The 115,343-nt window shown below is 40.9% G+C and carries 105 protein-coding genes (2 of these 105 running past the window's edge); 22 read left to right on the forward strand and 83 right to left on the reverse strand.

All coding sequences use genetic code 11. From position 1 onward, the window contains the following. The 3 genes from FXZ76_RS04735 to FXZ76_RS04745 all read left to right on the forward strand — a co-directional run. Positions 1-518, forward strand: partial view of a glutamine synthetase family protein gene (locus tag FXZ76_RS04735; protein ID WP_079536114.1) — the 3' portion only. Its footprint begins 805 nt before the window's first position; only the last 518 of its 1,323 coding nucleotides appear in the window; its start codon lies off the left edge, out of view; the stop codon is at positions 516-518. After that, a complete protein-coding gene (locus tag FXZ76_RS04740; RefSeq protein WP_079536116.1) occupies positions 519-1,190 on the forward strand; it encodes a winged helix-turn-helix domain-containing protein in 672 nt (223 codons plus the stop codon). Positions 1,191-1,381: 191 nt separating this feature from the next. Next, positions 1,382-2,566 (forward strand): glycosyltransferase family 4 protein, encoded by a 1,185-nt coding sequence (locus FXZ76_RS04745; protein ID WP_079536119.1) that lies wholly within the window; start codon positions 1,382-1,384, stop codon positions 2,564-2,566. 292 nt (positions 2,567-2,858) lie between these two features. On the opposite strand, the gene FXZ76_RS04750 is transcribed toward FXZ76_RS04745, so the two are convergent. The 29 genes from FXZ76_RS04750 to FXZ76_RS04885 all read right to left on the reverse strand — a co-directional run bounded on the left by FXZ76_RS04750 (position 2,859) and on the right by FXZ76_RS04885 (position 37,907). Beyond that, the gene (locus FXZ76_RS04750) at positions 2,859-3,242 is read right to left on the reverse strand and encodes a hypothetical protein (protein ID WP_079536121.1); all 384 of its coding nucleotides are present in this window, start codon (positions 3,240-3,242) and stop codon (positions 2,859-2,861) included. Between the two features lie 12 nt (positions 3,243-3,254). Then, entirely contained in the window at positions 3,255-3,716 is a 462-nt protein-coding gene (locus FXZ76_RS04755; RefSeq protein WP_079536124.1) for an FHA domain-containing protein, read from the reverse strand. A gap of 38 nt (positions 3,717-3,754) precedes the next feature. Beyond that, positions 3,755-5,107: a D-alanyl-D-alanine carboxypeptidase family protein gene (locus FXZ76_RS04760; protein ID WP_079536127.1), complete on the reverse strand. Its 1,353-nt coding sequence runs from the start codon at positions 5,105-5,107 to the stop codon at positions 3,755-3,757. 2 nt (positions 5,108-5,109) lie between these two features. Next, positions 5,110-7,368: a VanW family protein gene (locus tag FXZ76_RS04765; protein ID WP_079536130.1), complete on the reverse strand. Its 2,259-nt coding sequence runs from the start codon at positions 7,366-7,368 to the stop codon at positions 5,110-5,112. A 5-nt stretch (positions 7,369-7,373) separates the two neighbouring features. Beyond that, positions 7,374-7,934 (reverse strand): CDP-alcohol phosphatidyltransferase family protein, encoded by a 561-nt coding sequence (locus FXZ76_RS04770; RefSeq protein ID WP_231961756.1) that lies wholly within the window; start codon positions 7,932-7,934, stop codon positions 7,374-7,376. 8 nt (positions 7,935-7,942) lie between these two features. Continuing rightward, positions 7,943-8,329, reverse strand: a complete 387-nt coding sequence (locus FXZ76_RS04775; RefSeq protein WP_079536133.1) for a 4Fe-4S dicluster domain-containing protein — start codon at positions 8,327-8,329, stop codon at positions 7,943-7,945. Between the two features lie 10 nt (positions 8,330-8,339). Next, positions 8,340-9,428 (reverse strand): hydrogenase large subunit, encoded by a 1,089-nt coding sequence (locus tag FXZ76_RS04780; RefSeq protein ID WP_079536137.1) that lies wholly within the window; start codon positions 9,426-9,428, stop codon positions 8,340-8,342. After that, a complete protein-coding gene (locus FXZ76_RS04785) occupies positions 9,428-9,907 on the reverse strand; it encodes an NADH-quinone oxidoreductase subunit C (protein WP_079536140.1) in 480 nt (159 codons plus the stop codon). Before FXZ76_RS04785 ends, FXZ76_RS04780 begins: the two co-directional genes overlap by 1 nt. A gap of 16 nt (positions 9,908-9,923) precedes the next feature. Then, the gene (locus FXZ76_RS04790; RefSeq protein WP_079536143.1) at positions 9,924-10,511 is read right to left on the reverse strand and encodes an NADH-quinone oxidoreductase subunit B family protein; all 588 of its coding nucleotides are present in this window, start codon (positions 10,509-10,511) and stop codon (positions 9,924-9,926) included. A gap of 15 nt (positions 10,512-10,526) precedes the next feature. Then, positions 10,527-11,438 carry an NADH-quinone oxidoreductase subunit H gene (locus tag FXZ76_RS06450; protein ID WP_231961757.1) on the reverse strand — a complete coding sequence of 304 codons (912 nt, stop codon included), beginning with the start codon at positions 11,436-11,438 and terminating at the stop codon, positions 10,527-10,529. A 3-nt stretch (positions 11,439-11,441) separates the two neighbouring features. Then, a complete protein-coding gene (locus tag FXZ76_RS04795) occupies positions 11,442-13,382 on the reverse strand; it encodes an NADH-quinone oxidoreductase subunit 5 family protein (protein WP_231961758.1) in 1,941 nt (646 codons plus the stop codon). Between the two features lie 187 nt (positions 13,383-13,569). Further along, complete coding sequence (recO, locus tag FXZ76_RS04800) at positions 13,570-14,334, reverse strand: DNA repair protein RecO (RefSeq protein WP_157887300.1); 765 nt, start codon at positions 14,332-14,334, stop codon at positions 13,570-13,572. Between the two features lie 25 nt (positions 14,335-14,359). Continuing rightward, complete coding sequence (locus FXZ76_RS04805) at positions 14,360-15,979, reverse strand: PASTA domain-containing protein (protein WP_079536148.1); 1,620 nt, start codon at positions 15,977-15,979, stop codon at positions 14,360-14,362. 148 nt (positions 15,980-16,127) lie between these two features. Beyond that, entirely contained in the window at positions 16,128-17,081 is a 954-nt protein-coding gene (gene era / locus FXZ76_RS04810) for a GTPase Era (RefSeq protein ID WP_231961759.1), read from the reverse strand. 20 nt (positions 17,082-17,101) lie between these two features. Then, positions 17,102-17,992, reverse strand: a complete 891-nt coding sequence (ybeY, locus tag FXZ76_RS06390; protein WP_197682108.1) for an rRNA maturation RNase YbeY — start codon at positions 17,990-17,992, stop codon at positions 17,102-17,104. Positions 17,993-18,011: 19 nt separating this feature from the next. Next, positions 18,012-19,178 (reverse strand): MiaB/RimO family radical SAM methylthiotransferase, encoded by a 1,167-nt coding sequence (locus FXZ76_RS04820; RefSeq protein ID WP_079536150.1) that lies wholly within the window; start codon positions 19,176-19,178, stop codon positions 18,012-18,014. Then, on the reverse strand, positions 19,179-19,949 hold the full coding sequence (locus FXZ76_RS04825) for an RsmE family RNA methyltransferase (RefSeq protein ID WP_079536152.1): 771 nt from the start codon (positions 19,947-19,949) through the stop codon (positions 19,179-19,181). 26 nt (positions 19,950-19,975) lie between these two features. Next, complete coding sequence (gene dnaJ / locus FXZ76_RS04830) at positions 19,976-21,124, reverse strand: molecular chaperone DnaJ (RefSeq protein ID WP_079536154.1); 1,149 nt, start codon at positions 21,122-21,124, stop codon at positions 19,976-19,978. Positions 21,125-21,141: 17 nt separating this feature from the next. Next, positions 21,142-21,969 carry an HrcA family transcriptional regulator gene (locus FXZ76_RS04835; protein WP_079536156.1) on the reverse strand — a complete coding sequence of 276 codons (828 nt, stop codon included), beginning with the start codon at positions 21,967-21,969 and terminating at the stop codon, positions 21,142-21,144. A 66-nt stretch (positions 21,970-22,035) separates the two neighbouring features. After that, entirely contained in the window at positions 22,036-23,145 is a 1,110-nt protein-coding gene (gene hemW / locus FXZ76_RS04840; protein ID WP_079536159.1) for a radical SAM family heme chaperone HemW, read from the reverse strand. A gap of 12 nt (positions 23,146-23,157) precedes the next feature. Beyond that, the gene (gene dusB / locus FXZ76_RS04845; RefSeq protein ID WP_231961760.1) at positions 23,158-24,120 is read right to left on the reverse strand and encodes a tRNA dihydrouridine synthase DusB; all 963 of its coding nucleotides are present in this window, start codon (positions 24,118-24,120) and stop codon (positions 23,158-23,160) included. Further along, entirely contained in the window at positions 24,121-25,296 is a 1,176-nt protein-coding gene (locus FXZ76_RS04850) for a phosphoglycerate kinase (RefSeq protein WP_079536161.1), read from the reverse strand. It lies immediately after the preceding gene. 27 nt (positions 25,297-25,323) lie between these two features. Continuing rightward, complete coding sequence (gap, locus tag FXZ76_RS04855; protein ID WP_079536165.1) at positions 25,324-26,325, reverse strand: type I glyceraldehyde-3-phosphate dehydrogenase; 1,002 nt, start codon at positions 26,323-26,325, stop codon at positions 25,324-25,326. Positions 26,326-26,446: 121 nt separating this feature from the next. Then, positions 26,447-27,382, reverse strand: coding sequence for a DNA-binding protein WhiA (whiA, locus tag FXZ76_RS04860; RefSeq protein ID WP_079536169.1), 936 nt, complete (start codon positions 27,380-27,382; stop codon positions 26,447-26,449). Beyond that, positions 27,383-28,516, reverse strand: coding sequence for a gluconeogenesis factor YvcK family protein (locus tag FXZ76_RS04865; protein ID WP_079536171.1), 1,134 nt, complete (start codon positions 28,514-28,516; stop codon positions 27,383-27,385). A gap of 21 nt (positions 28,517-28,537) precedes the next feature. Continuing rightward, entirely contained in the window at positions 28,538-29,449 is a 912-nt protein-coding gene (rapZ, locus tag FXZ76_RS04870) for an RNase adapter RapZ (protein ID WP_079536173.1), read from the reverse strand. A 9-nt stretch (positions 29,450-29,458) separates the two neighbouring features. After that, positions 29,459-31,411 carry an excinuclease ABC subunit UvrC gene (gene uvrC / locus FXZ76_RS04875; RefSeq protein WP_079536176.1) on the reverse strand — a complete coding sequence of 651 codons (1,953 nt, stop codon included), beginning with the start codon at positions 31,409-31,411 and terminating at the stop codon, positions 29,459-29,461. Between the two features lie 3 nt (positions 31,412-31,414). Beyond that, on the reverse strand, positions 31,415-35,152 hold the full coding sequence (locus tag FXZ76_RS04880; protein WP_079536178.1) for a UvrD-helicase domain-containing protein: 3,738 nt from the start codon (positions 35,150-35,152) through the stop codon (positions 31,415-31,417). A gap of 1 nt (position 35,153) precedes the next feature. Continuing rightward, entirely contained in the window at positions 35,154-37,907 is a 2,754-nt protein-coding gene (locus FXZ76_RS04885; protein ID WP_079536181.1) for a PD-(D/E)XK nuclease family protein, read from the reverse strand. A gap of 56 nt (positions 37,908-37,963) precedes the next feature. Here FXZ76_RS04885 and FXZ76_RS04890 point away from each other — a divergent pair, with 56 nt between their 5' ends. Then, positions 37,964-38,506, forward strand: a complete 543-nt coding sequence (locus tag FXZ76_RS04890; RefSeq protein ID WP_079536184.1) for a biotin transporter BioY — start codon at positions 37,964-37,966, stop codon at positions 38,504-38,506. A gap of 191 nt (positions 38,507-38,697) precedes the next feature. Here the strand turns inward: FXZ76_RS04890 and FXZ76_RS04895 are convergent, their stop codons facing one another. The 14 genes from FXZ76_RS04895 to purE all read right to left on the reverse strand — a co-directional run bounded on the left by FXZ76_RS04895 (position 38,698) and on the right by purE (position 55,250). Further along, on the reverse strand, positions 38,698-39,624 hold the full coding sequence (locus FXZ76_RS04895; RefSeq protein WP_079536186.1) for an SEL1-like repeat protein: 927 nt from the start codon (positions 39,622-39,624) through the stop codon (positions 38,698-38,700). Continuing rightward, positions 39,617-40,030 carry an HIRAN domain-containing protein gene (locus FXZ76_RS04900; protein WP_079536189.1) on the reverse strand — a complete coding sequence of 138 codons (414 nt, stop codon included), beginning with the start codon at positions 40,028-40,030 and terminating at the stop codon, positions 39,617-39,619. The genes FXZ76_RS04895 and FXZ76_RS04900 overlap by 8 nt, the downstream gene beginning before the upstream one ends. Positions 40,031-40,043: 13 nt before the next feature. Beyond that, the gene (locus FXZ76_RS04905) at positions 40,044-40,859 is read right to left on the reverse strand and encodes a J domain-containing protein (protein ID WP_079536191.1); all 816 of its coding nucleotides are present in this window, start codon (positions 40,857-40,859) and stop codon (positions 40,044-40,046) included. 89 nt (positions 40,860-40,948) lie between these two features. Next, positions 40,949-42,343 (reverse strand): magnesium transporter, encoded by a 1,395-nt coding sequence (mgtE, locus tag FXZ76_RS04910; RefSeq protein ID WP_079536194.1) that lies wholly within the window; start codon positions 42,341-42,343, stop codon positions 40,949-40,951. Positions 42,344-42,364: 21 nt separating this feature from the next. Next, entirely contained in the window at positions 42,365-43,804 is a 1,440-nt protein-coding gene (purB, locus tag FXZ76_RS04915; RefSeq protein ID WP_079536197.1) for an adenylosuccinate lyase, read from the reverse strand. A gap of 47 nt (positions 43,805-43,851) precedes the next feature. Further along, positions 43,852-47,580, reverse strand: a complete 3,729-nt coding sequence (locus FXZ76_RS04920) for a phosphoribosylformylglycinamidine synthase (RefSeq protein ID WP_079536200.1) — start codon at positions 47,578-47,580, stop codon at positions 43,852-43,854. Positions 47,581-47,597: 17 nt separating this feature from the next. Next, complete coding sequence (gene purD / locus FXZ76_RS04925; protein ID WP_079536203.1) at positions 47,598-48,893, reverse strand: phosphoribosylamine--glycine ligase; 1,296 nt, start codon at positions 48,891-48,893, stop codon at positions 47,598-47,600. Between the two features lie 21 nt (positions 48,894-48,914). After that, complete coding sequence (locus FXZ76_RS04930; RefSeq protein ID WP_079536205.1) at positions 48,915-50,096, reverse strand: phosphoribosylaminoimidazolecarboxamide formyltransferase; 1,182 nt, start codon at positions 50,094-50,096, stop codon at positions 48,915-48,917. Position 50,097: 1 nt separating this feature from the next. Beyond that, entirely contained in the window at positions 50,098-50,847 is a 750-nt protein-coding gene (locus tag FXZ76_RS04935; protein ID WP_079536208.1) for an IMP cyclohydrolase, read from the reverse strand. Positions 50,848-50,861: 14 nt separating this feature from the next. Further along, positions 50,862-51,458 carry a phosphoribosylglycinamide formyltransferase gene (purN, locus tag FXZ76_RS04940; protein WP_079536210.1) on the reverse strand — a complete coding sequence of 199 codons (597 nt, stop codon included), beginning with the start codon at positions 51,456-51,458 and terminating at the stop codon, positions 50,862-50,864. Beyond that, positions 51,455-52,486: a phosphoribosylformylglycinamidine cyclo-ligase gene (gene purM, locus FXZ76_RS04945; protein ID WP_079536213.1), complete on the reverse strand. Its 1,032-nt coding sequence runs from the start codon at positions 52,484-52,486 to the stop codon at positions 51,455-51,457. Before purM ends, purN begins: the two co-directional genes overlap by 4 nt. A gap of 19 nt (positions 52,487-52,505) precedes the next feature. Beyond that, positions 52,506-53,981, reverse strand: a complete 1,476-nt coding sequence (gene purF / locus FXZ76_RS04950; protein ID WP_079536215.1) for an amidophosphoribosyltransferase — start codon at positions 53,979-53,981, stop codon at positions 52,506-52,508. A gap of 28 nt (positions 53,982-54,009) precedes the next feature. Beyond that, positions 54,010-54,723, reverse strand: a complete 714-nt coding sequence (gene purC, locus FXZ76_RS04955; protein ID WP_231961761.1) for a phosphoribosylaminoimidazolesuccinocarboxamide synthase — start codon at positions 54,721-54,723, stop codon at positions 54,010-54,012. Between the two features lie 29 nt (positions 54,724-54,752). Next, complete coding sequence (gene purE / locus FXZ76_RS04960; RefSeq protein ID WP_231961762.1) at positions 54,753-55,250, reverse strand: 5-(carboxyamino)imidazole ribonucleotide mutase; 498 nt, start codon at positions 55,248-55,250, stop codon at positions 54,753-54,755. A gap of 186 nt (positions 55,251-55,436) precedes the next feature. On the opposite strand from purE, the gene gdhA reads away from it, so the two are divergent. Then, positions 55,437-56,768 carry an NADP-specific glutamate dehydrogenase gene (gene gdhA, locus FXZ76_RS04965; protein WP_079536220.1) on the forward strand — a complete coding sequence of 444 codons (1,332 nt, stop codon included), beginning with the start codon at positions 55,437-55,439 and terminating at the stop codon, positions 56,766-56,768. Here the strand turns inward: gdhA and FXZ76_RS04970 are convergent. The 9 genes from FXZ76_RS04970 to rplS all read right to left on the reverse strand — a co-directional run bounded on the left by FXZ76_RS04970 (position 56,765) and on the right by rplS (position 67,282). Beyond that, positions 56,765-57,673, reverse strand: coding sequence for a hypothetical protein (locus tag FXZ76_RS04970; protein WP_079536222.1), 909 nt, complete (start codon positions 57,671-57,673; stop codon positions 56,765-56,767). The genes gdhA and FXZ76_RS04970 overlap by 4 nt on opposite strands. 12 nt (positions 57,674-57,685) lie before the next feature. After that, positions 57,686-60,565 (reverse strand): excinuclease ABC subunit UvrA, encoded by a 2,880-nt coding sequence (gene uvrA / locus FXZ76_RS04975; protein WP_079536955.1) that lies wholly within the window; start codon positions 60,563-60,565, stop codon positions 57,686-57,688. A gap of 278 nt (positions 60,566-60,843) precedes the next feature. Beyond that, a complete protein-coding gene (locus FXZ76_RS04980) occupies positions 60,844-61,776 on the reverse strand; it encodes a tyrosine recombinase XerC (RefSeq protein ID WP_079536224.1) in 933 nt (310 codons plus the stop codon). Further along, on the reverse strand, positions 61,777-63,147 hold the full coding sequence (trmFO, locus tag FXZ76_RS04985) for a methylenetetrahydrofolate--tRNA-(uracil(54)-C(5))-methyltransferase (FADH(2)-oxidizing) TrmFO (RefSeq protein ID WP_079536226.1): 1,371 nt from the start codon (positions 63,145-63,147) through the stop codon (positions 61,777-61,779). It lies immediately after the preceding gene. 80 nt (positions 63,148-63,227) lie between these two features. Beyond that, positions 63,228-64,139, reverse strand: a complete 912-nt coding sequence (locus FXZ76_RS04990) for a DNA-processing protein DprA (protein WP_231961763.1) — start codon at positions 64,137-64,139, stop codon at positions 63,228-63,230. Between the two features lie 3 nt (positions 64,140-64,142). Further along, the gene (locus FXZ76_RS04995) at positions 64,143-65,690 is read right to left on the reverse strand and encodes a YifB family Mg chelatase-like AAA ATPase (RefSeq protein WP_079536959.1); all 1,548 of its coding nucleotides are present in this window, start codon (positions 65,688-65,690) and stop codon (positions 64,143-64,145) included. Between the two features lie 5 nt (positions 65,691-65,695). Next, entirely contained in the window at positions 65,696-66,097 is a 402-nt protein-coding gene (locus FXZ76_RS05000) for a YraN family protein (RefSeq protein ID WP_079536228.1), read from the reverse strand. A gap of 113 nt (positions 66,098-66,210) precedes the next feature. Beyond that, entirely contained in the window at positions 66,211-66,864 is a 654-nt protein-coding gene (locus FXZ76_RS05005; RefSeq protein ID WP_079536231.1) for a ribonuclease HII, read from the reverse strand. 70 nt (positions 66,865-66,934) lie between these two features. Continuing rightward, positions 66,935-67,282, reverse strand: a complete 348-nt coding sequence (rplS, locus tag FXZ76_RS05010) for a 50S ribosomal protein L19 (protein ID WP_079536233.1) — start codon at positions 67,280-67,282, stop codon at positions 66,935-66,937. Between the two features lie 302 nt (positions 67,283-67,584). On the opposite strand from rplS, the gene ilvA reads away from it, so the two are divergent. The 11 genes from ilvA to FXZ76_RS05065 all read left to right on the forward strand — a co-directional run bounded on the left by ilvA (position 67,585) and on the right by FXZ76_RS05065 (position 79,897). Further along, positions 67,585-68,775 (forward strand): threonine ammonia-lyase, encoded by a 1,191-nt coding sequence (ilvA, locus tag FXZ76_RS05015; RefSeq protein WP_079536236.1) that lies wholly within the window; start codon positions 67,585-67,587, stop codon positions 68,773-68,775. 33 nt (positions 68,776-68,808) lie between these two features. After that, positions 68,809-69,183 (forward strand): RidA family protein, encoded by a 375-nt coding sequence (locus FXZ76_RS05020; protein WP_079536238.1) that lies wholly within the window; start codon positions 68,809-68,811, stop codon positions 69,181-69,183. Between the two features lie 29 nt (positions 69,184-69,212). After that, the gene (locus FXZ76_RS05025) at positions 69,213-70,886 is read left to right on the forward strand and encodes a 2-isopropylmalate synthase (protein ID WP_079536241.1); all 1,674 of its coding nucleotides are present in this window, start codon (positions 69,213-69,215) and stop codon (positions 70,884-70,886) included. Beyond that, complete coding sequence (gene leuC, locus FXZ76_RS05030; RefSeq protein WP_079536243.1) at positions 70,886-72,142, forward strand: 3-isopropylmalate dehydratase large subunit; 1,257 nt, start codon at positions 70,886-70,888, stop codon at positions 72,140-72,142. Before FXZ76_RS05025 ends, leuC begins: the two co-directional genes overlap by 1 nt. A gap of 2 nt (positions 72,143-72,144) precedes the next feature. Then, positions 72,145-72,633 (forward strand): 3-isopropylmalate dehydratase small subunit, encoded by a 489-nt coding sequence (gene leuD, locus FXZ76_RS05035; RefSeq protein ID WP_079536246.1) that lies wholly within the window; start codon positions 72,145-72,147, stop codon positions 72,631-72,633. Between the two features lie 2 nt (positions 72,634-72,635). Then, positions 72,636-73,706, forward strand: a complete 1,071-nt coding sequence (leuB, locus tag FXZ76_RS05040; protein ID WP_079536249.1) for a 3-isopropylmalate dehydrogenase — start codon at positions 72,636-72,638, stop codon at positions 73,704-73,706. An 18-nt stretch (positions 73,707-73,724) separates the two neighbouring features. Continuing rightward, positions 73,725-75,392, forward strand: coding sequence for a biosynthetic-type acetolactate synthase large subunit (gene ilvB / locus FXZ76_RS05045; RefSeq protein ID WP_079536961.1), 1,668 nt, complete (start codon positions 73,725-73,727; stop codon positions 75,390-75,392). Between the two features lies 1 nt (position 75,393). Continuing rightward, entirely contained in the window at positions 75,394-75,900 is a 507-nt protein-coding gene (gene ilvN / locus FXZ76_RS05050; protein ID WP_079536253.1) for an acetolactate synthase small subunit, read from the forward strand. A 38-nt stretch (positions 75,901-75,938) separates the two neighbouring features. Then, positions 75,939-76,955, forward strand: a complete 1,017-nt coding sequence (gene ilvC, locus FXZ76_RS05055; RefSeq protein ID WP_079536255.1) for a ketol-acid reductoisomerase — start codon at positions 75,939-75,941, stop codon at positions 76,953-76,955. Positions 76,956-77,066: 111 nt separating this feature from the next. After that, positions 77,067-78,725 (forward strand): dihydroxy-acid dehydratase, encoded by a 1,659-nt coding sequence (gene ilvD / locus FXZ76_RS05060; protein ID WP_079536258.1) that lies wholly within the window; start codon positions 77,067-77,069, stop codon positions 78,723-78,725. Between the two features lie 2 nt (positions 78,726-78,727). Next, positions 78,728-79,897, forward strand: coding sequence for an ATP-binding protein (locus tag FXZ76_RS05065; RefSeq protein ID WP_079536261.1), 1,170 nt, complete (start codon positions 78,728-78,730; stop codon positions 79,895-79,897). Positions 79,898-79,904: 7 nt separating this feature from the next. Here the strand turns inward: FXZ76_RS05065 and FXZ76_RS05070 are convergent, their stop codons facing one another. Next, on the reverse strand, positions 79,905-80,873 hold the full coding sequence (locus FXZ76_RS05070) for a hypothetical protein (protein WP_079536263.1): 969 nt from the start codon (positions 80,871-80,873) through the stop codon (positions 79,905-79,907). A gap of 200 nt (positions 80,874-81,073) precedes the next feature. Here FXZ76_RS05070 and FXZ76_RS05075 point away from each other — a divergent pair, with 200 nt between their 5' ends. Next, complete coding sequence (locus tag FXZ76_RS05075) at positions 81,074-82,312, forward strand: MFS transporter (RefSeq protein WP_079536266.1); 1,239 nt, start codon at positions 81,074-81,076, stop codon at positions 82,310-82,312. Between the two features lie 25 nt (positions 82,313-82,337). Here FXZ76_RS05075 and FXZ76_RS05080 read toward each other — a convergent pair whose 3' ends face one another. The 12 genes from FXZ76_RS05080 to FXZ76_RS05135 all read right to left on the reverse strand — a co-directional run bounded on the left by FXZ76_RS05080 (position 82,338) and on the right by FXZ76_RS05135 (position 93,686). After that, positions 82,338-82,961 carry a flavodoxin family protein gene (locus FXZ76_RS05080; protein ID WP_079536268.1) on the reverse strand — a complete coding sequence of 208 codons (624 nt, stop codon included), beginning with the start codon at positions 82,959-82,961 and terminating at the stop codon, positions 82,338-82,340. Positions 82,962-83,235: 274 nt separating this feature from the next. Continuing rightward, positions 83,236-85,260 carry a class I tRNA ligase family protein gene (locus FXZ76_RS05085; RefSeq protein ID WP_079536270.1) on the reverse strand — a complete coding sequence of 675 codons (2,025 nt, stop codon included), beginning with the start codon at positions 85,258-85,260 and terminating at the stop codon, positions 83,236-83,238. A 2-nt stretch (positions 85,261-85,262) separates the two neighbouring features. After that, positions 85,263-87,116, reverse strand: a complete 1,854-nt coding sequence (gene rho, locus FXZ76_RS05090; RefSeq protein ID WP_079536273.1) for a transcription termination factor Rho — start codon at positions 87,114-87,116, stop codon at positions 85,263-85,265. Beyond that, the gene (gene fsa / locus FXZ76_RS05095; protein ID WP_079536276.1) at positions 87,116-87,796 is read right to left on the reverse strand and encodes a fructose-6-phosphate aldolase; all 681 of its coding nucleotides are present in this window, start codon (positions 87,794-87,796) and stop codon (positions 87,116-87,118) included. The genes rho and fsa overlap by 1 nt, the downstream gene beginning before the upstream one ends. A gap of 110 nt (positions 87,797-87,906) precedes the next feature. Beyond that, positions 87,907-88,191: a hypothetical protein gene (locus tag FXZ76_RS05100; protein WP_079536279.1), complete on the reverse strand. Its 285-nt coding sequence runs from the start codon at positions 88,189-88,191 to the stop codon at positions 87,907-87,909. Positions 88,192-88,215: 24 nt separating this feature from the next. Next, on the reverse strand, positions 88,216-88,677 hold the full coding sequence (locus FXZ76_RS05105; protein ID WP_079536284.1) for a deoxycytidylate deaminase: 462 nt from the start codon (positions 88,675-88,677) through the stop codon (positions 88,216-88,218). A 2-nt stretch (positions 88,678-88,679) separates the two neighbouring features. Further along, positions 88,680-89,117, reverse strand: a complete 438-nt coding sequence (gene rpiB / locus FXZ76_RS05110) for a ribose 5-phosphate isomerase B (RefSeq protein ID WP_079536288.1) — start codon at positions 89,115-89,117, stop codon at positions 88,680-88,682. 23 nt (positions 89,118-89,140) lie between these two features. Beyond that, complete coding sequence (locus tag FXZ76_RS05115; protein ID WP_079536291.1) at positions 89,141-89,704, reverse strand: L-threonylcarbamoyladenylate synthase; 564 nt, start codon at positions 89,702-89,704, stop codon at positions 89,141-89,143. A gap of 127 nt (positions 89,705-89,831) precedes the next feature. Next, positions 89,832-91,019 (reverse strand): NAD(P)/FAD-dependent oxidoreductase, encoded by a 1,188-nt coding sequence (locus FXZ76_RS05120; RefSeq protein ID WP_079536294.1) that lies wholly within the window; start codon positions 91,017-91,019, stop codon positions 89,832-89,834. A gap of 5 nt (positions 91,020-91,024) precedes the next feature. Continuing rightward, positions 91,025-91,261, reverse strand: a complete 237-nt coding sequence (locus FXZ76_RS05125; RefSeq protein WP_079536296.1) for a glutathione S-transferase N-terminal domain-containing protein — start codon at positions 91,259-91,261, stop codon at positions 91,025-91,027. 10 nt (positions 91,262-91,271) lie between these two features. Beyond that, a complete protein-coding gene (locus FXZ76_RS05130) occupies positions 91,272-92,687 on the reverse strand; it encodes an alanine/glycine:cation symporter family protein (protein ID WP_079536299.1) in 1,416 nt (471 codons plus the stop codon). A gap of 69 nt (positions 92,688-92,756) precedes the next feature. Continuing rightward, on the reverse strand, positions 92,757-93,686 hold the full coding sequence (locus FXZ76_RS05135; protein WP_079536301.1) for a diacylglycerol/lipid kinase family protein: 930 nt from the start codon (positions 93,684-93,686) through the stop codon (positions 92,757-92,759). A 90-nt stretch (positions 93,687-93,776) separates the two neighbouring features. Between FXZ76_RS05135 and FXZ76_RS05140 the strand changes: the two genes are divergently transcribed. The 4 genes from FXZ76_RS05140 (at position 93,777) to FXZ76_RS05155 (ending at position 97,132) form a co-directional block, all read left to right on the forward strand. Next, positions 93,777-94,418, forward strand: a complete 642-nt coding sequence (locus FXZ76_RS05140) for an energy-coupling factor ABC transporter ATP-binding protein (protein ID WP_079536304.1) — start codon at positions 93,777-93,779, stop codon at positions 94,416-94,418. Between the two features lie 116 nt (positions 94,419-94,534). Next, positions 94,535-95,167, forward strand: coding sequence for a uracil phosphoribosyltransferase (gene upp / locus FXZ76_RS05145; RefSeq protein ID WP_079536307.1), 633 nt, complete (start codon positions 94,535-94,537; stop codon positions 95,165-95,167). A 27-nt stretch (positions 95,168-95,194) separates the two neighbouring features. Then, on the forward strand, positions 95,195-96,562 hold the full coding sequence (locus FXZ76_RS05150) for a uracil-xanthine permease family protein (protein ID WP_079536310.1): 1,368 nt from the start codon (positions 95,195-95,197) through the stop codon (positions 96,560-96,562). 24 nt (positions 96,563-96,586) lie between these two features. Then, positions 96,587-97,132: a manganese efflux pump MntP gene (locus FXZ76_RS05155; protein WP_231961764.1), complete on the forward strand. Its 546-nt coding sequence runs from the start codon at positions 96,587-96,589 to the stop codon at positions 97,130-97,132. Positions 97,133-97,435: 303 nt separating this feature from the next. On the opposite strand, the gene rplW is transcribed toward FXZ76_RS05155, so the two are convergent. The 7 genes from rplW to rpsL all read right to left on the reverse strand — a co-directional run bounded on the left by rplW (position 97,436) and on the right by rpsL (position 102,436). Next, a complete protein-coding gene (gene rplW, locus FXZ76_RS05160) occupies positions 97,436-97,723 on the reverse strand; it encodes a 50S ribosomal protein L23 (protein ID WP_079536313.1) in 288 nt (95 codons plus the stop codon). Then, entirely contained in the window at positions 97,723-98,349 is a 627-nt protein-coding gene (rplD, locus tag FXZ76_RS05165; protein ID WP_079536316.1) for a 50S ribosomal protein L4, read from the reverse strand. Before rplD ends, rplW begins: the two co-directional genes overlap by 1 nt. A 34-nt stretch (positions 98,350-98,383) precedes the next feature. Then, positions 98,384-99,010, reverse strand: coding sequence for a 50S ribosomal protein L3 (gene rplC / locus FXZ76_RS05170; protein ID WP_079536319.1), 627 nt, complete (start codon positions 99,008-99,010; stop codon positions 98,384-98,386). A gap of 15 nt (positions 99,011-99,025) precedes the next feature. Further along, positions 99,026-99,334, reverse strand: coding sequence for a 30S ribosomal protein S10 (gene rpsJ / locus FXZ76_RS05175; protein ID WP_079536322.1), 309 nt, complete (start codon positions 99,332-99,334; stop codon positions 99,026-99,028). A 35-nt stretch (positions 99,335-99,369) separates the two neighbouring features. Next, a complete protein-coding gene (gene fusA / locus FXZ76_RS05180; protein ID WP_079536324.1) occupies positions 99,370-101,487 on the reverse strand; it encodes an elongation factor G in 2,118 nt (705 codons plus the stop codon). A 12-nt stretch (positions 101,488-101,499) separates the two neighbouring features. Next, on the reverse strand, positions 101,500-101,970 hold the full coding sequence (gene rpsG / locus FXZ76_RS05185) for a 30S ribosomal protein S7 (RefSeq protein ID WP_079536327.1): 471 nt from the start codon (positions 101,968-101,970) through the stop codon (positions 101,500-101,502). 94 nt (positions 101,971-102,064) lie between these two features. Continuing rightward, positions 102,065-102,436: a 30S ribosomal protein S12 gene (gene rpsL / locus FXZ76_RS05190; protein WP_079536329.1), complete on the reverse strand. Its 372-nt coding sequence runs from the start codon at positions 102,434-102,436 to the stop codon at positions 102,065-102,067. A 443-nt stretch (positions 102,437-102,879) separates the two neighbouring features. On the opposite strand from rpsL, the gene FXZ76_RS05195 reads away from it, so the two are divergent. Beyond that, positions 102,880-103,752, forward strand: a complete 873-nt coding sequence (locus tag FXZ76_RS05195) for a GH25 family lysozyme (protein WP_079536331.1) — start codon at positions 102,880-102,882, stop codon at positions 103,750-103,752. 62 nt (positions 103,753-103,814) lie between these two features. Here FXZ76_RS05195 and ppdK read toward each other — a convergent pair whose 3' ends face one another. The 11 genes from ppdK to smc all read right to left on the reverse strand — a co-directional run. Beyond that, positions 103,815-106,526 (reverse strand): pyruvate, phosphate dikinase, encoded by a 2,712-nt coding sequence (gene ppdK / locus FXZ76_RS05200; protein ID WP_079536333.1) that lies wholly within the window; start codon positions 106,524-106,526, stop codon positions 103,815-103,817. 196 nt (positions 106,527-106,722) lie between these two features. Beyond that, positions 106,723-108,801, reverse strand: coding sequence for a glycine--tRNA ligase subunit beta (gene glyS / locus FXZ76_RS05205; protein ID WP_079536335.1), 2,079 nt, complete (start codon positions 108,799-108,801; stop codon positions 106,723-106,725). A gap of 4 nt (positions 108,802-108,805) precedes the next feature. Then, positions 108,806-109,711, reverse strand: a complete 906-nt coding sequence (locus tag FXZ76_RS05210; protein ID WP_079536338.1) for a glycine--tRNA ligase subunit alpha — start codon at positions 109,709-109,711, stop codon at positions 108,806-108,808. An 18-nt stretch (positions 109,712-109,729) separates the two neighbouring features. Further along, positions 109,730-110,296 (reverse strand): signal peptidase I, encoded by a 567-nt coding sequence (lepB, locus tag FXZ76_RS05215; protein ID WP_147571552.1) that lies wholly within the window; start codon positions 110,294-110,296, stop codon positions 109,730-109,732. Positions 110,297-110,350: 54 nt separating this feature from the next. Beyond that, positions 110,351-111,157 carry a tRNA (guanosine(37)-N1)-methyltransferase TrmD gene (gene trmD / locus FXZ76_RS05220; RefSeq protein WP_079536343.1) on the reverse strand — a complete coding sequence of 269 codons (807 nt, stop codon included), beginning with the start codon at positions 111,155-111,157 and terminating at the stop codon, positions 110,351-110,353. 3 nt (positions 111,158-111,160) lie between these two features. Next, entirely contained in the window at positions 111,161-111,682 is a 522-nt protein-coding gene (locus FXZ76_RS05225; RefSeq protein ID WP_079536345.1) for a hypothetical protein, read from the reverse strand. Further along, positions 111,675-111,929 (reverse strand): KH domain-containing protein, encoded by a 255-nt coding sequence (locus FXZ76_RS05230; RefSeq protein WP_079536347.1) that lies wholly within the window; start codon positions 111,927-111,929, stop codon positions 111,675-111,677. Before FXZ76_RS05230 ends, FXZ76_RS05225 begins: the two co-directional genes overlap by 8 nt. Beyond that, positions 111,929-112,174: a 30S ribosomal protein S16 gene (gene rpsP, locus FXZ76_RS05235; RefSeq protein WP_079536350.1), complete on the reverse strand. Its 246-nt coding sequence runs from the start codon at positions 112,172-112,174 to the stop codon at positions 111,929-111,931. Before rpsP ends, FXZ76_RS05230 begins: the two co-directional genes overlap by 1 nt. A gap of 96 nt (positions 112,175-112,270) precedes the next feature. Next, a complete protein-coding gene (ffh, locus tag FXZ76_RS05240) occupies positions 112,271-113,692 on the reverse strand; it encodes a signal recognition particle protein (RefSeq protein ID WP_079536352.1) in 1,422 nt (473 codons plus the stop codon). Between the two features lie 17 nt (positions 113,693-113,709). After that, the gene (gene ftsY, locus FXZ76_RS05245) at positions 113,710-114,636 is read right to left on the reverse strand and encodes a signal recognition particle-docking protein FtsY (RefSeq protein WP_079536355.1); all 927 of its coding nucleotides are present in this window, start codon (positions 114,634-114,636) and stop codon (positions 113,710-113,712) included. 17 nt (positions 114,637-114,653) lie between these two features. After that, on the reverse strand, positions 114,654-115,343 hold the 3' portion of the coding sequence (smc, locus tag FXZ76_RS05250) for a chromosome segregation protein SMC (protein WP_079536357.1). Its footprint extends 2,835 nt past the window's final position; only the last 690 of its 3,525 coding nucleotides appear in the window; its start codon lies off the right edge, out of view; the stop codon is at positions 114,654-114,656.

Genomic DNA, 115,343 nt, shown 5'->3' on the forward strand with positions numbered 1-115,343 from the left:
CGACAGCGAAACAATTCACCGCAGGTATTTTGAAATACATGAAAGAGTTCTGTCTTGTCACCAACCAATACCAAAACTCATACAAGCGAATTATTTCTGATGCTTGTTTGCCCGATCGAATTGCATGGTCTAGGAACAACCGTTCTACAGTAATCAGAGTGCCAGGTCACAGACCAAACACCGAAGATTGCTCAAGAATAGAACTGAGAAATCCAGACCCAGCTTGCAATCCATATCTTGCACTAGCAGCAATTATTAGCGCCGGATTAGCTGGCATTGAGGAAGGTTTGCAGCTCGAAGAACCAATCGAAGATTCCAAGAAGACAAAATTGGAATCAGACACCCTCCCCTACACATTGGGACAGTCAATTGATTGCTTTGAACAAAGTGAACTCATGCGCAAAACATTGGGAGACTCTGTTTTTGATTATCTGCTCAAAGTAAAGAAAGCTGAATGGCATAAAGCCATATCCATGGTTGATGAATATGAACTCGAGAACTATTTGGCGGTGTTGTAGATGAAAAAGAAAGTATTGTTTGTTGCAGACACTGTCGAATGTGCAAAGAAATTTGCAGATGTATTGAAAGTTTTTGATATCGACTTAATGACATGTCGTTATGACCAATCGTTTCAAAACTCTTCCCACCTTCAGGGAGCTAGCTTGGTAATTTTTGAGCTGCCAGAAGGTGGAATGGGTGATGAAGGAACGGCAAAAAACAAGTTTTCAACTTTCGGTGCCGAATCAATTTTGTTTGTTTGTCCACAAAAAGATGTTGACACTTTCCGTTTGCCAGTGCATTTGAACTGCGATTTTGTAGTGTCAGATGCAAGCGAGGCTGAAGTTTCGACCAGAATTAAGAATTTACTCTTTCCGGGAACCGAAACATCAAAAAGCGAAATTATAACTTGTGGAAGCATGACTATTAACCTCGGAACTTACCAAGTTCACGTTAATGATATTCCGCTTGATTTGACCTATTTGGAATATGCACTGCTTGCTTTTTTGGTTACGCACCCAAATCATTCATATTCGCGAGACGAACTTTTAAAACGCGTTTGGGGTTTTGATTATTTAGGTGGATCAAGAACAGTAGATGTGCACATAAGACGCATTAGGGCAAAAATTGGTCCAGAAAACGCACAACGATTAGAAACTGTTCGAGGCGTTGGTTATTTGTGGAATGTTTAAATTTTGCTATCAAGTTAATGGAATTGAGCTTCCACAAAAAGCAGGGCCAAAATTGAAGCAACTTGAGTTTTTGAACAATCGGCGTTGTGGGGGCATAGCCAAACTCATAAGCTTTAAATAGGAACCTTAATGGAAAAAAGAATTTAGACTAATAGTAGCTTGTCGTAGTTTACTAAAACAGTTAAGAAATATTGGACTTCAATCTGAGTATTGCCTATTACATAGAGATTCTGACGCTTTTTGCCGTAGCGTTAATTTCGACTATTGCGCTAACCCCATTCGCAAAGAGAGTTGCCTTAAATTTTGATGCAATCGACTACCCTGACGAACGACGAGTAAACAAAGAACCTGTCGCTCGCATGGGCGGCATTGCAATATTCGGCGGGATATCAATTTCCTACCTCATACTGAACATTGGAGTACACTACTTTGGTTGGTTTGGACATCAGCTTTCATTTCTTGCTGGAGGAATAAACTATCCACTTGTGTGTTTCGGAGTTGTGGTTATGTTCGTGACAGGGCTAATCGATGATATTGTTGGTCTTCACGCACGAACTAAGCTTGTTGGGCAAATTATCGCTGCAACAATTGTTTGTGCCGGCGGAATCAAATTCGCTTTCGTTCAAAATCCTTTTGTAGCAGGAGAAATCATTCGTTTTGGCATACTTGCCTGGCCAATCACCATTTTTTATCTTGTAGCTTTTGCAAACATTATCAATTTAATTGACGGACTCGACGGCCTGGCTTCTGGAATCAGTTGCATAACTGCTCTTACAATTGGCATTTATGGTGCACTTGCCAACAGAATTGATGCAATGATTTTTTCAATCATTCTAATTGGTGCTTGCGTTGGTTTTTTGAAATACAACTTTCACCCAGCACGCATTTTCATGGGAGATTCTGGAAGTTTAACTCTGGGTTTGTGTCTAGGGATAATTTCACTTTTAGCAATTGCAAGAACTGCATTTGTTTTTTCATTGTTGGTCCCGATTTTGGCCGCAGGAGTTCCAATTACAGACACATTTGTCGCTATAATCCGCCGCAAAAAAGCACATCAACCTGTTGGCTCTCCTGATAAAGGGCACATTCACCATCGCCTAATGCAAGCAGGATTTTCACAACGAAAAACCGTGCTCATTATGTGGGCGTGGTCGGCCGTTCTTTCTGTTTGCGGTTTAGTCTTTGCAGAATTTGAAGGAATAGCCAAACCTGTTAGCTTGCTTGTTGCTGCTGGGATTACAGGATATGCAATACTTAAGTTGCATCTTCTCGAGCCTGTGCTGCAACACTACTACAATCCACGCATGCGCCGCAAGAAAGTAAGCACCGGCAGCAAAGCTGACGACGACCAAAATGAAGACACGAAAGGCAAATGAGCGAGCGTAACTGACTAAATAAGGTTAAAACCAGCTAACTAACTCAAGTGTTAGTGAGTTTACTATCGTCAACAATCAGCATAGCTGGCAAAAGTGTGAGCGGTCTAGATGAAGTCATCAATTAAACGAGCATAACTGGCAGATATGCGAGTAATGTAGCTAACAAAGAAGAATGCCACTTCATTGACACAAGCGTAGACGATGATGTGGAAGTTGGTAAATCCAGTGTTGTCTTTTGCCCTGCCACCATTGTGAAAATAAATATAGCCAAAATTGGCTATATGCAGGCAGCTTATTGAAAAGGATGCCTGTTTCTCATGTTTCCCTTTGCAGGAATTATTTTTAATTCATCAACGTCTAATCCAAGCATTTTCAAATGACAAAAAATAATTTCTCGATGAGTGTCAATTTCAGAGCGAATTAGAGGGTCATCAATGACAACTTCAGCAATGAAATGCTTCCTATTCTTTTCAGGACCTTTTTTTGGACGATTATCCTCACGCACATAAAAAGCATTTGTGTGCTCCAAAATCATTTTCCAAGAAGCATCATCACGCCAAACTTTTCGAATTGCAGATTTATAGGCCGTGTTGTTTTTTGCAACAGCAACAAATTGTTTTGGCTCGCCCCCAAGATCTTCGGTCGCTTTAGCTAATAATGATGTTAGCGAAGGCATAACATCACAGCCCTATTTTACATAACATTGAAATTCTAGAGAAAAGTTCCCAAGTTGAATAATGTCTCCATTCTGAAGAACTTTAGTCTCAACACTTTTGTTGTTGACCCAAACTCCATTAAAAGAACCCTCATCTCGGATAATCCATTCATTTTGTTCGAAAACAATGGAAGCATGATTTCGGGAAACAGTCATATCATTTAAAAAAATGTCACGTTTAGGGTCGCGACCAATCGAGGTGGGCTCTGTCCCCTGCTTCAACTCGTAACGTGAACCTTTTGTAATGCCTGAAAGAACAAGGATATAGGCAGTCTTGGAATTAGGCTCTGGTTGCTGTGAAGGAGTCGCACAAGAGCCACTAAATTGAACTGGAGAAAATTGCTGAGTAGCACCAATCAATTGAAAGCCACAAACAGGACACCTCTCAATCCCATCTTCAATTTTGCTTTCGCACACTGGGCATTTGTCAAACATTGTTCCTCCAAAATAGTAATTAAAGTACGTTTTGTGAACTAGTTAAATTTTATCAGAAGCGGGGTGTCGTTTAAAATCTGCGTCGTTGCGGAATTTGCTTCTCCTGTGAAGTTATGAACAAAACGAGTTAGACCAAAAGAGAGCGAAGTTAAGAAATCAGGAGCGTCACAATCTTCAGCAGCTACAACGTTTTGAGCAGAGATAACCTTGTTATCTTGGATGAAGTCAACATGCCCAACAACATCACCAGCTTTTACAGCACCAGAAACATTATTAAATGTAAAATGCTGTGAGACATTTCCATCATATTTGAAAACTTTGGCTGAAGCTGAAGTGTCTTCTAGCTTGGCAGCTATTGTTTTGTCGAGCCAGGCAGAATTTGAAACTTGTGCAACAATGTCATTTTCTGCATTAGAAAACTTATAATCAACAACGTTGTTAAAATACCAGTTAAAGAGATTTTTTGTGTCTTCAAAACGAGTAGAATCATCACTTGATCCAAGCACTACAGAATAAAGCATCACACCATCACGCTCACACGCTCCAGCAAAACAATAGCCTGCAAGGTCAGTCGTTCCAGTTTTAATTCCACAAGCACCATCATACACATCAAGAAGTTCATCTGTTGACTCTAAAGTCTTAGTCTTTTTTTCGCCATTGTTTGTGTATGACAAATCATGTGACGAGTTCTTAACAGCTTCCTTAAAAGCATCAATTTTCATCGCATTTTCAATTATTGTCATCAAATCATTAGCAGAACTGTGACTGTCGGATGAAAATTGATCTTCGTCTAGACCGTGAGGATTGGTAAATTTTGTGTGGGTGCAACCGAGTTCAGACGCTCTTGAGTTCATTTTTGCAACAAAAGCGTCATAACCTGCCTGACTGTCACTTGTGTTTGCGAGATCTTTGCCAACACTCTCAGCAATGGCGGTTGCTGCATCATTTCCTGAAGGTATCATGAGTGCATAAAGAGCTTCTGACAAAGTCATAGTGTCACCTGCTGAAAGTCCTGCGTTTGAACCTCCAGTTGAAACCGCATTTTCGCTTACAACAATTTGTTTGTCTAATGAAGAATTCTCAAGAGCAACAGTTGCTGTCATAATCTTAGTTAAACTTGCAATTTTCACTTCCGCATCAGCATCACGTGAAAATAACACTTTTCCATCTGAAGTTTTCAAAATTGCATTTGTGGCAAAAATGTTGGGTGCCTCAGATGCTCCAAGACCACGCTCTTCCACATTTCCTGAAACTATATAGTCGCTTGAACGAGAATCAGCAAATGCAAATGACGATGGAGTGCAAGTTAATGAAAGAGAAAAGACTACAGCCACAACGATTGAAGTTGTGCGCTTAATGAATGATTTGTATTTATTTTCTTGTGTATTCATATTTACTCGGTGTAGCCTCTGAGTTCTTTGATTTTTTCAGTGTCGGCATTTGGTCCAACATAAATTACTTCATCTTGTTTTGAATAGGAAGATGAGAAAAAGTTGTCATACAACAAATTGCCATTGGCATCGTAAACTTTACGCTCAACAGTAACATCAGTACCATCTGTACCAACTGTTTTTACTGTCCACTGCCCTTCTGTAAGAGATGCGTTGTCCTCAAAAATAATCTTATGCTTCTCCCCTTCTGTGAACTCACCTGGAATCGATTGAATCGTCCTTCCGTTTGGCACTCCATAAAGCGTCACAGTTACAGAGCTGTCATCGTGTGTAGCGACAAGCAAAAGATCAGAATCTGTGTCGTTTTCCCATTTGAGATCATTGTCCCAGGCATGGTTTTCCTCATTGACATAAACTGCAGCATCAAGCCCATCGGGATATGAAAGGTTTCTCAAAGCGTGGTTGTGGCGCTCTGTGATTGGAAGACCAGCATTGTATGCAGCATTAAAAACAGTTGTTGCAACTTGACAAATTCCCCCACCGGCTTCTTGGACAATTTGACCACCTACTTGAGTTCCAGCATCAAGATAGCCATGCTCGGCATCGCAAGGCCCAGAGGCAGTGTTAAATGAGAACTCTCCATTATTCTTAGAAATTATCGTGTTTGATATAGTCTCAGAAACAAGTGCAATGTTGTGATTTCTGTTGGCGGTTGAAGATGTGTTTGTAAACTGCGTTGTAAAAGATGAAACTTTTGTTATTAACCCAAGATTTAGCGCTGTTTGAAAATCAAAATCGCTTCTCTGCGAGCTGTCGTTAATTTGAATTTTGTCGCGTTTTACATGTTCTGAAAAATAGTTCTCTTTTACAACATTTACCGCCTGTTGTAAATCCGGAATAGGATCATCTCCGACTGGATTTATCTTAATATTACCCGCATCGTCTTTCTGTATATTCAAAGCCATTTTCGATCTGCCATATTCATCAGCAATGAATGAAGAAAGAGATTGCATAGCCTTGTTATCGTCAACAGTAGCAATTAGCTTCCATGCGCTTTTCGACTTATCAATGCGCGTTGTTACCCAATCTCCCATTTGCTCTTTAGAAATCGATATATCTTTGTTGTTGTAGTTAAAAACAGCCCCTTCAGAAATTGCAGTTTCTACTTGGGATTTAACCGTTTCGGCAGCTCCCTTGTCAATTTTTACAGGATCTGCTTCGATTGAAAACAACAACTTCTTTGGATCTTTAGTTTGCTCTTTCAATGAATCAACCACAGAAGTTAAGAAATAGTCCCTATTAACAGCTTCTCCATCATGGCCTTCTGTCACATTAACGTTACCATTCGTGACTTCTATTCCATAGTCAACATGAGGATAACCGCTAGATTCTGCGACCTTCGAATAGAAAACTTCAAGACCATCACCTGTTTCAAGATTGAGTGGAGTCACGTTTTTTAAAAGCCTTGCACCAATACGCTCAAAAATATTGAGACCATGCCCAACTTTGAAAGCATCGTTTATAGCTTTGTCATAGTTGTAGTGAGCACCGATTTCATGAGCACTCGTTTGGAGGATTTTTGCGTCGTTGGTTTGCTCTAGTGAAGTAATTTGTTCTGCAATCTTGTCTTGCTGTTCGAAGTAGTCGTCAAGATTAACTTCGTTATAAGAAGTTTCATCAGTAAAAACATAGATGGTTTTATTGTTTAAGTTGTCATCATAATGCAACTTGAGTGCATCTCTAGCTTCATCAACACTCATTCCGCTAACGTCTACATCGCCAATTTTTACACCAGAATAAAACTTGTTTGCATAGCTGGCGGTGTCAACAGCAAAAAAGAAAAGAAGCGCAAGAATTACAATAAGAATTATTCTTGTTCTAGAACTTAGAGATAAAAACAAGTGGGCAATTGAACTGCCAACAGAGCTCAAAGCTCCTGCAATCGATGAACTGTTGCTTTTCTGAGTATTAAACGATTCAAGTTGAATGCTTGTGCACTTGTTTTTTGAGTTAGCCCTGGATTTACGACTAGATCCTCCAGAAATAGAGCTACTTTTCGTTAGTTCTCTTGGAATTCTTGCAGAAGAAGAAACTGATCGTTTGCGATTTCTAGTCTTTTCAGTTGAGAGGCTATCAGAAGAAAACTTAGAATTATTTCGCGGGCCAGAGACCGCCTCACGAGCGTCTGTATTAGTGCGTGACGCTTGAGGTTTCTTATCTGTTGATGTTGTTCTTCTTGTCGGCTTTCTTTTAGTTGGCATAGTTCCTAATCACAGGTTTTTAGGGCCAGAACTCCCTTATAAACATAATAGACGGTAACTGCCAACTGCAAGATTACACCAAAATATACAAACCATAACCCTGCTTCATTTAAAAACAGTAAACACATGCCAAAAAACAGTAAAGCAGTTGCCACTTTCCCAGGATAAACAACTGGAATGCGAATGTGCTTAACATGCAAAAGCCAAAAACCACCGCTCAAAACAAACACTTCTCGAGCAAAAACGACAATTAAAACCCAAGTTGGCAGACCACAATAAAGCCATGTTCCGACTACGCCAGAAACCATCAAAAGAGTGTCAACTGAAGGGTCTAGAAGTTGTCCGAGGCGCGAGACACAATGACAGCGACGTGCAATTTGACCATCCAAAAAGTCAGTTGAAGCGGACACGGCATAAACAACCAATGCTGGTATCCTCTGACCGTTTGTGAGAAGGATAAAGAAAACAGGAACAAGCAACATCCTAATGAACGAAATTACATTAGGAACTGTGAGAATCTTGCTTGATACCTCTTCTTCGTTAGCTGTTACCTGCGAATTTTCCACGAAGGAGATTATATCTCATTGTCCGAATTCTCAGCTGGTTTTGGCTTCTTCTCTGGAAGGTTTACTTCAACAACTTCAGCAACTTTAACACGTGCAACCGACTCATATTGAGGGTCCATTGAAAGACACTTCTTTGGACACACCTCGATACAAGATGAACAAGTAATGCATCTGAAGTGATCTATCGACCAGCTCTTCTTTGGTCTCGAAACATCAATTGCATCACAAGGACAAGTTTTTGCGCATCTGCCACACAAAATGCATTTGTCAGCATCGATAACAATTTTGCCTTTTTGCCCAGGATATGGCTCTTTTTTAACGACAGGATATGTTAGCGTCTCCTTCTTCTTGAAGATGCTAGGAATTGTCATTGTGACGAAATTTAATACACCCATAAACCTTCCCCTATCTCTCAGTGCATGAAATGCAAGGGTCAATTGTTAGGATAATCATATTAACGTCAGCCAAATCGCAACCCTGCAAAGCTGCTGTCATTCCAGCTATGTTTTGTGAGGTCGGAGTTCTCATTCTCATGCGGGCAAGGTTAACAGTGCCATTTCCGCGAGCATAATAGTAACATTCGCCACGAGGCTGCTCGAGCACATTAGATGCCTGAGCACGGTCTGGAACATCTCCCTTGACTGTCACAGCAATTTCACCATAGGGAATCTTATCAACCATTTGCTTTATGATGTCAATTGATTGAAGAACTTCTTTCATTCTAACTTTAATGCGAGCATAGCAGTCACCCTCATTTGAAGTAATTGGTTCAAAGCTGTCAAGATTAGCATATGCGCCTTTTCCAAATGAACGAACGTCATATTCAAGCCCACTTGCACGTCCAAAAGGACCAACCATTGATAGGTTCTGTGCTTCTTCCTTTGTAATTGTTCCAACACCAACGCATCTGTTTTTGATGCTTGAGTCTTTTAACAAAGTGTTGGTAATTTTTGCATAATCAGGCTTTAGCCCGTCAAGGATGTCACAAATTGCCGAAAGCTCAGAGTTTTCAATATCGCGCTTAACACCACCAACCTGGTTGGCAGACAAAATTACGCGTCCACCAGTCGTCTTCTCAAAAATATCGAGAACATGTTCGCGAAGTCTCCAGCAATGCATAAACAACGACTCAAAACCAAAAGCATCTGCCGCAAGTCCCAGCCAAAGCAAATGAGAATGAATTCTTGATAATTCATGCAAAATAACACGCAGATATTGGCCACGCTCAGGAACTTCAACATTCATGAGCTTCTCAACGGTTTCTGCATAACCCAGCGTGTGACCAAAAGCGCAAATTCCACAAATTCTTTCCGCAAAATAAATGAACTGATGATAGTCATATTTTTCAACCATCTTCTCAAGTCCACGATGAACAAAGCCAATTTGAGGAACAGCTTTGATTACTTTTTCATCTTCGACAATGAGATCTAAATGAAGCGGTTCAGGAAGAACAGGATGCTGCGGACCAAAAGGTATTACCGATGATTTAGCCATTATTCCTCCTCTCCTTCATTTTTAGCTGCCGCTTTTTTTGCCGCTGCCTCAGCTTTTGCCTTCGCAATTTTTGCTGCCTTTGCAGCTGCAATTTTAGCTTCTTTCTCTCTTCTTGCAAGCTCTTTAGCCGAAATTACAGTCATTGGTTTTTCTTCAGATAATGCATAAAACTTGCCTGCAAAATCAAGCACGAGATTGTTAAAAGATATTCCAAATAAATCGTGAATCTCGTTCTCGCAAACAAAGGCTTCAAAATATAAATCAGAAATTGATTCAACCGAAGCATCTTTTGCAAGGTGATCTACGTTGAAGTCTTTTAACTCACCGTCACGAGTCATAAAGCTATAAACAAGATCAATGTCATCATCGTTGTTTACTGCAAGAATTTGGACATAGCGACTGCCCTCATCAAGCATTTGCTGTGCCAACTCATGTATTTGAGCAGGTGCAAGAGGTGCATACTCTTGTTTAAATTGCATAACTCACCTCTTTCTCTTAGTTTTTACTATTCGACTCAGCACCATCCGTTGCTGAAGTTGTTGTCTCATCACTGCTCTCAACAGCAACTGACTCATCTTCTGTTTTTTCCGATGCACTTTCATTTTCATCAGAGTCACTTGGACTATCTTGCGCTGGCTTATTCGGATTATTCATTGCTGCGGCTTTTTCCTCAAGAATTGCACATGCCTCAATAACGGCATCAATTAATGTCTCGGGACGAACTGCACAACCAGGCGCATAAACATCGACAGGAATTGCTTGGTCAACGCCACCAATCACGTTGTAACAATCGTGAAAGACGCCTCCTGAACAGGCACAAATTCCACAAGCGACTACTACTTTTGGCTCAAGCATCTGGTTATAAATTTCTTTAATAACACTGATGTTTCTTTCGTTAACCGAGCCCGTGACCATAAAAATGTCAGCCTGCTTTGGGTTGCCAGTGTTGATTACGCCAAAACGCTCAGCATCAAAGCCAGGACAAAGAGTTGCTAAAACTTCAATGTCACAACCGTTACAACTAGAGGCATCATAATGGATGACCCATGGAGATTTTGATAGATATGTGGTCTTATTACTCAAAATGCATCACCCAAACTAAAAGACTAAAAGAACAAACAAATTCGCTACGCCACAAATAAATGCGACAGCCCATGCGCTAAACAACATAAGTTGCCATTTTACACGCGCAGCATTGCTATCAATAACAATTTCTAGAAACCAAATTACAAGAGCCACAACAACAGCTATAGCAATTGAAGCCGGATTCGAGTTTACGAAAAACAATGCCACCCAACCGAGAAACAGCACTGTCTCCAACCAGTGAGTAATCTCTAGGAGAGCAAGCGTTCTGCCAGACATTTCGGTTGTCATGCCACTCACAAGTTCTTGGTGCGCATGATGTGATGACGAAAGATCAAATGGTGATTTGCGCAACTTGATAGTCAACACATAAACTAAACCGACAAAAGCAATCCAGCAAGCAGCAATAGCGGGAACACCAAGGTTCATAAATGTTGAAACATTCATTGATTCTGACACGCCAACACCCTGTGTAACGGCAAACACTGCAAGTGTTACGGCGAAGAAAAGAACCATAGGCTCATATGACATAACCTGCAGAATTTCTCTAGCAGCTCCAGCTTCTGAATAAGGGCTCCTTGAGGAATAGGCAGCCAAAATAATCATCAATGCCGACAAGGTAATAACAAAAATGCACATGAGCAAATTGCCACCAGAAAAGAAAATACCGCCAGCAATGACTGCAAGTATCAATCCAAATGCTACATAGGCACGTTCGGATGTGTTGATAGAAGCCTTCTCTTTAACAAGAAGCTTTTTAACATCATAGAAAGGCTGCAATAAAGGCGGTCCAACGCGGCCTTCCATCTTTGCCGCAATAACACGCTCGGCACCTGCAAGAAGGCAGCCTACTATCGTGCCGAAAACACCAAACCCAACGCTAGCGGCAATGAGGATTAAAAAATATGTCAAATCAAAATCAACCATTGCCTACCCCAAGAAAATAAATATCGAATAGATTAATGAAATTACAATTAATGCGCCACCAAAGACCTGAACAAGCGGAGTAATGCTCTCTCCAAAATATTTATCGAGATAGAAATTTCTCGCAGTAGCGCTAACAGGCTCACCAAGAGATCCTTCAAAACTACGCTTGCCTGAATCGGCAGTAACGCCTGCTAGGTATGGTGTTAGCTGTCGATCATCTGCACGTCTTGTCTTTCCAACTATTGCAAACAAGAAATAAATAACAGCAATTGCCATCACTGCACTGAAAATAAGCATGTCTAAAGACAAGTAGTTTGTCGCATGCTCATTTGTTCCTAGCAGAGACATTCCAACTTTGTCAGCGACAAATATTGACAAAACTGGCAGTAAAATGTTTGCAACTGCTAGCAAAATTGCCATCAAATTAAATGTGAATTTCTCCGTGTTGGTGACAGTCTTCTCGACATTCTCTGAGCAAGAAGTTATGCCAGCGAGCTTTCCAAGCCATTTCGCCCAATACATAAAAGTAGCTGCACTGCCAAAACAAAGAAACACTAAAAGTGTTAGGTTTTTAAAGTCAATTGCAGAAATGATTGCTGCCCATTTCGCGATGAGCATACCGAAAGGCGCAACAAACATTGCAAGAATTCCAAACATCATGAAACGTGCAAGCTTAGGCATGCGATCAAAGAGCAAGTCAAAACTCTCAATGTCTCTGCTACCAATGTGATGTTCGGCAGTTCCAACGCAAAGGAACAGCATAGACTTCGCAATTGCGTGGAAAATTATCAACATTACCGCAGCCCAAACTGCAATATCTGTTCCGATGCCAGCACACATTGTGATTAGACCAAGGTTTGCAATTGTAGAATAGGCCAAAACACGTTTTCCGTTTGATTGAGAAATCGCAAAGAGTGAAGCGAACAGGAAAGTCAAACCTCCCACAAGGCACACAACCATTCCAACAAATTCACAAGCCGCAAACAATGGGCTGAGCTTTACAAGCAAGAAAACACCAGCTTTAACCATTGTGGACGAGTGTAGCAAAGCTGAAGTAGGAGTTGGTGCAACCATTGCGCCTAAAAGCCAAGTGTGAAATGGAATTTGTGCCGCTTTTGTAAAAGCCGAAAGTGCAAAAAGCGCAAGTGGAATCATCACAATAACTGGGTCTTGAATACCAATCTTAATAAATTCGTTGAACTCAGCCGTTCCTGTATATTTGCAAGACAAAAAGATAGCAAGAGCAAAAGCCAAACCACCAATGAGGTTCATGGTTATTTGCAAAAATGAATTCTTAATTGCTTCATCTGTGCGAGTGTAGCCGATAAGAAGGAATGAACAAACTGTGGTCATTTCCCATCCGCAAAGCATCCAATTCATGTCGTTTGAGAAGATGATTAAGAACATCGCTCCCAAAAAAGCAACACAAACGGCAAAAAAGAATGATCTTCTGTCTTTAGCATCCTTTGGCTCATGGTCTTGGAAGTCTTTCATGTAGCCAATGGCATAAACGCAAATCGCACTTCCAATAATGCCAATAATTAGCGTCATTACTAAAGTGAGCATGTCAACAGAGAATCCGTTTGTGACATGAACTGAAGCTTTTTCAGGGCTAAATTCTAAATAGAACTCAAAAGCTAACTGCAAAGCTGCGAGAATGGCGGGAATTACTTTTTTATATTTAAAGCAAAACCCGAGAACAACAACCATCAGCAATACATTGATTCCGAAGCAAATGTAGTCGAATGCATGAGAAGTAAAGTTAATTAGCAGTTTTGACTGATCAACTCCAGAGATGTAACTGATAGCTGCAAATGCAATTGCCGCACAAGCCGTTAGAAGACATGTGACAATGACTGTGACATCTCTTGCCTTGCCTTTCAAAGCCAAGCATAACAATGCACCTGCAAAAGGGATAAGTATGAGTGTAAATATAGTTTCCATGACTGTTAATTTTAGCAACGCACTATTTATGAACCAAGTAATCGGGTTTATTTTTGGCGAGCGTAAAAAGAAAGGGAAGGTTTGAACGCGTTTTTTGTGTTTCAACTCGCATGTGTTACAAATTCATTAGCCGTAACATCAAATAATATGAATTTTGTAAATTTGTGTTTCGAGTAAAAAATAAATGCTAATGAATGGCAAGTTGCAGACTCAAAAGGTTACAACCAATGTGGTATCTAACCCACCACTTCAAGATCTTGGCTAGTTCATAGACTTTTCCATGAACTAAATTAATGTCCTTTAGGATTTCCTCATAGGTCGAAGAAATCATCCACCTTAAAACACAAACAGACTCCAACGAAACTTCAAAAGAATTATTCTCGCTTGCACAATCAGCACAAAGAATGCCTCCTTCTGAAGGCGAAAACGCGGTCCTATCTAAGTCACATGACAACAAATTCCCGCAATGCGAACAGATTGAAAGTTGCGGTCTAAAGCCTTCAATAGAAAGCATTTTAAAAGCTGCAGTAATAGATAGTTCCTTAGTAGCAAAAATGTTATTGTTCATGAGAGTGAGAGTTTTTAAGACAAATTCCCACATGACAGGCGACACTTGCCCATGAAAAGAGAGACGCCACAATAGTTCCATAACGAGACTTGCCCTAGAAAAGGCAAAAAAATCGGCTCTTAAGTTCTCAAAACTTGTGCAAAGCTTCGCTTCTCTGATGATGTGCAAGTTTTTAGTTCTTGCAATACAAACATGAGCCACATTAAACAAATCGAGCCTGTTAGAAAAAGTGTTGCCTGGCTTTCTGGCACTTTTAGCGACTGCACGAATGATGGCACCATCAGGAGTTAGAAGATCAAGAATCAAATCATTCTCAGACAACTTCGTCTTGTGAATAACAACAACGTCACTGACATATGTGCGAGATGGATAACTTTTAGTCAAAGACAACCCCAGCTGATGAAACCATCTATGCCTGTTTTATGTTCGGAGAAATAGCTACGATGTTGCTGTTATCGTCAAAAGAAATTGCTCCTTGAATGGTTTCGCTTGTAGGGTTATTGATTTGAAGCCCAAAGACAGTTTCATATTGATGCGCTGTGATGGTAAAAGCGACAGTTCCACCACTAGTCCACTGAAGAGCAGTTACTTTCTCAAGCTCATATTTCTTCCCATCCATTGTAAAGTGATTTGCTCCACTAAAGAAGTCGCGTGCTGCCTCAACAAGTTTTGTTGATCTGTGGACACAAACTGTGATTGTGACCTCCGACCCACTCTTTAAAGCAGTGTCCTTCTCAGGGTTAGTAGACAGAACTGTTCCTTCTTTTTGATCGTCATTAAAGGCCTCAACGGAAGAAACGCTAAAGCCTGCATCCTCAATTGCCTTCTTGGCATCATCCTCACTCATTCCAACAACATCAGGAACGCGATAGGGCTCAGCAAAAACAATTGCCACCCTCGCATCTGCCTTAGTGGGAGTGTCAACAGCTGGTGTTACTGAAAGAACACTTCCTTCCTTTTCGTCAGATTTTTCGCTTGTGAATTCAAAATTTGTAAAACCGTTTTTTTCCATAACTAGCTTTGCGTCATCTTTTGACATGCCCACAATGTCAGGAATAACACGCTTGGTCGAAATTTTGAGTGTTACTGTGGAACCTTTTGCAGCACGGGTGCCTGCTCCTGGATCCATCTCAATTACAAGACCCTCAACTTCATCGCTTGGCATTTGCTCTTCCTCAACCACAAAACCAGCAGCCTCCACCTGTGCTTTAGCATCTGCCTCATTCAAGTTCACAACATCGGGTATAACTTTTCCTCCCCAAAGTTGCAAAGCATAGGTGAGCGCTGCGAGTGCAACAAGAGAAACGGCAATAACGCAAACAATGACTGCATTTCTTTTTTTCTTGGGGTCCAAATTTTTCTTTTCATCGACAGACCCAACTGAATAGCTCTTCGCATCTGAAGATGAATTGTCAGTTTCAACTGGAGTTAATTGTGCTGTTTTATCAACATCGAAGTTTGAAAACTCATTTTTAATATCATCGTCAACAGGCTCTAGTACAGCAGTTTGTCCAGCAAATTCATCTTCGGCATAATCTGCTGCAATCTGGGAATCTAAATTCCCCGAAACCCCAGACTCATCATCACTATCTACATCAAACGGCTCAATTACGGCAGTAATTTCTGGGTCTTGAACTGACTCTTGTGCCTGAGTTACATCGCTTGAATCTGTGGTTGCAAATTCTTTCGAACTTGTGTCATCAAAATCTTTTTGAGCTCGAATATCTGTCTCAAGAGAATCTTTAAGGTTTCTGTCGCCCGATTGAGAATCGCAGCATTCGCCAACTTGATCTTTAAAATCTCTAATTTCTTCTTGCAAAGGGCAATCTTCAACAAAAGAAGAATCGTTAGTGTAGTCAATACCCTTCAGGTCAGCAGTAGGCGCTGATTTTGGTTTACAAGTGGCCAAGAGTTCTTCATCTTCAAAAATCTCACTTGCAATTGGAGCAATGCTAGGCAGTTCATATCCACATTCATCACAAAACTTGGCACTGGCTCGATTGGGAGTTCCGCACTTAGGACAAATCATTGTTGTTACCCTTTAACTTAAAAATAATCAATGTAGCAAATTATAAAACACACGCTAGAGGTTGTGTTCTAGGACAACAACTAACAGTGGTCAAAGTTTATAAAATTAAAAATGATGAATTAATTGGCTGAAAGTGAACTTTGTCAAACTATTGGCAATAGCCAAACTTTCTAATTGCGTTATCATCGCGGCGCCAATTTTTCTTTAACTTAACAGAGAGCTGCAAGTTGATATTCTTATCAAAATAACTCTCAAGTTCAATTCGAGCATTTTTCCCGATTCTTTTGAGTTGAGAACCTGCTTTTCCAACTACAATACCAATTTGAGAGTCTCTCTCCACATAAATGGTCGAATAGATGTTTAACGTTTTCCCATTAGAAGATTCATAAATATCATCGGTCACAACACCGATTGAATGAGGAAGCTCTTCTTTTAAATCGTGCAAGATTTGCTCACGAACTACCTCAGCAGCATAAACATAGTCATCAACATCACTAGTTTCATCGCTTGAAAACCATCTGTGGCCTTCAGGTATCCTGTCCTTTATTAAATCAATGAGCAAGTCAATGTTAGTTTTGTCAAATGCAGAAATTGGAACGATTTCTTCAAAATCAAACGTCTCACTCAAGTGTTTAATTTGCAACAAAATCTGCTCATCGGTGGCGATGTCGGTTTTAGTCAAAAGGCAAAACTTATGTGCTGAACTTTTTTTAACTTCTTCAAGAACCCACGCATCTCCCCTACCAAAAGGTCGAGTTGAATCAACAAGAAAACAAACAACGTCACTATCTTGTAATGCTTGATAGGCGGCCAAATTTAGCTCTTCGCCCATCACATCTCTAGGTTTGTGTATTCCAGGAGTGTCAACTATTATGATTTGACAGTCGACACGATTAATAACCCCGGAAAAACGATGACGTGTTGTGTTGGCGACTTTAGATGTGATTGCTACTTTTTTGCCAACAAGAGCGTTTAGTAAAGTAGATTTTCCAGAATTTGGCCTTCCAACAAAAGTGACAAAGCCACTTTTAAAACCTTCTGGGACGTCAAGCAAATCTTCAACATCACTTTTGTTTTCTTTGAAATAGGAATCTAAATCCACTAAAGTCTCCTAAAAAATGCTTAAAAAAGATGAACTATAGCTGGAATATAAATCAATAAACCAACAATAACGCTCATGATAGAAACTAAAAGAACTGCTCCTGCAGCACAATCTTTTGCATGTTTTGCAAGAAGGCTCCATTCAGGACTAACCAAATCAACAATTGACTCTATTGCAGTGTTTACAAGCTCAAGTGTCAAAACGATGAACGCACAAATTACGATGATTGACAGAGAGGCAACATCAAGCTTCAACAGAACTCCAAACAAAACAGCTAAAACTGCAATTGGAATGTGAATTTTGAAATTACGCTGAGTTTTTATTCCATGAGCAATTCCTTGACATGCAAAACCGAAAGCTTTTGGAAAAGGAATTGGTGATTCTTTAAGGGAGTGGTGCACGAAATTGTCATCAAGATTTGGAATTGATGCATCCTCACTGTGATTAGTGTGCTCGATCTTTGGAATTTCATAGCCATACCAAGATGACAAGATTTCATGCTCGCGTCTTTCCATGGTTGCAGCTTCATCATCTTTAATGTGGTCATAGCCTAAAAGATGCAAAATACCATGGCAAAGCATGAGTCGCATTTCTTGTGCAGGAGTGTTTCCAAAGTTTTCGCATTGTTTAATGCACACTTCGGGACAAATAATAACATCGCCTAACACGCAAATTTCAGCTCCGTCTTCTAAAATGGCCCCATCACATTCAAAAGAAAGAACATCTGTGGGCCCGTCAATGCCACGATAGTCTCGATTTAACTCATGAATTGTGTCTGAATCAACAAAAGAAATTGACACTTCCGACTCATCAGGCGCATTTTCTTCGGCAAGACAATGAGATGCAAAATCGCGCACCTCATCTTCAGAAAATGTAGCATCGCCTACTTCGTTATTGATTAAGATATTCAAATTAAATTGCTTTCGTAAATCACTCACAAAACATTTCTTTACTCAATTTTACAAGCAACAACTCACCTGGCTCATTAAATGTTGCCGATTTAATAGTAAAGAATGAATCTGTTGTTGCACGACAATCGTTTTCGGTAACAACCCATTCTTGACATCCCTCTCTTTTGTTGAACTCCTGAATTCTTAGAGCGTAGCTCAATTTGCGCAATTCGCTTGCGCGTTGTTTTTTAACGCCATCAGGGATTTGGTTCTCCATGGAACAGGCAGGAGTGCCTTCTCGTTTTGAATATGGAAAAACATGTATTTTTGAAAAATGTAACCTTTTTGCAAGGCTGACAGTGTCTTTAAAATCAGCTTCAGTCTCACCAGGAAAACCAACGATTATGTCGGTAGACAATGAAAAATTTGGCATCAGAGAATAGATTTTTTCGCATAATGAAATGAATTGCTCAGCTGAATAATGCCGATCCATTAGCTTCAAAATTCGATTTGAACCAGATTGAAGTGGCATGTGAAGATGCTTGCAAACCCGACTACCTGCATTCTGAATTGTCTCCAAAAGTTCACCGGTCACCTCAGGAGGTTCAATGCTAGAAATTCGAAACCGGCAATTCTTCGTAGAATCTAACAACTCTCGCAATAATTCGGAGAGAGATGGATCAGAGTAATTGCCTAAATTTATGCCTGTGAGCACAATTTCTGATGCACCCTGTTTGTCGAGTTCAACACATTGGCGAATAACATCTTCTTTTTTGATTGAAATGCTTTTTCCTCGCGCGACATGAACTATGCAAAAAGTGCAAGCATTGTCACATCCATCTTGGATTTTAACGTTGACGCGAGATATCGCTGTCGAGTCCAAATCTAGCGGTTTGCTTGTGTTTGCAAGAAGGTCAAATTTGCTAACAACTTCAATTCTGTCTGAAAGCCCTTCGTAATAATCAGGAGATATTTCAGCAGCACAGCCTGTTACTATTACTTTTGCATGTTTGTTTTTTTCAAGAACACCTCTAACAGTTTTCCGAGTCTTTTTTTCAGCAACACCAGTAACTGTGCAAGTGTTCACAAAAACAACATCAGCTTCTTCAAGAGGTGCAACAACATCAGTTTCTTTCATTTTTTCAATGATTAAATCAGATTCAGCGCGATTTACCCTGCAACCCAAATTAACAACAGCGAAACTCATTTATAAAAGTCTCCCAAGAACAAAACTCACTAACGCACAAGATACGACACCTGCAGTTTCTGTTCTCAATATTGTGTCACCCAAAGTGCAAACACTGCACGTTGATTCTTTTGAAATAGCTGCAATTTCTTCTTCAGTGATGCCACCCTCTGGTCCAATGACAACTGCAATCTGTTTAACTAGAGATTTGCAATTTCCCATCTTCTGTTTAATCGCAGAATCAACGAAGCTATTCTCTTCTGCCTTTTCCCAAAAAACTATAACCAAATCAAAATCTTTTAATTTGTGCAGAAAGTCATGCTCATTGTTCAAGATATCAACATGTGGGATGGTTGCCCGTCCAGATTGCATTGATGCGCTTTTTGCAATGTTTTTGTATCTGTCGAGTTTATTAACAAGAGAACTTTCTTTAACTTTTGCGACAGAACGAGCCATGTTAACTGCATAAAATCTATCTATGCCGATTTCAGTTGTTGCACGCAAAACTTCATCGAGCTTTGTGTTTTTTGAAATCCCTTGGAAAAGAGTTAACGACCAGCTTTTCTCCTTATGCGATACTCGCTTTGATATTTTTGCAAAAACATCCGAATCTCTAATATCAGTTATTTCTAACTCAAAATAGTTTCCAGATTTATCCACAACAGTAACATGCTCGCCAATTCTCAGGCGTTGAGCCTTTATGTGCTTTTTGTCATCTTCAGAAAAAACAACGAGGAACTCTAAATTTGTGAGTTCCTCTATGTTTTCATTTTCAACGAAATAATGATGCATTGTTTTATCAGTTTGGGTAGGAATTGCTAGTTAAATGCATCGCGCAATTTTTCAAGCGGAGATCTTGTGTCGCTTGTTGGCTGTCCCATTTCTTCTGCCAATGACTCCAAAATTTCTCGTTCTTTCTTCTTTAGTTTTTTAGGAATTTCAACCTTAACATGAATAATCATATCACCACGGCCTGCCCCTCTAAACTTTGGCAAGCCATGCCCTTTAACGCGGATTTTATCACCAGTCTGAGAACCTTCAGGAACTTTCACAGTGACGACTTCCCCGTCTAGAATTCCGTCTATTTCAAGATTTGCACCCAGAGCAGCCTGAACCATCGGAACTGACAACGAAACATGCAAATCATTGCCATGACGTTCATAATAATCATGGCGTTGAACTCTGATTGTGACTATCAGATCACCTGCCATAGCACCTTGTATTCCTGCTTCACCATATCCGGAAACACGGAGTTGTTGTCCGTCTTGAATTCCAGCAGGAATCTCAACAGAAACACGCTGACGATCTGGCACTCGGCCCTGACCACCACATTCTGAGCAAGCACCCTCAATTTTTGTTCCTGTGCCGTTACAAACACTGCAAGCAGTGGCAGTTTGCATATCTCCAAGGAATGTGTGCTGAACAGTTACCACACGTCCAGTGCCATTGCAGGCATCGCATTTGACCTCTTTGCCGTTCTCGCCTAGTCCAGTGCCATGGCAATCCTGGCATGGAGCAAGTCTGTCATAGACAATTTCTTTTTTGCAACCAGTCGCAACCTCCTCGAGAGTAATTCTGAGGCCAATTTGCATATCGCGGCCTTCTTTGCGAACCTGACGAACTCCCGCTGAACCTCCAAAGCCGCTAAAGAAAGTCGAGAAAATGTCACCCATGCCGCCAAAGCCGCCACCAAACAAATCATCAAAGTCAACGTACCCTGCTCCACCAGGACCAGCCGAAGAGGCAGTACCAGGAATGGTCCCAAAACGGTCATACTGTGCCTTCTTTTGAGGGTCAGACAAAATGTCATAGGCCTCATTTAACTCCTTAAATTTTTCTTCAGCATCTGGAGCTTTGTTAACGTCTGGATGCAGCTCCCTCGCACGATGGCGATATGCTTTTTTTATCTCAGCTTCCGTAGCGTTTTTGTCAACACCAAGCACGGAATATAAGTCTTTACCTGCCAAAATCTATCCTCTCAAAACTACCTAATATCATTAAGCACATTTTGCGCTTGCAAAACTGCCTTTATTACATTTTCATAATTCATGCGTGTTGGGCCAATGACTGCAACAATCCCGCCATCTCTTGAAGTGCCAAACGTTGCAGTTACAACAGAAACGCCACGCAAATTGCTCGATTTGTTTTCATTCCCAATTCTAACTTGAAGCGAATCACCATCTGAAGGTGTTGAAAGTGTTCTGTATAAAACAGTGTCATCTTCAAGAATCTCCATCAACGGCAAAAGATTTGTCGAATCACGAAACTCTGGCTGTCTCATTATTAACGAAATGCCTCGCTTTGCGATGTGTCCATGACCGGATTCTTTTTTCTTTGAAGAAATTACAGACAAATTATTGGTGATGCTTGAAAGCTTCATAGAAATTTCTTCAAGCATGGCATCTATTTCATCTGCCGACTTTCTAATTTTGGATACATAGGAAGAAAAATCCTCTTCCTCATCTTCAGCAACATCGCAATAAAACTCTTCATCGATGAGCGTGTCTACAAACTCACGATAGCCTGCCTCTGTCGGAATCCTTCCAGCAGAAGTGTGAGGCTGAGCAATGTAGCCGCATTCTTCAAGATAATTCAAATCATTGCGCACTGTAGCTGAACTCACATCAACGTCATAGTTGTCAACTATCGTTTTTGAACCCACTGGCATTGCTCGAAGAATATACTCTTCAATCAATGCACGCAATATGTATTGTCTTCTGTCTGATAGCACCTTTATCACCAACTTGAATTTTAGCACTCTCAAGATTGGAGTGCTAAAGAGCAACAAAACTACACCAGCAGTGGTATGCATCAAACAATCCCTACACTATCTCCTTTTAGGACATAATAATTAGTTGTGAGCTCTTAGAAAACACAATTAAGCCAAATCAAAAATTTCGCCATAGAGTTCGTTGCCACAAAGCCATCCTTTATTAGTTGGGACATATCTGTCATCAACATGCCCTATCAAGCCCTTTTCAATTAAATTCTCTAGAGTATTTTGTAATTCTGGCAAATAGTTGGATGCTTGAAATATCCTTGAATCACCGACACCTTTACTCATTCTGAACATGAGCATAACGTCTTCAGCTTCCATTTGTGCTCTATTTAAATCATCGGTAACAACACCGTCTTGTATTCGCATTCTGCGCTGATCATTTTGAGTCATGCTTGCAGCACTTCTACCAAAGCCAAGATATGGAACTCCTGTCCAATAGGAAATGTTATGTCTAGATTCAAAACCGGGAATTGCATAAGACGCTACTTCATAGCGCTCAAACCCGCAAGGTTTCAAAATTCTTTCAGCATCATTCATCATGTCTGCTTGCAAATCTTCATCAGGAAAGCTCATTTGTCCCTTCATGCACTGTTTGTAAAAAGGCGTTTGTTCTTCAATCGTCAATGGATAAACACTGATGTGCTTAACCCCCAAAGAAACGGCTGTTTCTAGATCTTTTTGCCACATGCTTTCTGTCTGCCCAGGCAGCCCACACATCAAATCGACGCTCACATTTTCAAAGCGCAACTTCGCAACCTCAACTGCCTGTTTGGCACGATCAGAATCATGTGCTCGACCAAGCGCATTTAGCACCCCATCATCAAAAGATTGAACTCCAATGCTAATGCGATTTACACCTAAAGCCCAAGCGTCTTTAACAATCTCTTCAGTTAGGGACTCTGGATTAGCTTCAATAGTAAATTCTTTAACATTTTTCATGTAGAGCATCGTTGAGAGGAAATACAATAGTTCGATTAATTGTTTGTGTCCAAGATGAGTTGGGGTTCCCCCACCAATGTAGACAGTTTCTATTTCTGACAAGAGTCCTTTCTTTGAAGATTCCCGCATTTCAAACATCAAATTATCCAGGTATTTGCGAACATGCTTGGAGTCGCTTTTGCAAGACTCTGTCGCAAAGTCGCAGTAATTACACCTGCTTAAACAAAAAGGAATATGGATATATAAAGCTTTATGCGGGTCAAAAGGCATGTTAACTCCAACCTAAAAAACTTTTAAAGAATCAAAAACAGAAATAAAATCGTCAGCACAAGAACAGCCACAAATTAAGCCTCGCGCTTTTCTGGCACCAGGAATTCCCTCGATGTAGTTCATTGCCTGTTTTCGGAATTGTAAAAAAGAAACAAAATAATTCTCATTTTGAAGCTTTTCAATTAATCTCGCGTGCTCGCAAGCTATTTCAAGACGCAAAGATGTGTCGGTGCTCTTTAATTCTCCTGTTGCTATGTAATTTTTAATCTCTGAAAAAATGAAAGGATTTTTAGATGCACCTCTAGCAACTAAAACTGCATCGCAATTAGTGTTTGAAACCATGTTTGCATAATCTTTTGCACTAAACACATCCCCATTTCCAATGACAGGAATGTCAACAGCACTTTTTACACGTGCAATTGCATCAGTGCAGCTCTCTCCCTTGTAATATTGCATTGCAAAACGACCGTGGACGCAAACAGCATCAGCCCCCGCGTCTTCCATTCTCTTTGCAAATTCAACACAAGATTCTTCTCCCAAATCAAAACCACGACGGAATTTAACTGTCACTGGACAATTAACTGATTCTTTTACAGAAGCAACAATGTTTGCGGCGACCCCTTGCTTCTTCATCAGAGCAGATCCGTCACCTTTTTTAATGATCTTTCTAGCAGGACATCCCATGTTTATGTCAATGTGAGAAAGTTTTGATAAAAGTTCTTCAGAAATAACACAGGCTTGTTCAGCAATTGTTTTTGGGTCATGCCCGAACAACTGAACGCCTATTGTTTTTTCATCATCACACGTCTCAACGAGACGATGCGTTTTTGCACTAGCATGCGCCATGCCAGCCGCGCTCACCATCTCACAAAAAGTAAGATCAGCGCCTAATTTTTCACAAATGAGTCTGAAAGGAAGAGTGGTGATGCCCGCCATTGGAGCGAGCATCACATCATATTTATTAAAAAGAGTCAATTAACCAAGCGCGGCAACACCGGGCAGAGTGTCGCCCTGCACAAGTTCCATTGAGGCACCACCACCCGTTGAAATAAAAGTCATTTTATCAGCAAGATTGAATTTGTTAACAGCAGCCACTGAGTCGCCGCCCCCAATAATTGTCTTTGCGTCAACGTTAGAAGCAAGGCCTTCAGCGATCGCTTTAGTTCCTTGAGCAAATTCATCAATCTCAAAAACGCCCATTGGCCCATTCCAGAATACGCTTCCTGCTTCTGAGATGGCCAATTTGTAATTCTCAATTGTTTTTGGACCAATATCAAGTCCCATTAAATTGTTATCAATTGCATAGGCATTGCAAACTTTAACCTCAGCTCCTGATTTAATTTCAGTTGCGCAAACAACATCAACTGGCAAAAGAAGAATCGTGTCCCTGTCTTTTGCTTTTTGAAGCATAGCTTTGCAAGGCTCAATCCAATCATCTTCAACAAGCGATTTTCCAACATCTGCACCCTGTGCCTTGAGAAATGTAAAGCACATGGCTCCACCAATGATGATGGTGTCAGCTTTATCAATGAGATTATCAATTACCTTAATTTTGTCAGAGACCTTTGAACCGCCTAATACTGCAACAAAAGGGCGCACTGGATTTTCAAGCATTCCTGTAATCGTTTCAACTTCGCGTGTGAGTAAATATCCAGCATATGAAGGCAAAAACTTAGCAATTCCAGCGGTTGACGCATGAGCTCGATGAGCCGTGCCAAAAGCATCATTTACATAGACGTCAGCAAGTGAAGCTAGGTCGCTTGCAAATTGCTCATCATTTTTCTTTTCGCGCGAATCAAAACGAAGGTTTTCGAGGACAAGAATGTCACCATCACTCATCGAAGCAATTTTGTCAATTGCGCCCTCACCTGTTGTGTCGTTAGAAAAAATAACTGGACGACCAATTAAATCAGAGAGCTTTCTCGCAGCAGGCTCAAGCGAATATTCCTGTTCAAAGCCATTGCCAGAAGGTCTACCAAGATGGCTCATTAGAATTACTTTAGCTCCATCACCAACAAGCTTTTTGATTGTCGGAATAGCACTTCGAATGCGAGTGTCGTCAGTTACAACGCCGTCTTTCATTGGGACGTTAAAATCAACACGCACGATTACGCGCTTGTCAAAAAAATCTGCGTCGTCAATAGTTTTCATTAGAACCCCTAAAACTAAAGATCAAATCTATAAAACAATCCCTGCAAGATCAGCTACGCGGTTTGAATAACCCCATTCGTTGTCATACCAGCTAACAACTTTTACAAGATTTGACTTTTCGCCAGGCACCATAGTGAGCAAAGAATCAAACACAGAAGAAGCAGGATTTCCAACAATGTCAATTGAGACAATTGGGTCTTCTGTGTATTCCAAAACACCCTTCATTTCGCCTTCAGCAGCAGCTTTCATAGCTGCGTTGATTTCTTCTTTTGTGACTTCACGCTCGAGTTCAACTGTTAAATCAACCATAGATCCATCTGGTGTTGGAACGCGAGTAGCAAAACCATCAAGCTTGCCTTTCAAATCAGGCAGAACTAATGCAACAGCACGAGCAGCGCCTGTAGTAGTTGGAATCATTGACATTGCAGCACTTCTTGCACGTCGAAGGTCTTTGTGTGGAAGATCAAGAATGCGCTGGTCATTGGTGTAGGCATGAATTGTGTTCATGAGCCCTCGTTTAATTCCAAAGTTGTCAAGAAGCACTTTAGTAACTGGAGCAAGGCAGTTAGTTGTGCATGATGCGTTTGAGATGATATTGTGCTTTTCTTTGTCGTATTCTTTGTCGTTTACGCCCATTACAAAAGTGCCATCAATGTCTTTGCCAGGGCATGTGATAATAACCTTCTTTGCACCTGCGTCAATGTGGGCTTGTGCAAGTTCTCCAGTCTTAAAAATGCCTGTAGATTCGATTACAACATCGACTCCAAGCTCTGCCCAGGGAAGATTTTTAGGATCGCGCTCAGAGAGCACTTTACTGCTTATTCCATCTGCAACAAAACCATCATCAGTTGTTTTAACGTCATCAAAAAAGATTCCGTGAACTGAATCATATTTCAAAAGGTGGGTCATTGTTTTAATGTCGCCAAGATCGTTTACAGCAACAACATCAAATTTCGGGTTGTTAAACATTGCACGATAGACAAGACGACCAATGCGTCCAAAACCGTTAATACCAACTTTGATAGACATATCTTCTCCTTACTAATGGATGAGAACTATTAAGCACAAAAATTATAACATCCGACCTAATGCAAGCAGACCTTCTAGCATCTTTAAACGCGAACGGAAATAGCTAAAAACAAACCGGCTATTATTCTTTCTTTAAATCGGAAGCAATTTGTGCAAGTCTTCTTGCCCTGTGATTAATTGCCGATTTTGAAAGCGGAGGATTGCACATCTCACCAATTTCTTTTAGAGATGCTTCTGGATTTTCAACGCGAAGCTTTATAAATTCACGAATTGCTGGTGAAAGACTTTGCAAGTCACCCTTTTTTAAAACAACTTCGATGTCTTTAATCTGACCTATTGAGGCGTCGAGTCGCCGATTTAGATTTGCCATTTCGGCGTTAACAAATCGGTTAGTCTCATTTCTTTGTGCTTTATATTCGCGAACTTCGTTAATTCTTTGTGCCGAATCAGAAGCTCCTACGACTTTTAGAAATTCTTCAATGTCTTTGCCACTTTTTGCATAGACCATCCAGCTGTTTCTTCTCTTTACAAGCCGAGCATGAACATTTAAATCATTTAATAGCTGAGTTAAATCATTTGCTAGCGCCTCAGTTGTGACGTTCATTCCAAAATGAAAAGCACTCTTTGGTTCAGAAATGAATCCACTGGCTAAATAAACGGCCCGAAGATAACTTTTTGAACAACAGTTCCTACATTTATATTGAGGTGCAAGACCACGAATGAGAGAGTTGTTTTCATCAAGGATACCCAAATCTTTTAAGACAAGTTCAATGTTTTCTTGATAGGGAACATCAATTTGATAATTTTGAGTGTTATGAAGAACACTTCGCCTGTAGGAGATGTTTGTTTTTAAATTATAAATGTCATGCAAATAGCCAACAATCAAACGACCGACATTGCCATAATCAGTAGCAATTTCTACACGATAGCGACCTGCACCTGAAAGATAAATGGTTCCATCGATGCGGATTAAAGCACAAAGGGCAGCTTTGCGGCACAAATCACATTCACCTGGAATGCGCACAAGCTCTTCGCGAATGTCTGAAGCAAATGACATTTAATAGCCACGCCTTGCAATCATCATTCCAATAATTTGTTCAAAGCTAGAGCGCAGAGCCAACAAGTTGTGCCAGGAAGGGTTACTTGGGTCTGATAAATCGTTTTGTACTGCAACAGGTCCCAAAGCTTGAATTTTTGCAATTTCCTCAGGAGAAACATCAATAATGTGCATTGACTCAGGGCAAATATTTTGACGCACAGCACCTGTGTTTTCCTGTTGTTGATGTTCTATGGAATCAAAACGAACGCTGCTCTTTGCTCTGAACGAGTCTGAGTTTTTAGAAGAATTGAGCAAAACGTAATCAATTAAATTAGTCATTCCATGATTCATGAGTGCTTTTACATGCTCAGAAGCGGTGAGGCCCCATGTTTCTCCCTGCACATCAGAAATTCCGCAAACAAAAACAACTTTGCCTCGCGATTCTGTGATTGCATCAATAATTCCATCAACTAAGAGGTTGGTAATAATAGAAGTGAACAAAGAGCCAGGCCCTAAAACTATTAAATCAGCGCTAACAATAGCTTTAATTGCTGGTTCATAGGCCTTAGGTTTACTCCCGCTTTTGTTTATAAGAAAAACTCGCTTTAGAGCAGAGTTTGACTTCGTGGCGAGCGCTTGACCTTGCAAAACAGTGCCATCTACAGTTTCAGATTTCAAGTAAACATGCTCCAATGTGGAAGGCAACACGTGACCATCGCAGTGCAGTAAACTCTCGCAAATGCTAATTGCTGCTGGAAAAGATCCGCTCGAATCTTCAAGAGCACTCAACATTAAATTCCCTAAGGTGTGATTATTCGCGACTGGAAATCTATATTTAAAAGCCTGTGTGAATGGATCTTTTGGGTTTGATGCAAATGCGCAAAGACATTTTCGAATGTCACCAGGAGGTGTCACGTCGGCATCTTTTCTCAGGTCACCAGTTGAGCCACCGTCATCGGCCATAGCAACGACAGCATTTGTTGATATGCCAAGCGAACGCAGCGCTTTTATAGAACCAGGTGCACCAGTTCCGCCGCCCAATACTACAGCCCGAAAATTGCTTGGTATTGTTGTCACAGGCGCACTTGCGCTCAGCGACTCCAGCGAAATTGCTGATGTAACAGAAGGGTCTATGTTAAACGATGGATTCAATGGTTGTTCACTCTTTTGCTTTTATCTCTTTTCGAGGTCGCGATGGGCAATGCTTGCGCGATAGCCTTTATTTTTAAGGTAGGACCCTGTAGATTCAGCAATTGCAACGCTTCTATGTTGCCCACCAGTGCAACCGATGCCTATAGCTAACTGCTGTTTTCCCTCTTTAACATATCCAGGCATTACTACATCAAGCAAATCATGCCACTTCTTCTCAAACTCGATTGTCTCATCTCGAAGCATTACATAATCTCGAACCTCAGAATCAAGACCAGTTAGTGGCTTTAACTCGGGCACATAATAGGGGTTTGGCAAAAAGCGCACATCCATCACCAGGTCAGCATCGACTGGGGCTCCATGTTTAAACCCAAAAGAATATACGGTAACACTCAAGCCTCTAGAGCTTGTCTCCGATTCAAACAATGAACGCAAATGTTGACGCAAATTCTGCGGAAGAAGGTCAGACGTATCAATAACAATATCTGCTAAGTCTTTGATTGGCAGCATCATTGCACGTTCTTTTTGTATTCCCTCAGCAATAGTTGTGCCCTCATCACACAGTGGGTGTCTTCTTCTAGAAGCTTTGTATCTTGCAACAAGCTTCTCGTCGTTTGCATCAAGAAACACCACCCTAAGATTAGAACCTGCATCGCGAATTGCGCGAATTTCATCTGCTAAAGCAGCAAAATACTTTCCATTTCTAGAATCGCAAACGATTGCATTTTTTTTAGCCTCTGCAATACCTTCCTCTTTATCTCGTGTTTGAAGGTCAACTAGAGATGGAATCAAACGCGTTGGTAGGTTGTCAACACAAAAATATCCAAGATCCTCAAACACATGCATGGCTTCTGTGCGCCCTGCCCCACTCATGCCTGTTATCAAAACGAGTTCTGGATATATTTCATCGTCTTTATTCTTTTGAACTGCATCCATATTTCTGCCTTAATCTTTATGAATTTCTTTGTGATTATTATACTGATCAAGCACTAACCACACTTCTTTAGCAATGTCAGGAGGCACTGCCTTAGACTCGATTATTTCTTCCATGCTTGCATCACACAATTTTTTAAAACCGCCAAAAGCCTTGAGCAACGCTTTCTTACGCTTGGGGCCAACGCCTTCAATTTCATCTAGTATTGATTTTGTTTGACCCTTGCGGCTGAGCTCACGATGGAAAGTTATAGCAAATCTGTGCGCCTCATCACGAATATTTTTAACAAGATACAATGAAGCAGATCCACTTGGTAAAACAACAGGACTTCCGTCGTTCCAATTAACAAACAATTCTTCATCACGCTTTGCCAAACCAACAAGGGCAATATCATGAATTCCCATAGAATCAAACATATCGGTAGCGGCAGTTAGCTGAGGTTTACCACCATCAAGGATAATCAAATCTGGTTTAGAGCCAAATTGTTCATCTTCCATTCGCTCTTTGGAATATCTTCGTTTCATCACTTCCTGCATCGACAAAAAATCATTCGCTTCATCAAGCTCGGCACGAATTTTAAAACGACGATATTGCGATTTGTCAGCTTTACCATTTGTAAAAACAACCATTGATGCGACTGTGTAGGAACCGTGATTAGTTGAAATGTCAAAACACTCGATTCGCATTGGCGCAGCATCAAGAGCAAGAGCACTCTCAAGCTGCAAAAGAGCTTCATTAGTGCGCGAATCATCATAGCCATTTGCTACTTTATGACGTAGCAACGTGTGCTTAGCATTTATTTCTGCCATGTTTAAAAGATCAAGTTTCTCCCCTCTTTTTGGGGTAAAGAAACGAACTTTCGCACCGTGTTTATTAGCAAGTTTTTCTGTTAACCAGCCAAGCATGTCCTCATCGGTTGGAAAAACTTCCCTAACGATGATTTCGCGTCCTACAGCATTCGACATTGAATAATACTTCAGCAAAAAATTATGCTGTAAATCTTCCATTGGTACATCTTGGCCTTTGTTTAGAACAAATTCATTGCTGTTTATAATTTTTCCCTCGCGCACAATTAGCACATGAACACCTGCGATTGTTTCCTCGCGATAAAAACCAATAACGTCAAATGATGAATTGGAAGTTAGATCTATGTGCTGTTTTTCACCAAGCGCATAAATTGTGTCGATTCTTTGCTTTAGTCTCAAGGCTTTTTCGAAATTAAGCTCAGCTGCGCAGGTTTTCATTTCACTAGTGAGCTCGTCAACAATTGCGCTTCTGTTGCCATTCAAAAAATCTTCTGCAAGAGCAACATTTTTGAGATATTCAGTCCTTGATATTTTTGAGCAACAAATTCCAGGGGCAAGCCCAACTGTTGAGTCAAAACATGGTCTCGAATCGCAAAAATCACAAACTTCATATGTTATTTCGGGGTTTTTCTTTTTCTCTGTTTGAACTTTTTTGTTTATTCGTTTCCAGTAAGCACAATTTGAACTACACAGAGGGACAACTTTTCGCAGAACTTCAATAACGTCTCTCGCCGCTCGCGAATTTGTGTAAGGCCCAAAATATTTGACACCCTTTCGTTTTTTCTCCCGAGTATATTTAATTGACGGAAACAAACAATCGGTTGTTAATGCAATATAGGGATATGACTTGTCGTCTTTTAAATCGGCATTAAAAAAAGGCTTATGTTGCTCAATTAAATTTCTCTCTAGGATCAACGACTCATTTTCGTTTTCAACGACAATATATTCGAAAGAGTCAATCTGATCAACAAGCATTGGAATTTTTGCTCGATCATCAGCGAAATTTACATATTGACGCATTCTTGCGCGCAAAGCTTTAGCTTTGCCAACATAAATTACATTTCCTTCAGCGTCCTTCCAGAGATAAACACCAGGAAGCATTGGAACTTCATTTAACTGCTTTTTGATACTTTCTATTTTTTCTGTAAAAGAGCTCATTGCCTAACGATGCATTTTTTTAAGTTCAGAAGCAAGCTCTTCATGTAGATTTAAAAGATCATTATCACAATAAGAAAAACTCTGAACTAAACAATCTTCGGGGTCATCACTCGACTCGATTTCAACATGCAAAAAATCAACAGTGACTCGTTTTATCCCGCTAGCTAACAATGCCCAAGAATATACCTTAGCCTGGCTGCTGTGATCTATGGGCTTTGTTCCAGTTTTGTAGTCAATCACTCGAGCTTTGTCGCCAGAAATTTCAATCAGGTCCATTGCACCACGAAGCCACATCTTTTTGCCATCATGCTCAAAAGGAACACAAAAATCCATTTCAGGAATTACATTTTCAGAAGAAACAATGGAATTGAAGAGCGCATTATTAAATGCTCTGTTCATCGCCATAGTCATTCTTCGGCTGGAATTGATTGGGACTTCGCGCTCATCGCACATCACACAAACTTGCATAGCATCATGAAACGCTGTCCCAAAAGCGGTTGCTTTATCACTGTCATGCCTTTCTTTTTCAAATGAGTCAATTTCTTCCTCAACGATTGGGATTGAGAAACCATCAGTGTCTAGGAGCTCATGGGAAAAAGATTGCAGTTGTTCAATGTTGGAATAGGAGAAAAAAGTCTCATCGGTTAGATTTCCTGGCATTTCGTAAAGCTTTTCTGGAAATTTACGAACTGGAAGAATTTTTGGTTCAAAAGAGCTGTTGTCACCAGTGTCAGCATCACCACCATCAGTTTCAATGTCTCCCACACTTGTGGCTGGTGGTTCATTTTCGTTTTCCTTAAAATGAAGAGCTTGGGGCAAATTCATAAAAGACAAAATTCCATTTGAGCCATTTGGAAGAGTGAAAACGTCAGTTGAAGAAGCAAGATTATAGTCCCATTGAAAGACTTTAAAGAGGCTTTCCCAAATGCCGCAACCTGCATAGTCGTCCTTAGGAGCACCTTTAATTCTCACTTGCAAATATACAGACTTAACTGCACGCGTTAGTGCAACATACAACAATCTTTTTGCTTCATCATATTCCTCAGAGTTGTTTCTCACAACGAGAGTTCTATAAAGCTCACCTGCCGTCATGCCTTGATGAACTATTGGTTTTTTTGCAAAGATGTTGTCTTTTGAACAAATTTTATTAAAGTTATTGTCACCCCAGTCATCTTTTTTCAGCATTGAAGCAAAAACCTGCTGTCCCAGGCTTCCAATCGAATCATTTTGGACAATCATCTCATTTTTTGGAACAGCATTTCTTGAAAGCCCATTACGCATCTCTGAGACAATCACATGGTCGAACTCAAGTCCTTTAGAAGCATGCACTGTCATAATTTGGACGTAGTTTGATTCACTAGAACAAAGAACCCCAGGTGCTTCTTTGGAGTATTTTAAAAGAGAAGAATAGGACGTCTGAATGTGGGACAATTCCTTGGAATCAACCTCTATCTCTTTAATAATTTCAAACGCTTTTTCAAAATTTCCCGCTTTAACATAACCCTCAGAACCCAAAGCGGAAACCGCATCTAGGATTCCACATTCACTTAAAAACTCCCTGATTGCAAGACGTGTCGATTGCTTTGATGAGTTATCGATAAACTTGAAAAGCTTTTCATAAATAAAAGAAACCGATTGTCTGTCATCTTCGTTGAGTTCTGAAAGCATTTCATCATCAACATAGATAAAGCCTCTAGATAAATCTCGCCCACTTAAATAATCACCAGAATCATCAAATTTAGAACATAAAACAAGTAATGAATCATCTGAGATTTTAAAATAGTCACTTTTTAGGATTTCAATGAGAGACTGAGAATCAAAAGGATTTCTTGCAATATTTAGAAGATTTTCAATTAAAACCGCCTCTTCGGAAGATGAAAACGTAGACCCACCTGAGATAATCGACTCGATTCCAACATCGAGAAGCGCATCTTGAAATATTTTCGCGATTTCACAAGATGCGCCAAACCTTGAATTCGATTTTAAAGTTGAAAGCAATATAGCCATTGAGCCGGGATTTATTCCCGCATCATAGAGCGTCTTAAAATAATTTGCTGCCTCCCTAGCTTCATGCGCAATAACATTTTGCTTGCTAAAGAGTTCTTTAGTTGATTTGTAATTCATTACATCAATTTTGACACGAGGCAATTTTTCAAAGACAGGATCTCTATCATCATTGATTTTGCCCTTGGCATTTAGATGCAAAAACTCTTCTCCAAACATGGATTCATCTGCAAAAATCATGTCAGTCAAAGATAGAATGTCACTGTGAGAGCGATAATTGTTTGGGAGATTAAAGACTCTAACACCGCTTTTGTTATTTAAAAGAGTTTCTTTATATTTTCGAAACACATTTACATCTGCACCTCTAAATCGATATATGCTTTGTTGGACGTCTCCAACGGTGCAAACATTTCTAAATTTATCTTTAGCAATTAAATCGATGAGTTTTAGTTGCAAGTTGTCGGTGTCTTGAAACTCGTCAATCATTATCAAATCAAAATTGTTTTTATATTTTTCACAAATGTCAGAAGAAAACGCGAGAAATTCATAGCAACGACGCAAAAGATCATTATTCGATAATTTATTGTTGCTCTTCAACATTTGCAATTCAGAAAATGTCATTTTTGCAAGTCGATAATAAACTTGAATTGCATCTAAATTAGCAACACACAAAAGTTCAATAAACAGGTGTGCTACAGATGCATGAAAGTCATTAATTTCTGTTTCGTAACCCGAATCTTTCAATGCTTTTAAATCCAAGTGTTTTATGCTTTTAAAAATCTCAAGAGCCGTCTCCAAATCATCATCGAAAGTGTCGACGCTGTGAGAATCTATCAAGAATTTGTCAATTTTGCCAAGCACTTCATTTAGATTCTCGCCACGTTCGACAATAGTCTTTGAGCCAGAATCAAAACTGATTGAAGAAAGCACATCAGCTACAGCACGTGACAAGCTCACCATAATTTCTGTAATAGACAAAAACGATCCAAGGAAAATTTTGTCGGAATCGACCTTCTGGACAGACGACAATACAGAAACCATTTTATGAACGGTTTGCAGCAAGTTATCTTTCATGAAAGCTTCATCTTGAAGCATGTTGTCAGTGAAAAACTTTACAATTTCTTCGCCCGATTGAACAGAAATTACACTAGTTATAAAGTCTTTAATTTGACTCTTAATGTTTTCTTGCAGAGTTTCTACATCGTCACCACTAAATTGAGCGAGACCTGTAAGTTCAGAATTATCTCCATCAATTATTGCACCTTCATATTGAGCGCCAGTCAAAAACTCTTCAACTCGATCGGTCCCGGAATACAAATCGTTTAAAGCATTGTTAAAAGCCCTGGCAAACAGCTCGGCTTCCTCACCTTCATCAATGACTCTAAAATTTGGATCAAGACCAAAATGTAGTGCATTTTCTCGGAGAATGCGAGTTGCAAACCCATGAATTGTCGAGATATATGAGTCATCAACAAGAAGAGCTTGTTCATGCAGACCTGCACTCTCAAGCTTTCCTCTCAGCCTGCTTTTTAATTCTTCGGCTGCTTTATGTGTAAAAGTAATAGCAACGATGTTAGTGACACTTCTTGCAAATGTTTTTCCACTTACATCAGGCGTCAAAGCATACAAAATGCGCTCAGTTAAAGTGTGAGTTTTACCAGAACCTGCGCCCGCCTGAACAATGACAGGGCAATCAAGTGTTTCTATTACATCTAGCTGAGGATTGCGCTCGTCCATGTTAATTCTTCCCTCTCGCAGGGCAATTGCTCACGTTGCAATATTGGCACACTGTTTTATCCATTGGACAAGGCACTATAAAGCCTTCCTTTAAGTTTTCAAGTTTAGATTTAATTTTCATTTCAATAAAATCAAGATATTGATCCATGTCAATCGAAACGCTACACTTCCGAGCGTCTTTCCCAAAACCGCTAAAGTCTGAAATGATGTCGCTTTGAACTGAACCTGAAAGCCAAGGTTCATCACCGCGAGTTTGCTTGTAGGCTAAATAAATGGCCCCGTCACAATGGCGGCCAGTCATTTTTCTAACACAAGAGGCATAAATCAATGTCTGAACCTTCTTTGGCAGATCTACAATTGCACTTCCATCTTCAGGATTAATTTCAACAACAGCGCCGCCACAATAATCTTTGATAGATCCTTTGTAGTCAATCACAAGAAAAGAGTTTGTTTCTGCACAAACATCAATGCGATCAATTCTGGGCCTAAAATCAGAAGCTTCATTAGGGTCGACGCGCCCACCAATCACAACCCCTGCATATTCAACATTTTGGCTCTCATCAATTGGAAATTCTGACTCAGCAACTAGATATCGATTTGGAAGTTGCGTTTGACGTTTCAAACAATCGATAACTTGACCTTGTAATTGCATCAAATCAAATTGATCACTAAATGATTCAAGAGCCGCCATGGCTGACATATTTGAGTCCGATGACAGGTTTTTGTTCACCGCTAAATCAAATGCATATTCAAAAAGATCTTTGTGCGGAAACTCTAAATCCCAAGCTTCTAGGCGATAGATGCCCGACTTAGCCAATTCTTTATAGAAACAGTTAAAGAAGTCATGAATTATGTTGCCTTTAATAATTTGGTTAAATTCAAAATCAAGCGATTTTGGGTTTATCCTTCTTTCATAAAACCATTTGTACGGGCACTGAATGTATGCCTCAATTTGAGATGGAGACAAGATAAATCGTCCATCCTCAGTTTTTCTTAAGTGCTTGCCTAAATCCACACTATTGAGTTTGAATGTGAGCGGAAATACTTTGCGCGACACATCGCTGTCGTTCGTTTTAGAATAGCCAACGACCCCCAAGAAATCATCTTCTCCAAAACGCCTATAAGCAATGTTGTGGTCTTTGCAGAACTTTTCAGTCTCTTTGTCATCAAATTCGCATTTTGTAATTTGATAAATGAGTTCTTGAAAAGTGAAAGAGACCGACAAAGTTTCAGCTTTTCTCAAATCTCTGTCGGGGACACATAAAAACACATCATTTTTGCTTGCAAGCAAAGCAGTAAAAAAGTTTAGCCTGGATGTTTTAGAAGCACTAAACATTTCATTTAGTTTTACCTTTTCTAAAAGGGTGTGGAGTGCATCAAAACTATCAGCAGAATCGAATGACCTTGCTGATACATCACAAAAAAAGACATTGTCTACACTTGAATAGGGGATGTTTTTAACACTTGCAGCACTCTCAATAAACAAATTGGATTGTAAATTTTGAACACCGGCGACTAAATTCACCTCAATTTGCATGTGTTTGAAAATTTCAAAATCAAAGCGCACATTAAACCCAATGGTTGACAAAATTGTTGCAAGATGCAACAGCACATCGACAGCAGCAGCGCACTCTTGCTTCTCTTGCTGCGATAGTTTAATTTCTTTGACGATGAGCAGCTTCAAACATTCAATTTGCTCAATTCGCTCAGTAGGCACAGAAGAGCTAGCTATCCGACATAAGACATCAAAAACAATAGAGGAATCTTTTAGCGAATCAATTACCTTTTGTCTTGAAACAACTGGATTCCCACGAAGAGCCACGTCTAAATCGCAGCGTTTTTTAATACTCAAATTTAAAAGTGGGTTGTAAATCAAGCGAAATAAACTGTCTTGAACTACATCCCCCTCTCCAAAAAGCAAATTAAAACAAGCTTGAAGCGCTTGTCCAACATATGTATCACTGAGTAAAACGCTTTTTTTATAGCTAACGCGAAGCTTCAGATCGTTGTTCTTAACAATTGAAGAAACTTGATTGTAAGTCTCGTCAATATCACTTGTTACAATTAAAGTTGTAGAGCCGTCCTCGACGCAATTTAGCAATTCAGACATTGCTGGAATGTTTGCTTTTAGTTCAGATAATGAATTGATTGTGTACCTTAGATTTGCTTTTGAACCCTCATCAAATATGTCAACCTCTGAAAACTTTTCAGTGTGCGAAATTTCAGAAATGCATTTTTTAACAGAAGGCAAACAGTCGCAATCATCTTCCCAAGTAACATCAAACATCCCATGGAATTTATCAGAGACCTCTTGAGTTAATGATCCAACCTCGGCAAAGTTAAATGCGCTCAAAGTAGAGAAATACCTGTCTGCAATGAGCACAGCTTCTCTTTCAAACTCAGACAAATTGCTGCTGGAGTTTTTTATTTCAAGGAGTGCACACGCAAATTCTTCGGTACCAGCCGCTCTTTTAACAAAATTAGCAATTAGCTCAATGCAATTTGGATTTTGAAAATATGCAAAATGTTCAAACTTGTCGGCTGAGTGAACCACAGAAAGCAAAAAAGCATACCTAGTCACACTATCAACCAAAACTACTTCTTTGTTAATTTTCGTTGCAAGACTTGAAACAAAAGACAAGGGCGTTGTGCATGTGTGACCGAAACAATTACCACTATCAGCAAGCTTTTTTGTAAAAGATTCGGCACGGTCGATGCTTCTGAAAAGATGAATTTTATTAACTGGATTTGTCATGACTACATTATACTGATAACGCTTTGTACGAATATGATTAGAAAGTTATACACAAAATGAACGAAAGCTTAAAAGATTTTATTTTCGCCGCTCTATTCACAGCCTTTATTGCTGTTAGCGCAATGATTACAGTCCCACTAGGTCCAATCCCATTTACACTGCAAACATTTGCAATCACTCTTGTAATGTTTATCGCAAAACCTAAGGTGGCTCTTCTTTCAATGGTAATTTATATTCTGCTTGGGGCTATTGGAGCACCTATTTTTTCATCAATGAAAGGTGGAATTGGTGTGTTAATGGGGCCAACAGGCGGATTTTTAATAGGATACCTCTTAGGCATTTTTCCAGTTGGGCTTGCAATGCAAAAATTTAATGAGAAATCATCAAGCACAGGCACAAAAATCGCTGTAACCATTGTGTCAGGCATCGTCTTAACATTGATTGCATATGTCATTGGAACAGTTCAATTTATGGTTGTTATGAATCAAACGCTAGCAGTTGCACTCGCTTCTTGCGTGATTCCATTCATGCTAATCGACCTCGCAAAAATTATCGTTGCATGGATACTTTCAGCTTTAGTTAAAAAACATCTAAATTAATTTTCTATACTAGAAATGCCAAGATTTAAAATTTGACGTTTCTGTTCGATTTACAAGAATACTGTCTTTAATAGGAAAAATATGACCAGCTCACATAGCTGGTCATATTTAATTTATTCAGTAATAAAGATTGATGAGTTTCTTGCGTTTTCTAAAAGAGGAAACATGCATGCTGGGTTTTACTAATGATGTTAGTCGCAGTATCTCCGTTTTCTGAATCCATGTCTAAAACCAAAAGGAACAATGCCTAACTCTTGTTTCATGCGCTCAAGCCCTTTTTCGGCATCAACTAGGTAGGGCTCAAGTAAATCGTCACCAAGATCAAGAGCAAGCGTCAAAGCATCAACTGCCTTTTGATAATAATCATGCGCAAACTCAAAACTCAAATCACATCCACACCCATATTCAAAACAGTTACCTGAGTAGAGCGTTGCTAATCCGACAGTCCTCGCACTAGCATTCCTAACATGATTTAAAACTTCTGCATACAAATTAAATGCAGAAGTTGTGTCAAGTTCGCATCCTACTCCTAACTGCATGCATTGCCCGAGCAAAACACATGACTCTATATCGCCCAAATTCTTTGCGCGAACAAGACAGTAATATGCGCGATCTTCACGAGAGTCAACTTTTAGAAGACGAGGATAGCTTGATAAAACTTCATATTCATCATCAAAAAGCCAATAGTTCCCAAACGCCCAATCTTTCAAATACATCTCGCCCAAAAGCCGCCAAGATTCTCCACTTCCCTCCCACTCTGAAAAGAATGCGGAATGCATAAGCAATAGTTCAGCACTTTTCAAGCAATCAATTCGAAGGTCACGATCGGCTGGTTCGCAATAGGAAAGCCCTTCCTCAATGTATCGCTTTGCATATTTAAGAGCCAAGTTTGGACCTGCCCAACTCTCTCCTGGCATTAAATAACCACGCGGGTAAACATCAAGATAATCACGACCAATGTAGCGGTCGGTAGCCATGTCAAAAACAGCCTGTGTTATTGCAACTTCAGGAAGACCCGTGGTCAAAGCAAGCTCTTTAGTCGGCAAAAAAGCACATGCTCGAGTGATGCGCTCTCGCTCTTGCGGGCGAAGTTTATTTTGAAAAACCCACCTAGTCATCTAAATAAACCTCAATGTCAATTTTGTTCCAAGGACCAATGACCTCTGAAGATGTAACTTCTGCATAAAACTCTTTATCGCCATCCATTAAACGAGCGACAATTTCATTGCAATCACAAGGTAAATAACCAAGTTTCTCGTGATTTTTTGTTTCTATTTTCACAGCAAAAGCATCATTTAGATTGCCTTTTTCGCGCGCAAGCAAAAGCCTGTCGCCAATTTTTATGTTCTTCATCAAATAATCGATGTTGGGGGTTTTAGATGTGTTTGCTACTCTGGTGTTAGTTATAACCTTTATCGCATTTGAAAAAGGTTTTACAAATCCAAGTTCGCTACCGCCTTCAACATATCCACCAACCGCACTTTTTGATATTTTTGATAAGCCATATGAATTAACTTCACTCATGATACAGTTTTAGTTACTTTCTGTTTCTTTCTATAATGTCAGCAATTTGTGCTTTAAAACGAGCAGTGTGGCGCTCACAATTTTCAGCACGTCTAATCAAACTTTCAGAGGTTTGCTTTACCCAATTTCTGTCTTTTAATTTGTCTTTCATGTTGTATGGAAAACTATTCTTGATTTCCCCTAAAACTTCAAGCTGCGTGCCTTCATGCGCTTTTAGTGTTTCAATTGTTGCCGCAATTTGTGAATCTGTCAAAAGCTCATAGCGATCATCAGTGTCAATGCCATAGGCATCACAATAGGCAACAACAGAAATGAAGTCGCATGAATCATATGCTTTTTGGATAGCTTCAAAATCGCGCTTTTCCACGTCGGTTAAATTCGGACATAAATCAGGATGAAGTTTTTTACAAAGCCTTCTGTAGAGCTTTTTTAGTTTTTCGGGGTCGTATTCAAGGTTCCCAAACTCTTTTGCTTTTGTGCTGTTCGAAGAAACGTTGGAGACATCTTGAGCTCCTGCATCATTCATCCATTTGTCGAACTCGTCATCAAGCACAGCATCAATTACATTTTCGTCAACGTCGGCCTCTCGCTCAACAGCGGCCTTGCACATGGCGAGCTTTCGTTTTGCGCGACGCTCATTAATTTCTGCCTCTGCTAACTCAATTTCATAGCAACCAATTTTGTTCATGTAATCTGCTTCAATTAAAGGGTTTTGAACAAGAGAAATGTCATCCCTCTCTAAAACATAGTCTTTAATTCTGTCTCGAAATGATGCTATTTCTTGAAGATAGTGTTCTTTTAGCTTGCTGTTTTGTGGAACCTGATACAAGTTGTGACCTGAGCCCTCATCAAACTTTTTTAATAAACGCTAAAACAATGCTAGCAGAACGAAACTAAAAGAAAAGTGTGTTTAACCTTCTATATAGCAATGTGCAAAAATGCACAAGCCATTAGCATGTAGGTAACAACAGATATCATGTCAGAAATTGAAGAAATCATGGGGCTTGCCATCAACGCTGGGTCAATGCCAACTCTCTTAGCTGCAATTGGCAAAAGACCACCAAGGATTTTCGCGCAGAACACAATAATTATCTGAGAAACTGCAACTGTGAGACCTATCATAATGCTCTGATGGTCGATGAACACAACTTTTAATAAGTTAAAGAGGCTCAAAACAACACCAACAATAAGGCTGATTCTTGCTTCTTTCCAAAGAACTTTGGCATAGTCTTTCGTTGAAATGTCTCCAACTGCAAGACCACGAATAACAAGAGTTGCAGCTTGTGAACCTGAATTGCCACCACTTCCCATGAGAAGAGGCATGTAGCTAACAAGAATGATGACCTGAGACAAAACTTCCTGAAATGCTGAAATAATAGAGCCTGTCACCATTGCGCTAACAGTTAAAAACAACAACCAAGGTAATCTGTTTTTCACATGATTTATAACAGGAATGTCAAGATATTCATCGCCAGCATTTTCGCCAGACATAACGCCGGCCATTCTCTCGATGTCTTCTGTGGCCTCGTCTTCGATAACATCAAGGATGTCGTCAACTGTAATAATTCCAACGATTCTGTGCTCTTTGTCAACAACAGGAATTGCCATGAACCCATATTTCTTAAAGGCTTCGGCAACCTGCTCTTGGTCATCGTAGACATTCACAGAAACTACATCGGTGTTCATAATTTCTTCAATTTTTGTGTCCCCATCAGCTAACACCAGAGCACGAAGAGACACGATGCCAATTAGCTTTCTTCCTTCGCTTTTTACATAGCATGTGTAAATTGTTTCTGAATCGATGCCTTCCTTGCGAATTTGTGCAAGAGCACGTGTGACAGTCATGTCCTTTTGAAGCGAGACATATTCAGGCGTCATCAACGTGCCAGCGCAATCATCTGGATAATTCAAGAAAGTGTTAATTAACTTGCGTTCATCTCGAGGAGTTTCCATCAAGATTTTGTCAACAATGTTTGCCGGCAATTCCTCCAAAACGTCGATTTTATCGTCGAAGTCGAGCTCATCTAAAATAAATGAAATCTCTCGGTCGTTAATCGCTTGAATAATGGCTGTTTGCTCATCAGAATCTAGAAAAGAAAAAACTTCAACCGAAACGTCTTTTGGGAGCATTCTAAAAATGGCAACTGTTTTTTCAATGCCTAAATTGTCTCCCACCTCCTCAAGGATTTCAGCAATGTCGGCTTCATTGCATGCGAGCAAAAGATTTCTTGCAGACATGTAATGCCTGTTTGAAATCTCCTCTATAACCTGTTCGGTTACTTCGTCAAATGTTAAAGTTTTTTCATCTGCCATTACTGTGTCAAACAAATAGAATTAGACGTGAAGCTCACTTTTCATGTGCAATGAATCAGCGTTCTCAACTAGAATTGGATTGACAACTTCCTCACAGAAGTTTTCTACTTGTAATGGAGAAAGTCCAATGAAGTCGCTAGGATTTACACATTCTTCAATCTCATCAATTGTCAAACCAAAGCGGCTGTCATTTTCAATGCGAGCAATTAAATCGTTAGGTTTGCCTTCAACCTTCACAACACTTGCAGCATCTTGCGCATGTTCTCTAATGATTTCGTGAAGTTCCTGACGGTCTCCACCTTTTTTAACTGCCTTCATCAAAATGTTTTCACTTGCCATGAAAGGAAGTTCAGCCATAACGCGAGACTCAATAACTTTTGGATAAACAACAAGTCCATCGGTCACATTAATCAAGATATTAAGAATTGAATCAATTCCTAAAAAGGCTTCAGACATGGCAATTCTCTTATTTGCAGAATCATCTAACGTTCGCTCAAACATCTGCGTTGCGGCTGTAAATGATGGGTTAATAATGTCGGTAATGACATAACGAGCAAGTGAACAAACTCTCTCTGAACGCATTGGGTTTCTTTTATAGGGCATTGCAGAAGATCCAATTTGATTTTTCTCAAAAGGCTCTTCCATTTCCTTAAATGAAGCAAGTAGACGAATGTCTGTGCACATCTTGCTTGCTGATTGGGCAACACTTGAAAGTGCAGAAAGAACAAAAAAATCAAATTTGCGTGAATAAGTTTGACCTGAAACTGGAACTACTTTATCAAAGCCAAGTTCATTAGCGACCGATTTTTCTACCTCTTTAATTTTTTTAACGTCGCCATCGAATAATTCAACAAAACTTGCCTGTGTTCCCGTGGTCCCTTTAACTCCGAGCAAACATAAATCGTTAACACAACGTTTTAGCGCTTCATAATCAAGACAAAAATCATATGTCCAAAGAGTTGCACGTTTGCCGACTGTGGTAAGTTGTGCAGGCTGCAGATGAGTGTATGCCAAGCATGGAAGATTTCTATATTCTTTGGCAAATTCACTCAGCTGAGAAATCACAGTCACAAGTTTCTTAATTACAAGTTGCAAAGCTTCACGCATTACGATAATGTCACAGTTGTCTCCAACATAGCAACTAGTAGCTCCAAGATGAATGATTCCTTTTGCATCAGGACATTGTTGGCCATATGCATAAACATGGCTCATAACATCGTGTCGCACTAGCTTCTCGCGTTTCTCGGCAACATCATAATTGATGTCATCCTTATGCGATTCAAGCTGAGCAATTTGTTCGTCAGTGATATTTAGCCCAGCATTTTTTTCTGCACGCGCCAATGCAATCCACAAACGTCTCCATGTTTGAAATTTCTTTTCCTCACTGAATAGGTGTTGCATCTCTTCGCTTGCATAACGCGTCGAAAAAGCTGATATATATTTATCGTGTGTGTTAGTCATGAATAAACCTCGCCAAGCTATTTTAGTGAACTAAAGTCAAGAAATTGTTAAAACGAAAAATAGTCAACCCCACCCTCGAACAATTCCTGATATTTGTTGCCAGGAACGTTTACATAGAGATGATTACCACGTCGTTCCGAATGCCCCATCTTTCCAAGAACACGCCCATCAGGAGAACAAATAGATTCGATGTTTGCAACTGAACCATTCGGGTTAGTAAAAGTGTCAGTAGTGGCAATGCCCAAGTTGTTTACATATTGCGCGCAAACTTGTCCATTAGAAATTAATTCATTGAGCATTTCGTCGTTGCACACAAAGCGACCTTCTCCATGGCTGATGGCAATGGTGTGAACATCGCCAACAGATAGTCTAGACATCCAAGGCGAAAGTGTTGAAGAGATGCGTGTTTGAATTAATGCAGATTCATGATGCCCAACTAAGTTATATGTGAGCGTTGGATCGTCCTCTTTCAGATCAACAATTTTTCCATATGGTAAAAGTCCAAGCTTAAGAAGAGCTTGAAAACCGTTACAAATGCCCAGAACGAGACCATCTCGCGCTTCTAACAAATTTGTAATTGCCTCCGCAATTCTGTGAGACCTGAAAAAAGATGCAATAAATTTTGCGCTACCGTCTGGCTCATCTCCACCAGAAAATCCACCTGGAATCATGAGAATTTGTGAATCATTTATTTTTGTTGACAGTTCATCTACGCTAATCGAAACCTGCTCTGGGGTCAAGTTTTTGATTACAAAAATGTCAGGATCTGCGCCTGCCTCAGCAAAAGCTCTTGCTGTGTCATATTCACAGTTTGTCCCAGGGAACACAGGAATTATTACCTTTGGTTTTGCATCAAGCAAAACAGAGCATTTATAAGCTTCATTTTGGTTATCAAAAGAAATTAAATCAACACTAGTTTTGCTCAAAGGTTTTGAATTTCGTGGATAGACGTCATCAAGCACGCACTCCCATTTTTCTTGAGCAGCGCTAAGATCGATAGAAGATCTATCGTAACTAAAGTAGAAATCGGAAGTTGTGACGCCAATCTCATCTGCAAAAAGCGCATTATCGAATGCAAACAAGACATCATCTTTATAATCTGGCTCGACTTCGAGAATAATGGAACCATAACTGTTTCCAAACATGTCAATAGTTTCAGGAATTGAATTAAGATCAACGCCAATTCTGTTCCCGAGCGACATTTTGAAGAGCGACTCTGCAAGCCCATTGTAGGCAGGAGTTGAAGCAGACAAAATTTTTCCTGAAACGATTAACTCGTTTACAGCATCAAGAATGCTCAGCATTGAAGCACTGTTAACAACACTTCCCTGTTTTCTTGGAACTACATAAATGAGAGACGAGCCAACATGTTTCAATTCAGGGCTAATAATCACATTAGCATCACTTAAAGCGGTCGCAAAGCTGACTAGTGTTGGCGGAACAGAAATATCATCAAAAGTTCCGCTCATTGAATCCTTGCCACCAATAGCTGCAACTTGTAAACCAATTTGTGCATCAAGGGCACCTAAAACAGCCGCAAAAGGCTGTCCCCAATTGTCTTTGTTGTCGCCAAGTTTCTTAAAGTACTCTTGGAAAGTTAGAAGCATATCATGACGCGAAAAACCAGCACACACAAGTTTACACACACTGTCGACGACCGCCATATATGCACCAGCATACTGATTGTTTGAAGAAAGCATTGGGTTGTATCCCCAAGCCATACCCGAGACCGTGGAAGTCTCCCCCATAACAGGCAACTTTGCAACCATAGCAATTGCAGGTGTTGCTTTGTTCTCACCACCAAGTGGAGCCATTACAGTGCTTGCACCAATCGTTGAGTCGAACATTGAAGTTAGACCCTCTTTAGAACAGCTATTCAAATCAGTGAGCATTGCTCTGAATTTTTCCTCGAAAGCATCGTTGTTGTTTGATTCTGCTTTTTCAAATTTTGCAACACGAACGCAAGCTTTCTTTGGTGCTCCGTTGGAGTCTAGAAAAGCGCGGGACAAATCAACAACGCGCTGGCCCTTATAGGTCTGAACCATTCGCGGAGTTTCAGTTACTTTTGCTACAATTGTCGCCTCAAGATTTTCACTTTCAGCGAACTTCAAGAATTTATCAACATCAGCGGGATGAATGACACAAGCCATTCTCTCTTGCGACTCAGAAATTGCAATTTCTGTTCCATCCAAACCAAGATATTTACAAGGCACAGCGTCTAAATCAATGTCTAGACCATCGGCAAGTTCGCCAATAGCAACACTCACTCCCCCTGCGCCGAAATCATTGCAACGAACAATCAAAGATGATGCTTCTTTGTTTCTGAAAAGGCGTTGAAGTTTTCTCTCTGTAGGAGCATTGCCTTTTTGCACTTCACTTCCACAAGTTTCAAGAGAAGTAGTTTTGTGCGCTTTTGAAGATCCAGTTGCACCACCGATGCCGTCTCGACCGGTGCGTCCCCCAAGCAAAATAACAACATCTCCATCCGCTGGCGTTTCTCTCACAACTGCATCGGCTGGAGCAGCACCAACTACAGCACCAATCTCCATGCGTTTTGCGAGATAGCCTGGATGATATATCTCATCAACAATCCCTGTCGCGAGGCCAATTTGGTTTCCATAACTTGAAAAACCATCAGCAGCACCTCTGCAAATTTTCCTCTGAGGAAGTTTTCCCTCAAGAGTGTCTTCAACAGGTGCATTAGGGTTGGCAGCTCCTGTGATTCGCATCGATTGATAGACATATGAACGTCCACTCAACGGGTCGCGGATAGCCCCGCCCACACAAGTTGCAGCTCCACCAAAAGGTTCTATTTCAGTTGGATGATTGTGTGTTTCATTTTTAAATAAATAAAGCCAGTCTTGAAGTTCTCCATTAACATCAACTTTCGCTTTAATTGTGCAGGCATTAATCTCGTCGCTCTCGTCAAGGTTGTTTAAAATCCCGCGTTTCTTTAGAATTCTTGCAGCAATAGTTCCAATGTCCATCAAAGTGTTTGGCCTAGACTCTCTGCCACATTCTTTCTTTAATGTTAAATAACGCTCAAAGGCAGCACGAACCTCAGGGTCTTCAATTTCAATGTCAACAAGCTCGGTGTTAAAAGTTGTGTGCCTGCAGTGATCTGACCAATAGGTGTCAATCACTTTAATTTCAGTTACCGTGGGGCAACGTCTTTCATCTTTAAAATAATCTTGACAAAAAGCGATGTCATCGGCATCCATCGAAAGCCCAAGTTTCTCAATTAGACCATTTAGTTCATCTCTTTCCATTTCGAGAAAGCCATCAATTACAGGAACTGGTTTAACCTCAGGAACTACCATTTGCAGCGAAGAAGGAAGTTCAAGCGAAGCTTCTTGCATCTCTACTGGGTTAATGAGCAAATGTTTAATAGAAGCGATGTCGCTATCAGACAATTCTCCACTCAATAAATAAATTTTTGCGCAACGCACAATCGGGCGATCACAACCACACAAAAGCTGAATGCACTCACTAGCTGAGTTTGCACGCATATCAAACTGACCAGGCAAAAGCTCTGTTGCAATCACCACATCAGAAGATGGCAATTCCTCTAACAATTCGTCAACAGCAGGTTCGGACAAAACAACAGTTTTGCTTTTCTCTAAATCTTCATCCGAAATGTTATCAATGTCATAGCGATTAACGATGTCAACGTCCTGTATTGATTTAATACCAAGAAAATCGCGAAGTTCTAAAAGTACTTTATCAGCTTCTACTTTAAAACCGACACGTTTTCTAACCAGCACCCTGTTTATCATTTCTCTCCTTGAAAACTTTAAGAATTCAAACATGCAAGCGCTTTTGCGCCAATATCATGTCTATAAAAAGCATCTTCGAATTTTATCTTGTCAATCTCTGAATAGGCATCGTCAAGCGCTTCTTTCAATGAATTAGAAACACTAACTACACCAAGCACTCTGCCTCCATTTGTGACAAGTTGACCATCAATAATCTTTGTTCCAGCATGAATAACGTGGACATTATCGTACTCGCAATCAGCAATCTGTCCATTTGTGAGTCCAGTAATGACTTTACCCTTTGCATAGCTTTGCGGGTATCCACCACTTGCAACGATAACTATTGCTGAGGACTTGTCGCTAAAACTAAAATCGACATCATCTAAAGTGCCTTCTGTGCAAGCCTTGCAAATTTTTAAGAAATCGCCCTGTAACAAAGGCAAAACTACTTGAGCCTCAGGATCACCGAAGCGTGCATTATATTCAATAACTTTTGGTCCATCTTCAGTAATCATCAAACCAAAATAAAGACATCCTTTAAAAGGACACCCTTCGTCTTCCATTGCCTTTAAAGTTGGTTTAAAAATCGTTTCCTCACACACCTTTGCAACTTCAGAAGTGTAGTAGGGGTTTGGAGCAATAACGCCCATCCCGCCAGTATTAAGACCGGTGTCACCATCGTGAGCGCGTTTGTGATCTTGAGATGAAATCATTGGGATGCAAGTTTTTCCATCACAGAAGGAAAGAACACTAACTTCAGGCCCTGTCAAAAACTCCTCAACGACAATCTTGTTTCCAGCATCGCCAAAATGTTTGTCAACCATGATTTCCTGGATGCCACTCAAAGCCTCTTTTTTTGTTTGGCAGATTAAAACACCTTTACCAAGAGCAAGCCCGTCAGCTTTCAACACGACAGGAAACTTCTCAAGGGAATTGATGTAGCCAAAAGCCGCTTGGGCATCATCAAATGTTTCAAAAGCAGCTGTTGGAATGTTATATTTTTTCATCAAATCTTTAGAAAATGCTTTGCTAGCCTCAATTCTTGCAGCATGTTTATCGGGCCCAAAAGCAGGAATGCCAACTTCGGCCAAAGCATCGACCATGCCTAATGCTAGTGGATCATCTTGCGCAACAATTACATAATCAATTTCGTTATCTTTAGCGAATTTCACCATCGAATCTACATCTGTAGATGCGATAGGTTCAATTTTTGCGTCGTATGAAATTCCGCCATTGCCTGGTGCACACCAAATCTCGTCAACACCATCACTTTTCTTCAAAGCGCGAATGATAGCATGCTCCCTGCCGCCGCCGCCAACTACTAAGATTTTCATAATGTCTCCTAAATGCGTGAATTAATGATGAAACAAACGAATTCCACAGAATGCCATTGCTATTCCAAAACGATTGCAAGTATCAATCACCTGCTGGTCTCGGATTGATCCACCAGGCTCCACTATAGCAGTAACGCCAGATCTTTGTGCACGCTCAATATTGTCTCCAAACGGGAAAAAAGCGTCACTAGCAAGTGACACTCCGCTCACATGAGAAAGATACTCTTCTTTTTCTTCTTTAGTTAAAGGTTCAGGTTTAGAAGTAAAAGTTTCACTCCAAACTTCCTCTCCAATAACATCTTCTGGATGATCGCCTAGGTAAACATCAATTGCATTGTCGATGTTTGGCTTTGCTACATCATCTCTAAAAGGCAAGTTTAGGACCTTATCCATGTGACGAAGCTGCCAATAATCAGCTTTATTACCAGCCAAACGCGTGCAGTGAATTCTAGACTGCTGACCAGCCCCAACACCAATCGTTTGCCCATCTTGAACATAGCACACTGAATTCGATTGAGTGTATTTCAAGGTTATTAAAGCGATGATGAGGTCACGTTTTTGCTCGTCGCTAATGTTTTTATTCTCAGTAACGATGCTAGACAGCATTGTTACGGCATTTATTTCTAAATCTTGTCTTCCCTGCTCAAAAGTCACTCCAAATACGCTTCGTTTTTCTTGCTTTGCAGGAACATAGTCAGGGTCAATTTTTACAACGTTATAGTTTCCCTTTTTCTTAGATTTTAGAATTTCTAGCGCTTTATCTTCATATCCAGGGGCGATAATTCCATCGCTGACTTCGTGTTTTATGAGCATTGCCGTTGGCACATCGCAAACATCAGATAGTGCAATCCAGTCACCAAATGAAGACATTCTGTCAGCCCCACGAGCACGAGAATAGGCACAAGCAAGTGGTGAGAGTTCCGCATCTTTGTCGACATGATACATTGCACGCAAAGAGTCATCTAAAGCAAGACCAATGGCTGCACCTGCTGGCGAGACGTGCTTAAAACTGGTAGCAGCAGGAATTCCTGTTGCTTCCTTTAAATTGCGAACTAACTGCCATGAATTAAAAGCATCTAAAAAATTGATGTAACCAGGGTGTCCATTTAAAATGTCAATAGGTAAATCAGATCCATTTTCCATAAAAATGCGAGCTGGCTTTTGATTAGGGTTTGTCCCATATTTCAACTCAAATTCTCTCATTTTATGCACTCACCCTTTCGTATTTATTCATAATCGAGCGTGTTTGCTTGCCTGTTTTCAAATCAAATTCATAGCACAAAAGGCTAATCTTGTTGTCTTTGTTCAACGACTCCCAAATTGCATTTTGCAGACAATTGATGCATGCAATGTCCCCTGTTATCTTTATTGGCTCTGAGTCAAAAGAAGGCAACGGATTGCCATCATCTACATAGGTTGTAATCAATCGTCCCTCTCCGGCTGGCACATCATCATAAAAGTAGAAAAATCTAGATGCTGCTTGCGATGATGAATCAGCACACTTCAAAATAGACATTGCAACGCCACCATTGCGAGTGTCAATCATCATTGAAATTCTTGGAGTGAAATTTGGAGCATCGTCTTCAAAAGTTCTTGTGAAAAGTGAGTTTTGAAATGCTTCGTTAGTGCTATCAGAACTATTTAGAGCTTCATAAATCGTGTCTGTTTGATCTCCATTCGTAATGATAGTAATTCCTTTTTCAACAACATCTAAAGATGCGTTGTAGATAATCAAATGAGGGTCTTCACACAAGGTATCATCAGCAGCAAGAGTTCTAACTCCAAGACCCGCGTAGTCTCCATCTGTTATTTCTTGAAAAACACGATTTCTGCTGTTAGAACTTCTTCCCATAATCCAATAGGCAGCAACGAGTCTCTCGTCAGACACTTTGTAAAAAACAAGCCCACGACCAGGATAGGTCTTGTTTTTCAGGTAGTTTTTTAAATCTGTCATGCTTTTTCCTTTATCTAGGCATCCAAATCGGAACAAACTTTAGCAAGAGCAACTGGTAACAACTTCCATTCTGCCTGTTCCATAATTCGCTTTTGAAGCGTTTCTGGGGTGTCACCATCGAGCACTTCCACGGCCTTTTGGGCAATAATTGGCCCTCCATCACATTCACAATTTACAAAATGAACAGTAGCCCCACTGACTTTCACTCCTCGCTGCAAAGCAGCTTCATGGACCTTTAATCCATAAAAGCCCTTTCCGCAAAAACTTGGAACCAAAGATGGGTGAACATTAATAATTCTATTTTCAAACTCACTAATGACAGTTTCATCAAGAATAGTCATGAACCCTGCAAGAACTACCACGTCAATGTTATTGTTTCTCAAAATGGAAACGAGAGCTTTGCCATAATCAGCAGTGCTCTCGAAATCTTTGCGCTTTAAAACTTCCGTTTTAATGTTGGCATTCTTTGCCCTGGTTAGAGCATATGCGTTTTCATTAGAAGAAAGAACAAGTTCAATTCGTCCATGTTCGATATTCCCAGCTTGCTGAGCATCAATTAGAGCTTGCAAGTTGGTGCCACCGCCTGAAACTAAAACTGCAACGTTAATCACACAAAGCTCACTTTCTCACCTGGAACTAATTTTCCAAGAACATGAGGAACATCACCATGCTTTTTTGCAATTTCGAAAACTTCTTCAACATTTTCAGGAGAAGATACAACACACATTCCAATTCCCATATTAAATGTGTTGTAGATGTCTCCATCTTCCATATTTGCAAGTGACTGCATTAATTTGAAAATTGGTTTAACAGGTACATTTGACAGCACAATTTCTGCACTCAAACCATCTCTTAGGCCACGCGGAATGTTTTCGATAAAACCTCCGCCAGTAATGTGCATAAATCCTTTTGATAGTCCACGCTTTGTCATCTCAAGCAATGAACCTACATAAATTTTTGTTGGCGTGATGAGCTCTTCGCCTAAAGTTTTTCCAAGCTCATCGTAGTGTTTGTTTAAATTATCTGGATTGTTGTCGATGTCAAAAATTTTTCGAACGAGCGAAAACCCATTAGAATGAACGCCAGATGATTCCAAGCCAATAATTACGTCGCCTTCAACTTGCTTGTCAGGCGAAATCATTTTATCAGCGTCAATTAGACCAACAGAAAAACCTGCCAAATCATATTCATTATCACCATAAAAACCAGGCATTTCAGCAGTTTCCCCACCAACAAGGGCACATCCTGCCATCACGCAGCCATCAGAAATGCCAGATACAATTTGTTCAATTTTTTCTGGTTCATTTTTTCCACATGCGATGTAGTCAAGAAACAAAAGAGGTTCAGCGCCTGCACAAGCAATGTCATTTACACACATCGCAACACAATCAATGCCTACTGTGTCATGTTTGTCAAGAATGTGCGCAATCTTTAGCTTGGTTCCAACACCGTCTGTGCCTGAAATGAGAGTAGGACTAGACATTCCAGAAACGTTATTTTTGATAGAAAAGGCTCCACCAAAACCTCCAAGGCCACCGACACATTCTTCACGTGTTGTTCTTGCAACATGCTTTTTTATGAGTTCAACAGCGCGATATCCCGCACAAACATCCACGCCTGCTTCGGCATATTTGCCCATCTAAATCAACTCCAAACCTTTATATTTTTTTTCCGGTGCCCGATTGGCTTAACGGGCGCATATGTGTTTCCACAACATTTGAATCTTTAATTTCAACAGGGTATTCATTATTAAAACAGCCTAAACAGAAACCACAATCAGAATTAATCGCAAGTTTTTTCGAATCCTCAAGTGATAAATATCCCAAACTATCGCATCCCAGAATGTCACGAATTTCATCATCGGACCTGTTTGTGGCTACTAACAAATCGGCATCAGGAACATCAGTTCCAAAAAAACAAGGATGCCTAAAAGGAGGTGAAGACACCCTAAAATGCACTTCCCTTGCTCCCGCTCGATAGAGAAGCTGAATAAGTCGCTTCGAAGTTGTGCCACGCACTATTGAATCGTCAACAAGCACTACACGCTTGTCTTTTATAGTTGAAGGAATAGGGTTTAGTTTAATTCGAACAGTGTTTGCTCTTTCTTTTTGTGACCCTTGGATAAAACTTCTGCCAACATATTTATTTTTAACAATGCCTGTTGCATATGGAATTCCACTTTCCTGGGCAAATCCTTGTGCAGCATCAAGACCCGAATCAGGAGCTCCAATAACAACATCAGCATCAGCTGGATGTGAACGTGCCAAAAGCTTTCCGGCTTCAACGCGTGATTCATGAACACACGTGTTCTCAATTATTGAATCAGGGCGTGCAAAATACATATATTCAAACACGCAAAGAGAGAACGGTGCAGTGTTGCACTTATCTTTAATTGAGCGCATTCCATCATAATCAATCACAATAATTTCGCCAGGAAGAACATCACGAAGAAGCTTAGCCCCAACAGTGTCAAGCGCACAGGACTCGCTTGCTATCGCATAACCACCACCCTCCAGTGTTCCAATGCACAAAGGTCTGATCCCATGAGGGTCTCTGACGGCAATCAACTTTGTTGCGCTCATCACAACGAGACAATAGGCCCCCTCAATTACATCCATGACCTTAAGAATTGCTGTTTCAATGTCTGGCGATTTGATTCTTGCCTGGGTGATTAAATGAGTAATTATTTCAGTGTCAGAAGTTCCGTGAAAAATAGAACCACTTTCCTCAAGTTTCATTCTCAATTCTTGAGCATTAGTGAGATTTCCATTGTGAGAAAGTGCAAGAGAGCCTTTAGAGTGATGGACAATCATAGGCTGAGCATTTGCCAGCGTTCGATGACCACTGGTCGCATATCGAACGTGTCCAGTTGCCATCTTCGCAGAACAGTCGAGACCTTCTAGCGCACGCTTTGTAAAAACGTCACTAACAAGCCCCATGCCTTTGTATCCGCTCAAAACGCCATCTACGTTTAACGCTATTCCGCAACTTTCCTGACCTCTGTGCTGAAGAGACAAAAGAGCGCGATAGGTTTCATATGGCAAATCCATGTCCCCGGCTTTATCATAGATTCCGAAAACGCCACATTCTTCTCCAAGTTTAACTTCTGGAGTAATGTCTAATTGTTTTGTCATTTTTTCTTTCTTTTATTAAAGGTAATAACTAACCGATGAGTCTTTTCATGACCTCCTGGTATGCTCCCTCTTCACCACCAAGATCGCGTCTAAAAAGGTCTTTATCTAGATGCTCTCCAGTTGATTTGTCCCAAAAACGACAAGTGTCTGGAGAGATTTCATCAGCGAGAATAATGGTCCCATCAGGGGTTCTTCCAAACTCAACCTTAAAATCAATCAATCGAATGTTTGCTGCATCCATAATTTCTTTTAGTAAGTCGTTTACCTTAAATGCATATTCAGTGATTTTGTCGATTTCATCCTGAGTGGCAAGACCTAAAGCCAACGCATAATAATGGTTAATTAACGGGTCGTGCAAATCGTCATTTTTATAGCTAAACTCTAAAATTGGGCACAAAAGTTCAGTTCCCTCTTCAACACCCATGCGTTTTGAAAAAGAGCCCGCAGCAACGTTTCTAATAATTACTTCAAGAGGCACAATCTCTACTTTTTTCACAAAAGTATCACGATCGTTAATTTCTTCAACATAGTGAGTCGGAATGCCTGACTTCTCAAACTTTTGCATAATTGCATTTGAAAGCTTGTTGTTAACTAGGCCTTTGTCTTTAATTGTGCCCTTTTTAGCACCGTCACCTGCCGTCGCATCATCTTTGTAATGAACCATCACAATGTTGTCGTCGTCGGTTGCAAAAACCTGTTTTGCCTTGCCCTCATAGAGCATTTCTTTTACTTCAAAACTCACTTTTCCTCCTAGAATTGCAGGTGATAAATTTAAAGCATCGACTGGAGCTGCTCATCTTTTGACAAAATGTCGTTAATTGTTTCATCCCTAAAATTATCGAGACTCAAAGCAAGCTCTTCATCGCTTAAAGCTAAAATTGATATTGTCAGATAGGCAGCATTTTTTGCACCGTCCACAGCAACTGTGGCAACCGGAAAACCACTAGGCATTTGAACAGTTGAAAGAAGCGCGTCAAGCCCATCCTCAATTCCCCCTGATAAAGGAAGACCAATCACAGGTAGAGTAGTGTTAGCCGCGAATGCTCCAGCCAAATGAGCAGCCATTCCAGCGGCGCAAATTATTACGCCAAAACCATTTTTCTTTGCCTCTTTAGCAGCCTTGGCAGCTTCGTTTGGAGTGCGATGTGCTGATATTACATGTGCCTCAAAATCTACATTGAATTTTTTTAAAATATCGCAACATTTTAGAACTTTGTCGGCGTCAGAAATAGACCCCATTACAACAAGAACGCGCTTGTGTGCAGACACAAATAACTCCTTTGAAACAAATTTGTAACAAGTAAACAATAGCAGTTCAGAGTGCATTTTTTAGCGAATTTCAACCACTATTTTTAAGTATAACCCACATTTAGCACAATTGAAACACAATCGAAATATGCAAACTCTAGACTAAAGATGTTGTTCAAAGAAAAAAACGAACTAAGAGGAGGAATCATGTCTTATATACAAGATGTTCTCGAGCAACTAGAAAAGAAAAATCCTGGACAACCAGAATTCATTCAAGCTGCATCTGAAGTTTTGACTTCACTTGAGCCAGTTATGGATCGTCATCCAGAATTTGAACAGGCAGCTCTTCTTGAACGCATCACAGAGCCAGAGAGAGTGGTAATGTTCCGTGTGCCATGGGTAGATGACAACGGCAAGGTTCAAGTAAATCGCGGCATGCGTGTTGAATTCAACAGCGCAATTGGACCATACAAAGGTGGTCTTCGTTTGCACCCAACAGTAAACCTTGGAATCATTAAATTCTTGGGCTTTGAACAAATTTTCAAAAACTCACTCACAACTCTTCCAATGGGCGGCGGTAAAGGTGGATCTGATTTCGATCCTAAAGGAAAGTCAGACATGGAAGTAATGCGCTTCTGCCAGTCATTTATGACAGAGCTTTGCAAGCACATTGGGCCAGACACCGACGTTCCAGCAGGTGACATTGGAACTGGCGGACGCGAAATCGGCTACATGTTTGGTCAATATAAGAGAATCAGGAATGAATTCACCGGAGTTTTAACTGGCAAAGGTCTAGAGTGGGGCGGATCTCTTGCAAGAACCGAAGCAACTGGCTATGGCCTTGTCTACATCGTATCAGAGCTATTAAGCACAAAGGGCGACAGCTTCGATGGAAAGACAGTTTGCATTTCAGGCTCTGGCAACGTTGCAATTTATGCTTGCGAAAAAGCTCAGCAACTAGGTGCTAAAGTTGTAACAATGAGCGACTCATCTGGTTGGGTTTATGACAAAGACGGCATTGATGTTGCTCTTGTTAAGCAAATCAAAGAAGTCGAACGCGGACGCATTTCTGAATATGCAGAGCGCAAATCAGGCGTTGAATATCATGAAGGTCGTGGTGTTTGGCAAGTTAAATGCGACATCGCTCTTCCTTGTGCAACACAAAACGAACTCTTAATTGAAGACGCAAAAGAACTTATCGCTAATGGTTGCCAAGTTGTCGCAGAAGGCGCTAACATGCCAACAACCTATGATGCAACGCTCGAGCTTCAAAACAACGGTGTTACTTTTCTCCCTGGTAAAGCTGCTAACGCTGGTGGTGTTGCAGTATCTGGTCTTGAAATGTCACAGAACTCTGAGCGTCTGTCTTGGACATTTGAGGAAGTAGATGAGAAACTCAAGAACATCATGAAGAGCATCTTTGCACAAATCGACGGTGCTGCTAAAGAATATGGTGTTGAAGGCAACTATGTTGCAGGTGCTAACATCGCAGGCTTCCTGAAGGTTGCAAAATCAATGATGGCTCAAGGAATCGTCTAATCAAAGTCTTGATTATCAAGCGGTTTTGGATAAACAACTTTTTGAACAAAGACGTTAGAATCCGAAACTGTAATTACACCAACACATTTTGGGTTTGGTGATCTGAAAACGAAAGTTTTACCAATTCGCCCCTCGGAAGTTTCTGAGGGGCTCTTTTCTTTTGTGCACAAAATCACGTCAATGCCTTCATAGGCTCCCAACATGTTAGACCGAGGAGCGATGCACATTATTAAGTCTGCTCCCATTTCTTTTAATTGATAAACATAGTCTTCAACATTTTTTTTTGTGCAATAGCTTGTGATAGAAAAAATTCCTAGTTTTTTAGTACCTAGATTAATTATCTGAGGTTCCTCAGAGTTTTCATATCGACTCATGTCTACAGTGATGAGGTCTGCCTTTTTGTCTATGTAGTCACATCTAACATCTGAAGTGTAAACAGGTTTTAATTTTGCTTCATATTCAATCAATTTTTGTTTAACAGCTTCACTATCGGAAGAGACATCGTTAGCTTTTTTTTCCTGTGTGCCCGTGTTTTCCTCGACGGATTCAGACTCAACATCTTCTGAAGACGACTTGCTAGCGTCGCCAAAAACAGAGGTTTCATCATCAGAATTTGATTTTTTCTGTTCTTCATCTGTTATGAGCTTTAAAGCATAAAGAGGATCTTTTACCGCAGACTCTTCGCCAGTGCCTTTGTAGACGATAGAATAACAAAAATCCATCGTTCCAATCGACTCATCAACTTTTGTGGCCGCAACATTGAAATTCACAACATTACTAAAATATAAAAAAATTACAACTCCAGCTAAAACAAGGGTCAGGGCAAACACAACTAAGGCGATTCGCTCACGTAATGAATTGCTTACCTCAAACTCTAAATTTTCTGTTTCAACTTCATTTGACATGTCCTACATAATTTACAACATCTTTTTCAAGAACTGCCCAGTATAGGAACGATTGCACTTGGCTACATCTTCCGGAGTACCACAAACAAGGATTTCACCACCACCACTGCCACCTTCAGGGCCAAGATCAACAATCCAGTCAGCGCTTTTTATGACATCTAAATTATGCTCAATAACCAAAACTGTGTTTCCTTTGTCAACCAGGGCTTGTAACACAGCGAGCAATTGTCTGACATCTTCAAAGTGAAGCCCCGTTGTTGGTTCATCAAGAATATAAAACGTTTTTCCTGTTTGCTTTTTTTGAAGCTCTGATGCAAGTTTTACGCGCTGCGCCTCGCCGCCTGAGAGAGTTGTTGCACCTTGACCAAGGCGAATGTATCCCAAACCAACGTCGTGAAGCGTTTGCAGTTTTCTTTTTATTGAAGGAATGTTGTGAAAAAATTCAAGTGCTTCATCAACTGTCATTTCTAAAACATCGTAAATGTTTTTTCCTCTGTAATAAACAGATAATGTTTCATTGTTGTAACGCTTTCCTCCGCATTGTTCACATGGCACATAAATATCAGGCAAAAAATGCATTTCAATTTTAATTTGACCGTCACCTTTACATGCTTCACAACGGCCATTTGCAACATTAAAGGAGAATCTACCTGGCCCAAACCCCTTAGCTTTAGAATCTGGAGTGCTTGCAAAAAGCTGGCGAATATCATCCCAAAGCCCTACATAGGTCGCAGGATTAGAGCGAGGAGTTCTGCCTATGGGGCTTTGATCTATAGAAATCAGCTTGTCTAATTTATCAAGACCAGTAATTTTTTTGTAGTCACCGCATTTTTTGTGTGCGTGGTTTAGTTTGTTACCAAGAACAGGCGCAAGAGTGTCGATAATGAGAGAACTCTTGCCTGAACCTGAAACGCCAGTGACAACAGTTAGCGTTCCCAAAGGAATTTTGACATTGACTGACTTTAGGTTGTTTTGTGTAGCCCCAGATAGTGTTAGATAACCCGATTTTGCCTTTCTTCTTTCATCGGGCACCTCAATTTTTCTTTTACCAGTTAAATAGTCGGCAGTAAGCGACTTTTTTGACTTCATGATTTTGTTAACATCGCCGCAAGCAACCACCTCACCGCCATTTTCACCAGCACGCGGTCCCATGTCTACGATGTAGTCTGCACTTCTAATTGTGTCCTCGTCATGCTCAACAACTACAACAGTGTTACCAAGGTCACGAAGATGTTTTAACTGCGCAATTAAACGATCGTTGTCTCGCTGATGAAGTCCAATCGATGGCTCATCTAAGATGTACAAAACTCCAACAAGACCTGAACCTATTTGGGTGGCAAGTCGAATTCTTTGGGATTCACCACCAGACAACGTGGAAGTTGCCCTGTCAAGAGTTAAATAGTCAAGACCCACGCTAACTAAAAAATTTAGCCTTGCACAAATTTCTTTCAAAATAGGATTTGCAATTTCGGCTTCTGCGCCCTCAAATTTTAAACTTGAAAAAAATTCAAGGCATTCTTTAGACGAAAGTTCGCAAACATCAATAATGGATTTACCATTTATTGTGACGGCCAGAATTTCTGGGCGCAAACGACGACCTTTGCACGTTTGACAAGGAACAATTGAAAAATAGCGGCTTAATTTTTCGCGCTGTTTGTCGCTCGATGCGTCCATATATCTTTCTTGAACAGCGCTAAGAATACCCTCCCAAGTCTTGTTCCAATAGGTGTTTCTGCCATCAAGTGTGTGGTAGTCAACACGCACTGGCACATCGCCAAGCCCAAACATCAAAGCATTTCTTGTCGCCTTCTTTAGTTTTTTATAGGGAGTCAAAGGTGATTCTCCCATGTGTTTTAACACAGCCCTAATAAGCTGTGGATAATAGTTTCCGCTCCTAAAAGGCTCAATCGCACCTTCTGATATTGATAAATTTTGATCAGGCACAATTAAGTCAACGTCAGGCTCTTCTCTTGAACCAATACCCAAACAATCAGGACATGAACCATATGGTGAATTAAATGAAAAATCACGCGGCTCCAATTTGTTTAGAGAAAAACCATGTTCAGGACATGCAAGAGAAAGTGAGAAAAGATGCTCGTCAGAAGGCAACTCCATTCTTGCCCCACTTGAAATAGAATCGACATTCACATCTTGTTTTGTCTTGTCAGTAACTTTAACCAAAACCTGTTTATCAGATATTCTTGTAGCGTTTTCAATAGCCTCAGCCAAACGAGAAGTGTTTTTGTCATTAATTTTTACGCGGTCTAAAACAACATCAATAAAGTGCTTTACTTGTTTGTCAAGTTTTATGGGCTCGCCATCAAGCTTTTGAATTTTTCCATTAATTCGAACGCGTGTGAATCCCTCTTTTAGAAGGTCGGCAAAGAGCTTTGTGAACTCCCCTTTCCTACCTGTGACAACAGGAGCCATAACAATAGCAACAGAATTCTCATCAAGTCCAAGCTTTAAGACTTCATCAACAATTTGATCTGTTGTTTGCTCTTTAACAACTTTTCCACAAACTGGACAATGCGCAACACCACATCTTGCATATAAAAGACGCAGGTAATCATAGATTTCTGTGGTCGTGCCAACGGTGGAACGAGGGTTTTTCGACGTTGTTTTCTGATCTATTGAAACTGCTGGTGAGAGTCCATCAATCGAATCGACATCTGGCTTGTTTGCCTGCCCTAGAAACATTCGCGCGTAGGAGCTTAGTGATTCAACATAGCGGCGCTGTCCTTCTGCATAAATCGTATCAAAAGCCAAAGATGACTTGCCAGAACCAGAAAGGCCTGTAATTACAACAAATTTATCACGAGGAATTGTGACATCTATGTTCTTTAGGTTGTGCTGCCGCGCACCTTTAACGACAATGTTTTTATTAGCCATGTTCACTACTTTCACGTTTTTATCAATCGAAAAGTAAACCAACCCTCGATTATAGTCTCCATTTAAAAATGTATTAGCTTAGACATTGGAATATAAACTGCAAGTTTACATTCAACTCACCCTTTTCATCTGAACAAAAATTAAAATGAAGCATGCATTAACTGCAATTTATTTGTCTTCATATCAATCTTAGAAAAACTTTAAGATAACACCTGTAATGCCTCACGACTTTCTAGCTTAAAAAAAGCAGCAAGTCAGAGAGAGAAAAAACTAATCTACTACCCACGAGGATGAGCCAGTTTGTGTGCTTCAAGAAGTTTAGCAGAAGAAATGTGAGTGTATATTTGTGTTGTGGAAAGGTCAACATGCCCAAGCATTTCCTGCACACTTTTCAAATCAGCGCCACCATTTAGACAGTCGGTTGCAAATGAGTGCCTCAGAACATGGGGCGAATAGGACGCATCAAGATTGGCTTTAATCAATGTTTGCTTAAACATTTTTCGAATTGCATTAGTTGAAAACTTTTTGCCAGTGTTTGAAATGAAAAACAAATCATTAGTTGAACCGTTCAAAAGGACATCTCTTGATTTATCGAGATATAACTTTAAACTTTTAAGACACAAATTGTGAAGTGGGACAATCCTCTCTTTTGAACCTTTGCCGAATAGTCTCACTTGTTGTGATTGAAAATCAACTGAAGTAATTTTTAAATCAGACACTTCTGACACACGAGAACCGCAAGCATAAATAAACTCAAGAAGTTCCTGGTCGCGAATGTCTTTTACGTCATCAGAATTCACGTGAACTTTTAATAAAGCAGCAATTTCATCGGCATTCATAACTCTTGGGAGCTTAGATTCTTTCTTAGGGCAAACTATTCCAACAACAGGGTCAGAACTTGTTGCTCCTTGCAAATTCAAGTAGCGATAAAAAGATCGAATCGAGGAGAGATGTCTATTAAGAGTGGCTTTGGCTAGCCCTTGAGATGTTAATCGGCCTAAATATTGCCTAAATTGAACGCGACTTAAACATAGTGGATCGAATTCATTGGCCTCGCACCATTCTAAAAAATTTCGCACATCGATTTCGTAGTTTCTGATTGTGTGATTCGATTTAGTTTCAACAACTAATAAAGAATTGCAGAAATTTTCAAGCATCTCTTCATGAGAATCTTCAAGACCTACTAAGAAATTGCTCAATAGATCAGACATCTACATAATCCCAAGATCTGCTAGCTGCTCAACATATTGATTTAGGGCTGCGAGGCCTCTTGATTGATATTCTGAATAACGAAGTTGTTTATTTTTTATTTTTGTATCAAGAGGAGCTATGATGCCAAAATTAACATGCATTGGCTGATAGTCTTTGGTTTCTTCATCTGTTGCATATGACAGCAATGAACCAAAAACTGTTTTATCTGACAAGCAAGGAGCCATGACACCCTTAAGTTGACATGAAACAGAAATCGCTGCATGAAGCCCAGAACGAACAGCTTCCATGTATCCTTCGGTCCCCGAGAGCTGACCAGCAACATAAACTGGAGTGTGAGCGACATCACTTAAGGTTTTGCAAAGTAAGTTTTTATCTAAAAGTCGAGGTGAGTCGATAAAAACGTTTTTATGCATCACTCCAAATCTCGCAAATTCCGCATTCTTCAATCCAGGAATCATACTGAAAACTCGTTTTTGCTCAGGAAAAGTTAAATTAGTCTGAAAACCGACCAGGTTATATGCGGTGTTGTTCTTGTTTTCACTTCGAAGTTGCACCACTGCCCAAGGCCTTTTGTTTGTTCTCGGATCAATTAATCCAACAGGCTTAAGCGGTCCAAAACGAGGAGCATCATAACCACTGCGAGCAATCTCTTCAATTGGCTGACACGCCGAAAAAAGTTCTTTTTTCTCAAAGTTTTTAAGAATTACGCGGTTAGCAGCTAAAAGTTCATCTACAAAGTTTTCATATTCATCGCGTGTAAAGGGGGCATTAAAATAATCGCCCGTTGCATTATCACCTGCATCTTCATATCTATTTTGCTTAAAAAGAACGTCATAATCAAGGCTGTCAGCCATAACGATTGGTGCTGCAGCGTCATAAAAATTAAGCCTATGTGACCCGAGGTTAGAAAAAACTGAATTGGCCAGGTTTTCGCTAGTCATAGGACCGCTGGCAAGAATGACAGCGTCATATTCACCAAGTTCACTAACTTCTTTTATCTCTCGGTTGATTACACTAATGAAACTATTTTCATTAATGAGTTGCGTGACTCCTTGTGAGAACAAATCACGATCGACCGCTAGCGCGCCCCCTGCTTCAACCCTTGTTTTTTGAGCAACATCAAAAAGATGCGAGTGAAGGCTTCGCAATTCTTGTTTCAACATGCCTGCCGCACTGTTTTCTTTGGTGCTTTTAAAAGAATTAGAACAAACAAGTTCTGCAAAGTCGTCGGTTTTGTGGACTGGTGTGAGTTTTTTTGGGCGCATCTCAAATAAATCGACTGAAATGAAACGATTTGCAAGCTGCAAAGCGGCCTCGCTGCCAGCTAAACCGCCTCCAACAACTGCAACTTTTTTGTAAAAATTTTCCATATCTCAATTATAAAATAGCCAACTCAATGAGACGCTTTAGCAACCGTCGAACCTTCCCCACAAATGTTAAAACCAAAAAATCAAACACAAGGGCCATATGTTCCATCATTATATTGAGCAATCCATCCAGCAGCCTTCGCTTTTGCTACCCAAGTCATTGTCCAAGCAAGCAAATTCTCGTCCCTTGTAAAGCTTCTTGCGACAAGCATTAATTCATCAACAGACAGAGAAGAAGAATTGAGAGCTTCGAGCATTGTTTTGTCTTCACTAGATAATTTTTCTTGCAAAACATTAGAAGAAATTTGTCTACATCTCAAGCAACCAAACAACGCATGCAACTCATCAAGAAAAGTTTCATCATCAATAATGGGAGTCGCCCCTTGATAAATCAATCGATTCGACCCATGAGAATTATTCGAAGTGATTGCTCCTGGAATAACTAGCACATCTCTGTTAGCCGAAATCGCTTCATCAGCAGTCGAGAAGGTTCCAGATGGAATGCCAGCTTCACAAATCAAAGTTGCTTTTGCCAACGCTGCTATCAGCCTGTTTCTTTCTCTAAACATCCAAGGCAAATTTTTAACAGACCAATCGTTTTCACTCACAATCGCCCCACCAGAGTTAATAATTCTCTGAAACAAATCGAAATTTCTTGCAGGATAAACATCATCTATGCTTGCAACAAAAGCTATAGTTTTCCCACCAGCATCAACACACGCCTTTTGTGAAGCGCTGTCACATCCAAGAGCACCGCCCGAAATGACGGTAACATCATTTTTTGCACAGAGCTCTCCAAAATGCTTTGCACAACTCAAGCCATATGGTGTTGCTTTTCTTGCACCAACTATGGCCAACCCTTCAACTAACGCCTCAGGATCACCAACAACTCTCAGTTTTTTTGGTGGTTTGGCAATTTCTTTAAAAGATTCAGGATAGTAACTCGACCTTCTGTCAACAACTGTCCGCTTGCCCTGCAGTTTCTTACCAATCACAAGCTATCCCTGCCCTATCCCATCTCGAATCCTAAAACCAAGCGCTTCAGCTACATGATTGGTATTTACCGATTCAGACTGACCAAGGTCAGCAATCGTTCGTGCAACACGCAAAGTATTAACAAGTCCCCTTCCTGAGAGGTGATTAACTTCTGCCATTTCGATCACAAATTCTCTTGTATCCTTCTTCAAATCACAAGCATCAACAATTTGTTGGGTGTTCATCTTTTGGCCAATTCGTGAGAAATCTTTACTAACAACAAGAGTTTGAGCATCCTTTACAATGGATTTGTTCTCACGCCACTTTATGAACTCACGTGCAAGCATAACACCTTCCCTGAGTGTCATTGAATCGGTTCCGTTTCCAGAGTCAAGCACTTTGGCCGGCGGCAACCTCTTTACATCGATTTGTAGATCAATTCTGTCAATTAGTGGACCACCAATTCTTCCTTGGTAACGACTCACTTGTTGAGCCGTACATGTGCAGTCATGCTCCTCATCTCCCAAGTAGCCACAAGGACAAGGGTTCGATGCTGCAATTAGCAAGAACTTGGCAGGAAAAGTTAGGTTTCCATCAGCACGAGTCAAGCAGACCTTTGCACTTTCTAGAGGCTGTCGCAATGACTGTAGCGCCTTCGGGCTAAATTCTGGCAACTCGTCTAAAAAAAGAGCACCGTTGTGAGCAAGAGACACTTCCCCTGGTTTTAATGGATTTCCACCACCCACAAGACCTGCCATTGTCGCACTGTGATGAGGGCTTCTAAATGGCCGTCTTCCAGACAATATTGGAGATATATCTTCACCTGCAACAGAATGCACAAGTGCGGTATCCAACATTTCTTCACTTGACAATGGAGGCAATATTGTAACCATTCTGCTTGCAAGCATAGTTTTTCCCGATCCTGGCGGTCCAACCATCAGTAGCCCATGATTCCCGGTGACGGCAATTTGAGCAGCCCTTTTAGCGAAACCATGGCCCGATACATCTGAAAAATCAGGCCCATCAGAAACAAAAAACTCTTTAGCTGGTTTAACAAAGCTAACTTTAGGAAGCGGTTCGAATTCAAGTGAATCTATTAGACTCGTGCAAGCAAGCTGCTCAAGTGTGTCAATCGGAACCGACTCATAACCAGCGCTCACTAAAGCAAGAGATTGTTTGTGAGCACAAATTCCATATGCAAGTGTCCCTGGAACAGGTCTAACAGAACCATCTAGCCCTAACTCTCCAACAAAAAGACGCCCATTTACAAATTCAAAACTAACTTGTCCAGTCGCGACTAACACACCAAGAGCAATTGGCAAATCGAATGCGCATCCCCTTTTCTTAATGTCGGAAGGAGCAAGATTAACGACAATCTTTTTGTTCGGCATCGAAAAGCCCGACATCCGAATCGCTGTTCTAACTCTCTCCTTTGCTTCCATAACTGCAGTGTCTGCCATGCCAACGATTGAAATTCCAGGAAGTGACTGCACAAGAGAGACTTCAACAGAAACAGGTTGCGCTTCAACTCCACGCAACACTGCGCTATTAATGCAAACTGGTCTTCCCATGAAAATCACGCTACCCCAAAAGCATTAACATGATGGCGCAGGGCTGCCCTGTTATCATCAACCCGCACGATGTCGACAACATCAAAACGCATTGGCAAATCGCACAAATCACTTTGAGCAAGATATTCAAGCGCAATTTGTTCATATCTGGCGCGTTTTTTCGGCCCAACAGCCTCGCTAGGAAAACCCTGTTCTCTTGATGTTCGAGTTTTCACTTCCACAAAAACAAGACAGTCGCCATCCATGGCAACTAAATCAGCTTCGCCATATTTGCATCTCCAGTTTTTCTCAAGAATCACATAATCATGCTTCTTTAAGAAAAGCTCAGCTGCTCGCTCGCCCCTCTCACCAAGAATCTTATTGTGATTCTTACATTCCGATTTAACATTTTCTTCTTCTTTTTTCATAAATAACCTCCCTGTTAAAACGTTTGAGATTAAGACTAAGAAGAAAAGTGAAGAAAAATAAGAAAGAAATGGTTATCCAAAACTGAAAAAAGGAGTGTTGAACAAGTGAATAACTAAATGAACTTTTTTAAAAAAGTGCGTCTATGCTGGTCAGTTAGCCCGAACTCAAGAATTGCATCTGTGTGAGCTTTTGTGCCATAGCCCTTGTTTTTAGCCCACTCATACTGGGGAAATTCATTCCCGAGATCTGTCATAAGAGAATCTCTTGCAACTTTAGCGATTACCGATGCTGCAGCAATGGAAGCCGATTGAGCATCGCCTTTTACAATTGTGGTTACACGCGGGTCAATGTCTATTTTATTTCCATCAATGAGAATTAGATCTGGAATATAACCGCTTTTTTCGCACTTTTGAATAATTGCCAAAAACACCTTCTTTAGTGCACAAACTATTCCAAACTCATCTATTTCTGAGGCAGAAGCATACTCAACATCAAAAAAATTTGAACATTTTTTAATTGACTCAGCAACAATGGGGCGCCTCTTTTCAGTAATTTTTTTAGAATCATTTAAATACTGAATGAAAACTTCGCTCGTAAAAACGACTCCGCCAGCAGCCAAAGGTCCCGCCACCGGTCCACGCCCAACCTCATCAATTCCTAAAATTATCGCGTCTGGCTTTCCTAAGCAAGATTCTGCAATTTTGCGGTCGAAATCAAACAGAGATTTTACTCTTGCCCTATCCTGTTCAAGCGTTAACTTTGACACTATCTTCTCCTAAATAAAAAAAGAGCCTCGACATCGAGGCTCTTAACAATCAAATAAACGCGAGAAAAAACTAGTTGAATGACTTCTCTTTGATTTTTGCGGCCTTACCAACTTTGTCACGGAGATAATAGAGTTTAGAGCGGTTAACGTCACCTCTGCGAACTACTTCAATCTTGTCAATTTTAGGTGAGTTTACAGGGAAAGTTCTCTCAACACCAACGCCAAAGCTAACTTTTCTCACTGTAAAAGTCTCACGTGAAGACATTCCATGACGGCTAATAACATCTCCTTGGAAAACCTGAATTCTTTCACGGTTTCCTTCAACGATGCGATAGTAAACCTTTACGTTGTCGCCACTTTTGAAATCAGGGATGTCATTTCTGATTTGTTGTTGTTCTATAGCTCTAATGTAATCCATTTTTTCTCGTCCTTTATATCATTCAAAAACACGCGACTGCATATTATACATAAAAATCAATGCACTACAACTGATTTTCTAAAGCAGATATAAAATTATTCACATCTTTATATATACTTCACGATGCACGTTTCTTCACATTATAAAAAAGTTTTAACTAGTCCAGCAAAACGGCACAATTTTTATCTAAATTACAATAAAAATAGCTTATTTAGAGCAATATGAACGAAGAAATTAAAAAATGTAAGTTTTATAATGGATTGTTGCAATAAGTATATGTAACGACACAGGAGAAATTACACATGCTGAGTCTTGATAAAGTATTTGAAGCACAACAAGTCTTAAAAGGAATTATCCGCGAAACAAAATGCGTGCGTTCATATGGAATTGCGAATGACTGTGAGCTTTATTTAAAGCCAGAAAACCTGCAAATCACTGGCTCTTTTAAAGTTAGAGGCTCAGGATACAAAATCGCAATGTTGAGCGAAGAAGAACGCGAACATGGCGTAATAGCTTGCAGCGCAGGCAACCACGCACAGGGTGTTGCACTTGCAGCAACAAAACATGGAATTAAGTCAATCATTTGCCTACCAGGCACAGCCCCAATTTCAAAAGTAGAAGCCACAAAACGTTATGGCGCAGAGGTTGAACTTGTGGGAGGTTGCTATGACGACGCATATGCACGAGCAATAGAGCTCAGAGACGAGAAAAACTACACTTTCGTTCATCCATTTGATGACGAAAACGTAATCATGGGACAAGGTACAATTGCCCTTGAAATTCTTAACGATCTTGATGACATCGACGCAATCATCGTGCCAATTGGCGGTGGCGGATTGATTTCAGGCATTGCCTATGCAGTAAAACAAATTCGCCCAAGTGTAAAAGTTTATGGTGTGCAAGTTGCAGGCGCTCCCTCAATGTTTAACTCAATTAGAGATGGCAAAATTGAATGTCTCGATGCAGTGTCAACCATAGCTGACGGCATTGCTGTTAAAGAGCCAGGAGAGAACACTTTTGAAATTGTTAAACAATATGTCGACGACATTGCTCTAGTAACCGATGACGAAGTAGCAAGCGCTATTTTAGCTTTAATTGAGAAGCAAAAAATGATTGCAGAAGGCGCAGGCGCAGCTGCAGTGGCAGCCGTAATGTTTAACAAATTTTCACTTGAAGGCAAAAAAGTTGTTGCTGTAGTTTCGGGCGGCAACATTGATGTAACAAGCCTCTCACGTGTTATTGACAGAGGTCTTCTCAATTCAGGTCGTTCATCGTCACTCCTAATTGAACTCATGGACAAACCTGGACAACTCAAAGCAATCAGCCGCATTATTGCTGATTGTGGAGGCAACGTAACAGGCGTACATTACGAAAAAGGAAACACACTTCACATAAATGGATGCTTCTTGCGCATCGAAATGGAAACCCGTGACTTCGATCACGTTAACACTATCAAAAAAGCCCTTGCAAGTGAGGGCTTTAAGCTCATATAAAAGTAGAACTATTTAGTTAAAAAGGAGAGAAAAATGAGCGAAGTAATTCACACAGACAGCGCACCAGCAGCTATCGGGCCATACTCACAGGCCATCAAAGCAGGAGACCTTGTTTTCACATCAGGTCAAATTCCAATTGATCCTGCTACAGGTGAATTTGCTGGAACGACAATTCAAGAGCAAACCCATCAAGTTTGCAAAAACCTCGGAGAAGTTTTAAAAGCTGCGGGAACTAGCTTTGAAAAAGTAGTCAAAACTGTGTGCTTTGTAGCTGACATGGGTGATTTTGCAGCAGTTAACGAAATTTATTCAGAATACTTCGTGTCAAAGCCAGCTAGATCATGCGTGGCTGTAAAAGACCTACCTAAAGGCGCTCTACTAGAAATTGAGGTTATTGCAGAAGTTTAATCAAGAGCGACGTTAGAGAGGTAAATAAAATGATGGATGCTAGCAAATATAAACCAGGATATTATCCAGTTTCATCTGAATACAATAACTGGGTGCTCAAAGACCACATTGAAAAACCGCCAATCTGGTGCAGTGTTGACATGCGCGATGGAAACCAGGCGCTTGTAATTCCAATGAGTCTTGAAGAGAAGCTTGAGTATTTCCAGGTTTTGCTAGATGTGGGTTTTAAAGAAATTGAAGTTGGATTTCCGGCCGCAAGCGGCACTGAATATGAATTTTTGCGCACACTCATAGAGCAAAACATGATTCCTGACGATGTGACAGTGCAGGTGTTAACTCAGGCACGCGAACACATTATCAGAAAGACATTTGAAGCATGCGAAGGCGCCCCAAGTGCAATTGTGCATTTCTATAATTCAACAAGTGTTGCTCAGCGCGAACAGGTCTTTAAGAAATCTAAAGACGAAGTTAAAAAAATAGCTACAGATGGTGCTTTGCTGGTGAAAAAGCTTGCAAGTGAATATGATGGCAATTTCCGTTTTGAATACTCACCTGAAAGCTTTACTGGAACAGAACCAGACTATGCGCTTGAAGTTTGCAATGAAGTCTTAGACATTCTTGAACCATCACCAGATAACAAAGTTATTATCAACCTGCCAGTCACGGTAGAGATGAGCTTGCCGCATGTTTATGCAAGTCAGGTTGAGTACATGAGTGAAAACTTAAAGTATCGCGACAACGTTGTACTATCTCTCCATCCACACAACGATCGCGGAACTGGTGTTGCTGACACCGAACTTGCCCTTCTTGCAGGTGCAGACCGCGTTGAAGGTACACTTTTTGGCAACGGTGAACGCACAGGAAATGTCGACATAATCACTCTTGCTATGAACATGTACTCCCACGGAGTCGATCCTAAACTTAACCTCTCTGACACGAATCGACTCGTGGAGAAATATGTTAAATGCACCCGCATGCACGTCTATGAGCGCGCTCCATATGCAGGTTCACTTGTGTTTGCGGCATTTAGCGGGTCTCATCAGGATGCAATTGCTAAAGGCATGAAATATCGCGAGGCTAACAATCTGCACGAATGGACATGTCCATATTTACCAATTGATCCAAATGACATTGGCAGGACATATGACGCTGACGTCATTCGCGTTAACTCGCAGTCAGGCAAAGGCGGAATTGGCTATTTACTTGAACAAAGCTATGGATATGTGCTGCCTCCAAAAATGCGTGAGCACTTCTCATATAAATGCAAAGACATTTCTGACCATGCTCAAAAAGAGCTCAAGCCAGACGAGATTAACAAGATATTTGAGGAAAACTATTTGAACCTCAAAGGTAACATTGAAGTCATCGATTTCAACATTTCAACTGAAGTTGATGGAACAATTGCTGAGCTCAGAGTTGTCAAAGATGGTGAAGAAATTGAAATGAGCGCTAACGGCAACGGTGGATTGAATGCAATAAACAACGCCATTAGGGCAATCACAAATGCAGACTACACATTAGAGGTTTATTCGCAGCACTCAATGGAGACTGACGGCTCGCGTTCAGTTGGTGCGTCATACATCGGAATTCAAGATGAAGACGGAAACATGTATTGGGGCGCTGGAACTGACACCGACGTTATGCGTGCAAACGTAAACGCACTTCTTTCTGCGTACACAAACATGCAAAGAGGTGACAAATAATGGCACAGACTTTAACTCAAAAAATCCTTGCGGCGCACGCTGGAGAAAAGGAAGTTGTGCCAGGCCAGCTCATTGAAGCTAACCTTGACATGGTTCTTGGCAACGACATCACAACCCCAGTTGCGGTTAACGAATTTAACAAAGCTGGTTTTGATGGTGTTTTTGATAAAGACCACATTTCAATTGTTCTTGATCACTTCACTCCCAACAAAGACATCAAAGCTGCTGAGCAATCGAAAACCTGTCGTGAGTTTTCGTGTCAGCACTGCATCTCTCATTTTTATGACGTTGGAAAAATGGGTATTGAACACGCACTTTTACCTGAACAAGGAGTTGTTACCGCAGGTGATGTAATTATTGGTGCCGATTCACACACTTGCACCTATGGCGCGCTAGGAGCGTTTGCAACAGGCGTGGGTTCTACCGATATGGCGGCTGGAATGGCAACTGGCAAAGCCTGGTTTAAGGTTCCTTCAGCCATCAAATTCGAACTTAGCGGCAAATTTGCACCAAATGTTTCCGGAAAAGACCTCATTTTGTCAATTATTGGGAAAATTGGAGTTGATGGTGCTCTCTATAAATCAATGGAGTTTACTGGAGAGGGTTGCAAAAACCTCTCCATGGACGACCGTCTTTGCATTTGCAACATGGCAATTGAAGCTGGCGGCAAAAACGGAATATTTGAAGCTGACGAAATTACTGAACAATATTTAAAGGGCAGATCAGAGCGTGAGCCCCGCTATTTCCATGCCGACACGAACGCAGAATATGAAAAAACGTTTGAGATTAATCTTGGCGACATAAAACCAACAGTGTCATGCCCTCATCTTCCGTCAAACACAAAAGATGCAAAGGATTTGCACGACATAAAAATCGATCAGGTTGTTATTGGAAGTTGTACAAATGGGCGCATTGAAGACATGAAAGCAACATATGAAGTCCTTCGAGGAAAACACATTGCAGACGGCGTTAGATGCATAATCATTCCTGCAACTCAAGACATTTATAAAGAATGCATCGACCGCGGTTGGGCTGGTGAATTCATAAACGCAGGAGCTATCATCTCTACTCCGACATGTGGGCCTTGCCTTGGCGGCTACATGGGCATTCTTGCAGCTGGCGAGCGTTGCATTGCAACCACAAACAGAAACTTCGTGGGTAGAATGGGACATGTTGATTCAGAAGTATACCTTGCATCCCCATACACAGCTGCAGCAAGTGCATTAACCGGATACATCACAGAATTGGAGGCTTAGAAATGAAAGCACAAGGAAGAGTCTTCAAATATCCAGACAATGTTGACACAGATGTAATTATCCCTGCTCGCTATTTAAACACTTCCGATGCTCAAGAACTTGCAAAGCACTGCATGGAAGACATCGATAAAACTTTCACAGAAAGAGTTCAAAGTGGCGACATAATCGTTGCCGGCTGGAACTTCGGTTGCGGGTCTTCTCGCGAACACGCCCCACTAACAATAAAAACAAACGGTGTTAGCTGCGTTATTGCAAAAAGCTTCGCTAGAATTTTTTATCGCAATTCCATAAACATTGGTCTTCCAATTCTTGAATGTGAACAAGCAGCTGAAGAGATTAACGACGGCGATGACGTATCAATTGATTTTGATAAAGGAATTATCACAAACAACTCAACTGGCAAGACATATGAAGCACAACCTTTCCCACCGTTCATTCAAAAAATCATATCTGATGGTGGGCTTTTAGCTTCGATCAAAAAAGGAAACTAAACATGGAAAAAAATATTGCTGTTATCAAGGGCGATGGTATCGGCCCAGAGATTGTTGATGCCACAATAGTTGTTTTAGACAAAATCGCTGAAAAATTTGGTCACACCTTTAATTTTGACTTTGTTGACATGGGCGGTGTCGCAATTGATAAGACAGGCGAACCTTTGCCACAAGAGACGAAAGAGATTTGCTGCAATTCCGACAGTGTTTTGCTAGGTGCAGTTGGCGGAGACAAATGGAACGATTTGCCAAGCGAAAAGCGCCCAGAAAAGGGTCTTTTGAACTTACGCGCTGCAATGAAGGTTTACTCCAACAACAGGCCAGCAAAAATTTGGCCACAGCTTGCAAGCGCCTCTCCTCTAAAGCAAGAAATTGTTGATCGAGGGATTGACTTTTTGATTGTTCGCGAACTCATTGGCGGAATTTATTTTGGAAAACATGAGACATTTAGCGAAAACGATCACGAGCAGGCAATAGATTACATGCCATACAACTCTGCAGAAGTCAGACGAATTTGCAAAATTGGATTCGAAATGGCTCAAAAAAGAAACAAAAAACTTTGCGTTGTTCAAAAAAGCAATGTTTTAGCAACTTCCCGTTTGTGGCTGCGTGTTATTCATAAGATGGAAAACGAATATCCTGATGTTCAATTGAGCGAAATGCTCGTTGACAATTGCGCGATGCAAATTGTTCGTGACCCATCGCAGTTCGACGTCATTGTTACAGAAAACATGTTTGGCGACATTTTGAGCGATGAAGCATCAATGATAACAGGCTCAATCGGAATGATTCCATCAAGTTCACTCGGGAACACTAAATGCGGCCTTTATGAACCAATTCATGGAAGCGCTCCCGATATCGCCGGTCAAGACATCGCTAACCCAATTGGAACAATTCTCTCCGCTGCCATGATGCTAAAATTTAGCTTCGATGCTGATGAAGAAAGCAAAGCTATCGAAGATGCAGTGTCAAAATATCTAGACGAAGGCTACAGAACGGCCGACATTTACACTGATGGAACTAAAAAAGTTGGATGCAAAGAGTGTGGCAACTTAATAGCTTCATTTATCTAGTTGAAAGGTAACAGGAAAGTGAAATTAAAGGGTGGTGATATCCTAGTTGAAACTCTCCTCGAACAGGGAGTTGACACTATATTTGGCTATCCAGGGGGACAAATCATCGACGTGTATGATTCTCTTTGGTCATATAGCGACAAGATGACACACATACTGACAGCTCATGAGCAAGGTGCAGCACACGCTGCCGACGGCTATGCTAGAGCAACTGGGAAAGTTGGTGTGGTGTTTGCAACTTCTGGACCAGGAGCAACAAACCTGGTAACAGGAATTGCTACAGCATATCTTGATTCTGTGCCAATGCTAGCAATTACAGGCAACGTCCCAACAAGACAAATTGGGACCGACTCCTTTCAGGAGATCGACATCACAGGCATCACTCTACCAATAACTAAGCACAACTATTTTGTTGACAAAGTAGAAGACTTAGCAGATGTAATTAGAGAGGCCTATCAACTTGCAATCTCTGGGCGTCCAGGACCTGTGCTTGTGGACATTCCAAAAGACGTGCAACAGGCAACATGCAACTTCAAGCCAAAACCAGCTGTCGAGCCACTTCCAACAAACGAGCCCGACATCACTCTAATCAATGAAGCAGCAAAACTCATAAAACGAGCAAAACGCCCATTCATTTATTTTGGTGGCGGCATGATTACTTCTGGAGCTCAAGAAGAAATGCTTGAGCTCGCAGAAAAAATTGATGCACCAATCGGATGTTCCCTAATGGGAATTTCTGGCTTACCTGACAGCACTCCTCGTTTCCTTGGTTTTCAAGGAATGCATGGTCACTATGCATCTTCTCTTGCTATGCACCATGCAGACCTCGTTATTTCGCTCGGTGTTCGTTTCAACGATAGAACAACAGGAAACAGAGCAAAATTTGCTCCTAGCGCTCAGTTTATTCACATCGACATCGACCCTTCTGAATTGTCGAAGACAGTTAAATGTGTTTGCGGAATTCGTGGCGACCTAAAAGGCTCCCTACGCCGACTTAATAAAGCAGTAGAACCAAAAGAAAACCTCGAATGGAATCGTTTTATCGCACAACAAAAAGCAATTGAAAAACAAAATGCCGATAATCGCGATGGCATGACTCCAAAAAACATTCTTGGAGAACTGAATAAAATCAAACATGTCAACACGCCAATCTGCACAGATGTTGGGCAACACCAAATGTGGGCTGCACAATACATCGACTATGAAAAGCCAAGAACATTTATTTCAAGCGGCGGTCTTGGAACTATGGGATTTGGGCTTGGTGCCTCAATCGGATGCGAAATGGGAACAAAGGAGCACACTGTCCTAATTACAGGCGATGGCAGCTTTGGAATGTGCTTAACCGAACTTGCAACTGCAGTTAAAAACGAGGTCCCAGTTGTAATTCTTATTCTCAACAACGGAGTTTTGGGGATGGTTCGTCAATGGCAAACACTGTTTTTTGACAAACATTACTCAAACACTATTCTTGACAGACAAACCGATTTTGTGGCTCTTGCTAAAGCTTTTGGTGCCGACGGAGAAAATGCAAACTCTCTTGAAGAAGTGAACGCAGCGCTAAAACGTGCATTTAAGAAACACGGACCTTATGTCATCAATGCAACTATCGACAAAGATGAAATGGTTTTGCCAATGCTCCCACCAGGCGGATCTGTTGACGAAATTATCGTAAAGCTGGGTGATTAACATGAAGAGATATACATTAGCAGTGCTTGTCCGCAACAAGTTTGGTGTGCTAAACCGTGTAACTTCAATGTTTAGGCGCCGCCAGTTTAACATCAATGCTCTAACCGTGTCTGAGACAGAAGACAGCGAACTTTCTCGCATCACTGTTGTCTTTGATGGAGATGACATAAAAAAAGAGCAACTGAAAAATCAGTTGGTTAAGCTCCCTGATGTGAGAACAATAAAAGAATTTGATTCATCAAACTCTGTGTCTAGAGAACTGCTGTTAGTTAAGATGGACAACAACGCAAAAACACGAGCTGACATCATTGCGGCGGCTAATGCATTCGGCGCAAAAACAGTTGATTATTCGAAGCATTCAATAATGTTACAACTTTGTGACACCACTGAGAAAATCGATGATTTCATTGACATCATGAGGGAGTTCACTATACTTGAAATTTGCAGAACTGGCAGTGTCTCGCTTGAAAAAGGTAGCAGGACAATTGGCAATTCTGTGATTTTATAAATTTTTTGCACTAAGAAATTAGTAAGGAGATGGGATCAATGCAAAGAATTTTCTATGAGAAAGACTGTGACATCCAGAAACTGTCAGGTAAAACAGTCGCAATTATTGGCTATGGTTCACAAGGCCATGCTCATGCGCTAAACCTACAAGACAGCGGAGTGGACGTCATTGTCGGCCTATATGAAGGTTCTAAAAGCTGGAAGAAAGCTGAAGAGCAAGGCCTCAAAGTGACAACAGCAGCTGAGGCTGCTAAGGCTGCCGACATCATCATGATTCTCATCAATGATGAACTTCAAGCTGACCTCTACAAAAACGACATTGAACCAAACCTTGAGCCAGGCAACACATTGGCATTTGCACATGGCTTCAATATTCACTTCGGTTGCATCAAGCCACCAGCTGATGTTAACTTGATGATGATTGCTCCTAAAGCTCCAGGACACACAGTCCGCAGTGAGTTCCAAGCTGGAAAAGGCACTCCATGTCTCGTTGCTGTAGAAAACGATGCAACTGGTGACACTTGGGACATTGCACTTGCATATGCAGCAGGAATCGGCGGTGCGCGTGCAGGTGTTCTTGAGACCACATTCAGAACAGAAACAGAAACCGACCTCTTTGGTGAGCAAGCTGTTCTTTGTGGTGGTGTTTGCGCTTTGATGCAGGCTGGATTTGAGACACTTGTTGAGGCTGGCTATGACGAAAGAAATGCCTACTTCGAGTGCATTCATGAAATGAAGCTCATTGTTGACTTGATTTATCAATCGGGCTTTGCAGGAATGCGTTACTCAATTTCAAACACTGCTGAGTATGGTGATTACATCACTGGTCCAAAGATTATCACTGAAGACACAAAGAAAGCTATGAAGAAGATTCTTTCTGACATTCAAGACGGAACATTCGCAAAAGAGTTCTTGCTTGACATGAGCGATGCAGGTGGACAAGTTCACTTCAACGCAATGAGAAAACTTGCTTCTGAGCACCAATCAGAGAAGGTTGGAAAAGAGATTCGTAAGCTCTACAGCTGGAGCGACGACGATCAGCTCATTAACAACTAATTGACTCATCAAGAAGAATTGATGAGAAATTTGGGGAGTGCAAACTCCCCTTTTTTATTACTTACGAGATAATAAAAGCACTTAAAAAATAATTATTTCTGGGAGATATAAATGGATATTAAAGACAGAAGCGAAAATCTACAATTCGCACCGGCAAGATCACTTTTCCATGCGCTAGGCATGACTGACACCGATATGAAACGTCCACTTGTTGGAATCGTAAATTCGTACAACGAGATTGTTCCTGGCCACATGAACCTCGACAAAATTGTTCAAGCTGTAAAAATAGGTGTTGCAATGGCAGGCGGAACGCCTGTTGAATTTCCGGCAATTGCTGTTTGCGATGGCATTGCAATGGGGCACGTTGGAATGAAATATTCTCTCGTAACACGTGATTTAATCGCTGACTCAACAGAATGCATGGCAATTGCACACTCATTCGATGCTCTTGTTATGATTCCAAATTGTGACAAAAATGTACCAGGACTGCTCATGGCAGCAGCAAGAGTTAATGTTCCAACTGTTGTTGTGTCAGGTGGCCCAATGCTCGCTGGTCACATTCATGGAAACAAAACGTCCCTCTCATCAATTTTTGAGGCAGTTGGTCAATACAATGCAGGAAAAATAGGAGCTAGTGAACTTCATGAATTTGAGTGCAAGACCTGCCCTTCTTGTGGCAGTTGCTCAGGAATGTACACGGCTAACTCAATGAACTGTCTAACTGAAGTTTTGGGCATGGGCCTTCGAGGAAATGGGACAATTCCTGCACCATATTCAGCTCGTCTTGAACTTGCAAAGCAAGCGGGCATGCAGGTGATGGAAATGTATAAGAAAAACATTCGCCCTCGTGACATCATGACACGTGAGGCATTCGAGAATGCACTCACTGTCGACATGGCACTTGGCTGTTCTACAAACTCAATGCTTCACCTCCCTGCAATTGCTCACGAATGTGGAATTGATATCAACCTTGACATTGCCAATGATATTAGCGCGAGAACCCCTAACATTTGCCATCTAGCTCCAGCTGGACGCACATACATGGAAGACTTGAATGAAGCTGGTGGAGTCTACGCCGTGATGAACGAGCTGTCACGCAAGGGACTCATTCACGAAGATTGCATTACCGTAACTGGAAAAACTGTTGGCGAAAACATTAAAAATTGCAAGAATCTCAACACCGACATCATTAAAAGCGTTGATGCTCCCTATTCTGAAACTGGCGGAATTGCTGTTCTTCGAGGAAATCTTGCTAAAGACGGATGCGTTGTAAAACGAAGCGCAGTTTCTGACAAAATATTAGTTCATGTTGGGCCTGCAAAAGTCTTTGATTCAGAAGAAGAGGCTCAATCAGCAATCAACGCGGGAGAAATTGTTGCAGGCGATGTTGTTGTAATTAGATATGAAGGTCCAAAAGGCGGACCTGGCATGAGAGAGATGCTTGCCCCAACTTCTTCAATTATGGGAATGGGACTTGGAGACTCCGTTGCTCTCATTACTGATGGTCGTTTTAGTGGAGCAACTCGCGGTGCATGTGTTGGTCACATAACACCAGAAGCTGCATCAGGTGGACTCATTGGTGTTGTAAAAGACGGAGACATAATTAAAATAGACATCCCAAACAACACAATTGAACTTCAAGTGGATGAAGCAGAGCTTGATGAAAGAATGAAGAACTTTACACCAAAGACAAAGGAGCTATCAGGCTATCTCAAGCGCTATGCAAAACTTGTTTCAGGTGGCGCTTTTGGTGCGATAGTAAACCAATAATTATGGATAATTCAAGAAACATAAAGTATCTGACAGTTTTTAATAAACCATCAAAAGATTCGGTTTTAAAAAAACTTAACAAAAGCTTGAATTGTGCTTCTGCACAGGTTGAATATGCTAGCCTGTGCAGAAAGCTTTACAAAAGAGCAGGTGGAGACCTTTCTCAATATGTCTTGCAATTAGTAAAAAGCGATGACAATGTTTATCTTGAAAAAACGTCAAAAGGTGAAAAAATCCCTCAGTGTCTAGAAGACGCTATGCAAAGTGATTTAAAAATCTTGCAAAGCATCGCTGACACAACATGCGATGAGATTAGCTCCTATCAAGCGTGGGGAGAAAATGCGCCTCGTTTTGAAACGTCAAGCGTTGATATTAAATCAACGTTTGACGCAATAACCGAAAACGTAAAGACAAGAGGCTTTGGCATTTGGGCACAATCTATTATGTTTGAACTAGACGATTCAACAGGACAAATTGTTCCAGTCAAACACGCTGATACAACAAGCCTTGCAAATCTCTTTGACTACAACCGAGAGCGTCAAATTGTAATTGACAACACTCTAGCTTTTCTTGACAATAAGCCTGCGCAAAATGTCCTTTTAACTGGCGATGCAGGAACTGGCAAGTCATCAACAATAAAAGCAGTTGTTAATGAATATGCAAGTCGAGGGCTTCGTGTCATAGAGATTAAAAAGTCACAAATTGCTAGCATCTCGCGTGTTATTGCCGAAACAGAAGACTCCCCTCTTCACTTTATAATTTTTATTGACGACATTTCATTTTCATCTGATGACGACACTTTTGGACAAATGAAAGCGCTTTTGGAAGGATCACTTTCTGCTCAATCGAATAACGTGCTCATTTATGCAACTTCAAACAGGCGCCACATCGTAAAGGAAAAATTCAGCGATAGAGATGGCGATGAAATTCATGTAAACGACTCTATTCAAGAAATGGTTTCATTATCGGAGCGATTCGGGATTCATGTCACTTTCTCTCGCCCAAGCAAGCGAACATATCTTGGTATTGTGAGAGACCTTGCCGTTAAAGCAGGAATATCAATTCCGCAAAGCGAACTAGAATTAGAAGCAGAGCGCTTTGCAACACAAAAGGGCGGAAGAAGCGGAAGAACCGCAAAACAATTCGTGGAAATGCTAGCTGCTAAAGAATAGGAGGCAGCTAGCACCACTCAAAATCGCCATCAATCTCTGAATACTCGCCCTCAAAATTTAAGTTTTTAGTCACTTCTTCACAAACATTTAAAGTGCAAGTGCTTACAACAAGTTTTTTAACAGCATCAACTGCTAGATCTTTTGCCTTGTTAAACAAATCCTCAAATGAATCGCTAGATTTTTCATTCGTAAAAGGGTTAATCCAATCATCATGTTCCCCGTTATCAAAGATTGAAAAAGCTTCTGCCCTGCTTCGATGCGACATTGCATTGTAGAGTGAATAATCATTTCTAGTAAATAAAACTTCTATTGCACTGCATAAACCTCTTTTGGTGGCGCCTGGGCTGTAAAACAATCGCTGAATGTGTCTAAATCCGCAAACAGCTGCGCTAAATGAATCGTTTCTAACAGGGAGACCATATGTCATGATAGAGGCTCCCTCATACAAAGAATCAATTGTTTTTAAGGCATCTTTAGAACAATTAAGGATTTCTTTGTAGGGTTTATAACTATCTATTGTTCTGCCAGTCCGAGAATAAAGAACTGCTTCGTCAATGTCACGCTCAATTTCTCCATGAACTTTGCCTGAAGACGATGCATCTAAGCCAACAACTCCAGCTCCAATGAGAGCATTTTGCCAATAATAAACAAGGGGGTGCAGAGTTGAGTCAAGAGCCCAATGACACAAAAATCCAGACACATAGGCCCTAGCAATTTGCGATGAGTCACTCTCAGTATTTTTGGTCAATGAACACAAATTGAACAATAGCTGTGCTGGCCTAGCCTTATGCATCACTGAACCTACTGGTTTCGATGTTTTGTATCTCTTGCCAAGCACGAGATAAAAGAAAGGATCTGGGCCTTGATTACCAAGGAGAAAAGCATCGATTTCTTCCTTGCTTTTAAATTCAACAATGGTTGACACTTCATTAAGAACACTTTTTCCGAAAAAATGATGTGTGAGAATAGCGGGCATACAAAAACCTCCTATTTCTTGGCTGAGGTGAATTATCGCACACTACAAAATCAAAAACAGACCTTTAAAGCAACGAAGCCTTCGTTTTTGCTGTTAGACAGGCATTTTTAAAACATTATTACGAAAATATAGCTAAAGCTTTACAACAATAAATTTAAAATATTAGAGGCTATAATCGATCAACATGAGGAAGAGACTTAATGTCAAAACAAAAATTCACTGGCATCGAGAAAAGTTGGATAGCATATGATGTCGGTAATTCAGCGCTAGTCCTTCTAGCAACAAGCATCATTCCGATTTATTTCAGTTCACTGTCCCCCTCAGGAGGAATTGTAGTTGCATGGAGTTATGCAGAGACAGTCGCTTCTTTAATCATCGCACTCCTAATGCCAATTTTAGGCTCAATCGCCGACATGCAAGGGATGAAGAAGAAGTTCATAGCAGGGTGTGTTGGAACAGGAGTTGTTGCAACTGTGACACTTGGACTCCCCACCTTGCCAATCGCATTTCTTGTAATTTATGTGATTAGTGCTGTGTCACTCAACGCCTCAATGGTTTTCTATGATTCTCTTTTAATTGATGCAACCACAAACGAACGCATGGATGAGGTCTCAAGCCAGGGATATGCTTGGGGCTACATTGGAAGTTGCGTCCCGTTTATTGCATGTTTGCTTGTGGTTCTCAACTATGAAGCTATCGGCATTAGTCTTAAAACAGCCATGCAAATTGCATTTACTATCACAGCTGTTTGGTGGCTAGTTTTCACTATTCCAATGCTAAAAAACGTAAAACAAATTCACTACAAAAAACGAGAACCACACGCAGTCAAAAAAGCAATCACAGGGCTAAAAGCAACATGCAAAGAGATTTGGAGCAACAAAGCCATCAGATATTACATGATTGCCTATTTCTTCTACATCGATGGCGTGCACACAATAATTAAGCTTTCTACGAGCTATGGAACAGACCTAGGAATCAGCTCGACTCAACTAGTTCTTGCTCTTCTCGTAACACAGTTTGTGGCTTTCCCTTCAGCAATAATTTATGGCAAACTTGCTAGCAAATATGGGACGCGACGCATGCTGCTAATTGCCATTGCAGCCTATTGCGGAATCACTCTATTTGCGGCGTTGTTTTTGAGAACAGCATCAGAGTTTTGGATATTAGCAATTCTTGTCGGAATGTTCCAAGGAGGCATTCAGGCACTTTCCCGATCGGAATTTGGAAAATTGTGTCCAAAGAAAAACTCAAACGAATATTTTGGATTCTTTGATATCTTTGGAAAATATGCAGCAATTCTTGGCACTTTTCTTGTTGGAACTTTTACAGTGTTAACAGGAAACTCAAGCATTGGTGTGCTGTCAATTGCAATTCTTTTCGTTATTGGCTTTTTCGTGATGCTGAAAGTGCCTGAACTAGATGACCTTAAAGCAGACTAGGCACTAGCTGTTTAACAACTCTCTGTTATCTAATAAAGTTAAACCAGTTGCCACTTTCAAACTCAGGCGGTTTTATGCCTGCTTGCTTTCCCGCCTCAACACAGCGCATTATATAGGTCATGTTCAATGCAAGATTATGCACTGTCTGGGTGCCCTCTTTGTCACTTAAGAATTGCTGATCAGCTTGGCCGAACCCAACGTTCCAATATGACGAGCCAGCGATAATCATTTTCGAAATTCCGAAATATTTGTTCATTACATCGAAAGAAGAACAAGTTCCTGCACGCCTTGCAACAGCAAAACTAGCCCCAACCTTGCCAGCAAAGGCATTGCTTGCACTGTAAAATGCTCTGTCTAGAAAAGACAAAACATGTCCAGATGGATGGGCATAGTAAACAGGTGTTCCAAAGATAAAACCATCAGATTTTCTAGCTTTTGCGATAAATTCATTAACACCGTCATCATCACCAAAAACACACCCTTTTTCGCTACAGCCACCACAAGCTATACAGTCACGAGTTGGACCTTTTCCGACTTGAAAAATCTCAAATTCGATGCCTTTGTTTTGAAACACCTTTCCTGCTTCAGTCAATGCAGCAAAGGTGTTTCCATTCTTGTGGGGGCTACCGTTTAGTGCTAATACTTTCATTTGAACTCCTAGATTATGAATTAAATTAGTCCTACAAAGAACATTTTAATACGCATAAATTAACGAATAGTTAAAATGTTGTAGCCACTTAACCAGCAATTTAGTGTGCTTCTAATTTGTGTCCAAGTCATTTTGACTACAACAACAATTTTTATCCAATTAGAACGACTAAAACTTGACTTAAAAAAACCAAAACCAACAGCCTCACAAATAAAAACTGATTTGGAGGAACTAAGAAAAGATCCTAATAAACTATTTAACTCTAGCAAATTCTTTATTTCTTGAATTGCGAAGGATGCTTTGGGAAAAAGTCGAAGCGAGGAGGCAAGTCTTTTACCTCATGAACACTAACATCTCCAAAAATTTCAGTTAAAGAAACAAAGTCTGAATTCCAAGAAAAGAAATCACTGGGGTCTGTGTTCATGCATTCACAAATCAAATCGCAACCAGATGGAGCGAAAGGATGCATCATTAGCGCGCTAATCCACGTTAAATACAAGCAATCACAAAGAAGGTGTTGTCTCTCATCACTGCCAGAAGGTGAATCTTTAAGACTTTTTGCGCCATCTGCCCAATATTTTTGGGCATAACGAACAAACTCATCACACACGCCAAAAACGCTGTGAAGTTCAACTTTTTGCATTTTTTCATCATATGAAACTAGCGCTTGTTGCGCTCTTTCAACCACATCATCGCTGATCGGACAAATTGGAACATTAGAAGAAAATGAATTAGCAGCCTCGTAAAAGCAACTTCGAGCAAGTCTGTTAAAAACATTGTTAATTAGAGCCGCCTCTTTTAGTGCAGGATCAGCAACTCGAGGATCCCTTCTTTTCTCTTCGGTCAAATTTGGGTCAAATGGTTTAGGAGAAAAAGCAACTGGCTTTAAACCTAGGCCAAGAGAACAAAAATGACATCTGAGCTGGTCGACCGTGTAGTGTTCAAGAAGCTCTTCACCACTTGGAGGTTTTACAGAACCAGATGAAGAAGCTTTAGTTTTTCCGAAAAGCAAATGATAATTAGCAATTAGTCTTGTTTGCTTTAACTCTTTTTTAGAACCACCAAACAAGTTTTTATCTTTGACTGCATCGAACATCGGAGTTTGAGCAACACCATAAAAATAAAGATTATCTTGGCCTAAAAATTGATAGACCTGTGCATCATCATCACACCAGAAATCTTGCCAAGCGTCATCAGGTAGTCCAAGTTGTTTGTTTCTTGCAATCGTAAACGAAATGGGTTGCCATAAACTCTCAGGCCAGCACCAAACTGTAAGCCCGTTGACATCGTCGATTACAGGTGCTTTTACACCCCATTCGATGTTTCCCGTTAGCCTAAAAGGAACAAGAGTTTTTGAAGTTCTGATGCGAATGTGCGCAGAATTTAGAACTTCACGTGCGACATCGCGATCTTCGATTGTTTTAAACACGAGTTCAAATGATTGCTTGCCTTTTTGCGCCTCTCTAAATTCATGTTGAGGCAAATCAGCTGACACAGTTTTATATTCATCAAAAGCCTCATTTTTAACGAATATGATTGGGTCTCCCAAAAACTCCTCAAGTGTTGTGGGGACGATTGAGCGAACCAAATCATCGTCGCGCAATTCTTCACAATATTTTTTTAGAAACTCAAGATAACTAGGCAAATCGAAGTACCAGTTTTTAACAGGTCTCATCGTTGGAACTTCGCCTGTGATTGTCGAGACTGGATTAATCAAATCAGTTGGGTCATATTGATGTCCCAGAGAACACTCATCAGCGTATGCTTCCTCAGATTTGCACCCCTGAACAGGGCAATGACCATGCACTTGCCGGCCATTTAAAAAGGTTTTTGCCTTTTCGTCATAAAACTGCATCGTCGACTCAAGGTGCAAAGTTCCTGAGTCATAGAGTGCAGATATGAAGTTTTTTGATAGTTGGGAATGTACTTCAGCAGAAGTTCCAATGTTTGAGCCTTCAAAAATGTCAAGTGAAATGTTGTATGCCTTTAAAGTCTCGGCTTGAAGATTGTGATTTCTCATAACATAATCAGAAATTGAACCTTCAAAAGTGCCTGCCTCAACAGCTTTTCTGTAGCCTTCGTTAATTGGGGATCCAAAGCAGTCGGTTCCTCCAACAAATCTAACGTTGTCTTTTCCAAGCCTGTCGCGCAAGAAACGTGCAAAAGCATCGGCAGGAACAAACACGCCACCAATGTGTCCAAAGTGAAGCGCTTTATTTCCATATGGTGTACCAGTCGTTACGACAGCTCTTTTTGGCCAATTGTTCGCTATATCTTGTTTGTTCCAGATATTTGTCATAATTACAACTCAAAATTGTCGCCAGAGATGTGTGTTTGTGCCTTCTTAGCTGAACGAATAATAAATTCTGCATTAGAACCAGTTTGCTTTAAAGACTTAATGAGAACCGACATCGCACGCTCAGTGCTTCCCAAATTAGCAAGAACGCTTCGAACGGCCCAAATCAAAGGCGCCTCTTGAGGATCAAGCAAAATCTCTTCTTTACGAGTGCCCGAAGTAATTGGATCGATGGCAGGGAATATTCTCCTGTCGGCAAGATTGCGGTCGAGTTTAAGCTCCATGTTGCCCGTGCCCTTAAATTCCTCAAAGATAACTTCATCCATTTTAGAACCAGTATCGATGAGCGCAGAAGCAAGAATTGTTAGAGATCCGCCATTTTCAATGTTTCTTGCTGCACCCAAAAATCTCTTTGGTGGATAAAGCGCGGTTGAATCAACACCGCCAGAAAGAACACGACCCGAAGCAGGTTGGCCAAGGTTGTAGGCTCGAGCCAAACGAGTGATGCTGTCAAGCAAAATCACAACGTCTCTTCCCTGCTCGACAAGACGCTTAGCCCTCTCTATCACGAGTTCGGAAACTTGAATATGATTTTCACAAGGCATATCAAAAGTTGAAGAAATAACTTCGCCGTGAATTGATCGCTCCATGTCGGTGACTTCTTCAGGACGTTCGTCAACAAGCAAGCACATTAAATAAACCTCAGGATTGTTTGCATGAATCGAAGCTGCGATGTCCTTCAAAATTGTAGTTTTACCAGCCTTTGGAGGAGAAACAATCAATCCACGTTGTCCCTTGCCAATTGGAGATACAAGATCAATGACTCGCGCTGTGATTGTGTCTTTGCCATGCTCCATCAAAAGTCTTTCATCTGGATAAACTGGCGTCAACTCAGAAAACTTAGGGCGGGAGCACAACTCGTCAACAGGAATTCCGTTGACGCTAATAACAGTTTGAATTGCAGCAAATTTTTCTCCGCTGCGTGCTGGGCGTGTCTGACCTGTTACGTTATCACCTTTTCTAAGGCCGTTTCTTCTAATCGTTGACAAAGAAACATAAACATCATGCTCACTTGGCAAATAGCCATCCATGCGCAAAAAGCCATAGCCGTCAGGAAGAATATCAAGAATCCCTGTTACTTCCATAAAACCTTCAGCAATAGCTAAATTGACATAAATCTTCTCAATCATTTCAGCCTTGCGCATGCCTGAAGCATCAATGTTTAATTGTGCTGCTTTTTCACGCAAATCTGACACAGTTAGCGCTTCGAGATCTTCACGCGAAGTGCTTGGTTCATATTGTGTTTGTTGGCGCTTGTTCCGCTTGCCTTGTTTATTATTTTTCCTGGCAGCATGCCGAGTTTGCGCATCAGAGTCTTGTTCTTTTTCTAAAGATTCACCCTTTTTTTCATGAGAAGTTTCAACTTCTTCAGTTTTAGACTCAGTGTCAACTTTCTCATCAACATCTGCCTTTTCCTCTTTTAAGTCTTTTAAAGAAGTGGAAGAGTCTTCACTATCAGAAGAAACCTTCGGGGCATCAGTTGCAGCTGCCTCTTCATCATCAACAGAAGCAGATGAAGTTTTTTTAGAAACGCGCCTTCTAGTAGGCTTCTTTTCAACTTCATCAGAAGCAGAAGATTTTTCGTCAACATCTTTTTTTGTTGCAGAAGCAGCCTTTTTAGTGCTTGTTCTTTTGGTAGTCTTCTCAGGCACAGCCGCCAAATCTTTCGCTACTGCCTCTTCGGTTGAAGGTGCTTCTGTGCTCTTGACATCAACCTTTTTTGGCCTGCCCCGACGCACAGTCTTAGGCTTTTCCTCGGCAACCACCTCTGTTGTTTCTTCTGCTTTTTTTCTAGGCATTATTTAACTTTCTCCCAATCGTTTAAAAACGATTCAATTCCAGCGTCGGTTAATGGATGTTTCACAAGTTTTTTCATGACAGCAAAAGGGACTGTGGCGATGTCCGCGCCAAATAAAGCGCATTGTGTTACATGATTTGCGCTACGAATGCTAGCTGCTATGATTTCTACCTGCTCTCCATTGACTGTGTTTTTTGTGAAATCATAATTTCCGATTGCTTGAACAATTTGTTGCACCTGATCAAGGCCGTCTTCTGAAATGTCATCAAAACGACCAATAAAAGGTGAAATATAACGAGCACCCGCGCGAGCAGCTAATATTGCTTGCGGAACACTAAAACAAAGAGTCATGTTAACTCTAATTCCTTCGTCAGCAAGAGCTCTAGTTGCAGCTAATCCCTCAACGCAAGTTGGCACTTTAACGACAACATTAGGAGCAATTGCAGCTAAAACGCGACCGTCAGCAACTATTTCATCTCGAGTCATAGCGACAGATTCGGCTGAAACTGGGCAATTTTCACCAACAATATCACATATCTTTTTGATGTGATTATGAAAGTCGTCAAGCTTTCCACCAATTCGCGAATAAAGTGTTGGGTTTGTTGTTACGCCAGCTAGAGCCCCCCAACTGTTTGCCTCCTCAATTTCTGCAAGGTCGGCAGTGTCAAGAAAGAACTTCAAGATTTTCCTCTCTGCTAAAGATGTTTTGAGATTTATATTGAAACTAAGACAGTTAGATAACAAAAGTGAGTATATCACAGAATTTGTTAACTAAAGAAAGTAACTTCGCACTAAGAGTGCTTAATTTGAAACCAAATTCCAAAACCAATCGCTGTAATAATGAGTGTTATGGCCGCGCTCAACACAAAAGGCAAGATGTTTGAGTGGTTCAGATCATTAAAAATGAGCATCGAAACAATCATAATCGCAAGAGAAATTAAAATGCTGAAAATCATCACCGCGGCGTTTAGGCCAGTGCGTGTCGCAACAATTTTTTTAGAAATTTTTAGCGCACCTAAAAGAGGCAAAAAACCAACAATGCCAATTAAAATGCCAATAAGAATTGCAATTGCCATAATAAGAATGTCCTCAAAAAAGAATTAAAAATCGAAAACACGCATTTTGATGCCAGACTCTTGAAGTAACTCTCGCGCCAATTTATCATCATAGGGGTTTTGATAAATTATCTCTTCAATGCCTGCATTAATAATCATTTTGGCGCACACAATGCAAGGTTGAGTGTTTACATAAATCTTAGAACCTTGAATGTTAATTCCATATTTTGCAGCTTGAATGATTGCATTTTGCTCGGCATGAAGACCTCTGCAAATCTCATGTCGCTGCCCACTTGGAACACCTAACTTTTCGCGCAAGCACCCTGTTTCGCAACAATGGCGAAGACCAGAAGGAACACCATTATATCCGGTTGCTAAAATGCGGTTGTCTTTCACAATAACACAACCAACTCCACGACGAAGACAAGTGGTTCTTGTTGCGACATCGTTAGCAAGCTTCATGAAATATTCATCCCAGCTAGGACGAGTGTCGTGTTTTTCAGCCATGACTATTTCTCCAAATTCATAATTTTTTCAACTCGACCAGTGTGACGGCCGCCTCCAAACTCAGTTGAGAGAAAAGCGTTAACGCAAGCCAAGTTCTCGTCAAATCTAACAAAACGGCCCGATAACGTTAAAACATTAGCGTCGTTGTGCTCACGCGACAGCGCTGCGAAATCACTGCGAGTTACATTTGCTGCTCTAATTCCATCTATTTTATTTGCAGCAATCGCCATTCCAATGCCAGTTCCGCAAACTAAAACTCCAAACCTAGCACTACCATCTGCTACTGTGTGAGCAAGCCTTGCAGCATAGTCGGGGTAATCAACACGTGAATCGTTATTAGGTCCGAGGTCTAAAACCTCATAACCCTCTTTCTCTAAAGCCTCTTTTAGCTTCTCTTTCTGCTCAAAACCAGCATGATCGGAAGCAAATGCAATTTTCAAGATAGTTCCTTATCCTAGATGTTTTATCGAAGCGTCACAGGCACATCACCTGTGCAGTCAATTATAGTTGAAGGAATTCCACTAGCATCTTTGCATTGTCCATGCAAACAAGTCAAAGCATATCCCAAGTTGTCCAGAAAACCGCTTTGGACATCATCTAAAAATCTTGGAGGTTTTTCACCTGTGTAATTTGCTGAACTAGCAGCGATTGGACACCCCAGTGAAGTTATAACTTTTCTAACGCAAGCGCACTTAGGCAGCCTTAAAGCAATGGTGTCAAGTCCACACAAAAAACTTAATGGCACATTTTCTGAAGCCTCAAAAATCAAGGTCATTGCACCAGGCCAGCCTGTAGCCATTAACTCATCGACGTAGTCAGGCACATTTTTTGCATAAACTTCAACTTCATCTTTGCTAGCAATTAGCCAGGCCACCGGCTTGTTCGGATCACGTCTCTTAAATTCATTGACGAGTGAAGCTGAGCTTGCATCGCGAACAGAAACTCCGCATCCATAAACTGTGTCAGTTGGAAAACCAACCACTTCCCCATCTCTCAAATGTTCAACAATAGTTTCTAAAGGTGACATCTAAACTCCAAATATGATTGATTTAGTAAATAATACTTATTTCTGTATAAATTGTGATGAGAGGAAAATCAACGAGTGATTAAGATTTGAAAAAATCAACTCTCACAACCCAAGAATCTAACCACCACTAGACGAGCTGAGCTGTCGATTTGCCTGCTCTCCAACCACTTTCAAAACACCACGTGAGGTTATATCCACCACAAGGCCCATCAATGTCTAGCACTTCCCCACAAGCGAAAATCTTATGATTAACAACTTTCTCTAAAGGCATTACTTCAAGAGTAGAAGGTGAAACATAATTAACATCTATTCCGCCGCGCGAAACTTGACTTAACTTCTCATCCTTAAAAACTTCATCAACGGTAAGCTCAAACGAGGTGACTAAATTAAAAACTTCTTCAAAAGAATCCTGTTTTTTGATCCTGGTCTTGATTAATCTTGCTAAATTTTCATGCAGAAAACCCTTGAAGAATAAATCAACATCTCCGCTACATTTTTCATAACGCGCCTGCAAATGGTTTTTAATGTCATCGGCCACAATAGGCGAAGCAAAATCTAGAACAAGCTTATCACCTGATAAAACATAACGAGAGGCATTAAAAGTTACTATGCCAGAAATACCATATTTTCTAAATTGGACTTCCCCATCTTCTTCAAAAACTAACTGTTCGAAATCTTTATCCTTGGCAGAATCACAAAAAACAGCGCTTTTGTTTGCTTCTTTTAAAGTGCGAATAACTTTGAGGTTTACGCGAGAACGAACATTATCTGCAACTGAAACATTTTCCCTAGTTTTTATCGGGCACAAAACTCGCCTCATTGGAAAACATTTAATGCCTGATAAAAGATCAGTACAAGCTCTGTGCCCTGTTGCAATTATCACTGCATCAAAATCGCAAAGTTCACTGATGAAAGAAATTTGCCTATCTGCGACAACTTTTACATCTGATTTGCCAAGCGCCCCGACTAAAACATCTCTAACGCTGCTAGCTTTGTTCGAAAGCGGGAACATCAAGCCAGCATCATTAACCATCCATTCAAGCCCAAATGATTCAAGTATCGAAACAACGTCTTCTCCAAGGTCGCTAAATCTTCTGAATTCATTAACAAAATGCGGGTTGTTGAAACGATCAATATCTAGAACAACATTAGAGAAGTTGCAGCGCCCATTGCCAGTTGCCAAAATAGTTTTGCAAACATCTTTTAATGACTCAAATAAAAAAATATTACCGTCATGTTTAGAATGCAAAGAAGCAGAAATTGCCGCGACAATTCCTGCTGGACCAGAGCCAATTATGGCAATATTCTTTGACATTTTAATTAAAGTTTAGAATTCATAAATTGAATGATGTCCATTGACTCATACATTGCTTCACCATCAATAACAAGACAAGGGACTTGCTTTTTGCCGCCAATTTTCTCGAGCTCTAAAGCGTTAGTTTCTTCGTCGGTGCTTTTCATTTCACACTCAATGCCTGATTTGTTCATGAAACGAAGAACGCGCTGACAGAATGGACAGCCTTCACGATAGTAGAGAACACAATTTTCGAGTTTCATAGTAGCCTCCTTAGGTCAAAGTTAAATCTTCCTCATCAAGGTTGCCATCCCAAACAAAATGCTTAGTTTCTTTTGCAACAAGGCCACTCAATGCCAACACTGCAATCAGGTTTGGAATAGCCATCAATGCGTTTGCAATATCTGAAACTGCCCAAGCAACATCGCCCACTCCAATGGCACCAAGCATGCAAGCTGCAAGGTAGAGCACTTGATAGACAGGCAAGGCTTTGCGCCCAAACAGATATGAAACGCATCTGTCTCCATAGTAATACCAACCAAGAATTGTCGAAAGAGCAAACGTTACAATTCCAAGCGAAAGCAGCGGAGCACCAAGAAAAGGTATTTCATTGAATGCAGCATTCGTGAGTTGCGCCCCTGCAGTTATGTTGTTAGAAGTAACGTTTGAAATAATGTCAGGATATTTAATCATAGAGCTTGTTATTACAATGCCAGTTAAAAGGCACATAACAACAGTTGACCAAAATGTGCCTGTCATCGAAATCAAAGATTGTCTAGCAGGATTTTTTGTTTGAGCAGCAGATGAAACGATTGGTGCTGTACCAAGTCCCGACTCATTAGAGAAAAGACCACGTGCGCATCCATATTGCATTGCAACAATAATTCCTGAACCAAGAGCTCCACCGAACGCAGCACTAGGATCAAAGGCAGCAACAACGATCATTTGTAGAGCTGGCCACAAAACATCAACATTCATAATCAAAATTGCAATGCATCCCAGCGCATATGCAAGAGCCATGAATGGAACTAACAACTCACAAACTCGAGAAATGTTTTTAATGCCTCCAACAACAACTAGTGCCACAACAACTGTAATAACTAACCCAACCATCCAATTCTCAAGACCAGGGATGTTAGAAGTGAGAATTGATGTGATAGCCTGCGACTGAACAGCATCGCCTGTCCCAAGCGTTGCAAGTGCACAGAAAAAAGCAAACGCACCAGCTCCAAATTTTGCCCACGAAGGAATCTCGCCCAAAGCAGTCTTGAATGCTTCTTTAAAAACAACCATGGTGCCACCCATGATGTTTCCATTCTCATCTCGCTTTCTAAACTTTACAGCCATGTAGACTTCACAATATTTAGTGGCAATTCCAAAAACACCAGTGAGCCACATCCAAAAGACGGCACCAGGTCCACCAGCAAGAATAGCCGTTCCAACGCCAACAATGGCGCCAGTGCCAATAGTTCCAGCCAAAGTAGTGCAAAGGGCTGCAAACTGAGAAATGTCACCTTTTGCTCCCACATCTTCTTTAGTAATGCTCATTTTAATTGCAGTGAAAAGCTTTCTCTGAATTCCGCCTGTTCTCACCGTTAAATAAAGGTGAGTTCCAAGCAAAATGATAATCATCGGCGGTCCCCACACAAAACCATCAATACTGTTAATAATCGCTACTAATCCGTCCATAAATTAAACTCGCTAAATTGATAGATTACAAAAGAAACTCTAATTATAAAAAAGTATTACTGCAATTAATTAGGCGTTTTTATAAACGTTAATTGCCCCGCAAGCTAGCGTTAAATCAAGACACGAAGAAGAAAGTGGCTCACCGTCAATTTGAATTTTTTGATCACCAGAAATTGATATATGCATCTCTTTTGCTTGAAAAGATTTGATGTTTTTAAACTGAGTGTGGTGTCCGTTTTTTGCAAGTAAAAATAGGCCTAGGGCAGATAAAAAAGAAAGATTTGGTGTCACATAACAAACATCAAAAAGCCCATTGTTTATTTCAGCATTTGGGCAAATCTCAAATCCGCCTCCATATGTTTTTCCAACCTGTGTGGCTAACATGTATGTTTGACCAGTAAAACTGTGTGGCTCACCTTGATTGTCTAGATAATTGCATGAAAATGGAATTAAATCCAAGTGGTTTTTTAGCTGATATAGCCCCTCTTCGAAAAAGACTCTCGTGCCAGTTTTGCCTGTTTTAATTCTTCGTTCAATTGTGCCCAATGCAATTGCAGCATCAAGACCAAATGACAATGTTTGAGCGAAATATTCGCCATTACAAACTCCAAGATCTGCCTTAGTTTGCCTAGTTTTCATTAGCTGCTCTAAAGCATCTTTTGGCTTTAGCGACATTTTCAAACTTCTTGCATAATCGTTGCCTGTTCCAGCAGGTATTAACGCAAAACTCGAGCGATCTTGTTTTTTGAGTTTCATTAAAGCGTTTACAATTTCATGAACGAGACCATCGCCGCCCACAGCCAAAACTATATCGGACTCAGAAGAGAAGCTAAAAACTAGCCTTTCTGCATCGCCTCTGCAACTCGTAAAATGAAAACTAACATCAAATCCACGGAGTTTTAGTTGACTATTCACAAACTCAGCAACAGCTTTAGCCTCCCCGTTTTGAGAAGTGGGGTTTGCAATGACAGTAATTTTTTTGTTATCCCGAAATTCCATATCTTCGAAATATTATGAAACAAATTCTGAAATTGCAAAACAGAGATGAAAATTTAGGAGATTAAACGCCTCCTCATTTACTATAAGTGCATGAAAAACACTCTTGAGATAAAAAACATTACTTGCTCCTATGCAAAAAAACCAGTTGTAGAAAACTTCTCACTAAAACTAAAAGAAGGCGAACACATTGCTTTAACAGGCGAAAATGGTCGCGGAAAAACAACAGTTTTAAAAACCGCAGCAGGCTTGTTAAGGCCAGATGAAGGCTCGGTGAGAATCTTTGGAATTGAAATTAACAATGATTCCAAGCAAGAGAGCTCAAAAAGATATTTGCCAAAGCTATCTTTTGTTTTCCAGAACCCAAGCCTTCAAATAATTGGTTCAACACCCTTTGAAGATCTGATTTTTGGATTAAAAAACTTAAACATAAAAAGAAAAGAAGCTGAAACCAGAGCAGAAAAACAACTCATAGACCTTGAAATTACACACTTAAAAAACGTTGCATCGTTTTCACTCTCAGGCGGCGAAGCTCAATTAGTCGCGTTCGCAGGAGCAATTATCACACGACCAAAGCTATTGTTTCTTGACGAGCCAACGTCAATGCTTGACGAGGAGCACAAAATCAAAATCACTAATTCAATAGATTGTTTAAAACAAGAAGGCACTGCAATTTTGAGCGTGTCCCATGACGCACATTTACTAAACTGCGCTGATGAGGTTATCTGTCTTTAAATGGTAAAATTTACTTTCGATAAAGTTAACTTGAAAACACGCATCGAAACAAACTAGCTATAGTTGCTTTAAATCACCAAAAAACAAAATAGGTACTTAAAGAAAGGTGTCTAGCAATGCCCAGAAAAGTTATGATTATGGACCATCCTCTCATCGCGCATAAATTGAGCATTTTGCGCAATAAAAACACGCCTTCAAACCAATTCAGAACGCTGATTAATGAAATTTCAGAATTGATGATTTTTGAAGCCACCCGTGATTTAGAAACAGAAGAAGTCGAGGTTGAAACACCTTGCGGCATTGCTAAATGCCGCCAGCTTGCAGGGAAAAAGCTTGCTTTTGTCCCAATACTTAGGGCAGGAATCGGTATGCTAGATGGGGCATTGACACTTGTTCCCGCAGCACGCGTTGGCCACATTGGTCTATATCGCGATGAAAAAACACTAGAGCCACATGAATATTACTGCAAACTACCACACGACATAGAAGAGCGCGAGGTTTTTGTTGTAGACCCAATGCTTGCAACTGGTGGCAGCGCATGTGATGCAATAAAGCTCATAAAGCAAAGAAAACCTAAAAAGATTTCCTTTCTTTGCACTGTAGCAGCCCCATCAGGCCTTGAAAGACTGAAAGAAGAGCATCCTGACGTTGACATCTATTGCGCTGCCCTAGATGAACGCCTAAATGAAAACGGCTACATCGTTCCAGGTCTTGGAGATGCAGGCGACAGAATTTTTGGAACACTATAAATACTTAGGGTTTAGAAAGGTTAAGTAATGTCAGACAAACCAAAAGTTGGAGTCAATGAAATTCGAGACGCTCGCGAACTTGGAATGCCTAAGATGGTTACTCTTGGCTTCCAGCACATGTTTGCAATGTTTGGCGCCACAGTAACAGTTCCTCTTTTAACAGGATTAAGCGTTTCAACAACTCTTCTTTGTGCAGGCCTAGCGACAATCCTCTTCCACGTTTTAACTAAACGGAAAGTACCTGCTTTTCTTGGTTCATCATTTGCATTTCTTGCAGGATATGCAGCAATAGCTCCAATGATTGATGGACAACCAAACACCGAAATGCTTCCATATGCATGCCTAGGCGTCGCATTCGCAGGCATTCTCTATTTGGTTCTAGCTGCTTGTATTAAAATTGCAGGCATCAAAAGAATCATGAAATTCTTCCCTCCGGTAGTTACCGGCCCCATCATCATGGCCATTGGATTATCTTTATCCCCTTCCGCTATAGCTAATTGCTCATCAAACTGGTGTCTAGCCGTGGTTGCCCTCGTGTTAGTAATCATTGCTAACGTTTTCGGAAAAGGAATGATAAAAATTATTCCTATCCTCATTGGAATCATTGGTTCCTATCTCGTTGCAGTAATTGCTGGTAATGTCCTGGGGATTGAAAGCTTTGCAATTGACTTTACAAATGTTGAACAAGCTGCATGGATTGGTCTTCCGATTGAGTGGTCACACACCGTATTCGGTGGTGTTCATGATTCAGGAATAGCAATTGGCGCTATCATCGCAATTATGCCAATCGCTCTAGCTACCATGATGGAACACATCGGTGACATCAGCGCAATTTCAGCAACTTGCAACAGAAACTTCCTAACTGACCCTGGTCTTCACAGAACACTTCTTGGTGACGGACTAGGAACAATTCTTGCATCTCTCTTCGGAGGACCAGCTAACACTACATATGGTGAGAACACTGGCGTGCTTGCGCTATCAAGAGTATACGATCCAAGAGTTGTTCGCATTGCTGCCTACTTCGCAATTGCAATGTCTTTTTGTCCAAAATTTGCAGCTCTCATCACATCAATCCCGATGTCAATCGTTGGCGGCATTTCATTTGTTCTCTACGGAATGATTTCAGCTATTGGCGTTAGAAATGTTGTAGAAGCAAAAGTAGACTTCTCAAAGACAAGAAATACGCTCATTGCAGGTGTTATTCTTGTTGTCGCACTTGGTCTCACGGGCGGCATCACAATTGTTGTTGGCGAAATATCAATTACTTTAACAGCTCTTGCGATTGCCTCAATTGCTGGCATTGTTTTAAATGTGATCTTCCCAGAAAAAGACTTTAGTCCAGAAAACGCATTTGAATCAGTGACCGATTCAAAACAAATAAATTTTGACGAATAAACTATTGAAATTTCGGAGTAATTTTTGATTGCTGAAATCCTCTTGATTTCGGTGTCCCTTGCAATGGATGCTTTTGCAGTGTCCATTGGCAAGGGCCTCACTACTCACAAGAACACACTAAAAGTAGCACTAGTTTGTGGGGTGTGGTTTGGTGCATTTCAGGCCATTATGCCAGTCGTAGGATTTGCTCTTGGGAGCACTGTCTCTGCGTTCATACAACAGTTTTCAGGGCCCATAGCATTGATGTTACTTGCTTTTGTTGGCATCAACATGATTCGCGAAGCAGTTTCAAATAAAGACGAAGAAATCACTAATTCTCTTGACGCAAAAGAAATGTTTATGCTTGCGATTGCCACTAGCATAGATGCCCTGGTTGTCGGAATCAGCTATGTTGCGCTTCAGGTAAACATAATAATAGCATCGGCTATTATTGGTGTTATAACTTTTATAATTTGCTTTGCTGGCGCCTTAATAGGTAACAGAATTGGCAGCAAGTGGGAAATACCATCTGCCATCGCAGGAGGCATTGTTCTCATCATCATAGGACTTAAAGTCTGCCTTGTCGGATAACCTTTATCCCCAAATTAAAGAAAACATTTAGTGATAGGAAGACTTGCGGAGCAAACAGTCAAGATAAATCTGTCTACAGCAATCAATTCAACATTCATTTATGGTTGAATGAATGTATAAGATTATCTCCCATTCAACGCAGCCGTGACAAAACAAGCAAACCAATGACTAAACAAAAAAACAAAACAAACGATTTCGTAATTACAAAACTCATTAGTTAAAACAATTAAAAAAGCCGTGACGTAAATGTCACGGCTTTAGTTTATTTACAAGATTTAACTTTGAATCTATAAACTTCTCAGCTTATGCACCAAAAATCTCGATTGTGTCGCCTTCAGCGAGAGTTACCATCGCTTTTTTCCAAGTTCTGGTTAGACCTTGCTTGTAGCGAAGTCTCTTCGACTTAGGTTTGACATTTAAGGTGTTCACCTTTTCAACAGTTACACCAAAGATTTTCTCAACTGCCTGAGCAATCTCAATCTTGTTTGCTGATTTTGCAACCTCAAATGTGTAAACATTGTTCTCAATTTGATCATATGATTGCTCTGAAATAACAGGGCGAATAATGATTTGTCTTGCATCGAGCTGCATTATGCAAACACCTCCTCGATATATTTCAAGCATTCATCAACGATTACGAGCTTCTTGTTGTCAAGAACTTCATATGTGTTGATGTCGTTAACAGGCAAAATGTCTACATTTTGCAAGTTTCTGAATGAAAGATATGTGTCAATTGCATCGTTAGGAATAACAAGAGTGATTCTCACATCTTTACAATCAAGTGCGCTCAAAATGTCTGTAGCTTTCTTTGTAGAAGGCTTTTCAAATTCAAAAGGCTTTACAACAATAATTTCGTTGTCAGCAGCTTTTGCAGAAAGAGCACTCTTAAGAGCAAGCTTTATCTCTTTCTTGTTTACTTTTTGAGCATATGAACGAGGGGTTGGTCCAAATACTACACCACCGCCACGCCAAATTGGAGAGCGAGATGAACCAGCACGAGCACGACCAGTTCCTTTTTGTCTCCAAGGCTTTTTACCGCCGCCAGAAACTGCACTTCTATTCTTAACAGCTGCAGTTCCTTGTCTCCAGGCATTGCGCTGTGCTTTGACAGTGCGATGCATTACATGCATGTTAGGCTCGATGCCAAAAACAGCATCGGACAGCGTAGCTTCGCCACTTGCCTTGCCCGCAGCATCTTTAATTTCAATAGTTGCCATTATTTTCTTCTCCTAAATGTCTCTTGAAATCCTACTATGCGCGAGCAACTCTAACTCGAACAACAGAATTTACGCCACCAGGAACAGCTCCGCGAAGCAAAATGAGGTTTTGCTCAGCATCAACGCGCACAACCTTAAGGTTGCGTGTTGTAACGGTATCACAACCCATGTGACCAGGAAGTCTCTTACCTTTAAAAACACGAGCAGGGGTTGCGCACTGACCGACAGAAGCAGGTGCTCGGTGGAAGTGTGAACCATGTCCACCAGGGCCGCCTCTAAAGCCATATCTCTTCATAACGCCAGCAAAACCTTTGCCTTTTGAAGTTGCAGTAACATCAACTTTAGCAACATCAGCAAATGCTTCGACAGTTTGTGTGTCACCTACATGATAGGCGCTTGCGTCTTCTACGCGAGTTTCACGAAGATATTTTTTAGGCTCAACACCTTGTGCCTTGAAATGGCCTGCAGCAGGCTTGTTTAATTTGCTTTCTTTAACCTCGCCAAATCCGAGTTGCAAAGCATTGTAACCGTCGGTCTCAACAGTTTTTACTTGGCAAATTACATTTGGGTCAGCTTTAATGACTGTGACAGGAACAAGTTTGTCTTCTTCATTGAAGATTTGTGTCATGCCAATTTTCTTACCAAAAATCTCATTAATCATGCTCTGTCACCTCCTTTAAAGTTTGATTTCGATGTCAACACCAGCAGGAAGAGAAAGACGAATCAAAGAGTCAACTGTGTTTGGTGTTGGCTCAAGGATGTCAATCAGACGCTTGTGAGTTCTGATCTCAAACTGCTCGCGAGAGTCTTTGTTTACATGCGGCGAACGAATAACGCAATAAAGGTTGCGCTCCGTTGGCAGCGGAATTGGTCCAGAAATTTTTGCACCAGTTTGCTCGACAGTTTCCACAATGAGTTTTGCTGATTGATCAACTAACTCGTGGTCATAGCCTTTCAAACGAATGCGTATGTTCTTTTCAGCCACTTTATCCTCCAAATTTCTTGTTTAAAGCAAAACTCTTAAGCGTTTCCGCCAGCTTTTGAAATGATTTCAGTTGAAACGCTCTTTGGTACTGGCTCATATGAGTCAAACTGCATTGTGTAGGTTGCGCGGCCCTGCGTGCCACTGCGAAGATCGGTTGCATAACCAAACATCTCAGACAGAGGAACTTTTGCGTCAATTGCAACAGCATTGCCACGCTGTTCCTGACCAAGAATAACACCACGGCGTGATGGAATGTCTCCCATAACAAAGCCAGTGTATTCTTCTGGAGTTTCAACTTCTACCTTCATAACAGGCTCAAGAATGACTGGATCTGATTTTTTCAAAGCATCTTTAATAGCCATAGAACCAGCTACCTTAAATGCCGCCTCAGAAGAGTCAACCTCGTGGAATGATCCATCATAGAGTTCAACACGAACGTCTTCAACAGGATATCCTGCCAAAACACCGCTATTGAGAGCTTCTTTGATGCCCTTGTCAACTGCTGGGATGAACTCTTTAGGGATTATGCCGCCAACAATCTTGTTCTCAAACAAATAACCTTTACCAGGCTCTTGTGGATACATGTTGATAACTGCATGGCCATATTGTCCATGTCCACCAGACTGACGAACAAATTTGCCCTCAGCACCCTTAACTTCATGACCAGGACGCTCACGATAGGCAACCTGTGGTTTGCCAACGTTTGCTTCAACATTAAACTCACGAAGCAGGCGGTCAACAATAATCTCAAGGTGAAGCTCACCCATTCCAGCAATGATTGTTTGTCCTGTTTCATGGTTTGTAGAAACGCGGAATGTTGGGTCCTCTTCAGCGAGCTTTTGAAGAGCAATGCTCATTTTGTCTTGCTCAGCTTTAGTCTTTGGCTCAACAGCAATGTCGATAACTGGATCAGCAAATTCCATTGATTCAAGAATGATTGGATGATCCTCGTCGCAAAGAGTGTCCCCAGTGCCAGTGTCTTTCAATCCAACAACGGCAACGATGTCGCCAGCAGAGCACTTGTCAACGTCTGTTCTTTGATTTGAGTGCATCTGAAGAAGACGGCCAATTCTTTCTTTCTTGTCTTTTGTCGCATTAAGAGCATATGAACCTGACTCCAAAGTGCCAGAATAACAACGAAGATATGTGAGCTTTCCAACAAATGGGTCAGTCATAATCTTGAATGCAAGAGCACTAAATGGTGCTTTTGGATCAGCTGGGCGAGGCTCAGTCTCGCCAGTCTCTGGATTTGTTCCTTCAATTGCCTTAATGTCAGTTGGTGAAGGAAGATAGTCAACAACTGCGTCGAGAAGTTCCTGAACACCTTTGTTTTTGTAGGCTGAACCAACAAACACAGGATTCAATTTACAAGCGATAACAGCTTTGCGAATTGCAGCCTTAAACTCAGGGATAGTAACCTCTTGATCCTCAAGAATCTTTTCCATGAGTTCATCATCACAGTCAGCAGCTGCCTCGAGAAGTTCTTGGCGAAGTTCTTCCGCTTGTGCTTGGAATTCCTCAGGAATTGAATCCATTGGTTCAGGATATGTCATTCCTTTGTCGTCAGCTTTAAAGTCCCAAGCTGTCATTGTAACAAGGTCGATAACTCCCCAAAACTTGTCTTCAGCTCCCATTGGGATTTGAGCTGCATGAGCAGGAGCACCGAGACGATCGCGCATTGTGTCAATAGCATGGAAATAGTCAGCGCCAACGCGGTCATATTTGTTAATGAAAGCGATTCTTGGAACACCATAACGCTCTGCCTGACGCCAAACAGTCTCAGACTGTGGCTGAACGCCAGCAACTGCATCAAAAACTGCAACAGTTCCATCAAGAACGCGCAGTGAACGCTCAACTTCTGCTGTGAAGTCTACGTGTCCTGGTGTGTCAATGATTTGGAAGCGATATTTATCACCGTCATGAGCCCCACCAGGGTAGCTCCAAAAGCAAGTAGTAGCAGCTGAAGTAATAGTTACACCACGCTCCTGCTCCTGAGCCATCCAGTCCATGGTAGCAGCACCCTCATGAACCTCACCAATTTTGTGAGTTTTACCTGTGTAGTAAAGAATGCGCTCTGTTGTGGTAGTTTTGCCAGCATCGATGTGAGCCATGATGCCGAAGTTGCGTGTGTGTTGTAGATCTGTTTTAGCCATTTTCTCTCACTCCTAGAAACGATAATGAGAAAATGCTCTGTTGGCTTCTGCCATTTTGAACATATCTTCACGTTTTTTAACTGCAGCGCCAGTGTTTTGTGCTGCATCCATAATCTCTTTTGCGAGACGCTCAGCCATTGTGTGCTCTTTGCGCGCACGGCTGTAATCAACAATCCAGCGAATGCCAAGAGTTGTGGAACGGCGAGAATCAACTTCCATAGGAACCTGATAGGTTGCACCGCCAACACGCTTTGGCTTGCACTCGAGTTGTGGTTTTACATTGTCCATTGCCTGCTTGAAAACATCAAGTGGTTTTTCACCAGTTTTCTCTGCAACAATGTCAAATGCATCGTAAACAATTTTGACAGCAAGTGATTTCTTGCCGTCCAACATAATCTTGTTAATCAATTGAGTAACAGTCTTGTTGTTGTACTTTGCGTCCGGTTGTACTGGACGATGTTGTGCTGGTGCACGACGTGGCATTTTTGCTTATCCTTTCTTAATCTGCGCGCTTCGGCTGACCCAAACTTGTCAGCATTAGGCTAGATTCATAACCCGCGCGACTTACTCTTAGTCCCTATTTAGGTCGCTTTGCTCCATAACGGCTTCTTGCTTGTGAGCGGTTGTCAACAGCTGCACAGTCAAGAGCTGCTCTGATGACCTTGTAACGAACACCTGGAAGGTCTTTTACACGTCCGCCACGGATGAGAACCATTGAGTGCTCTTGCAAATTGTGTCCAATACCAGGGATGTAGGCAGATACTTCCATGCCATTTACAAGACGAACACGGCAAACTTTACGAAGAGCCGAGTTAGGCTTTTTAGGTGTAGAAGTAAATACACGTGTGCAAACACCACGTTTTTGTGGATTGCCCTTCAATGCAGGTGTCTTTTTCTTGTCAACCTGCTTTGCACGGCCTTTGCGTACTAATTGGTTTATTGTAGGCACGAATTTTCTCCTTCTTGGTTTTTAAATTAGTGCTTTCTTTTCGCTTATTCACAAATTCATTCTGAATTTAAGAAAAGCATTTGCTTTGCCTCTTACATAGAAAACTTATTGTCAGCACGTCATGAATCAACACCAATGACCCATGAGAATTCAAGCTTCCTTCGAAGACGCGACTTTTTATTATAGATATTTTCCCAGTTCGGTTAACGCAACCTACCCGGGAGTATCTATAACAAAGTAATTATACATTTTTATATATTTTTGTTTTTCAAATAATAAAAATATTTTTTCATCTCATCGAAGAAAATCAAGTTTTTAAGACTCGAATCAGTAGTTCGAATTTCGTAATTTCAATTCAAATTAGTTTTATTTATCAAAAATCAACTAAAAGACATCAGGAAATGTGAAAGCATGAAAATGAAATAAAAAGGAATTAACGTGTTATGTCTAGCATCGAAATTACAAGACGTCAGTTTATTAAAAGTTCAACTGTTGCAGGCGTTTTATCACTAATTGGCAGTTCTTGCGTGATGTTTTCGGGATGTGCCCAAAATCAAGAAGAGCGTGATCCAAGCTATAAAAGCCCCTATGACTTTAATAGCTTGTCAATAAAGAATGGAAGGGCAACCTATTACGAAAACGGATCTCTTGGCTCTAGGCTAGGAATTGATGTTTCTGAAAACCAAGGTTTAATAGATTGGAACCAAGTTCAGGCAGACGGCATCGAGTTTGCATTTGTGAGAATTGGATATAGAGGCTCAACAAAAGGTGACCTGTATGATGACAAATTCTACATTCAAAACATTATCAATGCGCGAAATGCTGGACTTGATGTTGGTGCATACTTCTATTCTCAAGCGACAGACGAAAATGAGGCAAAAGATGAAGCAGAGCTTTGCATAGATAGATTATCTAACATTAGCAGTGATTTAAAAATCAATGGTTCTCCCCTGTCAATGCCTTTGGTTTTTGATCATGAACCAACTGCAAATGGTGCAGGACGAACAGATAATCTATCTCGCACTGACCTTACAAACTGCGCCATTGAATTCTGCAAAACAATAGCTCAATCTGGCTTGCGACCAATGATATATGGAAATGCTGGCGACATAGGAAGATATGAGCGTGAAAGACTACTTAGTTCTGTGAGCAAACTTGGTCAGGACAAAATGCAGGTTTGGTATGCAGAATACAACTCAAACAAGCCCTCTGCTCAGTTCGACTTCTCAATTTGGCAATATGACAATCAAGGAGCAGTTGCAGGCATCGACACCGATGTCGACATGAACATACTATTCACAAAAACCTACAAATAGCTCCCTTAACGATATCCAACTTTTTAAAATCTAGTGTTAACGCATCACTTCAGAATAATTAACTAGTCAAGAGCAGCTTGTGCTGCTGCAAGACGAGCAACTGGCACTCGATAGGGCGAGCAAGAAACATAGTCAACTCCACAGTTCGCAAATGTGTGAATTGATTCCGGATCTCCGCCGTGTTCACCACACACACCGCACAAAAGATTAGGATTTGTTTGTTTTCCTAATTCGGTTGCCATCCCCACAAGTTTGCCGACACCATTTCCATCAACTGTTGCAAATGGATTTCTGCTTAGCAGGTGTTTTTCAAGATAAAGCGGAATAAACTCACCCTCAACATCGTCGCGACTAAATCCAAATGTTGTTTGAGTGAGGTCATTAGTTCCAAAACTGAAGAAATCAGCCTGTGTCGCAATTTCATCTGCCGTCAAAGCAGCTCGTGGAAGTTCTATCATTGTGCCGATTTCCATGTTTAAATCAACAGCCTCAGCCTTTGACACCTCTGAAATAACACGCAATGCATCCTCTTTTGCATATGCAAGTTCATTTACGGTGCAAATAAGAGGCACCATAATCTCAGGCTTTGGATTAAACCCTTCTTTTTTTAATTTGGCAGTTGCAGTTGCAATCGCGCGAACTTGAAGTTCTGTCAAAACAGGATAAACTATGCCTAATCTGCATCCACGCAACCCCATCATTGGGTTTTGTTCATTAAAAGAATCAATCTTAGACAACAATTCACGTTTATTCGAAATTACCTTAGCTTCAGCGTCTCGCTCTTCTAAACGAGCAATTTCTACTTCTAACGTGCGTGGGTTGTCCAAAAACTCATGAAGTGGTGGGTCTAGCAGGCGAATTATCATTGGCAATCCGTCCATGACCTTTAGCATCTCATAAAAATCTTCAACTTGAGCAAGATATAGCGACTCAGCTGCTGCTGAGCGAGATTTTTCGTCTTCATTAAGAATGAACGATTGAATAATCTTTTTTCTTTCACCTAAAAACATGTGCTCTGTTCTACAAAGACCAATGCCTTCTGCACCAAAATCTCTTGCGCATTTAGCATCCTTTGGATTGTCGGCATTAGCACGAACGCCGAGTTTTCTAATGTTGTCGGCCCACTCCAAAATAGTGTCAAGATCCCCTGTGATTTCTGGTTCAACAAGGCTAACTTCCCCTTTAACAACAATCCCTTCTGAGCCATCAAGAGAAATGATGTCATCTTCATGAATCACTAAATCTAGGCCTTGGATTTCAATCGTTTTGGCGTCTGCATCAATCCGCAGCGATTCGCAACCACAAACACAAGGCGTCCCCATCCCTCTTGCAATAACTGCAGCATGGGAAGTTTTTCCACCATGAGAGGTTAGAATGCCTTCAGCTGCATACATTCCAGCCAAATCATCGGGAGTCGTTTCCCAGCGGACAAGAATGCACTTTTCTCCTTTCTCAACCGCCGAGACGACTTCACCACTTGAAAATTTAACCTTTCCAACAGCAGCACCAGGAGATGCATTTAGCCCACTTGCAACCACTTCATATGTTGAGTTTTTGTCAAACTGTGGATGCAATAGCTGATCTAGTTGGTCAGGAGCTATTCGAGAAATGGCGGTTTCTTTGTCAATCAACCCTTCCTCGACCATGTCAATTGCGATTTTTAACGCAGCCGCAGCAGTTCTTTTGCCAGCACGCGTCTGAAGCATCCAAAGTTTTCCCTGCTCAATCGTAAATTCAATGTCGCACATGTCGTGAAAATGATTTTCCAAAACGCTAAATATGTCCTCTAGCTCATGAGCTGCTTCTTTCAGTCCTGGCACATCTTTTAGATCTGCAATCGGAGTTGTGTTCCTGATGCCAGCAACAACATCTTCTCCTTGAGCGTTTACTAAAAAGTCTCCATAAAAAACTTTGTCTCCATTTGCAGGATTTCTTGTAAATGCAACGCCAGTGGCTGAAGTGTTACCTTTGTTTCCAAAAACCATTGACTGAACATTAACAGCAGTACCAAGGTCGTTGGCTATCTTATTTTTTTGACGATATAAAACAGCACGTGGATTATTCCAAGATCCAAAAACAGCTTCGATAGCAAGCCTCAATTGAACAGTTGGATCTTGAGGGAATGTAACTTTTCCATCCTTTACAAGCGATGGATAATCAACTGGAGAGACGTTATCGGAAAAAATTGTCTTGAACTCGCAAACCAAGTCCTCTAAATCTCGAGCATCAAGGTCGGTGTCAGACTCAACACCCAAAGCATCTTTTTTTACAGAAATTGCTTTTTCATACAAATCGCCATCTAGCCCCATGACGACGTTGGAAAACATCTGAATAAAACGACGATAAGAATCCCACGCAAAACGAGGATTGTTTGTTTGCTCAATTAATCCATAGATTGACTTATCGTTTAGACCAAGGTTTAAAACTGTGTCCATCATACCCGGCATCGACATAGGAGCGCCGCTTCGAACGCTAACCAAAAGTGGGTCTTTTTCATCCCCAATCTTTTTTCCCATGCGCGATTCCAGATTAAGACGATAACGCTCAATCTCAGCAAGGGCACCTTCAGGCCAAACGTTTCCTTCATTTGCATATTCCATGCATGTTTGACAAGTTATCGTAAACCCAGGGGGAACGGGCAGGCCTAAATTAGACATTTCAGCAAGGTTAGCTCCCTTGCCGCCTAAAACGTAGCGCATTTGCGCATTTCCTTCGGTAATGTTTTGCCCATTGGAATCATTTCCGAATGCAAAAACTCTTTTTGTGTCAGACATGAGCTTGTCTCCTTCTGGCCAAAAAGTAGCCATCGTTAGTTAGCATAATATAACTAATGATAACTGGTAAAAATGCTCAAATTTCAACTGAACACAAAAATAACGACAAACACAAAAACTCCTTACTTGCGTTGTCGTTAGCCCACAATCACAAGCAAGGAGACAAATAATTTTTTAAAGAAATAAGATTCGCTAGCTATTTAGAGAATTTAGCGAAATCAGCAATGCCGGCAAAGCAATCGATAAAGTTGTTCAAAATCTTTATTCTGTTAACCTTGATTTTTTCATCTTTGTCCATAATCATTGTGCTTTCAAAGAAGTCATCAATTGGTGCGCGCAATGCTGCCAGGCACTTTAGGGCCGAGAAATAGTCACTATCGATCTGTTCAGTCGAGTCTTCCTTAGCCTTCAAAATCACAGTATACAGTTCTCTTTCTTTGTCGCTCAGAAGGCTCTCGTCTAGGTCTAGGCCCAAAGATGGGTCAGAAAGGGAGTAGGCACGAGTAAATGCTGTGCTCAAATCATTGAAATCGTCTTTTAGCTCTTCTCTTGCTTTTTGCAAATCTAAAGCGCGTGAAATGATTGTCAAAGGTTCCTCGACACCCGAAGCCATAACAGCATCGATTGTTTCCTGTTCGCATCCGTTAGTTTTAGAAATCTGAGATGCGCGATCACAGAAGAAATCAACAATGTTCTTCTTAGCTTCGTCAATATCAAACTCGATGCCTTGATTTTTCAACTGAGCCAAAGAATCATCAATTGCAGGCAGAAGCTCTATGTCGAGGCCTGATTGCATAATGGAAATGCAACCTAGTGCGGCGCGGCGCACCCCAAACGGGTCTTTAGAACCAGTAGGCTTTTCGCCAACAGCAATAAGCCCACAAACTGAGTCAAGCTTGTCAGCTAAAGCCACAACTTTACCAGTGATTTCTTGAGGGACATCATCTCCTGCAAACTTTGGACAATAGTGTTCTTTAATTGCAAGAGCAACGTGCTCATTTTCTCCACTTGCGGCAGCATAATAGCTTCCCATGATTCCTTGTACACTTGTAAACTCGATTACAGCTTGAGAAGGAAGGTCGGCCTTAGCAAGATATGCTGCACGAACAACATCTGTTTTTTCTTCTTCTGGCAAATTAGCTTTGCAAGCAATGTAGGTTGCGAGAGAAACGTTCCTGTCATTCTTGGCTTTAATTGTTCCAAGTTTTTCCTGATAAATTACTTCGCTTAGTTTTTCAACATTGTCTTCTAGTGGATGCTTCAAGTCTTCCTCATAGAAGAACTTCGCGTCGTAGAGACGAGCAGCAACTACTCTCTCATTGCCATCTACAATAATTTCCTCATTTTCTGGATTGCCATTTGAAACAATAACAAACTTGTTTGAAAGTTTTCCATTTTGTTGATAAAGTGGGAAATATCTTTGATGCATAAGCATCGCATCAACAATAATCTCTTCAGGAACTTTTAGGAACTCTTCATCAAAAGTTCCAACCATTGGAGTTGGGTATTCACCAAGGTTTGTGACTTCAACAAGTGTTTTTTGAGGAATTTGAGATGTATATCCTGTTTGTTCTTCAATCTTTTTTATTCCATCGAGAATAATCTGCTTGCGTTCTTCTTCCAAAGGAATAACACTTGCACTTCGCACTACATCAATCAAACTATCAGCAGAAGGTACTGTGTGTGGTCCAGGATTTAAGAATCTGTGCCCTATTGTCTTGTTTGAGCTCTCCAAGTTGGCCCACTTGACATCTACGACATCAGAACCAAACATTGCACAAAGCCATCTAACTGGGCGAGAATACACTTCACGAGTTGAGCCCCAGTTGCATGACTTTGGCCACTTAATTCCAGTGATTGTTTTTAGGCAAATATCACCCAAAAGTTCAATTACATTTACAGAAGGTGTTACAACAGTTGCACAATATGACGCTTTATCGCCCTCTCCCTCCAAAACGAGGTCTGCGACTTCAACGCCTTTAGAATGAGCAAAACCAAGAAGTGCCTTAGTTGGATTGCCATCTTCATCAAGTGCGATTTTTTTAGAAGGACCTCTAAACTTTTCAATCTTTTCATCAGTTGCTTCAGCAACATCATGAGCAATAAATATTTGACGTCGAGGAGAAGTGAAAATTTCTACCTCACCATGAACAATGCCCGCATCATCTAATAGCTTTGGAACAAGAGTTTTTAATTGAACTGTGGCATCTGCCAGGTCAAACGCAGGGATTTCTTCACTGCCAATTTCAAAAGCAAAAGTTCTAGTGTTTGCCATTTCCCTACTCCTTTCCATCTTTACCGCAAACGACTTTCATATAGGACTCGCAACATCCCTTAGCAATTTCTCGAACACGGAGAATGTATGATTGACGCTCAGTTGCCGAAATCATTCCTCGGGCATCGAGCAAGTTAAATGTGTGGCAGCATTTCAAAACTGAATCATATGCTGGAAGTGGCAAATCTTTGCTCAAAAGATCGTTAGCCTCTTCTTCCCTTTTCTCAAATTCCTCTAGCAAGAACTGAGGATTTGATTCTTCAAAGTTATATCTTGAGAATTGTTTTTCGTTGTTTAGATAAACGTCTCCATAGGTGTAAACATGACCTTCGGCATCGCGAGCCCACTCAATATCAAACACGTTGTCGACACCTTGGACAAACATTGTGAGACGCTCAAGACCATAAGCAAGCTCCGCTGGAACAGGGAATGTCTCGAAGCCACCAACTTGCTGGAAATAGGTAAACTGAGTTACCTCCATGCCGTCAATCCAAACTTCCCAACCAAGACCCCAAGCGCCAAGAGTTGGGCTTTCCCAGTCGTCTTCAACAAAACGAACGTCGTGCTTGTGAATGTCAATGCCAATAGCCTTTAAAGAACCAAGATACAAATCTTGTACATCATCTGGAGACGGCTGCAAGATGACCTGGAATTGATAGTAAAACTGCAAGCGGTTTGGATTTTCGCCATAGCGTCCATCTGCAGGTCGTCTGCATCCTTGAACATAGGCAGTCTTCCATTTCTCTCCTGCTAAAGTGCGAAGTGTTGTTGCAGGAGCGTTGGTACCGGCGCCAACCTCGTTGTCGTATGGCTGCAAGATAACACAACCTTGCTCGGACCAATACTTTTGAAGATTCATTACGACTTCTTGGAAAGTCAATGAACCCTCTCTGGCTTTTCTGCGCTCCATAGCTCAAATTCCTTTCTTCTAAATTAAATGTATGTGGTTAAGCGGCCAATACACTACAAACGCACGCGCTTGAATTGTTTCGACAGCAATAGCACCAAAATATCTCGAATCTTGCGAGTTAGTTCGGTTATCACCCATCACAAACACATAACCATCAGGAACAACATATGGGTAGGAACTAATCGCAATTGAGTTCGCAAGCGGGCGAGACTCTTTTCCGTTAGTATAATCTTCTTCAACAACTTTTCCATCGACCACAAGGTTTCCATCAACAAAATTTACAGTTTGGCCACTTGTAGCAACTACTCTTTTTATAAGTAGTCTTGAAGGAGTTTGGGGGTCGTTAAAAGTCACAACATCACCAACTGCAGGCTCACGAAAGTGGTAGCTGACTTTTTCTCCGAAAACATTGTCTCCAGTCATGATTGTGTCTTCCATTGAACCAGTTGGAATTGTGAAAGGTTCGATGACAAATTGCCTAAGCAGCATGGAGAAGATAAAAATCAGCGCAGCGCACACCACCACCCAAACAACAGAACCCAAAAAGTTAGTCGCTTTTGAATTTGCGTGATCGCCTTCAAACAATTAAATTCTCCCAGAGTGGAATATTTATCAAGATGAGAAAAAATTATACGTTATTTAAACAGTGGGCGCATGCGCTACGTGCTTTACTTTATCGAGCATTTTTAGATCTTCAGTCGACAAAAGATTGTCTCTAAGTGCCCTCTCGATTAAATCGGGCCTTGAATTCCATGTTCGTCTTATGCTTGATTCCCTATTAAATTTATCGATTTTACTGTCATTTCCGCTAAGGAGAACACTTGGCACATCCATTCCTCGATAGGAGTCAGGACGTGTATATTGAGGTTGCTCAAGCAAATAATCAGAGAATGACTCATTGATAGCACCTGTTTCAGCACCCAAAACACCAGGAATTTTTCTCACCGTCGCGTCAATTATCACAGTTGAGGCGAGCTCACCAGAAGTTAGCACATAATCACCAATCGAAACGACATCATCAGCTAATGCATAAACCCGCTCATCAAGTCCCTCGTAATGACCACAGATAAAAAGAAGATGTTTTTCTAAAGACAATTCACACGCAAGCCTGTCATCAAATGTCCTTCCTTGAGGACCCGCAATAATAACTCTCACGTTTTTGTTAGCTGATTTCTTTCCAGACAAATAATCAGAAATTCGCAAAGAAACTTCTTCTTTACCAATGAGCTCTTCGGCCGCCTCATAAATGGGCTCGCACTTCATGAGCAAGCCAACACCACCGCCATAGACATAATCGTCAGTTGTCCTGTGAGCATCGTGTGTCCAATTTCGCAAGTTGTGCGCATGAAATTCGAGATAACCATTGTTTTGAGCGCGCATCATTATTGATTCGCTCATGTGTGAATCAAAAATGTGCGGAAATGTTGTCAGGCAATCAATTCTCATTAATTAAATAAAACTATCAGGCATAACTAAAGTGATGAGTTGTTTGTCGTCATCAATGTCAACTATTAAATCATCATGCAAAACAATTTGAGTTTCTCTGCCACCTGTGTGAGAAATTGCCAATAGTTGCGTTGGCATTTCAATCACATCATCAATTTCTAAAATGTCTCCAGTTTTTGAATTTTTAACACTCCAGCCAACAAAACGTAAATTTTCAGGCTGTTTTAGGGAACATGCGTCAGCTTCGCTAACAATCAAATGCATTCCATCAAGCTCATGAAGAACATCACAGGTCAAAGTTTCTTGAAAAGAAACACTAAAACTGCCTGAGAATTCACCGACTTTTCCAATATGCAGTTTTCTGGGGACATCTATTTTTGGAGGAACTAAAAAAACTTCTAGCCCAACTTCTGGAACAAAAGAAATGTCTGTGCACTCAAGAGCACAGACATTTATAAATTTTTTTCTAAAACGAACAGTGCAAATGTCACACCAATCGCTCTTTTGGAATTCTGAGTTAATCAACTAACTCAACGTCCACGTGCACATCTGACTTTAAAGCGCAAGCACGTGCAAGCCTGCGAATTGACTTAATAATGTGGCCTTCTTTTCCAATAATGTGACCGACATCTGATTCGTCCACATTGATTTCAATTGAAATGTCACCATTGTCGCTTTCTGACGAAACAATGTTAACAGCGTCTTTATTGTCAACAATGCTTGTGACTAGATATTCAACAAGTCCACTAACGTTCTCACAAACGGAGGACATTATTTGTTGTCCTTTTTGTAATTCTCATAAAGGCTAGCAACAACGTCTGTCATTTGCGCACCTTGAGAGAGCCACTTGTCGATTGCATCAGTGTCAAATTGAATGACCTTTGGGCTTGAACAAGGATTATAGCGACCTACTTCCTCAATGAATTTTCCGTCGCGAGGGCAACGTGAGTCAGCAGCAACAATTCTGTAATATGGACGCTTTTTAGCACCATGTCTTGCGAGACGAATTTTTACCATTTTTTAAACGTTCTCCTTAAATTTGTTAAATCATAAGTTTGCAACTTTTATATGATACAAGAAAATCGTGTTAGGGAATAACAAAGTTTTCTTGCGTTAACCCATTTTGTTAGCAAGCTCCATAATATCTTTCATTGAAAGCCCACCTGGCAGTGTTGTGTTTGAAGCGCGATGCGCTCGCTTCTTCTGCTTTTTGCCACCTTTTCTTGGACGTTTAGACCTAGCTTGCTCTTGTGTGGCGGACATCTTTTTGATCATCTTGCGCATTTCATTAAAACGCTTTATTAAATTGTTGACATCGGTTACTGTAACACCAGCACCAGAGGCAATCCTTTGGCGCCGCGATGCATTTAGAACATCTGGCGTCATGCGTTCTTTTTCTGTCATTGAATCAATAATCACAACCATGTTGTCGAGAGCATGATCATCGACTTGGCCTTGATTTAGATATTTGTCACCGCCAGGGAGTTGACCAATGAGTTTAGCAACGCCACCCATTTTATTGATTTGAGCGTTGATGGTTTTAAAATCATTGAGTGTGATGTTTCCACGAGCGATGTTTTCTGCTTCAATTGCTGCTTCTTCATCTTCTTGTGCTTTAACGGCTGCCTCAACAAGAGATACTACATCCCCCATTCCAAGAATTCTTTTTGCAATTCTGTCGGGATGAAATTCTTCCAACGAATCAGGTTTTTCGCCAGAAGAAATGAACTTAATTGGCTTGCCAGTTACTTCGCGGACAGAAAGAATGCCACCACCTCGTGCATCGCCGTCAATTTTCGTTAGGATAACGCCATCAAAATCAAGAGCTTCCGAGAAGGCAGAAACAACACCAACAACATCCTGACCGGTCATTGCATCTACGACCATCAAAATGTATTCAGGCTTCACAGCCTCTTTGATAGCAATAGATTCATTCATCATGTCTTCATCAACGTGCAGGCGACCAGCAGTGTCGATGATGACTACATCTTTCATTGTGTCGATTGCGTGTTGGACGCCATGTTTTGCAATAACAACAGCATCATTGATGTCTTCCCTAAACACCTTGACACCAATCTCAGCACCTAAAGTTTCAAGTTGATCTTTAGCCGCTGGACGATAGATGTCGCAGGCAACAAGTAGTGGCGAATGGCCTTCATTTTTGAGCTTGTAGGCAAGTTTTGCAGCAGCAGTGGTTTTACCTGAGCCCTGCAATCCTGCAAGCATTATGACGTTTGGAATCCTTGAAGAAAATTCAATGCGAGAAGTGGAGGTTCCTAAAAGCTCAGTTAGCTGATCGAGAACAATTTTGACTACATTTTGAGCAGGAGTCAAAGAATCCATAACTTCGCTCGTCAAACAAAGTTCTTTAGTTTTATTCGTGAAATTTTTGACAACTTTGTAGTTAACGTCTGCCTCAAGCAGAGCAAGGCGAATTTCTCGAACAGCAGCCTCAATGTCTTCTTCAGAAAGACGGCCCTTGCCACGAAGATTATCAAAAACGGAGGTTAGTTTGTCACTTAAATTTTCAAGCATAAAAACAAACCTTCTTTCTATTCGTTGAAGCGATCATCAAAAGAGCCAATGAGTGCTTTTGCAAATTCATCAGCTTTAAAGTCTTTTAAGTCATCAATCCCCTCACCCACACCAATTTTATAAATTGGAAGATTGAGTTTAGATGAAATTTGAACAGCGATGCCAGCCTTAGCAGTTCCATCAAGTTTAGTGATTATGAGGCCATCTAAATTGAGTGCCTGGTTAAACTTCTCTGCTTGAGTGAGGCCATTTTGTCCAGTTGTAGCATCGATTACAAGAATTGTGTAAACGTCCATGTTGGCTCGCTTGCGCACAACATTCACAACTTTTTCAAGTTCGCGCATCAAATCATCGCTTGTGTGGAGGCGTCCCGCAGTATCAATCAAGACAAGATCACTACCAAGCTCATCAGCCGCTTCAAGAGTCGAATAGCAAACACTTGCAGGATCTGCCCCTCGTTTGCCAGAAATGATTTTTACATCTGCTCTTTCTGCCCACACCTCAAGCTGTTCAATGGCAGCAGCGCGAAATGTGTCAGCACTGCCCAAAATGACACTTTTGCCAGCATATTTGGCCTCTTTAGCTAGCTTTCCGACAGTAGTTGTTTTTCCTGTGCCATTAATTCCAACAAACAAAACACATGCTTTAGGCAAGTTAAAGATGTCAACCTCAGGGGCACTAAACTGAGCAGCAATTCTTTTATCAAGCTCGTCTAAAACAGCATAGGCGTGAGGCAACCCCTTAGCTGTTGCGTCATAGCGAAGCTCCTCCACAATTTTCTCAGCAACATCAGCACCAAGATCACTTAAGATCAAAACCTCAAGCAAATCATCCCAAAAATCATCATTTAGCTCTGGTCCGCGATCGAGAAGAAAATTTACTTGTTCTTTAAAAGACTCTCTTGTTTTTTTAAGACCTCTTTGTAATGATTCAAAAAATGCCATGTAAAACCCCCAGTAATTTATTCATCATTAAGAGCAAAGGCACTAAGCTTCTGCGAAATTACTTTTGTGATGCCATCTTCTTGCATTGAGACACCAAACAAAACATCAGCCATTTCCATTGTCCGCCTTTGATGCGTTATGAAAATAAACTGTGTTTCTTCTCTCATATTATCAATGTATGAAAGCATTCTTGACAAGTTAGTGTCGTCTAGCGCTGCCTCAACCTCGTCAAGTACATAAAAAGGTGTGTGTCTTGTGCTATAGAGCGCAAACAAAAAAGACAGCGCAACAAGCGATTTCTCGCCTCCTGAAAGAAGCGATATTTTTTTAATTCGTTTACCAGCTGGATTTGCGGAAATCAAAACACCAGATTCGTCTATGTTCTCAGGATTCGTGAGCTTGAGTTCACCAAACCCACCAGGGAACAGTTCTGTAAACACTTTTTTGAAATTCCGATTAACATTTTCAAAAGTCTTTTCGAACTGCTCTTTGAAACGCTTTTCAATTAATGCATTGATTTTTTCTATGGCTGAAATAGATTCTTTAATGTCTTCTAAATTTGAATTCATGAAGTCAAATCTGTCTTGCAATGCCTCATAATCGGCGCGTGCAGCAAGGTCAATAGAGCCAAGCTTTGTCATCTTTGTGTTAAGTTCATTTGCAACTGATTCAACTTCATCTCTGTTTTGCAACTCAGGCATTGAAAG

It is taken from the genome of Phoenicibacter congonensis, from assembly GCF_902386915.1.
Lineage (GTDB): Bacteria > Actinomycetota > Coriobacteriia > Coriobacteriales > Eggerthellaceae > Phoenicibacter > Phoenicibacter congonensis.

Coding starts and splice junctions, on each gene's coding strand:
- FXZ76_RS05020 (WP_079536238.1), top strand. CDS start 68,809: ATGAGCGAAGTAATTCACACAGACAGCGCACCAGCAGCTATCGGGCCA.
- ppdK (WP_079536333.1), bottom strand. CDS start 106,526: ATGTCTGACACAAAAAGAGTTTTTGCATTCGGAAATGATTCCAATGGG.
- FXZ76_RS05070 (WP_079536263.1), bottom strand. CDS start 80,873: ATGCCCGCTATTCTCACACATCATTTTTTCGGAAAAAGTGTTCTTAAT.
- trmFO (WP_079536226.1), bottom strand. CDS start 63,147: ATGGAAAATTTTTACAAAAAAGTTGCAGTTGTTGGAGGCGGTTTAGCT.
- FXZ76_RS05065 (WP_079536261.1), top strand. CDS start 78,728: ATGGATAATTCAAGAAACATAAAGTATCTGACAGTTTTTAATAAACCA.
- FXZ76_RS04850 (WP_079536161.1), bottom strand. CDS start 25,296: ATGAAAACTATTGACGACGCAGATTTTTTTGACAAGCGCGTAATCGTG.
- FXZ76_RS06450 (WP_231961757.1), bottom strand. CDS start 11,438: ATGGTTGATTTTGATTTGACATATTTTTTAATCCTCATTGCCGCTAGC.
- uvrC (WP_079536176.1), bottom strand. CDS start 31,411: ATGAGCTCTTTTACAGAAAAAATAGAAAGTATCAAAAAGCAGTTAAAT.
- FXZ76_RS05135 (WP_079536301.1), bottom strand. CDS start 93,686: ATGGAATTTCGGGATAACAAAAAAATTACTGTCATTGCAAACCCCACT.
- trmD (WP_079536343.1), bottom strand. CDS start 111,157: ATGAGAATTGATTGCCTGACAACATTTCCGCACATTTTTGATTCACAC.
- FXZ76_RS05230 (WP_079536347.1), bottom strand. CDS start 111,929: ATGTCCTCCGTTTGTGAGAACGTTAGTGGACTTGTTGAATATCTAGTC.
- FXZ76_RS04995 (WP_079536959.1), bottom strand. CDS start 65,690: ATGGGAAGACCAGTTTGCATTAATAGCGCAGTGTTGCGTGGAGTTGAA.
- upp (WP_079536307.1), top strand. CDS start 94,535: ATGCCCAGAAAAGTTATGATTATGGACCATCCTCTCATCGCGCATAAA.
- ilvN (WP_079536253.1), top strand. CDS start 75,394: ATGAAGAGATATACATTAGCAGTGCTTGTCCGCAACAAGTTTGGTGTG.
- hemW (WP_079536159.1), bottom strand. CDS start 23,145: ATGCCTTTTGACCCGCATAAAGCTTTATATATCCATATTCCTTTTTGT.
- rplS (WP_079536233.1), bottom strand. CDS start 67,282: ATGGATTACATTAGAGCTATAGAACAACAACAAATCAGAAATGACATC.
- FXZ76_RS05080 (WP_079536268.1), bottom strand. CDS start 82,961: ATGAAAGTATTAGCACTAAACGGTAGCCCCCACAAGAATGGAAACACC.
- rpsP (WP_079536350.1), bottom strand. CDS start 112,174: ATGGTAAAAATTCGTCTCGCAAGACATGGTGCTAAAAAGCGTCCATAT.
- leuB (WP_079536249.1), top strand. CDS start 72,636: ATGGAAAAAAATATTGCTGTTATCAAGGGCGATGGTATCGGCCCAGAG.
- purB (WP_079536197.1), bottom strand. CDS start 43,804: ATGACTAACACACACGATAAATATATATCAGCTTTTTCGACGCGTTAT.
- rplD (WP_079536316.1), bottom strand. CDS start 98,349: ATGGCAACTATTGAAATTAAAGATGCTGCGGGCAAGGCAAGTGGCGAA.
- leuD (WP_079536246.1), top strand. CDS start 72,145: ATGAAAGCACAAGGAAGAGTCTTCAAATATCCAGACAATGTTGACACA.
- purD (WP_079536203.1), bottom strand. CDS start 48,893: ATGAAAATCTTAGTAGTTGGCGGCGGCGGCAGGGAGCATGCTATCATT.
- FXZ76_RS04820 (WP_079536150.1), bottom strand. CDS start 19,178: ATGAGTTTCGCTGTTGTTAATTTGGGTTGCAGGGTAAATCGCGCTGAA.
- ilvD (WP_079536258.1), top strand. CDS start 77,067: ATGGATATTAAAGACAGAAGCGAAAATCTACAATTCGCACCGGCAAGA.
- FXZ76_RS05125 (WP_079536296.1), bottom strand. CDS start 91,261: ATGAAACTCGAAAATTGTGTTCTCTACTATCGTGAAGGCTGTCCATTC.
- FXZ76_RS05075 (WP_079536266.1), top strand. CDS start 81,074: ATGTCAAAACAAAAATTCACTGGCATCGAGAAAAGTTGGATAGCATAT.
- FXZ76_RS04750 (WP_079536121.1), bottom strand. CDS start 3,242: ATGCCTTCGCTAACATCATTATTAGCTAAAGCGACCGAAGATCTTGGG.
- FXZ76_RS04980 (WP_079536224.1), bottom strand. CDS start 61,776: ATGTCTGATCTATTGAGCAATTTCTTAGTAGGTCTTGAAGATTCTCAT.
- FXZ76_RS04760 (WP_079536127.1), bottom strand. CDS start 5,107: ATGAATACACAAGAAAATAAATACAAATCATTCATTAAGCGCACAACT.
- FXZ76_RS04970 (WP_079536222.1), bottom strand. CDS start 57,673: ATGTCAAATGAAGTTGAAACAGAAAATTTAGAGTTTGAGGTAAGCAAT.
- FXZ76_RS04825 (WP_079536152.1), bottom strand. CDS start 19,949: ATGCATCATTATTTCGTTGAAAATGAAAACATAGAGGAACTCACAAAT.
- FXZ76_RS05140 (WP_079536304.1), top strand. CDS start 93,777: ATGAAAAACACTCTTGAGATAAAAAACATTACTTGCTCCTATGCAAAA.
- FXZ76_RS05085 (WP_079536270.1), bottom strand. CDS start 85,260: ATGACAAATATCTGGAACAAACAAGATATAGCGAACAATTGGCCAAAA.
- FXZ76_RS04920 (WP_079536200.1), bottom strand. CDS start 47,580: ATGATAAACAGGGTGCTGGTTAGAAAACGTGTCGGTTTTAAAGTAGAA.
- FXZ76_RS04930 (WP_079536205.1), bottom strand. CDS start 50,096: ATGAGAGAATTTGAGTTGAAATATGGGACAAACCCTAATCAAAAGCCA.
- rplC (WP_079536319.1), bottom strand. CDS start 99,010: ATGATTAATGAGATTTTTGGTAAGAAAATTGGCATGACACAAATCTTC.
- FXZ76_RS05115 (WP_079536291.1), bottom strand. CDS start 89,704: ATGTCACCTTTAGAAACTATTGTTGAACATTTGAGAGATGGGGAAGTG.
- FXZ76_RS04765 (WP_079536130.1), bottom strand. CDS start 7,368: ATGCCAACTAAAAGAAAGCCGACAAGAAGAACAACATCAACAGATAAG.
- FXZ76_RS04885 (WP_079536181.1), bottom strand. CDS start 37,907: ATGACAAATCCAGTTAATAAAATTCATCTTTTCAGAAGCATCGACCGT.
- FXZ76_RS04780 (WP_079536137.1), bottom strand. CDS start 9,428: ATGGCTAAATCATCGGTAATACCTTTTGGTCCGCAGCATCCTGTTCTT.
- FXZ76_RS04835 (WP_079536156.1), bottom strand. CDS start 21,969: ATGCATACCACTGCTGGTGTAGTTTTGTTGCTCTTTAGCACTCCAATC.
- uvrA (WP_079536955.1), bottom strand. CDS start 60,565: ATGGCTAATAAAAACATTGTCGTTAAAGGTGCGCGGCAGCACAACCTA.
- FXZ76_RS04755 (WP_079536124.1), bottom strand. CDS start 3,716: ATGTTTGACAAATGCCCAGTGTGCGAAAGCAAAATTGAAGATGGGATT.
- FXZ76_RS04775 (WP_079536133.1), bottom strand. CDS start 8,329: ATGGGTGTATTAAATTTCGTCACAATGACAATTCCTAGCATCTTCAAG.
- rapZ (WP_079536173.1), bottom strand. CDS start 29,449: ATGGATGCAGTTCAAAAGAATAAAGACGATGAAATATATCCAGAACTC.
- mgtE (WP_079536194.1), bottom strand. CDS start 42,343: ATGGCAGATGAAAAAACTTTAACATTTGACGAAGTAACCGAACAGGTT.
- ffh (WP_079536352.1), bottom strand. CDS start 113,692: ATGCTTGAAAATTTAAGTGACAAACTAACCTCCGTTTTTGATAATCTT.
- purF (WP_079536215.1), bottom strand. CDS start 53,981: ATGACAAAACAATTAGACATTACTCCAGAAGTTAAACTTGGAGAAGAA.
- FXZ76_RS05130 (WP_079536299.1), bottom strand. CDS start 92,687: ATGGACGGATTAGTAGCGATTATTAACAGTATTGATGGTTTTGTGTGG.
- FXZ76_RS05195 (WP_079536331.1), top strand. CDS start 102,880: ATGTCTAGCATCGAAATTACAAGACGTCAGTTTATTAAAAGTTCAACT.
- FXZ76_RS05105 (WP_079536284.1), bottom strand. CDS start 88,677: ATGGCTGAAAAACACGACACTCGTCCTAGCTGGGATGAATATTTCATG.
- FXZ76_RS04935 (WP_079536208.1), bottom strand. CDS start 50,847: ATGACAGATTTAAAAAACTACCTGAAAAACAAGACCTATCCTGGTCGT.
- FXZ76_RS04805 (WP_079536148.1), bottom strand. CDS start 15,979: ATGATTTGTCCTAAGTGCGGAACTCCCAATCGAGCCAGTGCCAAGTTT.
- fusA (WP_079536324.1), bottom strand. CDS start 101,487: ATGGCTAAAACAGATCTACAACACACACGCAACTTCGGCATCATGGCT.
- ilvA (WP_079536236.1), top strand. CDS start 67,585: ATGCTGAGTCTTGATAAAGTATTTGAAGCACAACAAGTCTTAAAAGGA.
- FXZ76_RS04890 (WP_079536184.1), top strand. CDS start 37,964: ATGAACGAAAGCTTAAAAGATTTTATTTTCGCCGCTCTATTCACAGCC.
- whiA (WP_079536169.1), bottom strand. CDS start 27,382: ATGTCATTTGCTTCAGACATTCGCGAAGAGCTTGTGCGCATTCCAGGT.
- FXZ76_RS05150 (WP_079536310.1), top strand. CDS start 95,195: ATGTCAGACAAACCAAAAGTTGGAGTCAATGAAATTCGAGACGCTCGC.
- FXZ76_RS04880 (WP_079536178.1), bottom strand. CDS start 35,152: ATGGACGAGCGCAATCCTCAGCTAGATGTAATAGAAACACTTGATTGC.
- FXZ76_RS04740 (WP_079536116.1), top strand. CDS start 519: ATGAAAAAGAAAGTATTGTTTGTTGCAGACACTGTCGAATGTGCAAAG.
- leuC (WP_079536243.1), top strand. CDS start 70,886: ATGGCACAGACTTTAACTCAAAAAATCCTTGCGGCGCACGCTGGAGAA.
- purM (WP_079536213.1), bottom strand. CDS start 52,486: ATGGGCAAATATGCCGAAGCAGGCGTGGATGTTTGTGCGGGATATCGC.
- rplW (WP_079536313.1), bottom strand. CDS start 97,723: ATGCAGCTCGATGCAAGACAAATCATTATTCGCCCTGTTATTTCAGAG.
- FXZ76_RS05000 (WP_079536228.1), bottom strand. CDS start 66,097: ATGAAAAAAGAAGAAGAAAATGTTAAATCGGAATGTAAGAATCACAAT.
- glyS (WP_079536335.1), bottom strand. CDS start 108,801: ATGGCAAACACTAGAACTTTTGCTTTTGAAATTGGCAGTGAAGAAATC.
- FXZ76_RS04900 (WP_079536189.1), bottom strand. CDS start 40,030: ATGAGTGAAGTTAATTCATATGGCTTATCAAAAATATCAAAAAGTGCG.
- FXZ76_RS04895 (WP_079536186.1), bottom strand. CDS start 39,624: ATGACTAGGTGGGTTTTTCAAAATAAACTTCGCCCGCAAGAGCGAGAG.
- FXZ76_RS05025 (WP_079536241.1), top strand. CDS start 69,213: ATGATGGATGCTAGCAAATATAAACCAGGATATTATCCAGTTTCATCT.
- gap (WP_079536165.1), bottom strand. CDS start 26,325: ATGTCTATCAAAGTTGGTATTAACGGTTTTGGACGCATTGGTCGTCTT.
- ftsY (WP_079536355.1), bottom strand. CDS start 114,636: ATGGCATTTTTTGAATCATTACAAAGAGGTCTTAAAAAAACAAGAGAG.
- FXZ76_RS05120 (WP_079536294.1), bottom strand. CDS start 91,019: ATGTCAAAGAATATTGCCATAATTGGCTCTGGTCCAGCAGGAATTGTC.
- FXZ76_RS04795 (WP_231961758.1), bottom strand. CDS start 13,382: ATGGAAACTATATTTACACTCATACTTATCCCTTTTGCAGGTGCATTG.
- FXZ76_RS05100 (WP_079536279.1), bottom strand. CDS start 88,191: ATGGCAATTGCAATTCTTATTGGCATTTTAATTGGCATTGTTGGTTTT.
- rho (WP_079536273.1), bottom strand. CDS start 87,116: ATGCCTAGAAAAAAAGCAGAAGAAACAACAGAGGTGGTTGCCGAGGAA.
- FXZ76_RS05210 (WP_079536338.1), bottom strand. CDS start 109,711: ATGGAGCGCAGAAAAGCCAGAGAGGGTTCATTGACTTTCCAAGAAGTC.
- gdhA (WP_079536220.1), top strand. CDS start 55,437: ATGTCTTATATACAAGATGTTCTCGAGCAACTAGAAAAGAAAAATCCT.
- FXZ76_RS04785 (WP_079536140.1), bottom strand. CDS start 9,907: ATGCAATTTAAACAAGAGTATGCACCTCTTGCACCTGCTCAAATACAT.
- ilvC (WP_079536255.1), top strand. CDS start 75,939: ATGCAAAGAATTTTCTATGAGAAAGACTGTGACATCCAGAAACTGTCA.
- rpsG (WP_079536327.1), bottom strand. CDS start 101,970: ATGCCACGTCGTGCACCAGCACAACATCGTCCAGTACAACCGGACGCA.